Origin of the sequence: Treponema saccharophilum DSM 2985, from assembly GCF_000255555.1 — a bacterium.
GTDB classification, from domain to species: domain Bacteria; phylum Spirochaetota; class Spirochaetia; order Treponematales; family Treponemataceae; genus Treponema_D; species Treponema_D saccharophilum.
Map to the genome: position 1 here is coordinate 1 of NZ_AGRW01000052.1, position 115343 is coordinate 115343.

Consider the following 115343-nt stretch of genomic DNA (forward strand, 5'->3'; position numbering starts at 1 on the left):
CTCGTTAATCTTTGTGTTACGGAGCGAGCGGATGCGCAACGAGTTGCGCCCTTTTTTGGGGGAGCGCGTGCTCGCATTGATAACGCTCGTTAATCTTTGTGTTATGTGGCTCCTGCTCGGGTGGCGGGGATGGACAAAAAAAGCGGTTTCACCGTTGGGGGAAGCCGCTTTTTTTTTTCTTCAGGGGGTTACAGAGTCACTTTGTGGTTCTCTACGTTGTCCTTCAGGTACGCCTTGAACTCGTCGAGGGACATCGTTTTCTGCGGGAGGCCGGAATCGGCGCGGAAGCGGACCGCGACGCTGTTCGTCTCGGCTTCCTTCGCTCCGACGACGAGGATGTACGGCGTCTTGTGCTCGCTCGTGATGAACTTGATGTTGCTCTTCATGTTGTCGCCGTTCGTGTATGCCTCGGCGCGGAATCCGGAAGCGCGGAGCTCCGCGGCGACCTTCTCGGCGTACTCGTTGAAGTTCTCGCCGATGGGGACGATTGCCGCCTGCTCGAAGTGGACCCACGGCGGCATCGCGCCCGCGAAGTTCTCGATGAGGATTCCGAGGAAGCGCTCGATTGAGCCGAGGACAGCGCGGTGGAGCATGACCGGGTGGTGCTTCTTGTTGTCCGCGCCGATGTACGTCGCGTCAAGCCGTTCCGCGCTCGGAAGCTGGAAGTCCGCCTGAATCGTTCCGCACTGCCATTCGCGGCCGAGCGTGTCGTAGAGCTTGAATTCGAGCTTGGGGCCGTAGAACGCGCCCTCGCCCGGCTGAATCTCGTAGTTCAGGCCTGCCTCGTGGCACGCGTCCGCCAGAGCTTTCTCCGCCCGCTCCCATGTCGCAAGGTCTCCGACGTGGTCTTCCGGCATCGTCGAGAATTTGACGACCAAATCGTCGAACCCGAAGTCGTGGTAGACGCGCTTCAGAAGCTTGCAGAATTTGGCGACCTCCGCCGAAACCTGCTCCTCCGTGCAGATTATGTGCGCGTCGTCCTGCACGAACCCGCGGACGCGCATTATTCCGTGGAGCGTTCCGCTCGGCTCGTTCCTCACGTCGTGGCCGAATTCCGCAAGGCGCATCGGCAAATCCTTGTATGAGCGTGAGCGCGACTTGAAGATTTCGAGCGCGCCGGGGCAGTTCATCGGCTTTATCGCGAAGACGCGGTTCTCGCTTTCCGTGATGAACATGTTCTTCTGGTAGTGTCCCCAGTGTCCCGAGCGTTCCCAGAGCGTGCGCGGCATGATTGCGGGCGTGTTGACTTCCTTGTATCCGTCCTCAAGGATTCTGCGCCTCATGTAGTCCTGGATTGTCGTGTACATCGCCCATCCGTTCGGGTGCCAGAAAATCTGGCCCGGGTCTTCGGGGTCGATGTGGAAGAGGTCCATCTGCACGCCGAGCTTCCTGTGGTCGCGCTTCTCCGCCTCCTCGAGCATCTTGAGGTAGTCCTTGAGGTCGTTCGGCTTGGCGAAGCAGTACGCGTAGATTCTGACGAGCTGCGGCCTTTTCACGTCGCCGCGCCAGTATGCGCCCGCCATCTTCGCGATTTTGAACGCCTGCGCGTTGATTTCCTTCGTCGTCGCGACGTGCGGACCGCGGCAGAGGTCGGTGAAGTCGTCCTGCGTGTATGTCGTTATCGTCTCGCCGTCGGGAAGGTCGTTTATCAGCTCGACTTTGTAGGGCTGGTCGGCGAACTGCTTGAGAGCCTCGTCCTTCGTCACTTCCTTGCGGACGAATTCGTGGTTTCCGGCGAGGATTTTCCTCATCTCCTTCTCAATGGCGGTGAAGTCGTCTTCTGTCGGTTTGGTGCCGGTGAAATCGAAGTCGTAGTAGAAGCCGTTGTCGATTGCCGGGCCGATTGCAAATTTCGTGCCGGGGAAGAGGTGCATGATTGCCTCCGCCATTACGTGAGCGCATGAGTGGCGAATCATCTGAAGCTGTTCATTCTCTGCCATTTTTTTCTCCAATAAATTGAAATGAAATCGTCGCATCCCCGCAAACGCTGGAATGTTCGGAAAATAATGGGATTCATTCTATTCTTTTGTAGAAAAACTCTCAATTCTCAACTATCATTTGCCAAGGACCGATACTATAAAATATGGAAAACAACAGCAATTTTACAAATGCGCTCCTTCCTGCGTTGGACGCGAAGACAAAATGGTACGATACGGAGACTCTTCCAAAACTTTTGGACAACTACAGGCTTCTCCATACCTGCGTGAAAAATCTGTTTGATTTCCTCGTGAAAAAATCTTTGATAACGCCGGACCCGTACAAGCTCGACAAGAAGATTTCCGACATAACGCCGCCGGAGTCGACGCAGTTCGTCGAGAACGAGAAATCCGTCATAATAGGGCAGCGCTTCTCCGACTACGAGAGTATGCTCGACTTTTTGTGCAACTACTACAAATTCTCGACGGCGCACCTGACGATGCAGAACATAAAGAAGCTCGTCGAGCTGAACAACTCGTTCCTCTGGGCGAATTTCTCGATAAACAGCAACAAGACGAACACGCGCGTGCTTGCGAACATCGTCGCCGACGGGAGGCAGAAGTCGGACGCGCTCACTTCGAGCATGATAAACGACAGCCTGCAGAAAGCGTCGCGCGCGATGTCCGACATAAATTCCGTCCTCAAGGAATTCGCGGAATTCCAGCGCGAGTACTACAAGGGACAGATACGGAAGAACGTTTTCGGGCATCCGGGGTTCGACCTCGGCAAGGCGTTCAGCTCGCCCTCCGACGAGATGGCGCTCATAAAGAAGAATTTCACCGCGGCGATGGGAAAAGTTCCGTTCTACAGCGAGCTCATCGACGAGATTGTGCAGGAAGACCAGGCTCCGAACAAGGAGGAGCTGCAGAAGAAGGTCATGGACAAGATGGGCATCTCCGTGAAGAAGGCCGTCGTGCAGGAAACGAAGGTCGACACGAAGGCGATGCTTATGGAATCCGCCCACATGCTCGGCTCGCTTCCGCCCGTCCTCACGCAGATAATCGAGAAGGTGAAGTCGAACCACGACCTACTCGAAAGCGAGCACAATTCCATAATGGACAAGATAAAGCGCCTTTTCATCCAGGCGTTCAACCTTGAGGAGAAGCCGCTCTACTATTCCATCATGATTGTCGAGGCGGGAACCGGGGCAAAGCGACAGGAAAAGCTGAACTACAACCAGTTCGTCGCCGACATCGAGCTGAAGACGAAGCGGTTCGCGGTATTCAACGCGAAGAAGTCGGTCGGCTACAACAAGATAATCGCGATGAACGAGAGCGGGATTTTCGACTTGATTTCCGGGCTCATAACTGACTGCAACAAGATGATTGTCCTCCTCAACTCGCTCGACGAATTCTTCAAGGCGGCGGCTTCTCCGGCGAACAAGTCGAAAGTCAAGGGGCTGAAAATCGACATCACGTCGTTCAAGAACATCGTCATAAAGGCGAACACCTACCGCGCCGAGTACTCGAGCTACATCGAGGAGGCTGAGCAGATGAAGAAGCTCGGCATCTCCTGAGCAGCCTTCATCGCGGGCATTGCGAAAAGCCGTCCATGAATCGGGGCGGCTTTTTTTGTGCGCGGGCTGCCTGCGCGTGGCGGCGATTGTTTCCGTTTATTTTTTCGCGAAGAAAAGGTACATTAGAAGAATGAATCCATTCTTCAAAAAGGTAATTTCGGCGGCCTTTGTCGCCTTCGCTTTTTTTCCGCTTTCCGCGCAGGAGCTTGGGCCTGACGGGAGCCTTGAGGATGCCCTTGCCGAAATGGCTGATGCGGGGGAGCCTTCCGTTGACGACGGGATGCAGCGCGAATTTCGGATTGTGATGTCGTCTCAGCGGTTCAACCTGAATCCCCATGCGGCGACGTATTCGAGCGAGGCGCAGGTTCTCGACGCCTTGTACGAGGGGCTTTATTCATACCAGCCGAAGACGCTGGAGCCTGTTCCCGCGCTGGCGACGGAATGCAAGGTCTCGCGCGACAAAAAGCGGCTCACGTTCACGATTCGGGAGAACGCGCGCTTCAGCGACGGAAGCCCGATAAACGCGTTCAGCGTGCGGAATTCATGGCTTATGCTGCTTTCCACGCCCGACGCCCCGTATTCGTCGCTTCTCGATTGCGTGCGCGGCGCGAAGGAATTCAGGAACGGGCGCGCGACGGAGCGCGATGTTGGGATAACGGCGCGCGACGACAGGACTCTCGTCGTGAACCTCGTCTCGCCGACCGCGCATTTCACGAGGATAATCTGCCACCACGCGTTTTCCGTGAAGACGTCCGCGGACAACGTTTTTTCCGGGGCGTTCGTGATAAAGGAGCGCACGGACAATTCGATTCTCCTCGAAAAGAACCACAACTACTGGGACGCCGCGAACGTCCACCTTCCCGCGATACGCATAACGACTTCCGACGAGCTTCGGGAGAATTCGTTCGCGTTCAACGTGGGGGACGCCGACTGGATAAGCTCGACGTTCGATGCCGGCGTAATCCTCAACAAGAACGCGATACGACTTTCCGCGATTTTCGGGACGGAATACCTGTTCTTCAGCTGCCGTAACGAGCCGTGGAACCGCGCCGATTTCAGGAACGCGCTCATACAGGCTGTCCCGTGGGCGGAGCTGCGCCGCAGCTCGCTTGTCCAGGCTACGACGCTCGTCTATCCGCTTTCGGGGTATCCGCAGGTCGAGGGGCTGACCGACACCTCTGCGGAGGATGCCGCGGACATGATGAGGGAGGCGAGGAAGAGTGCGGGAATTCCGGAGAACGAGAAGCTCAAAATTTCGTTCGGGATTTCGGCGCTTTCGGAGCGGCAGAAGAAATTCGCCGAGCTTCTTTCCGAGGCGTGGAAACCGCTAGGCGTCGATGTGGACGTTCAGGTCGCGTCGGATTACCGCTACATTGAGTCGATTCCCGGCTGGAACGCCGATATTTTCGTGTATTCGTGGATTGGGGATTTTGCGGACCCGCTCGCGTTTCTTGAGCTTTTCCGCGAGGGCTCCACGCTCAACCAGACGAAGTGGAGCAACGAGCGCTACACGCAGCTTCTTGACGAGGCGTCGCGCGAGAACGGCTCCTTCGAGCATTACAAGCTCCTTGCCGCGGCGGAAGGCGTCCTTCTTGACGACGGCGTGGTGATGCCCGTGAGCCATTCGATTTCGCTCCACGCCCTGAATCCCGCGCGCGTCGGCGGATGGTTCGTCAACGCGCTCGACATCCATCCTTACAAATACCTTTTCCTGAAAGAAAGCCGCGACGACATACCGAACGTCGTGAAAACGGAAAAATCCGCCGGCGATTCCGTCTGAAATGCCGCTTTTTGGGAAATGTTCCGGCGGAAGCGGAAAACGTGCCCGCCCGCCGGAACGTATGGCGGCTGTTTGCCCGGCACTGCGCTAGTTCTTCTGGATGACGCGGTATTCTATCATCAGCGACTTTCCGTTCTCCGTCGGGGTCCGCGCGACCTCGAAATTCTTTCCGAGCGCCTCAATCAGCTTCACGAGCGTCGAGAATCCGTAGTTCCGCGTGTCGAAAGATGAGACCTGGCGCTTTATCAGCGAGCCTGCCTTGCTGACTTCCGTCCATCCCTCGTCGTCGCCGTATTTTTCGGCAGCCTTTTTGAGCTTTCCGATAATTTTCGCCTTGTCCGCGTTGAACCTGTCCGTTTTGTCCTTCTTCCTCGTGTTCTGCCCGGCGTTCTGCTCCTCGTGGAAATCGGCGGCATCGTCCTCGCTTTCGAGCGTCTCGAGGTAGAGGAAATCGTTGCATGCCTTGACGAACGATTCCGGCGTCGTGATTTTTCCGACGCCGATTACGAACATCTCGTCCTCGCGCAGCCTCGTCACGAGCCTGGTGAAGTCGGAGTCGCTCGACACGACGACAAACGTGTCGTATTTCCGCGTGTAGAGCAAGTCCATCGCGTCGATGATGAGCGCGCTGTCGCTCGAATTCTTTCCCTTCGTGTACGAGAACTGCTGAATCGGCTGGATTGCGTTCCTGTTGAGGACTTCGGGCCAATGCTTGAGCGCGTTTGCCGTCCAGTCGCCGTAAGCCCTTTTCGTGATGATGTATCCGTATGCCGAGATTTCCTGGAGAACGAGTTCGAGCTTGTCGTACTGCGTGTTCTCTGCGTCTATGAGAAGGGCGATTCTTTTCTGTCCCTGATTGTTCTCTTCCATAAAAAAACTCCTTGCGCTTCCGCGCGTTCGTTCCGTCCTAAAATCCGAGCAGTTCCTCGGGGCGCGCGATTATCGACGTGGCACCGTGCGATTCAAGCTCCTCCCGCGAACCGTAGCCCCAAAGGCATCCGATTGAGTCGATTCCGTTTTTCTTCGCCCCGTCGATGTCGTGCATCCTGTCGCCAATCATGACGATTTTTCCCTCGTCGCGTGCGGCGGAAAGCCCGTTCTGCGCGATCGTGTATTCGATTACGCGCCATTTCGGGCTTCTCGTTTCCTCTATGTCGCTTCCTACTGCCGCCTCGAAGTATTTCTCCAAATCGAATTTCTTGAGGATTTTCGGAACGTAGATTTCGGGCTTGCTCGTTGCGACGTAGAGTTTTCTTCCCTGCGCGCGGAGCTTTTCGAGCGTCTCGCGGATTCCGTCGTAGACGTCGTTCTCGAAAATCCCGATTGTCCCGAATCGCTCGCGGTATATCGCCATCGCCTTCCTGGCGTCCTCTTCCGAGAAACCGTAGAAATTCATGAAAGAATCGACGAGCGGCGGCCCGATGAACCTTTCGAGCTTTGCGGTGTCCGGCTCGTCAATCCCGAATTTTTCGAGCGCGTACCTCGCGCAGTTCGTTATTCCCGGCCCCGATTTCGTGAGCGTTCCGTCAAGGTCGAATAATAGGTGCGTGTATTTCATCTGCCCATTCTATCATATTCCGTTTTCTTTTGTCGGCGGCGGAAACGATTTGTCACGGAGCGCTCCGTTCTTTATAATTTTCCCATGAAAGGAGTCAGAATTTTTTTTGGTTTTTTGGTGGCGTTCGTTTCCGCGTTCTCGTTTTTCGGCTGCTCGGATTTTTTTGAGAGCGAGTATTCGAAGATGACGGACGGCGCGGACGGGCGCGGCAGGGAAATCTCGGAAAAGGTAATCGGTTTCATAAACGATAAAGACGATTCCGGGCTTTTACAGCTGTTCTCCCAGAACGAGCGGGACTTGAACGGGAATTTGGAAGAAGAAATTCACGCGCTTGTTTCGGAATTTCCGAACGGAATAGGGAATGACGATTATTCCGTCGGGGACACGGGCGGCACCTACGGATTTTCCGACGGTGAATTCTACAAGGTTAGCGAAAACGTGCGCGTGACAATTGGCGAGCGCATCCTCTTAATCAGTTTCACGACGATATACACGCCCGACAAGGCGAAGGAAGGCGTAGGAAGAATTTTACTGTACTACGCCGAGAGCGGCGATGACATTGTCCGTGCCGGAACTGACCGGCCGCTGTGATTGCGCGTGTGACGAAAAAGGGGCTTTGAAGTTGTTCCGCTTCAAGCCCCTTCTTTTTTTTCGGATATGGAATTAGTGGTGGAAAAGCCTTATTCCGTTGAAGCACATCACCATGTTGTACTTGTCAGCCGTCTCGATTACCTGGTCGTCGCGCACGCTTCCGCCCGGCTGGGCCACGACCGTGACGCCCGACTTCCGCGCGCGCTCGATGTTGTCGCCGAACGGGAAGAACGCGTCGGAGCCGACAGCGACGCCCGTGTTCTTTGAAAGCCATTCCTTCTTTTCCTCGCGGGTGAAGACGGACGGCTTCGTCTTGAAAATCGCCTGCCATTTTCCTTCCGCGAGGACGTCCTCGTACTCTTCGCCGATGTAGACGTCAATTGCGTTGTCGCGGTCGGCGCGCCTGATTCCGTCGACGAATTCGAGCGAGAGAACTTTGGGCGACTGCCTGAGCCACCAGTTGTCCGCCTTCTGGCCTGCAAGGCGCGTGCAGTGGACGCGGCTCTGCTGTCCCGCGCCGATTCCGATTGCCTGCCCGTCCTTGACGTAGCAGACGGAGTTCGACTGCGTGTATTTGAGCGTTATGAGCGCGATGACGAGGTTCCGTTTGTCGTCCTCGGAAAGGCTCTTGTTTTTCGTGACGATGTTTGTGAGGCACGATTCGTCGATTTTGAGGAAGTTGTGCCCCTGCTCGAATTTCACCCCGAAGACCTGCTTGACTTCCGTTGCCGGCGGGACGTAGCTCGGGTCAATCTGCACGATGCAGTAGTTCCCGTTCTTCTTCGCCTTGAGGATTTCCAGCGCCTTCTCGGAATATCCCGGGGCGATGATTCCGTCCGAGACCTCCTTTTTGATGAGAAGAGCCGTCGCCTCGTCGCATTCGTCGGAGAGCGAGATGAAGTCGCCGAAAGAGGACATCCGGTCAGCCCCGCGCGCGCGCGCATATGCGGAGGCGAGCGGAGTCAGCTCAACGCCGTCGGTGAAGTAGATTTTCCTGAGCGTGTCCGAAAGCGGTGTTCCGACGGCAGCGCCCGCCGGGGAGACGTGCTTGAAGCTCGTCGCCGCAGGAAGCCCCGTCGCCTCCTTGAGCTCCTTCACAAGCTGCCATCCGTTGAGCGCGTCGAGGAGGTTGATGTATCCCGGCCGCCCGTTCAGGACTGTTATGGGAAGATCGCCGTCGTCAACGAAAACCCTCGCGGGCTTCTGGTTCGGATTGCATCCGTATTTCAATTCGAGTTCTTTCATAATGCCGATACTCTACTTCAAAAAAGCCCGTCGTTCAACGCGCTTGCGCTTGCTTGTTCATTTTCGCATTCCGAGTTCGGCTTTGTCGGAGCAAGCGTGCGCCGGTGCGCGAGGCGCACCTTCCGTGCCCGGGAGGGCTGTTTGCTTTGGCAATTTCGCGTTCCGAGTTCGGCTTGGTCGGAGGAGGCGTGCGCCGGTGCGCGAGGCGCACCTTCCGTGCCCGGGGAGGGCTGTTTGCTTGTTCATTTTCGAGTTCCGAGTTCGGCTTGGTCGGAGCAAGCGTGCGCCGGTGCGCGAGGCGCACCTTCCGTGCCCGGGAGGGCTGTTTGCTTGTTCATTTTCGAGTTCCGAGTTCGGCTTTCTCGGAGCAAGCGTGCGCATTTCTTTAAAAAGCCTTACACATTGTCTGAAAAACGTGCAATAATAGTTAAAATCTTTTTTAAGGAGTTTTTTATGAAGAAGATTGTTGCATTTATTGTCTCGGCTGCATTCGTGCTTCCGACTTTTGCATTGACTGTCAATGTCGGTGATGACATCGCGGTTGCGGGAAAAACAGGCTCAGTCACGAAAATCATCGATGTTGATAAGACTCGCTTTGAGATGGATGTTCTCGTCGAGGGAACGACATACACTTTCGGCGTCACAAAAGACAGCATCGTCCCGCTCGGCAACAAGGACTACAAGGTTACGGCAGTTCAGCGCAACCGTCTTGAGATGGCTGTCGTCGCCACAAGGAATGCCCAGCCCTCTGTAAGCGCGTCAAGCAACAACTCTACCGCCGACGCTAAATGATGATTTTTAGATGATTGTGGAAAAAAGGCGCTTCGGAAGAAGTGCCTTTTTTGCTGCCCGTGCCCGATTTTTCGCCGGGATGAATAATACTAATTCTTGTTCATGTGATGTTTTTGATTGTCGCGGCTTTTTTACCATTCGATTTCGTTTCCGTCCCCGAGCGCGTCGTTCGCCTTTTTGAATATGCCGCTGCCGATGAACCCTCGCCGTGCGGAAAGCGGGGAGGGGTGCGACGTCGCGAGAATCCTGTCCGCGGGCGTTTTCTTCAGTAGGGACGCCTTTTTTTCCGCGGGTTTCCCCCACAAAAGGAAGACCGGCGGATGTTCCCTTCCGTCGAGCGCGCTGATTATCGCGTCGGTGAATTTCTCCCAGCCGATTCCCGCGTGCGCGTTCACGCCCGTCGTGCCGCTTTTCTTTTTGAAAGTGAGAATCGTGTTCAGGAGGAGAACGCCCTGCCGCGTCCATCCCGACAAGTCGCCCGTCCGTTCCGTTTTGAATCCTTTCTGCTCTGTATCAGGATTTTTTTCCCGTTCGATTTCGTAGAAGACGTTCCGCAGCGATGCCGAGACGGAGCCGTCCGCCGTGTCGAACGCGAGCCCGTGCGCCTTCTCCGCGTCCGGATACGGATCCTGCCCCAAAATCACCGCCTTCACGTCCCCGAACGGCACGGAAAGCGCGTTGAACACATCCGTCTTCTCGACGGGCCTCATATCATCCGGGAACGAATCGTATTCCGAGTCGATGAAATCGCAGAGCCTCCCGAATTCCTCGGCGAAATTCCCGTCGTATGACGCGATTATCGCCTCCCTCCATTCCCTTGGTATGTTATTGAACAGCTCCATCGTTTTTGCGCCTGAATTCATCGAAAAATCTCCTTCCGATTCCGGATTTCCGGACGGTTCCGAAAAACTACCACAACGGCGGACAAAAAGAAACGCCCCGCCGACTGATTTCGACGGGGCGCTCCCTCATTCAAAAGGCGCGGTGCCTTTTTTTGTTAGTAGTCCATTCCCATTCCCGGGTTGGGGGCAGCTGCCGGTGCCGGCGGCTCGGGGATGTCGGTGATTGCGCATTCCGTTGTCAGGAGCATTCCGGCGACGGAAGCCGCGTTCTGCAATGCGCTTCTCGTGACCTTAGCCGGGTCGATGACGCCCGCTTCCATCATGTCGACCCATTCGCCGGTGTACGCGTTGTAGCCGACGCCCTTCTTCTCGTTCTTCGCCTTGTCCGCGATTACGGCACCGTCAACGCCCGCGTTGTCGGCAATCTGGCGGATAGGCTCCTCGAGCGCGCGGCGGACGATGCGGAATCCCGCCTTCTCGTCCTCGGAAAGCTTCGCGGCCTCCTCGTCAGTGAGCGCCTTCGCCGCCTCGATGAGCGCGATTCCGCCGCCCGGGACGATTCCTTCCTCAAGCGCGGCGCGCGTTGCGGCAAGCGTATCCTCGACGCGGAATTTCTTTTCCTTCATCTCTGTCTCGGTGATTGCGCCGATGTTGATGACCGCGACTCCGCCTGCGAGCTTGGCGAGGCGCTCCTTGAGCTTCTCCTTGTCGTAGTCGCTCGTCGATTTCTCCACTTGCGCCTTGATTTCGGCGATGCGCGCCTCAATTGCGCTCTTCTCGCCCGCGCCGTCGACGATAGTCGTGTTGTCCTTGTCGATTTTGACCGACTTCGCGCGTCCGAGCTGGTCGAGCTCCGTCGTCTCGAGCTTGAGGCCGAGCTCCTCGGTGATGACCGTTCCGCCCGTGAGGATTGCGATGTCCTGGAGCATTTCCTTTCTCCTGTCGCCGAATCCCGGAGCCTTCACAGCGACGCACTTGAGCGTTCCGCGGATTGCGTTCAGGACGAGCGTCGCCAACGCCTCTCCGTCCATGTCCTCGCAGATGATGACGAGCGGCTTGCCCGTCTGCGCGACTTTCTCAAGAAGCGGGAGCAAATCCTTCATCGTGCTGATTTTCTTGTCGTGGATGAGGATGTACGCGTCGTTGTAGTTGACTTCCATGCGCTCGCGGTCGGTCACGAAGTACGAGCTGATGTATCCGCGGTCGAACTGCATTCCCTCGACGGTCTTCACGGTCGTGTCCATGTTCTTGGACTCCTCGACGGTGATTACGCCGTCTTTTCCGACCTTCTCGATTGCGTCCGCGAGAATCTTTCCGATTTCAGGGTCGTTGTTCGCGGAAATCGTCGCGACGTGCGTGATGTCCTGCGAGCCGTTCACCGCGCGGCTGTTCTCCTTGATGTTCTTGACGGCGATGGCGACCGCCTTGTCGATTCCGCGCTTGATTTCAATCGGTGTCATGCCCGCCGAGACTGCCTTCAGGCCCTCGCGCACGATGGCGTATGCGAGAACAGTCGCGGTCGTCGTTCCGTCGCCGGCAACGTCGTTCGTCTTTGAGGAAACTTCCTTCACGAGCTGCGCGCCCATGTTCTCGAACGGGTCCTTGAGCTCGACTTCCTTCGCCACTGAAACTCCGTCCTTCGTGATTGTCGGCGCACCGAATTTCTTGTCGAGCATGACGAGGCGTCCGCACGGTCCGAGCGTGACCTTCACTGCCTGCGCAATCTGCTCAACGCCCGAAAGCATCTTCTTGCGGGCTTCCTCATTGAAAATCAACTGTTTAGCCATTTTTTTGTTCTCCTGAAAATCCGCCGTCCGATTTTTTCAGCGGACGCGGTTTGTTTTTTCTTTTGACTGGAAATCTAATAAAGGAAGATGCAATCGGCAAGCGTTTTTTTTCGCCGTCCCGCATCCGTAAAGCGGATTCCGCTATTCGAACCGTGCGATTTCCTTCTGGCAGAGCTCGTCGCATATCTCGTTGAACTCGACGCCGGCGTGTCCCTTGACCCAGTTCCACGACGGGGCGAGGGCGGAATTCAGCTCGTCGAGAAGCTGCCACAAATCCTTGTTCAGGACGGGCTTTTTCTGCGACGTGAGCCAGCCGTTTTTCTTCCAGCCGTTTATCCACGACGAAATCCCGTTCTTGACGTATTGGCTGTCCGTGAAAATGTCGATTTTCCGCCCTGCGAACCGCTCCGTGTTCCTCACCGCGGAAAGCGCGCTGATGGCGGCGGTCAGCTCCATCCTGTTGTTCGTCGTCTTTTCCTCGCCGCCGGAAATCTGCCGCGCGTCCCCGTCCGCGATGACGACAGCTCCCCATCCTCCCGGACCGGGGTTCCCGTGGCATCCGCCGTCCGTGTATATCGTTATCGCGTCCCCGCCCGATGCCCGTGCGGTTCCGGCGTTTTTTTCGGCGCCTTTTTTTGCGAGCCGCTCGAGCGCCGCTATCGCGTCCGGAAGATGCTCCTCCGCTATGCCCGCAAGAAGTTCCTCCGCGCGCGTCCTATTCTCCGTTTTTGCTTCCATCGTCCTTTCCTTCGTCCTCCGATTCCTGTTCCGCGGCCTTTTTCTCCGCCTCGATTTGCCCCGCCGTTTTTTCGATGAGGCGCGATATCTCGTATTTCCCGAGCGGGAGCCATTCGAGCCGCGCCGTCCCGTTCTTGTCGCGCTTTCCTTCGATTGTCTTTCCGTCGGTCCGCTTCACGACGAACTTCTCGCCCGCTTTCGCCTTTCCGTCGCTTCCGACAAGGCGGTGGGCGATGAACCCGTATACGCTGAGCTCCGGCGATTTCTCCGACTCCCCGTCGGCGACCTCGACCGTGAAGGAATACTTCGGGACGACATATCCGCCGCCCTCGAAGAATTCGGGCGAATCCTTTACAGTCCAGCGCGCGCGAATCTTTCCGCCCGTGACGCTGGCCTCGATTTCGTCGATGTCGATGTCGTTCCCGTCGTGCGCGGCGGTGATTTTTATGACGGCAGGCTCCCCGTCCTCGATTTTCCCGCCCGGTGCGGAAGCCGTTATCAAGACTTCCTGCCCGACCATCGCCGTTCCGTCCTTCTCCGATTCCCACCCGAGCGATTTGAATAGGCGTTCCCCGCCGTCAGCGTCTTTCGGGGCGTCGGCGCTCGCGCATCCGATAAGTGCCTGCGCGAGGAAAGCCGCCGCCGCCGCGATGATTTTTTGTGACAGTGTTCCCATGCGTTACGATTTCTTCCACAAGTCGATGAATTCGAGCATGTACTGCTGGATGTCGTTGAAGTACTCGCGCTGCAGCTCGCACGCCTGGATTCCGATATAGCGGAAATGCCAGCTTTCCCACATGAATCCGGTCTCGCTCTCGTATCCTTTCGGGAAGCTCAGGCTCCAGCCGAATTTCCACGCGTTCTCGTACATCCATTTTCCCTGCCTCGTGTCCGCGAAGTCGTTCGTTATGGAACCGAAGTCCATCGCCGTGCCGAGCTGGTGCTGGCTCGTTCCCGGGCGCGCGCTGTACCGCTCAGCCTCCGCAAGACCGTCCGTCTCGACGTAGTGGTTGAAAAGCCAGTTCTGGTATTTGTACGAGCGGTATGCCGAGCTGACGAGGAAGAGCGCCCTTCCCGTGTCAGCATCCCATGCGCGGACCATATCCTCGAGGTGCGTCTTCACGTCGCGGCGGATTGTCATTCCGCTTTTGTTCACTTTGTAAAGCGTGGGGTTGTCCACGGGAACAAGGTTCTTCGGCTCGTATTTTTCCGAGAGCTTCCCGTTTTTCTTGTCGAGCAGGTAGAGAAGGGGAAGGTCGCCGCTTTCCTCCGCCTCCGCCTTCTCGAATTCGAGCACCGCATTGAGCTTTTTGACGAATTCCGCCTTGTCGCCTATGGAAATCTCGCTTCTCGCGCGCGCGGGCATTTTTGCGAGGATATCGTCCACTTTTTTTGTCTCGTCGGCAGCGCATGCCGGGAACGCGATGCATGAGGCAAGCGCGAGCGCAACTGCCGCACAGATGATTCTTTTCATTTATCCTGCTCCTGTTCTTGGTTTTTGGGGAAATTCACATTCCTCATTCAAAGTGTCGTGGTTTTCTTCCGAAATTTGAAGAATGAAATTGTCAAGAAGAAACGCATTGATTATATCGATTTTGGCTTCGGTGTCATTCATCTCGGAGGGATGTTTCGGCGGCGGGGAGAAATCATCTTCCGCCGTCCCCGACATAGAAATAATGCAGATTCCCCAGCGCTCCGGCGACCACTTCTGGTATTCGTTCGTGAACGGGGGCTTCGTGCAGACCTCGCTCCCGCAGAATTCCGCCATACAGTCGATGAAACCTTGGACGGAGAGCGTCCGCATTTCAGACGCGGACACGGGGCTCGACGGAAACGGCTACCTCCTCGTGAACCATATCGGCGCGCTCGTTTTCGAGAAGAAGGCGACGCCGACGCTCATAAACGACAGGCAGCTCCTGTCGCGCTCCACCGCGTCAAACCTCATCTTCTCGGGCGGGAACGCGTATTTCACGTTGTCGAGGAATTCGCTCTTCAACAGCGATTCCGACGAGTACGATTCCGACGAGCCTGGCTCAATCGGCTCGAACAGGCCGTACCTCGTCCGCATCTCGACGGAGAACAAGCTTTTCTATCCGTGCGTGACGTACGGCGATTTGGGAATCGGCAGCGACGAGGAGATTTCCGGCTCGTACTTTGACGGAACGGATTGGATTTCGTCGATAAAATTCGACGGCCGCGACGACGTGACCGGCAAGGAGAAGGTTTCGTTCCGCTACATAAAGTGGAATTCCCTACGCGATTTCGCGGCGCTTTCCGCGCAGACACAGGACGGGAAAATTTCCTCGGAGGAATGCGTCGAGGAGCAGTACCGCGCGCCGAACACGCCTTCACCGTTTTCCGCCGCGCCGCTCCGCCTTCGGGAGCTGCTTTCCCCGATTCCCGACAGCTTCGATTTCACGGTGACGCTCCGCGTTCCCGGGGGCGATTCCCCGCGGTATTTCTCGCACGGTCCCATCGGCTCGTCGACGAACGCGAACGCGATAATCTCTGACGGATGGATATGCGCCGTTTTTGCCGACGGGACGACGTATTTTGCCGGGGCCGTCGACGGAAGAAACGTAATCAACAACGGAAAGACGGTCGCGTTCCGCCTTCCGCGCCTTCCCAAAAACTATTTCTACTCGAATTTCTGCATCTCGGGCGACTGCCTTGTCGTCGGCTGGGAGGAGAACGATTTCTACAAGACCGGCAGAAGCGGCTTTATCACGGTCGATATGGCGGAGCTTTTCTACAAATAGCAGGGGATTTTCGTGAGGAGCATTTTTCTGCGCGCGTTTTTTTTCTGCGCGGCCGTTTTTCTCGCTTCCGCATTTTCCGCGACTGCGGAGGAGTCGGGCGGGGACGATGCGCGCCCTTCGCGCAGGACGGAATTTTTCGTGACGGGCGGCCCGAACCTCATGGTCAGCACCGGCGGGAATTCGTCGGCGCCCAGCCCCATCATGTACTCGCTCGGTTTCGGCGCGGAATTTCCCGCGTATGAAAGTGTCCTTCTTCAGGGGAGGGCGTCGTTTTTTTCGAACTACTACCTTTGGGACGGAGACGATGCGCGCCCCGCTGAAATCGAGAACAGGACGGCGACGGCGCTGTCCCTTCTCCTCGGATTCGATGCCGGACGCTCGTGGGTTTTCGGCGAGAACAGGCTTTCCGTTTGCGGCGGGCTCGGCTTCCTCCTTCGCGCGGCGTTCCTTGCCGGAGGCGTTTCTTCCGACGATGAGGGCGGAAGCGGGACGACCGCGGGAGATGACGTTTCTTCGATAAATTCGTGGTTCTATTCCGGCCTGCGCTTTTTGTATCCCGAATGCTCCGTAAAATACCTCCGCGCGCTTCCGGGCGGGGCGTCGGGAATGCAGTTCGGGGCGGAGGCGCGTTTTCTTTTCCCGCTCGGCGCGATAATCTCCGGCGATTTCCCCGACTCGATGATTTTCTCGCTCGCCGCGGTGTTCCAGTTCTAGGCGGGCATTCGACCTGTCCGAATCTCATTATTTTCAGTTTTTCTCGTTTTGTGCCAGCGCGATTTTTCGTCGTCCTTCATTTTTTTTCTAAGAACGTTTGACATGAAAATTATTTTGTATTATATTCATTTTTGTAATCAGTACAAATAAAGCGGAGCGGGTTCCGGAAAAGCGCGGATTCTTCGCCCAAATCTGAATGCAACATTGCAAGAAGGTTTGAAAAAGAATATACTCGCTCTTAAGAAACAGTCGTCGGTAAAATCCGGCGAATATCAATCGATTTGCTTGCATAAATACGAGCCTTGTTGGAACTGTTTTGGTCACATCTTTGGGGTATGAATGGCGCGGGCGTTCGTCCCTCGGGCCTTTCTGGGTCCGTCCGTCGTTTTTATTCCGAAAACTACCTTTCTTTTGCGAACGATAGTCATCTGGTGTCGCCATCGTCACGTTTTCTCGGGGCTCCTGTGCAGGAAGGAGTTTATTTTTATGGCAGCAGCTTGGGACGGTTTCAAGGGTCGCCTTTGGAAAGAGGAAGTCAACGTTCGCGACTTTATCCAGAACAACTACACACCGTATGACGGCGACGAGAAATTCCTCGTCGGACCGACAGACGCGACAAACAAGCTTTTCGACAAACTTCAGGAGTTGCAGAAGGCTGAGCACAACAAGAAGTCAGTCGGAAAGGACGGAAAGGAAAGAATCGGCGTCCTCGATATGGACACGTCAATCGTCACTGGTTTGACGGCTCACAAGCCCGGATATATCGACGAGAATTTGAAGGACCTCGAGAAGGTTGTCGGTCTCCAGACTGACAAGCCGCTCAAGAGGGCGTTCATGCCGTTCGGCGGAATCAAGATGGCGGAGCAGAGCTGCGAGCAGTACGGCTACACTCCCGATCCCGAACTCCACAAGATTTTCACTGTTTACCACAAGACGCACTCGGATGCAGTTTTTGATGTCTACACTCCCGAAATCCGCAAGGTCCGCTCGTCTCACATCCTCACCGGATTGCCCGATACATACGGACGCGGACGCATCGTCGGCGACTATCGCCGCGTTGCCCTCTACGGAATCGATGCCCTGATTAAATTCAAGGAAGCCGACAAGGCTGCCATCGGTGACGGAACGATGACCGAGGAAGTCATCCGCCTCAAGGAGGAAGTCTCCGAGCAGATTAAGGCTCTCAAGGGCATGAAGGAGATGGCTGCGCTTTACGGATTCGATATCTCTAAGCCGGCTACGAACGCGAAAGAGGCTGTCCAGTGGCTCTACTTCGGCTACCTCGCTGCCATCAAGACGCAGAACGGTGCCGCAATGTCAATCGGACGCGTCTCAACGTTCCTCGACGTTTATATCGAGCGCGACCTCAAGGCGGGTGTCATCACCGAGTCTGAGGCTCAGGAGCTCATCGACCATCTCGTCATGAAGGCGCGCATGGTTCGCTTTGCCCGCATCGAGGCTTACAACAACCTCTTCTCCGGCGACCCGATTTGGGCGACGCTCGAGGTCGGCGGTCTCGGACAGGACGGACGCTCTATGGTCACGAAGAACGACTACCGCTTCCTCCACACGCTCGAGAACATGGGTCCCTCTCCGGAGCCGAACATGACCGTCCTCTACTCAAAGAGACTCCCCGAGAACTTCCGCCGCTACTGCGCGCACATCTCAATCGAGACTTCTTCAATCCAGTACGAGAACGACGACGTCATGCGCCCTGTCTGGGGTGACGACTACTCAATCTGCTGCTGCGTTTCTGCGACACAGACTGGAAAAGAGATGCAGTTCTTCGGTGCTCGCGCGAACCTCGCCAAGGCTTTGCTCTACGCAATCAACGGCGGACGCGACGAGGCTGACGGTCTCACACCGGGCGTTCAGGTCGGACCGGAGTACGCTCCGATAACGGCTGACGTCCTCGATGCGTCAAACTACAAGGAAGTCGAGCGCAAGTATGTCGCGATGCTCGAATGGCTCGCCGACATCTACGTGAACTCGCTCAACGCGATCCACTACATGCACGACAAATACTACTACGAGGCTGCCGAGCTCGCCCTTGAGGATACGGATTTGAAGCGCACGTTCGCGACGGGAATCGCTGGATTCTCTCACGTCGTCGATTCTCTCTCCGCAATCAAGTACGCGAAGGTCAAGGTTATCCGCGGCGATGTCGAGGTCAAGAACAAGAAGACCGGCGAAGTCGTCGAGGTCGTGAAGAACCTTGCGAAGGGCTTCGAGGTTGAGGGCGACTTCCCGCGCTATGGACAGGACGACGACCGCGCAGACGACATCGCTGTGTGGCTCCTCAAGACGTTCATGGGCATGATTAAGAAGCACCCGACATACCGCAACGCCGAACCGACGACTTCAATCCTCACGATTACGTCGAACGTCGTCTACGGAAAGGCTACCGGCGCTCTCCCCGACGGACGCAAGGCTCACGAGCCGTTCTCTCCGGGAGCGAACCCGAGCTACGGCGCAGAGACAAAGGGTCTCGTGAAGTCTCTCAACTCCGTTGCGAAGCTTCCGTACCACTACGCTCTCGACGGTATCTCGAACACGCAGACAATCAACCCGAGCGCTCTCGGACACGACAAGACCGAGCAGGTTGACAACCTCGTGAACGTTCTCGACGGATATTTCGATATCGGGCCGGATTCAGGACACACTGGTGCTCACCACCTCAACGTGAACGTCTTCGGCGTCGAGAAGCTCAAGGACTGCCAGGCTCATCCCGAGAAGCCCGAGTACGCGAACTTCACTGTCCGCGTATCAGGATACGCTGTCCGCTTCATCAACCTCACGAAGGAGCAGCAGGACGACGTTATCGCGCGCACATGCCACGCGGCTCTGTAGTCCGACAATCTGACTTTCGTCAGCGGGCGCGTCCGGGAATCCGATTTTCCGGTGTGCCCGTCAGAACGCCGTGAGCGGTTTCCGCTTGCGGCGTTTTTGTTTGCATATAAAAATGCTTATATAACAAAAATTTATGACACTTTTGAAGAATTTGTCGAACTGATTCGCTAAGATGTCCATCATATTTCAATATTCGTTTAACAGGAGTTCAGAAATGAAAAAGATTTTGTGCGCGGCAGCGGCCCTCGCAATTTCAGCCTCTTCATTCGCGGAGGCTGCGTTCCATTTTGCAGATTCTGAGAAGAAGAGCGGTGAATTTTTCTCCAACGAGCTTTCATCTGATATCTTCCATTATTTTGATCCGGAATACGGCGACTCGCATACGAATTTCGCGGGCTTGTCGAATGAGGTGATTGCGGAGTATGTCGGAAAGAAGCTCAGCCTCGGAATCGACGCGACGTTCACGTTCAAGAAGTCGAACCCGTGGGACGATGATTCCGTCTACAATATCGATTGGAGCGACATCGACTATTACGTCGAGTACAACGCCGCGAATTCCGTCAGCGTCGGCTTCCACGACGTGATGTGGACTGCAGGTTCATGGCTTCCCGTCGCTGATGTCCACGCGCTTGGCGGCGACTACGGAACGGACGGCATCGCGGCTGTAATCAGACCGACAGGCGAGTTTACGTTCGTTGCCGGAATTGATTTCGACGACGTGCATGGCGGCGCGGATTGGTTCGGCGACGGCGACAGAAATCAGGACTACGCGGTTGCAATCGGCGCGGATTACTCAAGCAAGCAGTTTTCTGTCGGCGGCTCAATCCACCATCTCATAACTGACAAGGAGAACCTCCTTCTCGGCGCCTACGCTTCCATAAACGCCGACAGCCTCATCGTGAACGTCGGCTTCACGCACTCTGAGCAGGGCGACGTCGGGCTCGGAAACCTCGACTACCTCGGCTCCGACTACTACTACGAGAATTATGACGGCAACCTGCTCGCTTCAGCAAATGTGGATAGTAAAAATTGGCATGTCGCCGGCATCTACGGCGAGAACGTCCTTACGGCTGGTCTTATGTTCGGCGCGAGCAAATTCAACTTCGGCGCGGATTTTGCGTACTCGTTCGACGATGACGACCACTATTACTACGACTTTTACGGCGCCGTCGACTTCAACATTCCGGTTGACAAGCGTCTCGGCTTCGACGTGAAGGGATTTGTACTCGTCGATTTCGGCGACGACATTATGGGAACGGAGGGACTCCGGAACCTCGACCCGACAATCGGCGTTTACCCGAAGATTACGTTCGCGATGAACAAGAACCATGCGTTCGCGGCTGGTCTCATCGCGCAGTTCGGAACGGACTCGGACTACGGGTACACGGCGTTCGCGCTCCCCGTCTCATGGAAGTACACGTACTAGGCTGATTCGTTTTTCTCGGAGGGCTGTCCCAAACGTATGGGGCAGCCCTGTTTTTTTTTAGACAAAATTGAGCTCGGCCGAAAACGAATGGGGAAGTGGAACATGGCTTTGTCGACGCAAGCTCCCCGCCGTGGAGGAAATCCCTCATATCTGCTACAATCTCCGGCGAGGTACGATATGAAAGGATACATTCATCAGCTCGAATCGTTCGGGTGCGCGGATGGGCCTGGCAGCAGGTTCATCGTTTTCACGTCAGGATGCAGGCTCCGCTGCAAATATTGCCACAACCCCGACACATGGGACATGGGAAGGGGACGGCAGATGGAGACGGACGAAATCCTCAAGGAAGCCGTTGCCTGCCGTTCGTACTGGGGAAAGAAAGGCGGAATAACCGTTTCCGGGGGCGAGCCTCTTCTTCAGATAGATTTTCTTGTCGAGCTTTTCGAGAAGGCAAAGGCGCAGGGAATCAACACGTGCATCGACACTGCCGGCGAGCCGTTCACGCGCGAGGGCGAGTGGTTCGAGAAATTCCGACGTCTCATGGACGTCACCGACATTCTCCTTGTGGACATCAAGCACATCGACGAGGATGAGCACGTGAAGCTGACGGGGCGCACTGGAAAGAACATCGTCGAAATGTTCCGCTACCTCGACGAAATCAAAAAGCCGATTTGGATTCGCCATGTCCTCGTTCCGGGAATCACCGACAACGACGCGTTCCTCGAGAAGACGCGCGATTTTATCAGGACGCTCTCCAATGTGCAGCGCGTCGAGATTCTTCCGTACCACGGGCTTGCCGCGACGAAGTACAAGGAGCTCGGAATCGATTACGTGCTGAAGGACACGGAGTCCCCGACGGAGGAGCGCGTGGAGAACGCCCGCAGAATTCTTGAATGCGAAAAATACGACGGATGGAAGAAATAGATGATTGAGATTTTCGACACGACTGATAAATTTCCCCTGCAGAAGATTGGAAAATTTGCCGGCGTCTGCTGGAACAGCCCCGTTGACGACGCGGCGAAGAACATCGCGCGCGCGAAGGACTGCATAAAAAGCGGGCACGGCCGCGTCCTTGAATTCGTCGACATCGAGCTCTGCATATCAGGCTATTCGGCGCGCGCAATACGCGAATACTACACTCACATCGGCGGCGGTCCGACGCGCCTTCAGGAATCGACGAGGTACGTCAACTGCGAGGAATTCGATTATTTCGTTCCGCCGTCCGTGAAGGATTCGTCGAAATGCAGGAGCATCTGCGACGGAAGTGCGGAGTCGATTTATCGCGAATGCATGGATATGATTCGGCAGAAATACGCGGAGCTGCTCGATGCCGGCGTGTCCAAGGAGGATGCCGCGAACGTTCTTCCCCTCGGTATGATGACGAAAATCGTCGACAAGAGGAACCTCCGCAACATGATAAACCTGATGAACCAGCGCCTGTGCTCGCGGGCGTATTCTGAAATCCGCGCGCTCGCAGCTGAAATCCGCGCGTCGCTTTCCTCATACTCGGAGGAATGGGCGTGGATTTGCGGGAACCTTTTCGTCCCGAAATGCGATGTCACGGGTTTCTGCATCGAGCGGAAATCGTGCGGGCGACGCCCACGGCTTGACGATTAAAAAAAAGCGGGAACCGGAAAAAATGGTTCCCGCTTTTTTTGATGGACGGAATTTGCCGTTCCTAACCCGATTCGGAATCCTGTTTTTGTTTTGAATGCTGAACGGCCGCTTTATTTTGCCGACGCGAGCGTGTTTTCCGTGTCGAAATTCGCGATTATCTCGGTGGAGAATCGCTGCTCGAGGTTTTTCCGGTACTTCGAAATCTGCGAGACGTAGTTCAGCGTGTGCTGCGGCGTGCTGTCGTTCTTCACGCGCGTCGTCCCGGCGTTGTACATCGCGAGCGCCGTAATCTCGTTCCCCGCCGTCTCGAGACAGAATTTCAGGTGCGCCATGCCGAATTTCGCGCTCGTCCACGGGTCGAAGAACTGCTCCTCCGTAAGGTTTGGGAACGTCGCGTTGTTGAGCTGGAACAGCCCCCTGTCTATCGTGGAATTCGTGTTTTTGTTGACCGCGTTCGGCTTGAACTTGCTTTCCACGTAGGCGAGGGCGAACGCAAGCGACGTCGGGATGTCGTTCTTGTCGGCGTTCTCGAGGATTGCGAGCGCGACGTCCTTGTTGTTCGTGACCCGCGTGTAGAACCATTCCACAAGCGGTTTTGTTCCAGCCTGCCTGTAGAGCCTCAGCCCGTCGTCGTTTTCGGCTGTTCCTTCCTTTCCCGTCTCCTTCTGCGTCTTTTCGCGCGACGCGTTTCCGAACGCCGCATCAAGCCCCAGAGATACAATCTCGTCGATGTCCTTGATGTCGAGCATTTCCGCAATCTCGACTCCTGAGCGTGCGTTCTGCATAAGAGAATAGGTGCTGAATTGTGAATCTGAACTAAAAGTGCTGCTTGATGTACGATTTTGTTCTGTGAATCCTTCGCTGTTTTTAGTTCCCGGCAAAAAGCGGATGAAAATAAAGCAAATTCCCAAGAAAATTCCGCTGAAAATGGCAGTCCCCGCAAGGGACCGCATCCTATAAGAATCCATAGGGACAATGATTCCATAATTAGGAATATTGTTCAATGGAGGATATGATTTTCATGCGGTTTCATGGCGTATTTCGCAATCAGTGCGGTTCGGTGCGCATTCGTAAAAACGGTTGCGCATCGAGCCCTATTCCGAATCTGCCTGCACCCATCCGCTTTTGGTGCGGAAGCAGTAGTGCTTGTGCTTCGGCGAAAGCTCCCCGATGAAATTCGCCTCGTCGATTCCCGCTGGCACCGCGAACCCGACGACGGACACGCAGTCCTTTATCCTCCGCGCGGTGTGCTTCATAGCCGCGACGAGCGCATCGCCCGCGCAGCCCTCTTTGTCGACGACGGGAACGATTACGGCGAATTCTCCCTTTTCCTCTTTTTCTTTCAGCTCATTCCTGAGAGAGGCGAGAAATTCCTCGTTGTATTCCTCCGGCGCGCCTTCAACATCGCTCCATTTTACCTCGCGCTCCTGCGGCGAAAATTCCTCGCCTGTCTGAATCCTGCACAATTTCTTCCCGTCCGCGCTGAAAAGCCGCTCAAGCTTCATGTGTCTCTCCGTCTCAATTAAAATGTATTTAAAAAAAGAAAAACCTCCGGGCGTTGCGCCTGCAGAGGTTTTTTCCAACAGAACGAAAAAACTATTCTGTCAGGATTTTTATGACTTCCGCTTTGTCCTGAGTGCTCAGAATCTGCGCGCGTTTTTCTGCGCTCTTGAAAAGCAGCGAGACTTCCGCCAAAAACTGGAGGTGCGGTCCCGTCTTGTTTATTGGCGAGAGCGTCATGATGAAAATGCGGCACGGCTCCTGATCCAATGAATCAAAATCAACCGGATTGTCAGAAATGCCAATACATGCAACCAAATCAGCAACTGTGTCTGTCTTTCCGTGAGGAATTGCGATGCCGTGCTTCATTCCGGTTGACATCTTCCTCTCGCGGTCCAGCACACATTCGCGAGCGGTAGCCTTGTCGGCTACTTTTCCTGCCTTGATAAGTATGTCGAGCATCTCATCGATAATCTCTTCTTTCGTCTTACCTTTGAGATGAAGTTCAACTGTATCAGGCGTTAACACTGTCTTTAAGTCCATAGCAGAGAGTATAAAAGCCACCCTTATAGAAGTCAAGAAAAAAAACGAAAAACTACCCTCTCGGGATGACGCGAATGTGGAAAAATTTGATTTTTTGTGCGTCTTTTTTGTATGATTCATAACTTGACGGCATATTTTTGCGCGATATTGTAGATTTTTTTGCGAATTCTTGGAGTTTGTCGAACTTTTTCGTTCTGCCTCTCTCTGTTCTGTCGCACGATTTCAATTTATAATCACGCCATGACTACAATCGAAAAATTCTATTCAGACATTCAGAAAGCAATCAAGTTTGACCGCGCGAACAACGGCGGCCATTACGACGGAAAAAGGGCGTGCGCGTCGATTTGCAGGCTTTTCGAGACGTACAACAGGGACGTTCCGGAAGTCGCCCGGCAGATTTCGGATTATTGGCTCAACACGTACGTTCTTCCGTCGGCGGATGCGGCGAACGAGCCGAGCGAGGCGAACGTGGCAAAAATCCGCGCGTTCCATTCGTTCATGAACAACGACATTTCCGACTCGCTCGACGCGCTTTCTCAGGACGATTGGGAGAACCTTCGCGACTTCGTGAACGATTCTGCCGAGACGATTGAGCTCGACGCGCTGCAGAGCATGATGAGCGTTATCCTCGACCGCGGCGCGCTGTGAAGATGAATTCGTCGGATTTGTATAGTGAATGCCGCGCCTGCCCCCGGAATTGCGGCGTGAACAGGTTCGCGTCGGCAGGCTTTTGCGGGGAGGGGAGCAAAATCCGCGTTGCCGTCGCATGCCTTCACTTCGGGGAGGAGCCGCTGCTGACGGTTCACGGCGGAAGCGGCACGATTTTCCTTACGGGATGCAACCTGCGGTGCGCGTTCTGCCAGAATTATCAGATTTCGCAGCAGGGAATGGGGCGCGACGTTTCCGTTGGCGAATTCGCGGAGATTTGCATTCGCCTTCAGGAAATCGGTGCGGAGAACATCAACATCGTCACGGGAAGCCATCACGCTCCCGCCGTCGCCGAGGGGCTTTTTGAGGCGCGGAAAAGGGGGCTTACGCTTCCCGTGTGCTGGAATTCGAGCGGCTACGATTCAATCGAGTCGCTGAAAATGCTCGATGGGCTCGTTTCGATATACCTTCCCGATTTGAAGACGCTCAGCAGCGACCTTTCCATGAAGCTGTGCGCATCCTCCGATTATCCGGACGTCGCGCGCTCCGCAATCGAGTGGCTTGTCGAGCGGAATCCGCTTTCGATAACGGAAGTTTCCCGCGAATGCGACGGAAAAACCGTCGTCAAGGAGAAAATCGAGAGCGGCGTCATCGTCAGGCATCTTTTCCTTCCCGGACGCTTCGTGGAGACTGCCGATGTGCTCGAGTGGCTCAAGCATAAAATCGACGGGAAGGCGGTCATCTCGCTGATGTCGCAGTATACGCCCGTCCCGTTCAAGGGAAGCGACGAGGAGCTGGAACGGAGGAAGCGCGCGCTTTCTGTTATAGAGAACAGGCTCGTCAGCTCGACCGAGGATTCCGATTTGCGCGATTTGATTGACGCGTATGATTTCGATTACCTTTTCTATCAGGAGCTTTGCCCCGATACCGAGTGGCTTCCCGATTTCGGGCGGACGCAGCCGTTCTCCTACAAGCTTGCGCGCCCAGTGTGGCATTGGCGCGACGGCTTCGTCTGATTGCGCGTTTTCGGAATCGTGACGAGTGCATGAAAAAAGACCGCCCGCGGCGTTTTGTTCGGGCGGCCTTTTTTTGCGCGGAGATGAAACTGCCGCGCATCAGTCGGGAAAAATCCTACTCGGCGAATTTCTTTATGACGAGGCAGGCGTTGTGCCCGCCGAATCCGAGCGACGCGCTCATCGCCGCGTTGATGTCCGCCTTGACGCCAATGTTCGGCGTGTAGTCGAGGTCGCATCCGCCCTCGATGTCCTGGTTGTCGATGTTAATCGTCGGCGGGACGAATCCGTCGTTTATCGCCTTGACGCAGACCATCGCCTCGATTGCACCCGCGGCTCCGACAAGATGGCCCGTCATCGATTTCGTCGATGATATATGGAGCTTTTTCGCGTCGTCGCCGAAAGCCATCTTGAGCGCGTTCGTCTCTCCGACGTCGTTTGCGTGCGTTGATGTTCCGTGCGCGTTGTAGTATCCGATTTCGCCCGCGCCGATTCCCGCGTCGAGAAGCGCAAGCTCCATCGCCTTGGCAGCTCCGCTTCCGTCCTTGAGCGGCGCCGTGATGTTGAAAGCGTCGCATGAGGAACCGTATCCGGCGATTTCCGCGTAGATTTTCGCTCCGCGCGCCTTCGCGTGCTCAAGCTCCTCGAGCATGAGCATGACGGAGCCTTCGCCCATGATGAATCCGTCCCTGTCCTTGTCGAACGGGCGGCTTGCTTTTTCCGGCGTGTCGTTGAAGTGCGTCGACAATGCGGTGAGTTTTACGAAAGACGCGATTGAGAATTCGGTTATCGCGGCTTCCGTTCCCCCTGAAAGGCAGACGTCGCATTTTCCGGCGCGTATCATGTCGGCGGCAAGCCCGATTGCGTCGGAGCCTGACGCGCATGCCGTGTTCAGCGCCCACGAGATTCCCTTCAGCCCGAACACGATGCTGACGTTGGCTGCGGCTTCGTTCGTAATCATGAGCGGTGTCGTGAGCGGCGGCATCCGCAAGGGACCCGCGTCCTTGTCGTCGAGTTTTGCGAACGCGTCTCCCGTCGCCTCCATGCCGCCCATGCAGCAGCCGACGACGACTCCGTTGCGCTCTGCTGCGAGCGTTTCCTTCGTGTAGCCCGCATCCTTGATTGCCTGGGCGCTTGCCGCGACGCAGAATTTCGTGAAACGCGCCGTTTTCCTCACCGCGCTCGTCTCGATTCCGTATTGCGCGATGTCGAAATTTTTGACTTCTGCCGCAATCTTTACGGGAAGACGCCCGGCATCGAACAGCGTAATCGTTCCGATTCCGCTCTTTCCGCCCTTTATGTTCTCCCATGCCTCGTCGACGCTGTTGCCGACGGGAGTCACCGCTCCCATTCCCGTGATGACGACCCTTCTTCTTTCCATAATTTTTTTCTCCATAAAAAATCTGATTTTGAGAGGTAATGAATCCGCCCCTTTCCGTGCGGGCGGAAAAATGATTCACGAGAGTACCATAGTTTCGCACGATTGTCATTTTCGGAAGGATGATGAGCCGAGGTTCGTTTTTGCCCTTAACACTCTGCGCGCGAAGTTTTAAGATGGCTGTCCTATGAAATACGTCGTTCAATTCTTCATAATCGCTTTCATATCGCTCGTCGGGGAGCTGCTTGCGAAGGTCGTTCCCCTTCCGGTGCCCGGCTCGATATACGGGCTCGTGCTGATGTTCGCCGCGCTCAAGTCGGGAATCTGCCCGGTTTCCGCCGTAAAGGAGACGAGCGGCTTCCTGCTCGAGATAATGCCGGTTTTCTTCATCGCGCCCGCAATTGCGATTCTTGACAACATGGAAGTTCTCCGCTCGAACTGGATTTTCTTCCTCGTCGTGTCGGTTTTCTCGACGATTGTGGCGATGGTCGTCTCGGGATACGTCACGCAAATCGTCATAAGGGCAAAAACGCGCGGAGAAAAAGGGGAGGAGTCAAAATGAAAGAATTTTTCGAGTCGTCATCATATTTCGGGCTTGTCATCACGCTCGTCACGTATGCAATCGGGTGTTTTCTCAAGAAGAAATTCCGCCTGGCGATTTTCAACCCGCTGCTCGTTTCGATTCTCCTTTCGATTGCGTTCGTCGCGTTTTTCGGAATCGACATCGGCAAGTACAACGAGAGCACCGACATCCTCTCGTATTTCCTCACGCCCGCGACGGTCTGCCTCGCAGTTCCGCTGTACGAGCAGTTCCAGAAGCTCCGCGACAACTGGCTTGCCGTCGTCGGCGGAATCCTTGCCGGAACGCTGGCGCATCTGACAATGATTTTTGTCTGCGCGCTCGCGTTCAAAATCGGGCACACGGAATACGTTTCGCTCCTTCCGAAATCGATAACGACGGCAATCGGAATCGCCCTGTCCGAGCAGCACGGCGGAATCGTCGGCATAACGGTCGGCGGAATCTGCGTCGCGGGAATAACTGGGAACACGTTCTGCGAGCTTATCCTCCGCGTGTTCCGGATTACGGAGCCTGTCGCGAAGGGCGTCGCGATCGGGACGGCAAGCCATGCGCTCGGAACGTCGAAGGCGATAGAAATCGGCGAGGTCGAAGGTGCGATGAGCGGGCTTTCGATTGCTGTCTGCGGCCTTCTCACCGTTGTCCTTGCGTCGTTCTTCGTCCGCCTCATCTGATTTTCCGGGCGGAATTTTTTCCCGCCGCTGTCGTGAAACATCGCCGTTTTCGTTGTGAAACATTTTCAATTTTTTCATAATCTGCTATGATTGACTTTATGGGAAAAGTGTACGTTTTTGTGAATCAGAAAGGCGGCGTCGGAAAGACGACTTCCGCTATAAACATCGGAGCCTACATGGCGAAGGCGGGCAAACGCGTCCTTCTCGTCGATTTTGACTCACAGGGAAATATGTCGAGCGGCGTCGGAGTCACCAAGGAGAAACCGACCGTATACGAGCTTATTGCCGGAACGACCGCGGCTGATAAATGCGTGAAGAGGACATCGGTTGATGGTCTTGACGCAATAAGCGCCTCAATCGACCTTTCCGGCGCCGCAATCGAGCTTGTGGACCAGGAAAACAGGGAATTTTTCCTCAGGAACGCAATCGAGCCGTTCAAAAAAATATACGACTACATTTTGATAGACTGCCCGCCGTCGCTCGGGCTTTTGACGCTCAACGGGCTTGCCGCCGCGGACTCAATCCTCGTTCCCGTCCAGTGCGAGTATTTCGCGCTTGAGGGAATCACGCTTCTCATCCAGACCGTCGAGCAGGTTCAGAAGACGATGAACCCGAACCTGAAAATCGGCGGCGTCTTCTTCACGATGTACGGGAAGACGACCCTCGCGAAGGATGTCGTCCGCGTCGTCAAGGAAAAATACGGCGAGGCAGTGTTCGACACCGTAATCCCGAGAAACGTGCGCCTTTCCGAGGCGCCCTCTCATTGCGTCCCGATTTGCGAGTACGACCCGAACTGTGTCGGCGCAAAAAGCTACAAGAAACTTGCGGAAGAGGTGATGGGACGTGGCTAGGAAATTCGGACTTGGAAGCGGGGTTAACGCCCTTTTTACTACCGGCGCGGAGCCGAAAAACGAGGCGGAAGCGGAGCAGAGTCAGCTTCCCGCAAAAAATGAGCATGACGTGGCGGGCGATGTTCCGGAAATCGTGGCGGAATCAGCACTCCCTGAAGGTGTGACGACCGGCGCGAACGGTCAGCTTTTCGTGGAGCTTTCCCGGCTCAAGCCGAATCCGCAGCAGCCGAGGCTTGAATTCAACGAGGAGAAGCTGAAGGAGCTTGCGGCGTCGATAAAGGAGCACGGCGTCCTTCAGGCGATAACGATAGAGAATGCCGGCGACGGTTCGTTCTACATCATCGCGGGCGAGAGAAGGACGCGGGCGGCGCGCCTTGCCGGCCTCGAGCGCATTCCCGCGCAGATTCGCGAATTCGACGAGCAGAAAAAGCTTGAGGTCGCGCTTATCGAGAACATCCAGCGCGCCGACTTGAATCCAGTCGAGGAGGCGAAGGCGTACCACAAACTCATGCAGATTTCCGGACTCAGCCAGGACCAGATTGCCGTGCGCGTCGGGAAGAACCGCTCGACCGTCGCCAACGCAGTACGCCTGCTGAAGCTTCCGTCGGAGATGCAGTCGGCCCTTGTCGAGGGACGCCTTACCGCGGGACACGCGCGCGCGCTTCTTGCGGTGAAGAATTCGAACGACAGGCGGCTTTTGTTCGAGAAGATAGTCGGCGGCGGAATGAACGTCCGGCGGGCAGAGGAGATGGCGAACGAGCTGAATTCCGGTGCAGGAAGGAACAAGCAGCCGTCGTCGTCCGCGTCCTCGCGCGACCCGAACCTCGCGGAGATTGAGCAGCGCTTCATCGAGGCGTTCGGCACGAAAGTGAAGATAAACGGCACGATGGAGCGCGGCAGAATCGAAGTCGATTATTTTTCCCGCGAGGATTTGGACAGGCTCTTTTCGATAATAACAGGCGGAAATTCCTCGCCCGTCGATTGATGCGCGCTTCGATCCGGCAGCGTAGGTCGAGTGTCGGGGAATTTCGTTTGCGGTGTTTTTTGTCGACGAACTCTCCGCACGTCGCAATTTTTGTCCGTGTCCTTTTCTCATAACACAAAACTCGGAATAAAGCCCGAGCTGAATTGCCGCTGAATAGCGCAGTCGTGAGCGCGCGAAAAAAATGAGGAGTCTGCGTTGAAAATCTATCTCTTGGACAGAAAGCAAAGCCAGGTCGATTTTTGGGAACTGTACTTTTCCGACATCAAGAATGTCGAGTGCGTGTGCGATGATTTCGCGCATTTCATGGATACGCATGATGTCGAGTGTGTCGTGTCGCCCGCGAACAGCTACGGTCTCATGGACGGCGGTTATGATGCCGCAATCACGGCGTATTTCGGTGACGCGCTCATTCCGCATGTGCAGGAATATATCCGAACCCATTTTTTCTGCGAGCAGCCTGTCGGCACGAGCTTCCTGATTGACATTCCCGGAAGCGCGAAAAAACTCATTCACACGCCCACAATGCGCGTTCCGTCCGTGATTCGGGAACCGCTTGTGGTGTATCAGTGCACTCGGACGACTCTCATATCCGCCATGCAGAACGATATAAAAAGCCTTGTGATTCCTGCGTTCGGTGGAAGCTGCGGCAACGTTCCTCCCCAAAAAATCGCGCTCCTCATGCGGGGAGCCTTCGATCAGCTTTGGACGATGCCTTCATCGATGGACTGGAACTACGCGAACCGTGGATTGGAGAGAATCTGACAGAAGAAAAAAGAAATGAGGAACAGCGACTTGTAATATCAGGATGCAGGTTCTTGTGATTTTGTCATGCTGAACGGTTTTTGCAAGAAACCTTTTTTCTGCATCCATAGCCCTCGAATCGAGTTCGGGGAGGATTAGCGTAAGTCATATTTATCTACTATACCGCTATATCCCGCAAAAAACTGCAACCTGCGGAAAATTGCGGATGGAAAAGCCGAATCTTCCACAAAAAAAGCCCGGCAACCTTGAGAACTCTCAAAGCCACCGGACTTTTCTCAATCCGTTAGCCGCACAGGACGTGCGGCACACTGCGCCAACTTGCATAGCAAGTGGGCGGTTGGTTAAGTAAAACAGGATGTTTTACTTAACCAACGGCTTCATTGCCGTCATGTAGGCTCTCAACTTGCGTCCAACAACCTCGATTGGGTGGTTGCGGATTTCGGCGTTCACGGCGACGAGCTCGGCGTTGTTCACGCCGTTGTCCTTCACGTTCAAGCCTTTTCCGATTACCTCTGTGGTGAGTTTCGGCATGAGGTCTTTCGCCATCTGTGGGGCGGCCACGTTCGCGAAGAGGTAGCAGCCGTACTCGGCGGTGTCGGAGATGACGCGGTTCATCTCATAGAGGCGCTTTCTGTCGATGAGGTTCGCGATGAGCGGAACTTCGTGGAGAGACTCGTAGTAAGCGCTCTCTTCCTTGATTCCGGCGTCGACCATCGTCTCAAAAGCGAGTTCGCAGCCTGCCTTGACCATTGCGACGAGCAAGATTCCCTTGTCGAAATATTCCTGCTCGGCGATTTCCTCAGAAGACTCTTCCTGTGACTCGAACGGAAGCTTTCCTGTAGCCTCTCTCCATGTGAGGAGGTCGTGGTCCTTGTTCTTCCAGTCCTCCATCATCGTTGAAGAGAACTTTCCGGAGATGATGTCGTCCATGTGCTTCTGGTAGAGAGGAGCGAGGAGCTTCTTGATGTCCTTTGAGATTGCGTTCGCCTTGATTTTCGCAGGGTTGGAGAGGCGGTCCATCATTCCTGTGATTCCGCCCCACTTCAAAGCCTCGGAAACGACGTTCCAGCCGTGCATGAGGAACTTTGTGACCCATTTCGGATCCATTCCGTCGGCGACCATCTTGTCGTAGCAGACGATTGTTCCGGCCTGGAGCATACCGCAGAGGATTGTCTGCTCGCCCATGAGGTCGGATTTAACTTCAGCGACAAAAGAAGACTCGAGGACGCCCGCCTTGCTTCCGCCCATTCCGACTGCCAAAGCCTTCGCGATTGCCCAGCCCTTTCCTTCAGGGTCGTTAACCGGGTGGACTGCGATGAGGTCAGGAACACCGAATCCTCTGTGGAACTCGTTGTAGACTTCCGTGCCGGGACCTTTCGGAGCGCACATCACGACGGTGATGTCCTTGCGAATCTGCATTCCTTCCTCAATCATGTTGAAGCCGTGGCTGTACCAGAGAGCGGCTCCCTGCTTCATGAATTTCTGCACTTCGGTGATGACGGGCGTATGCTGCTTGTCCGGAGTGAGGTTGCCGACCAAATCAGCGGTCGGAATCATCTCCGCGTACGTTCCAACTTTGAAACCGTTCTCCGTGGCGTTCTTCCATGACTGCCTTTTTTCGGCAATCGCTGACTCGCGGAGGGCGTATGATACGTCGAGTCCCGAGTCGCGGAGACACATTCCTTGGTTCAATCCCTGGGCGCCGCAACCGACGATTACGATTTTCTTTCCTTTAAGGGCATTGACGCCGTCGGCAAATTCTTCTTTCGCCATTGAGCGGCAATGACCGAGCTGAAGGCGGGCTTCACGCCAAGGAATTGAGTTGAAATAATTGTTTCCCATCTTTTTCTCCTTTATGCGCAGGGAGGCGCAAAATTTTTGATTTGTTTCTGTCTGAAGAGGCAAATCGGAAATAACTATATCAAATTGGCGACTTTTATTCGATATGCTGAAAAATCCGAACGGGAAGCCGCCATGCGATGCTAGCTTCTGTTCATCGATTCCTTTTTGAAGGAGCGGTTTATCGGGATGAACATCGCGAGCGCAATGAGGACCGCGATTCCGTCGGCAATCGGCTGCGCGAAGACGATTCCCCTCATCCCGAAAATCCTGTTCAGCGCGAGGATGAGCGGAAGGAACACGACGCCCTGCCTCGATATTGCGAGCGCGAGCGACTGCACCGCTTTTCCCATCGCCTGGAAGGTGAAGTTCAGCACGAACATGATGCCGATGACGGGCGTGGAGACCATGAGCGCGTGGATTATGCTGATTCCGAGGTTCACGACAGCCTCGTCCTTGCTGAAAATGTTGACAATCTGCTTTGAGAACAGAAAGTAGAGTGCGGTGAGCGCGCATCCAGCGACGACGTTCAGCAGAATCGAGAACTTCATCACGCTCTTGAGCCTTTTGAAATTCCGCGCGCCGAAATTGTACCCGATAAGCGGCGCGATTCCGATTCCGAGGCCGAGCTGCACGAATATGACGAGCATGTTCGCCTTGAGAGCGACGCCCATAGCCGCCGTCGGGACGTCACCGAATATCGGAACGCTGTCGGAGAACGTCGTGATGAGCGAGCGAAGCGGCTCCTCGACGACCTCGACCGAATAATACGACGCGAGGAGCTTGTTCGTGACAATCGCGCTGAGGCTCATGAGGATGTTCGTGAGCGACGCCGGAAGCCCGATGGACACGACGCCGGAAGCGATTCCCTCTCCCATTTTGAAGAATCTCGGGTTGATTGAGAGAAGCGAATTCTTTGAGGCGATATGGAATATATAGAAGAAAATGGAGACCGCGTTTCCGATGAGCGTGGCGATTGCGGCTCCCTTGACGCCCATTCCCAGAAGTTTTATCCCGAAAAGCTCGTCGAGGATGAAAATCGGGTCGAGGATTATGTTCGCGGCTGTTCCCGCCATCATGCCGAACATCGATGCGTTCGCGGCTCCTTCCCCGCGGAGAAGGTTCGTGAACGCCATGCCGATGACGATGAGCGGCCCGCCGTAAGCGATTATCTGGAGGTAGTCTCGCGCGAATCCGTACGTCGTCTCCGTCGTCCCGACCGCGGTGAGAATCTGGTGCATGAGCGCCGTTATAATCATGCCGCCCGCGATTCCCGTCACGATTCCCGCATAGAAGCAGAACGAGCTTATCGACTTCACTTTGTCCATCTTCTTCTCGCCGAGCGCTCGGCTGAGGAACGAGGAGCCGCCCATGCCGAATATGTTTCCCGCCGCCATGAGGAACATGAATACTGGTGTCGCCACGTTCACCGCCGCGAACTGGCTGGGATCGTTTATCAAACCGACGAAGAATGCGTCGACCATATTGTACAGAACCGTCACTATCATGCTGAGCACGGTGGGTACCGCTAATTTCAGGACGGCCTTCGGTACCGGTGCTTTCTCAAAAAGGTCAATGTTCTTAATCATGGCTCGATTTTATTTAAATGCGCAGAAAATGTCATCAAACAGTACGGAATGCAATCATTTGCGCCGTTGTCGTTCCTATGCCGCCGAAATAATGGTACTCTTTTTTCCATGAAACAAATACCGATACCATCGAGGAGGCGCCTCGTCACATTGTCGCAGATTCTTCAGCAGCTGGAAGAAAACGGCGCGCGGGTGACTTCCTCGGAAATTTCCGCGCTTACCGGCTGGAGCGACGCGACGATTCGGCGCGACATTTCCCTTCTCTGCGTGCATTCCGGGCGCTCGAACGGATATGAAGTGGCAGCCCTGCGCGAGGCGATTGCCGCTGCCCTTGATATACGCGCCGGCAACGGCGGAAAAAGATGCTGCATCGTGGGGCTCGGGCCGCTCGGCTCGTCACTGCTTTCCGGGACGGCATTCTCCGGCTCCGCTTTCTCGCTCGCCGCCGCGTTCGACACGAGCATGAACAGAATCGAGCTGCTTGATTCCGACATTCCGCTTTATTTGACGACCGAGCTGAAAACCGTGATTCCGGCAAAGGGAATCACGCTCGCCGTTCTCTGCGTTCCCGACCAGATTGCGCAGGAGATGGCGGACAGGCTCGTCTCTTTCGGAATCCGGGGAATCGTAAACTACACGAACACGATTCTCTCCGTTCCCGACGGCGTCACCGTTGAGAACGCGAACGTCGTGACGGCGCTTACGAGGATTGTGGGAGCGTCCGGCTCTTCTTTGTGAAAAACTTCACAGTAAATCATAAAATTTCCAAAAATTCGCGCTTTTTTGTTGACCATGTTCGCGAAAAAGGCTAGGATTGCGCCATCAATTTTGTGAAAAAAATCACAATAACACCAAAAGGGGTACGAAAGATGGCAAGAGTCTACAATTTTTCCGCAGGTCCATCATGCCTGCCAGAAGAAGTTCTGAAAGAGTGCGCTGCTGAGATGCTCGATTACAACGGAACGGGTCAGTCCGTGATGGAAATGAGCCATCGCTCCAAGGCATACGAGCCGATAATTCAGGACGCCGAGGCTATGGTCCGCAAGTTGATGAACGTCCCCGACAACTACAAGGTTCTCTTCGTCCAGGGCGGAGGCTCCACGCAGTTCGCGATGGTCGCCGAGAACCTCGGAATAAAGAACAAGAAAGCCGCCTACATCGAGACGGGCGTTTGGGCGAAGAAGGCGGCCGCCGAGGCGAAAAGGCTCGGCATTCAGGTCGATGTCATCGCCTCATCGAAGGACAAGGGATATTCATACATCCCGCGCGTCGAGAAAATCGAGGGCGACTACGATTACGCGTACATCTGCCTCAATAACACGATTATGGGAACCCACTACGAGTATCTTCCCGACACGGGCTCAATCCCGCTCGTCGCCGACATCTCGTCATGCGTTCTTTCTGAGCCGCTCGACGTCACCAAGTTCGGGCTTCTCTTCGCGGGCGCGCAGAAAAACCTCGCTCCGGCAGGCGTCACGCTCGTCATCGTCCGTGAGGATTTGATTCCCGAAGTCGAGGACTGCCTCCCCGGAACGCCGGTCATGCTCGCCTACAAAACGCACGCGGACAACGGCTCCATGTACAACACGCCGCCCTGCTACACGATTTACGTGCTCGACAAGGTTCTCCATTGGATCGAGAAGAACGGCGGGGCAGAGGGAATGGCGAAGAGGAACCGCGAGAAGGCGGATTATCTCTACAACTTCCTCGACTCAAGCGATTTCTACCGCGCGACGGCGGAGAAGGGAAGCCGCTCTCTGATGAACGTCCCGTTCCTCACAAAATACTCAACGGGGGCGACGGACGATGCGGCGGTTGCGAAAGAGAAGGAAATCAACGACAAATTCGTAAAGGAAGCCGCTGCTGCGGGATTCGTCAACCTCAAGGGCCACAGGCTCGTCGGCGGAATGCGCGCGTCAATCTACAACGCCATGACGATTGAGGGCGTGAAGGCTCTCGTCGAGTTCATGAAGAAATTCGCGGCGGAGAACTGATTTTCCTGTCCCTGCCATTCGCCCGCATCCGTGCGGGCGCGCCGGTGCGGGAAGAATATCAACGATAAGGAAAGGACAATGTACAAGATTCAGACTTTGAACAAAATCAGCGCGATTGGATTGGACAAACTCCCGCGCGACTTATATGAGGTTGCTTCCGAGATTAACAACGCGGATGCTATTCTCGTCCGCTCGGCGGACATGCACGAGATGGCGCTTCCCGAGACGGTGAAGGCTGTCGCGCGCGCCGGTGCGGGAACGAACAACATCCCGTGCGACAAGCTTGCGGAGAAGGGAATCGTCGTCTTCAACACGCCAGGCGCGAACGCGAACGCCGTTAAGGAACTCGTCATCCTCGCGCTCCTCCTTTCGTCTCGCCCCGCGGTCAACGCGAACAAATGGGTGAACACGGAGCTTGCCGGAAAAGGCGACGAGATTGCTTCGCTCGCGGAGAAAGGAAAGAGCAAGTTCGTCGGGCCCGAGCTTAAGGGAAAGACGCTCGGCGTAATCGGTCTCGGCGCAATCGGTGCGATGGTCGCGAACACGGCTCTCGCGCTCGGGATGAACGTCATCGGCTACGACCCGTTCCTTTCCGTGAAAGCGGCGCTCAGCCTCGACCGCAACGTCAAGATTGTCGAGACGCTCGACGGAATCTACACGAAATCCGACTACATCACGGTCCACGTTCCTCAGACGAACGAGACGAAGGGAATGATAAACGCCTCCGCAATCAAGGTCATGAAGGACGGCGTGAGGATTATCAACCTCGCGCGCGGCGGTCTCGTGAACAACGCAGACATGCTCGCCGCCATCAAATCGGGAAAAGTCGCGGCGCACGTCACGGATTTTGCCGACGAGTCCCTCCTCAACAACGAGAAGGTCGTCTGCCTTCCGCACCTCGGCGCTTCCACGCCCGAGGCTGAGGACAACTGCGCCGTCATGGCAGTCAAGGAGCTCCGCGACTTCCTCGAGACGGGCGCAATCGTCAATTCCGTGAACTTCCCGAAGGCGACGATTGACGAGGCGATTCCCGCGAACGGAACGCGCCTGTGCATCGCGCACAAGAACGTCCCGAACATGATTGCGAATTTCACGTCCGTTCTCGGAAACGCCGGATTCAACATCAGCGGGATGATTGACCAGAACAGGAACGAGATTGCGTACGCGATTCTCGACGTTGACGGAAGGGTCAGCGACGACGCGCTCGCTTCTCTCAAATCGATTGACGGCGTAATCAACGTCCGCCCGATTTTCGCGTAAGTTCCTCCGGAAATCGAAAAGCCGCCCGTTTGAAGTCCGCTTCATCCGGGCGGCTTTTTTATTGCCGATTCTCAAAACCGTTTTTTTCTTCCATAATGTCCGCCAACAATCGGGAGGGAAGATGATTCTTTCGGCAACGCTGTCAAAGCCGGTCGGCACAATTTCGGATATTTTGGGGAACGATTTCACGCGCGTAAAAATCAGGAGGCTCGCCTCGTCATCGTCGCGCGCCGGCGAGGCGTATTTCGCGGAATTCTTCACGGAGAAGCAGGTGTTCCACAAGCGCATGACGGAATCCGCGCTCGGCGAATTCATCGACGAGCACGCGGGAAAGACGTTCCGCTCGTGCGTAATCAGGAGCGACGACAAGGAAATCCAAATCCTTTCGAACAAGAAGGGAAAAATCACGCGGATTGAGAGGGCAGTGTCCGCCCCCGTCATGAAGAACGTCGGCACGCAGCGCAAGAACAGAATAATCGAGGAGGGCGTTCCCGTGCCGTTCTTCGTCCGCCTCGGCGTGATGACCGCCGAAGGAAAAGTCATCGCGGCGAAGTACGACAAATTCCGGCAGATAAACCGCTTCCTCGAAATTGTCGACGACATCCTTCCCGACGTGATGGAAAGCCGCGCCCGTGACGGCGACAGCTCGCCCCTTCGCGTCGTCGATTTCGGCTCCGGGAAATCGTATTTGACTTTTGCGGTCCACTATTTTTTGCGGGAAATCAAGGGAATCGACTGCGAGGTGTTCGGGCTGGACTTGAAGAAGGACGTCATCGAATACTGCTCGCGGATGGCGGCCGAGCTGAACCTGCCGGGGCTTTCTTTTTCCGTGGGCGACATCTCGACGTACAGCGGGAGCCGCTCGCCCGACATCGTGGTGACCCTCCACGCATGCGACACCGCGACCGATTTCGCGCTCGACTACGCCGTGAAAAGGGGAGTGCGCGCGATTTTGTCCGTTCCTTGCTGCCAGCATGAGGTCAACGCGCAGCTTTCGAAGCTCTCCGACGGCTGCGGTTCCCCGTTCGAGCCGCTCCTCCGCTTCGGGCTCATAAAGGAACGGTTCGCCGCGCTCGCGACGGACGCAATACGCGCCGAGCTTCTTGAGCGCGCCGGTTATCGCGTTCAGGCGATGGAATTCATCGACGCGGAGAACACCCCGAAAAACCTCCTTCTCCGCGCCGTGAGAACAGGACGAATCCCGTCCGACGGAAAAACGGGCGCGTCCTCCCTTATGGCCGCCCTCGGCATCTCGCAGACGCTCGAGAAGCTCCTTTCCGAAAAATAACCGCGTACTTCTCCGTCGCCATGAACTCGTTTCAGGGGCTTCCGTGCGGGGATTCGGAAACGTGTTCGGAATGCGCCGAGAATCATGTATCTGTGAAAGATTGGCAGAGAAAAAAACATTTGGAGAAGATATGAAAAGAATTTTGAGAAACGCAGCCGCCCTTTTCGCGGCTGGAACAATCGTCTTGTCGGCGCTTGCCGGATGCACAAGCGGAAGCGAGGAAGCGGAAAATACAGCACAGACGAACGGAAGCGGGGACGATTCATCCACGAATTCCAACAATGGAACTTCCGGCGCAAATTCCGCAAGTTCCACGACAGAAGCATGGAGCGGATGGAGGGATTTCAACGATTCTTCCAGTTGGGTCAACATCACAATCGACAAGAGTTATTTTTCTTCGTTTGAAGCAGGTTGCAAAATCGATGTCCACCTTACAAAAGCTTCAAGTGCCAGCTACAACAAACTGAAATTCAACTATCAGGGAAGTTCTTGGACGGAAATGACAGGGGGAAGCTACACAAACGGAACCTACGACAGCACATACGGAGGCGTCGAACCGAGTGGAGAGACACCGCTTTCATACACAGTCACGGCCTCGGACGCGACGAATCTCAAGAACTACGGATTTGCACTGAACGGATACGGAGTTTCTGTAAGCAAGATAACGCTGACGACAGGCACATCTTCTTCTGGCTCATCATCTTCATCATCTTCGACAACGACATCGGACGTGGAGACGAAGGCCGAGCCGACATCCGTCACGGGAACACCATACGCGAACCACGGAAAACTAAGCGTATCGGGAGCGAATCTCCTGGACGAAAAAGGCGAAAAGTACATGCTCTACGGATTTTCAACGCACGGCTTGAATTTCGGGGACGAGTTCTCAAGATACGTGAACGAGGACGCATTCGCCACGCTCGTGGACGACTTCAACACAAACTGCATACGGCTCGTCCTCTACCCGAAAGACTACGGCGGATACTGCGACGGCGGCGACCAGAGCGCGCTCAAGACGATAATGAAGAACGGAATCGAATACGCCACGAAAAAAGGAATGTACGTCCTTGTCGATTGGCACGTCCACAACTACAACCCGCAGGAGACGCAAGACGCGGCGAAGACGTTCCTCGCAGAAATCGCAAAGGAGTACGCGAACTACGGAAACGTCCTCTACGAAATCTGCAACGAACCGACAAACTCTCCGTGGAATTCGGCGATAAAGCCGTACGCGGAGGAGGTCATCCCCGTAATCCGCCAGTACGCCCCTGACGCTGTAGTCATCGTCGGAACAAACACATGGAGCCAGGACATCGAAGAGCCGCTTTCAAATCCGCTCGACACGGCAACCTACGGAAACGTCATGTACACCTTCCACTTCTACGCGAACAGCCACACGGACTCGTACAGAAGCCGCGTGGAATCGGCAGTGAACAAGGGGCTTCCAGTCTTCATCACGGAATTCGGCACCTGCGACGCTTCTGGAAACGGCGGCTTCAACTCGTCTGAATCAGAATCATGGTTCAGCCTTTGTGAAAAATACAACATCAGCCACATGAACTGGAGCCTCTCCAACAAGGGAGAGACGGCCTCGGCGATTCAGTCAAGCTGCTCGAAGACTTCCGGCTGGACAAGCTCGGACTTGACTGAATCGGGGAAACTGGTCGTGGAGCACTTCAAGACGCTCGCACGATAAACACAAAGCCGACGTCATGCGAACAGGTTTGTGCTCAGATAGCGCAGGCCTGTGTCAGGAAGGATTACGACGATGTTCTTTCCTTCGTTCTCGTCCGATTTCGCTAAATCCGTCGCCACGGAAAGAGCCGCTCCGCTTGAAATTCCCACAAGGATTCCGTCCGTCCTCGCAAGAAGGCGGGCTGCCTCGAAAGCGGAGTCGGGAACAATCGTGACTACATCGTCGATGTATTCCTTGTTCAAAACTTGCGGAACGCGCTCTTTTTGGACATCCGTAAAATTGTGGACGCCAGTCACGATTACGTCATTCACCGGCGGCTGAACGCCCACGACCTTCACGGAAGGCTTTTTCTCTTTGAGGAATCTTCCAGTTCCTGTAATCGTTCCGCCGGTTCCCGCGCAGGCGACGAAAATGTCGACGTCGCCTTCCGTGTCGTTCCAGATTTCACGCGCGGTCGTGTTGTAGTGCGCCTCAGGATTCGCCGGATTCGACACTTGGTCTATGAAGAAGCTGTTTTCGATTTTCGGAATGACTTTTTCTTTCAAAACTTTTATTCCGGCGACAAAATCTCCGCCGGTCTCATCGAGGACTTCCACATACTCGGGAACTTCGCTCAAGTTTATCAGCTTCGCACCGAACGCTTTTATGACCTGCTTGCGCTCTATGCTGACTTCATCCTGAATGTAGACGACGAATTTGTACCCCTTCGCGGCCGCGAATGCCGCGACGGCGATTCCCGTGTTACCAGAAGTCGTTTCGACTATCGTAGTCTTTCCCGGAGTGATAAGCCCCTTTTTCTCCGCGGTTTCGAGCATGTTGAGCGCGATTCTGTCCTTCACGCTGCTTTCCGGGTTGAAATATTCGAGTTTCGCAAAAATCTTTGCCTTGAGATTGAGTTTTTTCTCGTAGTTTGTCAGCTCCACAAGCGGAGTGTTTCCCACCAGCTGCGTGATGGACGTGTATACTTTCTTTGCCATTTCGTCATCCTCCATTTTTTTCAATCAGAGATGACGTAGGTATATTTCTTTTGCCGAATCTTTACCAATACAATTTTTTGATAACGAAATAGCTTTTTCCTATGGCTATGTCCTGAAATAAAGTGGTTATGTTTAAATACTAACTAATTATGTATGATTAAACTCACAGATTGCTTTTTTGAAGAAGTTTACGGTCTTGCACGCTTACAAGAAGAGAATAATAGGTCATTTTTAGGAAAGATTATAAAATACATTACAAGTTTTGACGATTCAAAAACTTATTCATTTAGTCAAATTATGAGAATCTGTGTGTCTGTATACAAGACCAGTAAAAAACAAGAAAACTGGAATAGCCTTTCACAAGATTATTTTGAAGGAAAGAGTCTTGACGAATTTATAGAAAAAATCTGTGTAAATAATAATAACATGAAAAAATCTTCAAGACCCATAGAGAGGTCTAAGATAGGATTGTCTGAACGACAGTCTGAAAGACTTTTATACTTTGTTATTGTTTATTCATTAGTTATAGAATGGGAAAGATTAAAAAAACGAATCTCTTATACTGGTGGCCACTTTTCTACTATGAACGACCTAAAACAAGTGATTAAGTATTGGAAAAGAAAAATTACAGATGACCCTCGATAATTTTATTTATCTGGTTACATACATCTAAAAGTTCCAGGTCGTCATTACCGTCAACATCATAACAGTACTGTATCTTTAAGCCATTATCTTTTGCAATGGCTATTGCCTCTGTTAAAGGAATTCCTTTAAAAATCAGATAAAGAGGGGCATTTAGGTCATTTGGGACTTTTCTACGGATAAAAAGGTTCTTAAATCCTTCCTCTGGGGAATAATCTACTTCAAAATCTTTTTCAAGTTTTCCTAAGTCAATCATACAAACCTCCATTTTTCTGGTTTAAATATTATAACTCTTCATACATTTACCCTGTAAAAATAAGTTTATTCCTACTATGTCTTCCTTAATAATAAAACACATGGCAGATGCATTAGCCTATGCTAAGGAGCTTGGTGAAAAAGTTGCAAAAAACTACGATAGGACACCACTACATCCAAGAACATCAGTTGTTCTAAATGCCCAACTTGAGTTCTTTAGCAAGAATGCGGAAAGTGAAGATAGGAATACTTTACTTGCAGAAACCTATTATAAAGATGTCCGTATTGATTTTGAAGATGATAAAAGACCTTTTATCAAAAAATGGTTTGAGCTTTTTTACACAACTATAAAAGCAAACGGTATCCCTTTTGCACCATTCACAGAATTGGAAGTTGCCTAATTTTCAACTTATTCAACATTTTTTACTGCGTTTTCAAGAACAACACCCAAATTATAAACATTTTCTAGGTGTTGTTCTTTGTCCTCAACAGTTATGAACTTGTTTTTGTAATCACACCACGCATCAAACCATTCTTCTATTTTGTCCTTTAATTCTGGTGTAAAATTTGACTCATAATCTACTGGCATTTGTCGCTCTCTGAACATTACTTCAATACCTTCACGCAGTTTATAGACCTTGTAACCTTTTACAATGTTTTCATAGTAATTCTTGACTTCTTCAAAAGTTTTCAAAGACGTTACAGGGTGTTTCGGACTTCCTTTATCAGGATAACCGTAAATCATAGCAGAATCGCCGAAACCGTTTTCTGTGGGGTCACGACCTATGAATACCCCGTTATAAGTTTGTAAATACTCAGATAACACAAAATACTTTTCATTCAGTTCTGGCGTTACTGCATTCAAGATTTCTTTTTCTAACGTTTCATAAAACTTCATAATTATTTCCCAAACTTAATTGTTATTAAGGGTATTATAATCTATCCACTATTTACCCTGTAAATAATGCCACCAATTCTATAAAAAACGTCAAAAACGCACTTATGTCTTTATAATTAGCATAGTGCGTTTTATCATTGCCGTAAAATACTTTTTTAGTTCTTGAAGCTATTAGTTTAATGTGCCATTAAAGATATTGATATTGAAAACATCAGAGAAAATTTTGTCTTTCAAAAGAATCAATCCCAGACAGATTTTGAATCAATCAAATCACCGACGGGGCCACGGAATTAATATGGGAAGTATAATCTGACTTACTTTGATAAAGGCTATGACGAGGAAACGCATAGCCATATATGATAAGTTTCATTACATTCTGTTTCCATTTTCGTCGTAAATAATTTCTTGAACGGGCTTGGGGTACCCGTCACAACCAATCTCAAGTGAGTCTATAACAACGTCTGATACTTTAAGTTCTTTTGCATAAGCAATTATGGCTTCTTTATCTTGTTTTAAGGATTCTGTTTCGGTGGCATTTGTGGACATTGGACAAATAGAGTATTTCCCATCCTGGGTTGCCCATTTTTTCATACCTTCGGTAAAACTGAAAACACGACCCTTTCCTTTCGGAGCGGCTGTATCAAAACTGTATAAAGCTTTTTCGGTTTCTGATACAATAATGCTAGTTTTTAAACATAACACAGGATATGAGAGAGTATTTGTTACAATTACATACTTATCGTCTAATTCAACATAAGTCTTTTGTTTTTTTTCGAATAGGCTTCTAATCATCCTTAAAATGTCCATAAATAATTCCTCCATTTTCTGGTTTAAATATTATAACTTACCCAACTGTTACCCTGTAAATTATACTTCTTCAAAAAACTGTTTCTTATAACAAATCATAAGTAGCGCCATAACGCATACATCCCCACCTACTATAAAATTTCCAAATCTGCAAAATGTATTCACTAAAAATCCGCTCGGGTTTTACTGCGTTTTCGCGGTAAAAACAAAGCCCCCCACAAAGCAGCAGAACAAGTCGCGTGAATCACGGGGCTTTCTGCCAAAAAAACGCGCGTCGCTATAAAAACAACGCGCAAGAATCCGCTCGGGTTTTACCGCGTTTTTCGCGGTAAAAACAAAGCCCCTCCATGAAGCAGAAAAACAAGTCGCGTGAATCACGGGGCTTTCTGCCCTCAAAAAAAAGCGCGCTGCCTTTAAAACAACGCGCAAGAATCCGCTCGGGTTTTACCGCGTTTTCGCGGTAAAAACAAAGCCCCTCCATGAAGCAGAAAAACAAGTCGCGTGAATCATGGGGCTTTCGTCTTAAAAACTCCAATTATTTTTGACAGTTCCCTTGCGTTTGCGGAAAGCTCCTCGCTCATCGCGGCAAGTTCCTCGGCGGCGCTCGCGTTCTGCTGCACGACGGAATCGAGCTGGATGATTGCCTGGCTTACCTGGCGCACCCCGTCGTCCTGCTCCTTGCACGACGAAGAAATTTCCTCGATGAGGTACGTCGTCTGCTTGATGTCGGGGATGACGTTGGCGATTTTCTCTCCCGCATTGTCGGCGGCGTCGAGCGTCTGCTCGGAAAGCTCCACAATTTCGCCCGCGGAAATCTGCGAGCGCTCCGCGAGTTTCCGGACTTCCGACGCGACGACGGCGAATCCTTTTCCGGCTTCTCCTGCGCGCGCCGCCTCGATTGCCGCATTCAGCGCGAGGATGTTCGTCTGCTTCGCAATGGCTCCGATGACGCTGATTTTCTCTGCGATTTCCTTGACCGCGTTCACCGATTCCGTCACGGCCTGCCCGCCCGCCTCGCTTTCCTCCGAGGTTTTTTCGGCGAGGAGCCCGGTTTTCTGCGCGTTCATCGCAGTCTGGCTGATGTTCGACGCCATCTGCTCCATCGTCGCGCTCATTTCCTCCGTCGATGCCGCCTGCTCGCTCGCTCCCGACGAAATCGCCTGGCTCGACTCGCTTATCTGCTCGCTTCCGGAAAGAACCTGCGCCGCAGTCTCCTTTATCCTGTTGACGATTCCCTCGAGCATCGCGATGAACGTGTTGACGCCCATGCCGAGGCGCGAGAATTCGTCGTTTCCCTTCACCGCAATCCTGAACGTGAGGTCGGCGTCGCCCGACGACAGGTTGTCGATCGCCTTGCCGATTGCGTTCAGCGGGCGGATTATCCGCAGGTAGAACTGCGATATTATAAGGACGAGAATCGCTATGGTGCAGAGCGCGACGACGACGACGAGCGGCCTGAATATTTCCTTCGACACGGCCTCCACGACCTTGAGCGGGCGCCCGAGGTAGAGCGTCGTCAGGAACATCCCGTTCCTGTCCTTGAGCGGGAAGTAGAATGCCGTGTACGCGATTCCGTTTATCTTCGTGTGGAGCGATGTCGATGTTCCCCGCTTCGCCGCGTCAATCAGCCCGGTGTCGGCAATCTCCGTCCCCTGCATTCCCTGTATGCTCGTGTATGCGCGCGTCGTCCCCGAAAATATCGTGACGTCGTTTCCCGTGTAGGACGACACCGTGTCAATCAAATCCATCGTCGATGCTTTCGTTTTCGTTATCACTGCCCCGAATACGGCGGTGCCGTTTTTGAGCGGCCGTGCAATCATCGCGAAAATGTCGTTTCCTTCCTTCACGAAATCCGCATAGGCCTCTCCGCTCAGGACCGTCGCTATGATGTCGCTCCGTCCGCACGTCCCGTATTTCGTGTCGGAAATCTGCGCGCCGTTCTTTTCGTAGAACGACACCGAATCGATTTTCATAAAATCGACGGCGCTGCGTGCTATCTGCGACGTGAATTCCCTGCCGTATCCGCGCAGCGGGTACTCGTCAACAATGGTGCGCTCTATCCAGTCCGTCGTCTGGGAGGATTTTTCCATCACATAGTCGATTTCCTCGAGCATCACGGTCGCCTGCTCCTTGAGCTCGCCGGAGAAATACGAGGCAATTCCGGAGTTGAGTTTGTTGCTTACGGTGTAGAAAATGGCTCCTGAGTATAAAAGTATTCCTATCACAAGGATGGCACAGATGAGCTTTGACACCGATTTTTGCTTTTTCATTTGGAATCTCCTTTTTCACAACACACTATTCTAAATGCAAGGCCGGAAATTGTCGAACTCTAATTTTCAGAATATCTTCCGAATTCGCGAGGCGCAAAAGCCTTTCCGCCGTCGCGGGCGTCTTATCTTCTGAACGCGGTGTCGTAAATCCGCCGGACTTTCGTCGCCTGGCTGATTGAGAACGTCCTGATGTCGTCGCTTCCGGAAATCCGCATCGAGACGCGCACGTCGTCGTCGGATTTCTCCGTGCCCGAAGGAATCCCCGAGACGCTCTCGACGCCGGAGCTTTCCTCGGACGCGAACGTTATCTCTATCGGGCATTTGTCCGTCACCGCCTGCTCGATTATGTGTACTTTTCCGGTGAAGTCCATCCCGCCCGCCTCGATTTTCGCGAATTTCACGCTCTCGGCTTTGAGCTGGCTTTCGTCGAGCACGATTTTTCGGTTTATGCGGAAGAGAAGGCACTCGCGCTCCTCTTTCGTGATGTCCATCGAGTCGAGGATTTCCCGCATTTTGTCGAAATGCGCCTTCCGCTCCTCGACCGAGGTGATGTTCCCGCATTTCTTTTCCCCGCAGCCCTCAATCATCCGCGCCCTGAAGACGGGGAATTCCGCCGCGCCGTCGCTTTTCTCCGCGGTGCGCACCTTTCCGATGAAATCAAGCCCGCTTTCCGCGATGAGCCTTGCCGCCTGCGCGTCGCTTTCCGCGTTTATGAGGAAGATTCCGGGCGCGAGCGTCTCGGCAATCAGCGGCGCGAGCGCGGGATTTTTCGTCACGAGCGGGATTTTCTCCTCGCTCACGCGCAAAACGTACCCCCTGAAAAGCGACACTGACGAGAACGAATTCCTCCAGTCGTCGAGCGAAACCGCGATGTTCTGCGGAAGCTCGTGCATACACGCGTCGGACAGAACCTCGCTTATCTTTTCCTCCGTCATCCCCGCGTTGAATGCCCGCGTCACGGATTTTTTCGTAATCTCGAACGAGACGGCGGTGTCGAATTTCCTGAGCTCAAGAATATTCGCAAGGTCGATGAGCGCGATGAGCGGGCGTCCCGGAAAAACCATCGCGCTGAACGCCGCGTCAATCGAAAGAACTTTCCGCTCCGTGCCCGACGGCGGGGCAAGCAAATCTCCGATTCCCGAAATCGGGGCGAAAATGTCGTTCTTGTCGCAGTCGATTCCGCGGATGCGGAGGAGCCCCAGCTCAAGCGCGGAATCGAAAAGCCGCTCGAACGACGAGAAGACGCATCCCGTCCGCTTCATCTCGTCGAACGCGTTTTCCTTCTGCCCGTCGCTTTCCGCCTCCGCCTCCGTTTTCCGCGCCCGCTGTAGAATCGAGGCGAACCGTCCCGTCGCGCCGAACGCTTCCTCGCCGCCGTCCCGCCGCGTGTTCTCCGTCGCCAGGTACATCGTCCGTATCATGTTCTCCTTGGTGAATCCCGTCCGGACGGAAAGAAGGACCTCGATGAGGAGCTTTGCCTGCTGGACGAGCATCCGCCGCGAGAACCGTCCGAGCGACGAGACTGCGATGTACGCGTACTGGAGCGCCTCGGGAAGATGCGCGAACGAGCGGAATCGCGGCATGTCAACGGAAAGCGAGCCGGAGCTGTTCGTCACGAGGATTGACATGTTCTCGAACGCATCCTTGAGCCGCTTTATCGGGGCCTGCCCGCACTGGAAGCGCGCCTCAATGTCCGCCGCCGCCCGCTTCTTGAACGAGCCGTCTGCCTTGCATATGTCGCCGTTCTCGCTGACAAACGCGGCGAACGCGAGGAGAAGCTCCGGCGACAGCCTGAACCCTTCCTTCGTGTTCTCCTTCTCGACGCATGACTCCCACGCGAGCACGGATTTCGTCGCGATTGTCGAAAGCGTCTCGTCGAGGTGCGGGTTTACGAAGAGGAAGTCGCCGTGCTTGTAGAGGACAAGACGCTCCTCAAGGTTCAGAATCCGCTCGTATAGTTTTGAGAACGTGAATTTGCCGCAGAAGAAGTCCGCGATTTTCCGCGGCGTCGCCTCCGAGATGAATTTGACGGCGGAGACGACCTCGATGTCGGACTCGCTCAGAAGCTCCGCGATTTTCCGTTTGTTGTCCGGCTTCCGCAAAAAGGAGCTGAGCTCCTCGATGAGGTTCTGCTTGTTGAACGGCGATTTCAGCTCGCCGAGGTACATCCTGATAAGCTCGAAGAACTGCGCGTCGCCCATCGTCGCGAGCGATTCCCTCCATTCGACTATCCTCTGCGCATGACGCGCCTGTTCGCCTGTCATCCGATTTTCCTCCTAAAAGCCGTCACTGCCCGCAGTATCCGATTGCCGCACCGCCGGAAAGCTCGTCGTCAAGGTCGTCCTCCGTCTCGCAGCGCGCAATTCTGTACGAATATCCCTGCTCGGCGAGGAATTTCTGCCTGTTCGCGCCGAAATCCTCCTCCGTCGTGTTCCTCGTTATGAGCGTGAAGAAGCGCGATTTCCGTTCCTTCGGGCGCAGAATCCGTCCGAGCCTCTGCGCCTCTTCCTGCCTGCTTCCGAACGTGCCGCTCACCTGTATTGCGACGCTCGCGTCGGGAAGGTCGATTGCGAAATTCGCGACTTTCGACACGACGAGAACGGAAATCTCGCCCGTCCTGAATTTCCGGTAAATCTCGTCGCGCTCGGAATTCGGCGTGCGCCCCGTTATTATCGGGCAGCCGAGCATCTGCGCTATTGACTGGAGCTGCTCGATGTACTGCCCGATGACGAGAATCTTGTCGTCCGGCGACGATTCCACGATTCTCCTGACGAACGATTCCTTCGCGGGGTTCTCGCTCGCGATTTTGTGCTTTTTGCGCTGGTCGGCAACTGCGTACTCGATTTCCATGCTCTCGGGAAGCGGAACCTTGACCTCGATGCATTCCGCCGTCGCGATGAATCCCGAATGCTCCAAATCCTTCCACGGGACGTCGTAGCGCTTTGGCCCGACGAGGGAGAAGACGTGCCCCTCGCACCCGTCCTCGCGCACGAGCGTCGCAGTCAGCCCGATTCTCCGCACCGCCTGAATCTCCGCGACGACGCGGAAAACTGGCGCGGGGAGCATGTGCACCTCGTCGTAGACAATCAGCCCCCAGTTGCGCTGTCGGAAAAGGGAGAAGTGCGGATACGGCCCGTCTTTTTCCGGCCGCCAGGTGAGAATCTGGTACGTCGCCACCGTTACGGGTTTTATCGTCTTCGACTCGCCCGTGTATTCGGAAATCTGCTCGCGCGTGAGCGTCGTCTTGTCAACGAGCTCGTCAATCCACTGGTGGACCGCGCTGATGTTCGTCGTGATTATGAGCGTGCTCGTCTTGAGGAGCGCCATCGTCGCCATCCCGACAATCGTCTTGCCGGCGCCGCACGGAAGGACAATAGTCCCGAATCCCGTTCCCGCGCCCTTGTCGCCGACAATCGAGTCCGCCGCCTCGCTCTGGTACTGTCGCACGCTGAACGGCTTTCCCGCCGCAGTCGTCGCCCTCAATGAGAATTCAAGCGGCTCGCCGTCGCTCATCGGGACGTCGTCCTTTACCGGCCAGCCCATCGAAAGAAGCTCCTGCTTTATCGTCCCCCGGAGCGTGAGCGGCATCGAGAAGCAGAATTTCCGCTCCTCGTCCGTTATTGAAAGCTCACTGTCTGTTTCCGCCGACACGGGAACGTACTCGCACTGCGCAAGGTATTTTTTCCCGACGCGCGACGCGTTGATTTCGCGGAACACGTTCTGGTTTTTCGTGACGAGGTAGAGGTAGTCCTCGCGGATTTTCTTCGCGCTCCCTTCCTTTTCGGGGACGTCGATTCCCGGGGCGGGGACGAGCCTGAGCTTGCCGAACCTTCCCGCCGTCTCGGAAATCCAGACCGCGACCGATTGCGGGACGTCGTATTTCGAGTATTCGTTCAGGACGCGCACAGCATCCTCAGGCTTGAATCCCGCGCCCGCCGCGTTCCACAATGAGAGCGGGGTGAGCTTGTACGTATGGAAATGTTCCGGTGATTTCTCAAGCTCCGCGAACGGGACAAGCGCGTGCCTGCATTCGTCGGCGCGGGGCGCGTGCACGTCAAGAAGAATCGTCCTGTCGCTCTGCACGATGAGCGGGTTTTCGAATCGGTTTTGGCTGCTGTTCGTCGAATTCATAGAACGGTCATTCTAGCATTCCGCCGTTGCTTTGTAATCCCCATGCGGCTTCCGCCATGAAATCGCGTCGGCGGGAATCCGTCCGTCGTGGCGAAATTTTTCGATAAAAAGAACATCCGAACTATAAAAATTATGTTAAATAATTCTTATTTTAATTATAATTAGATGTTTTCCGTTCGGGGAATGCGGGCAAAAACGCAAAAATGGCTCTGTCTTTTTGGCATCGCAGTTTTATGAACCTGCTCGGGAAGCTGTTTTCATGACTGTTTTTATTTATGGAGGACGTTTATGCCCAAAATGAGGAAGGTTTTTGCGGGAATTGCTTTGGGAATTCTTGTTCTTGTCTGCGACATTTTTATCGTGAACAAAATTTCGCAGTATATGTTCAGGATTGACGCGAACGCGAGGATGGAGCTTGCCGCCCGACTCCGTTGCACGGAATTCGAGATGCGCATGAGCGAGCAGCTGACAATCGTACGGCAGCTCGTCAAGACGCGCTCTGTCAAGGAATACCTGAAGGATCCCGACGACCCGATGCTCAAGATGAACGCGTTCCTCGATTTCGAGTCGTTCAGGGATTCCTTTTCGAGCCATTCGATTTACTGGACGTCGGACGTCGACAAGGTTTTCTGGAACGACATGAAGCCGCAGTACGTCGTCGACCCGTCGTTGCCTAGCGAATACTGGTACAACATGACGCTCTACAAGACGGACGAGTACAACTTCAACATCAACTACAACCAGCAGATAAACGTCGTCAATCTGTGGGTGAACGCCGTCGTCCGCGACAATGGCGTTCCGATTGGGATGGTCGGGACTGGAATCGAGCTTTCGAGCATGCTCAAGTCGATGGTCGACGGGCTTGATTCCGACATAGAGATTTACCTTTACAACAACGAGCTTGAGATTACGGGAAGCAGGGACACTTCGATTATAGAAAAGAAAATCCCGATTGTGGAGCGGATGCCGCACCTCAAGGGCATCGACCCCCTTCCGTCCTCGCTGACGATATCCAGCGCCCGCGACGGCGAGTATCTTATCATGCCGCTTGACCTCGTGAAGTGGCATCTCGTGCTGAAAGTTCCGTACGACAACGCGTCGTTCCGGAAATTCGCCGCGCTCCCGTTCCTCATCAGCCTGGCAATCATCGCCGTTTTCATCCTCCTTTCCGTGACGATTCTGAGCATAATCGGGCAGCTGCGCATCCTCAAGGGTGCCGTCGCCGACCTTTCGAGCGGGAACGCCGACCTTACGAAGCGCGTCGTGATGAGAAGGCGCTCCGTCTTCCGCGTGTTCGACGAGCTTGTCGCCGAGGTGAACAGGTTCCTCGAGAAATTCCAGGGCATCACGTCCGAGATTAAGGATTCGGAGTCGAAGCTCCGCGTGGTCGGACGGGACATGAACGGAGCGGCCGACAATGTGGGGCGCGCAATCAGCGAGATAATCGGAAGCATAAACGACGTCGGCGCGTCGATGTCCTCGCAGGAGAGCAGCGTCCGCTCGGCGGCGGGCGCCGTTGACGACGTGGCGGGGAACATCGACAGGCTCGACAAGATGATAATGGCGCAGGCGGAGCAGGTTTCCTCCGCGTCTTCTTCCGTAGAGGAGATGGTCGGGAACATCCGCTCCGTGAATTCGACTGTCGATGCTATGGCGGATTCGTTCGGCGAGCTTGAATCGCGTTCCCTCGACGGGCAGTCGAAGCAGCACGCGGTGAACGAGAAAATCTCTCAGATTGAGGAAATGTCGAGGATGCTTCAGGAGGCGAACAGCGCAATCGCGTCGATCGCAAGCCAGACGAACCTCCTGGCGATGAACGCGGCAATCGAGGCTGCCCATGCGGGGGATGCCGGAAAGGGATTCGCCGTCGTCTCCGATGAAATCAGGAAGCTGTCCGAGACGTCCTCTACGCAGTCGAAGACAATCGGCGAGCAGCTGCGGAGCATCCAGTCGTCGATTGCGGAAGTCGTGTCGGCTTCGCAGGATTCGAGCGGCGCGTTCACGGCGGTCACCGACGAAATCAAGCACACGAACGAGCTCGTTCAGCAGATTAAGGCTGCGATGGTTGAGCAGACCGAAGGCTCCCAGCAGGTCATCGACATGCTCGCGCGCATGAAGGACAGTACCATCGACGTCACGAGCGCGGCGCGCGACATGGCGGACAGGAACAAGAAAATTCTCCGGAACATGGACGATTTGCAGGATTCGAGCCGGATTATGAAGGAGTCGATGGACAAAATGTCGTCCGGGGCGAGCCGCGTGAGCGAAAGCGGGAACGAGCTTTCGGAAATCTCGTCGCGCATGAGGGAATCTATCGCCGACATCGGAAATCAGATGTCGCAGTTCACCGTGTGATTCACCGGCTCAAAAAAAAGGCGCGCGCAAAAAACGCGCGTCTTTTTTTGTCCGCGCGGGAAATCAGTCGGTTATGGAGAATTCCGACAGCGCCCCGATTTTGGAAAGCTCGTCAATAAGGGCGGAAAAGTCGTCTTTTTTGGGCGACTTCACCGAATAATGGAAAATCATCATGTTGCTCGCGATAATCCGGCTCATGTTCATGTCGGAAACCGTGAAGCCGTTGCGCTCTATCGCGGATTTCAGCTCCGCCGTGTCGATGTGCGCGCCCGGCTGGACGTCGAACGTGAGGCGGAGGCATTTCGAGCGCTCGGCGGGAAAATATTTCTGCTCGAATTTCTCGATGCCGACGAGGGAAATCACCGCGACGAGAACGCAGAGAATCGCCGGAATATAAAGCCCCGAGCCGAGCGAAAGTCCCGTCGCCGCCGCCGTCCATATGATTGCGGCGCTTGTGAGCCCCTTTATGTTCAGCCCCGTTTTCATTATCGCGCCGCCGCCGAGAAATCCGCAGCCGCTTACGACCTGCGCCGCGATGCGGGCTGCATCTCCCGCACCGGCGGCTTTCACTATGAACGTCGAGAGAATTCCGAGGAGCGTCGCCGACTCCGAAATCAGGATAAGCGTCCGTATTCCGAGAACCTGCTGCCGGTGCTTCCTCTCAAGCCCGAGGATAAGCCCCGCGCAGAAGCTCAGAAAAATCCGGAGCGCGCATACAAGAATGAAGTGGACCTCAAGTCCGATTGCCGTATTACCCAAAGAATCCGAAGCCTCCCGGGGTTTTTGTCCCCGCCTTTGTCCATGAGAGCCGCTGTTTTGCCGACAGGGGTCTCCTGAGAGAGTCGAGCTGGTCGAGATATCCGAAAAGCCACGACGAAAGAACTGCGTCGTTTGCGTGCATGTCGTTCCCTTCGTCGCACGTGACGAGAAGCGGCGTTATGTCGTCGCTTTCGACGAGGCTCGCCGCGATGTTCTCCGCGTATGCCCTGAACGCGGCTGATGCCGCCGAAAGGAACGGCGAAGACGGCTTGTCCGTCGATTTTTCGAGGATTCCCTGCGCGAGTGAATGGTTTGTCTTGTGGAGGAACACCAGTCGGAGCCGCCTTTTTTCCTCCGTCGACAACTGCGACGCGTTGCGAATCTGCTTCTGCACGCGCGTCGTAATCTCCGCGGCGATGTACTGGTAGCTCGATATAAGCTCCTCGATGATACGGACGTTCTCCGCGGTGCTCGCGATGTCGCCGTATTTCTGGAGGAGGTGCGGCTCGTCGAAAACGATTACGCACTCGTCGAGATGCCCGAATTCGTTCAGGGCTTTGAGGACGAGGGCGCGCGCGGAAAGCGCGGACGGTCTGTTCCATGATGCGCTGAGAATCCCGTTCGTCGATGTCCTCAGCCCTTCGTTATCGTCGCCCGGTTGCGGAAGCCTCGTTATAAGCGTCTTCCGCCCGCTTGTCACGGCCCCCGAGGCGAACATCTCTCCGTCAGGAAGCTCCTTGCCGGCGATGAGCAGTGTCTTTTCCATGATTCTGCCGATTATACCACACGCACATTTTATTTGATATAATTCGCCCATTATGAAAGTCTGGATAAAATATCTGATTGGAATAGCGCTCGGAATCGCGGCGTACTTCATCCTCCCGACGAAGGTGTCGTCGGTCGGCGTCGTCATTTCGGGCATCTCCGAATTCGCGGTGCGGTTCGGGCGTTACTCGCTCATGCCGCTCCTTTTTTTCAGCGCATCCTACGCGTTCTTCAGGCTGCGCGATTCGAGGACGCTCCTGAAAACGTCGTCGTGGACGATTCTGCTCGTGTTCGCGTTCACGCTCATCCTTCTCGTCATGGGAATCATGTCCGCGCTCATCGTGAAAATCCCGCGGATTCCGATAACGGGCGAGCGGATGACGGAGCTTCCGTCGGTGAGCATCCGCTCGCTCCTGATGCAGATTTTCCCGTATTCCGGGTTCGACGCGCTCAAGGACGGCGTCTACCTTCTTCCCGCGTTCGTTTTCGCCGGTTTTGCCGGGGCTGGTTGCGCGTCGGACAAGGATTCGTCCAAGCCGGTAATCTCGCTTTTCGAGTCGGCTTCGCGCCTGTGCTACGGCATTTCGAGCTTTTTCGTCGAATGGTTCTCCGTGGGGATGATTGCCGTCTCGTGCAACTGGATTCTTTCCGCGCGCCCGTATTTCGAGTCGAGGACGTTCGTTCCGCTCGTCATCCTGCTCACCGTCGATTTCGTCATCTTCGCGGTTGTCGTCTGCCCGCTCGTCATCCGGCTCGTCTGCAAGGACCCGCGCCCGTTCCGCGTCCTGTACGCGAGCATCTGCCCGCTTCTCGCGTCGTTTTTCTCGGGAGACTCGAACATATCGCTGCAGATTGCGATGAGGCACGGCCGCGAGAGCCTCGGAATCCGCGACGAGACGAACAGCTTCACGTTCCCGTTCTTCTCGATTTTCAGCAGGGGAGGGACGTCGCTCGTCATCTCAATCTGCTTCGTGACGATTCTCGGCTCGTATTCGGGGCTTGATATAAAGGTCGAGGACGTTGTGTGGCTTTTCATGTCGGCGTTCGGGCTTTCGTTCATGCTCTGCTCGCTTCCGTCCGGCGGAACGTTCGTCGCGCTGACGATTCTCTGCACGATGTACGGTCGCGGCTTTGATGCGGGATACCTGCTGTTCCGCCCGGTCGCGCCCGTCCTCTGCTCGTTCGCCGCCCTGTTCGACGTCACGAGCGCGCTTTACGGAAGCTACATAACTGCTGTGAAGACGAGGACCATCGACCACAACGAAATCAGGCATTACATCTAGGTTCCGTTCCATTTTTTCGCGAGCCGCCTGACGGCCATGGAAAAAAGGACGCCCTGCCCGCGATTGTTTCGGGCAGGGCGTTTTTTTGACAGGGCGTTTTTCAGATGCTCTGGAGCTCGCCGAGCAGGTCGTCGCTCCTGTTCTTTTCGTAGATGTCCGCGGTCGAGTCGTGCCGGATGTTGTGCTCGCGGAAATCGACCGCGCTCATCGGGCAGCCGAAATAGAATCCCTGGAATTTGTCGGGTCCGTATTCGAGAAGCTTCTCCATGTCCTCCTTCGTCTCGATTCCTTCCATGCAGACCTTCATGTTCAGCTCGTGCGCCATCTGCGTGATGTGCTTGATGACCTTGTTGTCGCCGTCGTTCCCGTGCGCCGCTTTGTGGACGAACGTGTAGTCGAGCTTGAGCGTCGAGGCGTGCAGGTACTGGAGGTAGCGCAGGTTCGAGTATCCCGTCCCGAAATCGTCGATGTCGACGTCAAGCCCGAGGTTTGAGAACGATTCCGTAAGCTCCTGGAGCGCGTTGGCGTTGTCGATGTACCCGCTTTCCGTAAGCTCCATCGTTATGTTGTGCGGCTCGACCTTCGTGTTGAGGAGCGCCGTCTTCACGTCCGAGAGTATGTCGCTTTTCTGCACCTGCACGTACGATATGTTCACGCTCATGTGGAAATCGCGCTGGATTTTGTTCCATTCGCGGCACTGGGAGAACGCCTTGATGAGAATCCACCTTCCGACGGGGACAATCATTCCCGTCCGCTCGAGGATGGGAATGAATTCGTCGGGCATGAGCGTTCCGTAATCGGGATGGCTCCACCGCAGGAGCGCCTCCGCCCCGATGATGTTCAGCACCGTCTTGTCCTCGTCGAGGTGTATCCTCTTCGCGTCGATGACGGGCTGGTAGAAAAGCTCGAACCCGCGGAAATCGTTCTTTATCGAGTCCCTGAGCGCTTCCTGCAGGTTGAGGTTCCGCAGGTGGCGCTGGTAGTCGTTCGCGTTGAATGTGACGAACGAATTCTTCCCGTGCGACTTCGCGACGGACAGCGTGTAGTTGAGCTTTCTCGTGAACGCCTCAAGATGCGAGTTGTCGTTTGTGAACGCGACTATTCCGCCCGATATCGTGAATATGATGTCGCGCCCAAGCCCCTGGTCCTGCTTGGAAATTTCGCGCTTGATGTTGTCGTAGAGTTTCTGCGCGACGAGCGCCGAAAGCCCCGTGAGGTTCATGCAGATGAATTCGGACGAGCTGACCTTGTACGCCTTTGCGATTCCGTCGCACGCCCTCCTGCATCCCTCTCCGACTTTCGCCAGGACGAGGTCCGCGATTCTTGAGCCGTACTGCTCGTTTATCGTCCCGATGTCGTCGATGTCGATTTTGAGCATGAAGCCCGACACGGTGTCCACGCTCGTCTTCATGAGCGCGAAGTCGCTCCTGAGCTGCGATTCGGTGGCGAGCCCCGTGATGATGTCGGATTTGTCGGAGTCGTTCGTGATTTCCGCGATGCCGATGAGGATTTTCGTGTACGGGTTTGATGTCGGCATCAGGTTCGCCCTGCACGTTATCCAAATCTGCCTTCCGAGCCTGTTCATCCAGCGGATTTCCATGTTCAGCTCGAATTTCCTGTTCGTCTTTATCAGCTCAATCTCGTTGGAGAACGCCGTCTTGTCGTCCTTGTGCGTTATCCTCGTCAGCTCCTCGAGCGCGTTGTCGAATTTCTCGAACGGGAAGTCGAAAATCTTGCGCGCGCTTTCGGATATGATGAACGTGTCGGCGTTTATGTCGTACATGAAGATGAACGAGTCCGTGCATTTGTTCAGCATTCGAACCATGTATTCGAGCTGCTCGATGGTCGGTTCCTCAAAATCCATACTCTTCCTCCCGATGAAATCCGCGCGAATCCCCGCAAAATCAGCCGGCAAAAGCGGAAATCGTTTGCTGATGATATAACCGCGCCCATAAATTCATCTGTAAACGGGGCTTCCCCGGAGCGCGATGGTCTGAATTTATTATCGGAATGATATGGTATAATCGTTGAGGACGACGCCGATGTATCCCTCAAGCCCGCGCGATGCCGATATGCGCGCGTCGTTCGTTATGGAGACCGCGAGCGGTCTTCCCCCCGCAACCGGGTCGAACGCGCCTTCGCCCATCATCGCGAACGATTTTTCCTTTCCCATGACGAAGAATGCCGTGCCAAGAGCGTCCGCCGCCGCCGCGTTCCTGCAGACGACTGTCATCGAAAGAATTCCGTTGTCGGCGGGGAACCCCGTTTCGGGGTCGATTATATGATGGAAGAAAACGCCGCCCGCATTTTTGTCGCCGCTTCCGTTCGTGAAAAATCCGTCGTAGATTCCGCTCGTGACGACAGCCGTGTCCTGCAGCCCCGATATCGAGACCGCGGGAATTCCTTCCGGGGCGTTCGGGTTCTTTATGCCGAGCTTCCACGGCGAGCGGTCCTTTTTCGTGCCGAACACGTATATGTGCCCGCCCAGGTTGACGGTCGCGCCCTTCACGTTTCCCTGCGCGAGGATTTCCGCGATGGAGTCGGCCGCGAATCCCTTCGCAATCGCGTTCAAGTCGAGCTTCGCCTCGGCGTCTCCCATGCAGACCGTTCCCGCCTGCTCGTCGAGCCGTATTTTCCGGAAATCGGCGTGCGCGAGCGCGTTCCGTATCTCCGTTTTTGACGGAATCCTGTCCGTGTGGATTTTCGCGTTCCGCCAGAGTTCCGTGACGGAGCCCAATGCCGGGTTGAACGCGCCTTCCGTGACGCGCGCGATTTCGAGAGCCTCGGACAGGACTTTTATGAAATCGGGGGCGACTTCGACCGGCGCGCCGCGCGCCGCGTTCACGCGCGAAATGTCCGATGCCGGCGACGAGAGGTTGAAGAGCGCGTCTATCTCGTCGAGCCGCGCGAAAATCTTGCCGTATTTGCTTTCCGTCCCGCTTTCGTAAAGGTTCACGGAACAGACGGTTCCCAGCGCTTCCCGCGACTCAGGCTCGCGCTGCCTTTTCTCGCAGGACATCGTCCCTGCGGAGAGGATGAGCGCCGCCGCCGCGATGATTTTCCGGTTCCGCGTTTTTCCCATGCGGACTGAAAAAAAACGCCTGTCACTGTTCGTGCGCGGGAAAACTGGATTTCCGGACGCGTCTGATTTTCGGCACATCGCTCTCTCCGTTCTTCGTTTTTGCCGGAAAACCGCCGGCTTTTTTGGAACCATCATTTTAACATGAATCTCGCGCGATTTCGAACGGGGCTTTTTGGCGGGAACGACTTTTTCACCTATAAATCATATAATGCGTTTTATGGAAAGTTTGGATTTTTCGGGGAACCCGCCGGCTGATTGCGGGAAAGATGGAAGAAAGACGCTGTTCATTCTCGACAGCTACGGGCTTATATACCGCGAGTATTTCGCGTTCGTGAAACGGCCCCTTACGAACAGGGCCGGCGAGAACATTTCCGCCGTTCACGGCTTTTTCAACAACCTCGCGCTGACGCTGAAGAATTTCAGGCCGGACATGTTCGTCGTCGCGCTTGACTCGCGCGTTCCCACGTTCCGGCACGAGATGTATCCGGAATACAAGGCGAACAGGCAGGAGACGCCGGACGATTTGAAGGCGCAGTTCCCCTGGATTGAGGAGATAATGGCGGCGCTCGGCATAACGGCGGTGCGCTCCGACGGATTCGAGGCCGACGACGTCATCGCGACGGTCGCGCGCAGGGCATCCGCTGAGGGGTTCCGCGTTTTCGTCCTTTCCGGCGACAAGGATTTGCTCCAGCTCGTCGGCGGGAACGTGGGGATTCTGCGTCCCGGAAAAAAAGACAAGACGAAGATGTGGGAGGAAGTCGATTCCGCGCTCGTCGAGGAGGAGTGGGGCGTCCCTCCGGAAAAAATCTGCGACATCCTGAGCCTTACCGGCGACACCGCCGACAACGTTCCCGGCGTCAAGGGCGTCGGCGGGAAGACGGCGGTGAAATTCATAAAGGAATACGGTTCCGTCGAGGCGCTCTACGAGCATTCGTCCGAGATAAAAGGCGCTGTCGGCGAGAAAGTCCGCGCGGACGAGGAGAACGCGTTCTTCTCCAAAAAGCTCGTCGCCCTCCGCTACGACGTTCCGCTCGGCGACGGGTTCTCGTTCGAGTCGCTTTCCGTCGCCTCGCTCGATTATTCCGCGGCGGCGAAGAAGCTCCGCGAATTCTCGCTCCCGAAGGCTGCGGGGCTGTTCGACGAGCTTTCGCGCGGAAAAGATAGTGAAAGCGAGTCTGTTCCTTTGAAGAAGAACGAGGGCGACTATAAAATCGTCAGGGACAAGGACGAGCTTTCCGCGCTTTTCTCCTGCGCAATCGGAAAGGGCGTCGTGGCGTTCGACACGGAGACGGATTCGCTCGACACGTGGAGCGCGAACATCGTGGGGTTCAGCTTCAGCTTTGAGGCGGGAAGCGGATTCTACGTGCCGCTGATGGGCGGTGGCGCGATGCAGAAAAACGACGCGTTCGCCTGCCTCGAAAAGCTGTTCTCCTCCGGCGCGACGATTGTCATGCACAACGCGAAGTTCGACATCGAGGTTCTCGCCGCAAACGGTTTTTCAGGCGGCCCGTGCGTGGCTGAGAGGAACAGCCGCGCGAAAGCCGGCGAGGACGGCCAGCTCGATTTGTTCGCCTGCCTCGATGACGGGGATTCCTCCGGCGGCGCGGACGACGGCGAAATCGTTTTCCCGCCGTGCGGCAGCGTTTTCGACACGATGATTGCGGCGTGGGTTCTTGAGCCGGGGCGCAGCGAGAAGAATTCGTTCTCGCTCGAGAGCCTTTCCGAGAAAATTCTCTCGCTCAAAGGCACCGAATTCAGCGAAATCGTGGACAGGGGGAAGACGTTCGCCGACGTTCCTGTCGAAGTCGCGGCGCAGTACAGCGCGGAGGATTCCGACTTCACGCTCCAGCTGTATTCCGTCCTTTCTGGGAGACTTTCCGAGGCGGGGCTTTCCGGCGTGTTCGCCACGGAAATGCGGATTCTCCCGATTCTCGCGGGCATGGAGGCGGCCGGGGTTCATCTCGACACCGGCGCGCTCGGAACATACCGGGAGGAGCTTTCCCGCGCGCTTTCCGAAATCAGAAGGGAGATATTCGACGCGGCGGGGCATTCGTTCAACATCGCGTCCCCGAAGCAGCTCGGCGTCGTCCTGTTCGAGGAGATGGGGCTGAAGGGAAAGCGGAAGACGAAGAGCGGCGGATATTCCACGGACGAGGAGTCTCTGATGGAGCTTGTCGACAATCCGTTCGTCGCGAAGATTTTGGATTACCGCGGAAAATCGAAGCTCCTTTCCACGTACGTCGAGGCGCTCCCGAATCTCGTCGACTCGTCGTCGCGCATCCACACGAATTTCATGCAGACGGGAACGGCGACGGGGCGCCTTTCCAGCCGCGACCCGAACCTGCAGAACATTCCCGTTCGCGAGGAGGAGGGAAGGCGGATTCGGAACGCGTTCACCGCCGCCAGCGGGAAAGTCCTCATAAGCGCGGACTACTCGCAGATTGAGCTTGTCGTCCTCGCGCATCTGAGCGGCGACGAGAACCTGTGCCGCGCGTTCAACGAGGGCGTCGACGTGCACAAATCGACGGCGTCGCTGATTTACGGCGTCCCGATTGGGGAGGTGACGGCGGAGATGAGGCGCAGCGCGAAGACGTTCAACTTCGGGATAATGTACGGGATGGGGGCGTACCGCCTTGCCCGCGATTTGGGAATCGGCTTCCACGAGGCGGACGAATTCATAAAGGCGTATTTCGGAATCTATTCGGGCGTCAGGGAATTCCTCGAAAAGACGGTGCGCGATGCCGAATCGACCGGGTTCACGTCGACCATTTCTGGGCGCCGGCGCGAAATCCGCGACATCGCAAGCTCGAACAAGACGGTGCGCGAGGCTGCCGTGCGCATGGCGAAGAATTCCCCGATTCAGGGAAGCGCTGCCGACATCGTGAAGAAGGCGATGATAGACATAGACGACGCGCTTTCCGAGAACCCGACCGGTGCGCGGCTCATCCTTCAGGTGCACGACGAGCTGATTTTCGAGTGCGACGACGACGAAAAGTCAATTTCCGATACGGTGGCGCTCGTCCGCGACAAGATGGAGCACGCGTACAGGCTTTCCGTCCCGCTGCGCGTCTCCGTCGAGGTGGGGAAGAAATGGGGGGAATTCCATTGATACTGTGCGTTACGGGAAAAATGGCGGCGGGGAAAAACGCCGCGTCGGAAATCCTTTCGGCAAAAGGGTTCGCCGCGGTCGATGCGGATTCCGTCGTCCATGAAATCCTCGGGGATTCGTCCGTCGTGGAAAGAATCGTCGGGGAATTTTCTGCCGATGCGGAAAAGCGCGGGATTCGGCTCGTCCGCCCGGACGGTTCGCTCGACAGGAGGAGCCTGGGCGCGCTCGTGTTCTCTGAAAAGGCGTTTCTTTCGCGGCAGGAGGCGATTGTCCTTCCTGAAGTCGACAGGAGGCTCCGCGCGTTCGCTTCCGGATGCCGCGCTCGGGGGCAGGATGCCGTGATAAACGCGACCGTCCTCCATAAAATCGGGTGCATTGCCGAATGCGACGCCGTCATTTTCGTCGACGCGCCGTTTTTCGTCAGGCTTCTGAGGGCGCGCCGGCGGGACGCGCTTCCGTTCAGGCGGATTCTTGCCCGATTTTGGGCGCAGAGAAATCTCTTCTCTAAATATAAAAAATCAAATGCCGATACATATAGGGTGAAAAACACGGGAGATTTGCGGGTTCTGGAACGGAACATCGCGGAATGCATGGAAAAAATCGAACGTGCGAAACGAGGGGAAAAATGAGCGACAAAAACCAGAACAACAACCAGAGGCGTACTTTGTGGATAATGGCGGCGGCGGGAGTGTTCCTCCTTGTCGTCGTTGGCGCGGCGATAATTCTGTATTCATCTGACATAAGCAAAAGCGGGAAGAACCAGCGCTCCGGATACGAGGCGTCGAGCGGATGGATAGTCAGCGACATCAATTCCGGGGCGATTCCGGACGGTGCGTACCATTCGGACACCCCGCTTTCCCCGTTCGCTTCCGATTACGAGGGCACGAGCGGCGCGGAAAGTGCCGATGTGGTGACGCTTGACGGAATCGGGCTTGCTCCCCAGGAAGGCGAGCCGAAAGCTTCCTCACCGGTCGCCGACAGCGTCTTTCCGTCCGACTTCGAGGGCAGCGGGAATGATTCGGATGACGGGGATACGACGATTGATTTGAACAACATCGTGAAAAGCCCGAGCGTGACGGCGCAAAACGACTTCACCGCGGCGCAGATTGAGTCGAAGGACAGGGATTCTCGCCCCTCAAAGACGGCATCGTCGAAGCCGGCTTCGTCAGGCGCGAAAAAAGCTTCTTCGGCAAAAACCTCCGCGTCAAAAAGCGGCGCGCTCGCGGACAAATTCTGGGTTCAGGTCGGCTCGTTCGAGGACAAGAACAAGGCGGACAGCGCGCGCGCAATCCTCATAAAGAACAAGATGCCGGCGGAGGTCTTCACGATTGACTCCGACGGCAAGATGAAATACCGCGTCCGCGTCGGGCCGTGCACGACAAAGTCCGAGGCTCAGGGGTGGCTTTCCAAGATTGTCGCGATTGAGCCGTTCACGAACGGGGAAAGCTACGTCGTGAATTCAAATGCTCCTGCCGTGAAGTGACAGGGGTCCGCGTCATTGCAGACAGATGTGTCCGCCCGCGTTTCGGGCGGATTTTTTTTGCTTTTCGGAAAAGATGCGCTGACACGGGCTTCCGTGCGGAGAAGAATCCGTTTTTTTGCGATGTTCCGACAACTCAAGAAGCCTGTTCGGAAACCACAATTTCAGAACAGGTCTAAACATTTTACATTGTATTTTTTGCATTTTGCGGATTCTAAAGTATCATGGTGTCATGGAATTTTTCAGGAAAAAATCATATCGCTCGCAGATTCTTTTTTTCTCCGCGGCTTTCATAATCGCGACGGCAGTTGTCGCCGTTATGATTGTCGTTCTCGGCTCGCGCCACTCGTTCAACCAGAGTACATGTGCGCGCCTCGCGCAGCTCGTGCAGATGAAGTCTCTTGAATTCGAAAGCGGGCTGAACAGCCAGATTGCGCTCGTGATGCAGATGACGAAATCCCCCGCCGTGCTCGATTTTATGGTGCATCCGTACGACGACAGGATACGCGACGGCGCGGTGAGGGAATTCGCGTCATTTCAGGATTCGTTCCTCAGCAATTCCGTTTTCTGGGTTTCCGACACCGACAAAATGTTCTATTCGGACTGCCGTCCGGCATACATCGTCAATCCGCTTGAGCCGGAGCAGTACTGGTATTCCATGACGCTCGAATGCGGGAAACCGTACAACTTCAACATAAACTACAATTCCGAGCTGAAGAAGACGAACCTCTGGATAAATGCCGTGGTGAATTCCGGCGACGGGCATCCGGCGGGAATTTGCGGGACGGGAATTCCGCTCGACGGCTTTTTCGACTCGCTGTACGAGGATATCGAGCCGGACGTCTCGATGTATTTCTTCAACCATCTCGGCGAGGTTACGGGCACGACGGACAAGCGCATCCTCGAAAAGAAGGTTTCCGTGACGGAGCTTTTGCCGGAGCTTGACGGCGTTTCGGCAGGCGGCATCGAGGACAGAATTTCGTTCGTGACGTCGGGCGGCGTTTTCGAGATACGGAGCGTCCCGACCGTCGGCTGGTATCTCGTCGCGTACAAGCCCTACACTGCGGGCGAGATGCTCAGCGGAATCCTCCCCGTCATTTCCCTCGTCCTGGTTCTCATGGCAGTTTTCATCATAACCGTCTTCAATTTGTTCCTCTCGCGGATTCTCGGCTCGATGAGCGCGGTGATGGCGAAGACGAAGGACGACGCGTCGTCGCAGGCTGGAATCGTCGGCAAGGTCAGGAAATCGGTGAGCGCGAACCTCGGCTCGATACGGATTCTCGGCGACCTGCTGTTCGAGCAGACGTCCGCGATCGAGGAGTCCGAAAAGCACATCTCCTCGCTCCTTGAGCAAATCCGCGTCCTCGATTCGTCCCGCGCCGATTCCATCCAGTCTGCGAGCGATTTGCGCGAGAGCTCGGGAAAAGGCGCGGAGCATCTTTCTGAGCTCGACGCGAAAATCGGGGCGTTGTCGGAATGCGCGGAGCGGCTCCATTACGCGAACGATTTCATCTCGAACGTCACGGAGCAGACGGCGCTCGTCTCCATAAACGCGGCAATCGAGGCGGCGCACGCGGGCGAGCATGGCGCGGGGTTCGCCGTTGTCGCGAAGGAAATCCGCAACCTCGCGGAGAAAAGCCAGGAGCACGAGGAGGAAGTCTCGGACGTCATCGGGGAGATTACGGGAATGGTTCAGGAGATGCGGAAATATGCGCTCGTCGTCAAAGATTCGTTCGAGCGCATCGTGGAAAGCGGCTCCCTCGTCAGCAGGAATTTCAGCAGGATGGCGGAGGCGATAGAGAGCCAGAATTCGCTGGGGCATACGATTGGCGACAATTTGTCCGGCATAACGGAAAGCGTCCGGAAAACGGCGGCGCAGTTCTCCGCGATGAAGGAGGAGAACGAGTCCGTGTCCGACGAGATGACCCGCGTCAGCCGGAACGCGGGCGCGCTTCTCGATTCGGCTGAGTCCGTGATGGAAAAAATCCGCTGAAAACGGGAAGTGCCGCCCCAAAACAAAACATCCCTCCGCCCGGTGTCGTTTTTCGCGGGCGGAGGGATGTTTTATTCAGCGCGGATTCCTATTCGGATTCCTTTTCCGTGCAGACGATGTGCAAATCTTTGAGCTGCTGCTCGTCCACTTCGCTCGGGCATTCGTCCATCGGACTTGCCGCGAGGTTGTTCTTCGGGAACGCGATGACCTCGTGGATTGATTCCTCGTGCCTCATGAGCATGACGAGGCGGTCGAGTCCCGGTGCGATTCCTCCGTGCGGCGGCGCTCCGAACTTGAATGCCTGGACGAGGAAGCCGAACGCCTTCTTCGCGCGCTCATCCGAGTAGCCGACAATCTTGAAGATTCTCTGCTGGAGGGCAGGGTCGTTGATACGCATTGAGCCTGAGGCAAGCTCGTAGCCGTTCAGGACGAGGTCGTACAAATCGCCCTTGACAGCTCCCGGGTCGCTTTCGAGCGTGTCCCAGTATTTTTTCTGCGGGAGGGTGAACATGTGGTGCTCGGTCTCCCAGTGGTTCTCGTCCTCGTTCCACGCGAAGTACGGGAAGTCGATTATCCACGCGAAGTGGAATTCGTCGGCGGGGTCGTAGAGGTTGAGGTCCTTTCCGAGCTGCTTCCTGACGGCGCCCAGCGCGACGCAGGCCGTCTGCCATTTTTCGTCGCTCACGAAAAGGAGGAGGTCGTTCTTCTCCGCGCCGAGTTTTTTGCAGATTTCATCTTCCTTTCCGGCGAAGAATTTTGAGATTCCGCCCTCGAATTTTCCCTCGGCGTTCACCTTCATCCATGCCAAGCCCTTCGCGTGGTTGATTTTCGCGACAGTCTCGAGTGCCTCGACCGCCTTGCGCGAATATTTGTCCGCGACGTTCTTCACGACGAGCGCCTTGAGCCCGCTCCGCTTGTGCCGCTCGATCGACTTGTCTGCGTTCGCCGCGCCCGCCTTGAACGCGTTGAAGTCCGACAAATCAGCCATGAACGCGGCATCCTGCATCTTCATCCCGAAGCGCAAATCCGGCTTGTCGCTTCCGTACAGGTCGAACGCGTCGTCCCAGCTGATTCTGTCGAATTGTGCGGGAAGGTCGTATCCGAGCGTCTTCTTGAAGATGTGGCGCATCAGCCCTTCCGTCGTCGAAAGAACTTCCTCGCGGTTCGTGAAACTCATCTCCATATCAATCTGCGTGAATTCCGGCTGGCGGTCTCCGCGCGCGTCCTCGTCGCGGTAGCAGCGGGCAATCTGGAAATACTTGTCGAATCCGGAGACCATCAAAAGCTGCTTGTAGAGCTGAGGAGACTGCGGAAGCGAGTAGAATTTCCCCGGGTGGACGCGGCTCGGGACGAGGTAGTCGCGCGCGCCTTCCGGCGTCGACTTGATGAACGTCGGCGTCTCGATTTCGAGGAACCCGAGCGACGTGAGGTATTCGCGCGTCGCGAACGTCACGTTTGAGCGCAGGATGATGTTCTTCTGCATCGGCTCGCGCCTCAAGTCGAGGTAGCGGTATTTGAGGCGGATGTCCTCGTTCGGGAGGGAGATGGTCCCGTCCTTCTGCCGCACTTCGTCAATCTGGAACGGAAGAACGTCCGACGTCGTGAAAATCTCGATTTCCTCCGCCTCGACCTCGATTTCTCCCGTCGCCATGTCGTGGTTCACGTCCTTCTCGCTTCTCGCGGCGACGACGCCCTTTATCGCGACGCAGTATTCTGATTTCAGTGACGCGGCAATTTTCTTCACTTCGTCGCTCGCCTTGTCCCCGACGACGACCTGCGTAAGCCCGTAGCGGTCGCGCAAAAGAACGAACGAAAGACCGCCGAGCAGACGGTTCCTGTGGACCCAGCCGTTGAGAACGACGGTCTTGCCCACATCAGACTTGTTGAGTTCACCGCAAGTCACGGTGCGTTTTGAGTTTTCCATTTCGATGAAACCTTCAGTAAAAAAATTTCCTCGATTTTACAGCGAATCGCCCCGTTGCTCAATTCGCACGCGCGCCAATCGCGCCTCGTGGACGTTTCGCGCTATAATGCGGGCGGAGGTGCTGATATGAGTCGTGAAGTGTCTGTGGTGGAGAATGGGCAGAAAGGTCTCGGCGTCCTTGAAGCGGTGTATGGGAAAGTCATTTCCGGCGTGCATCCGCTTTCGGAGCCGCTTGAAAAATTCGCCGAGGAATATATAAGGCAGGCTGCCGGCGACAAGGAGAAGGCTGTTGATGATATGGTCTCGAATCAAGTCGCGAAACTGGCGACAACGGGCTTTTTGACGGGATTGGGAGGGCTTATAACGCTGCCCGTGAGCATTCCCGCCGACATCACGACGGGATTGTATGTTCAGATGCGGATGATTTGCGCGATTGCGTATATGCGGGGGTATGACATACAGTCGGATGCGGTAAAGACGCTCGTTTACACAAGCCTGGTCGGGCTGAAAATTGTCGATTTGGTGAAGCAGGTCGGTCTGAAAGCTTCTGAAAAAATCGCGCTGAACATGCTGAAAAAACTTCCCGGGCATATTCTCGTGAAGATAAATCAGAAAATCGGATTCCGCTTTTTGACGAAATTCGGGCAAAAAGGTCTGGTGAATATATGGAAAGTAATTCCGGTCGTTCCCGGAATCGTAAATGCCGCCTGGAATGCTGTCGAGACGAAGGCTGTTGCGGAGCGCGCGAAAAAGAATTTCTGCGGACAATAAAACCATGTCAGGCACTGTTTCTGGGATGTATGCGCGCGAAGAATAGGAGCTGGTGCCGCTGCAAAAAACGCCTCTCGGACGTTTCGCTCTTTCATGGTATACTTTTCGCATGGGTACTAGGGAATTTATCGCATTTTTTTTCACTTCAGCATTGTTTTTTTCGTGCGCGTCCACCGGCGTTTCCGGAGGCGTGAGCACTTTTGTCGACACGACGATTTCCGAGGACAACAGCGTCAACACGTCGTGCGTTTTCACGAAAATCCATTCCGTAAGCTACGTCGACGGAACCGAGGCGGAGGCTTTTCATCTTTTCGGCTCAGGTTCCGGCGTCGTCATCCCGAAAAAATCGTATTCGTATGATTCGGTGAGCGGGACCATCGTTTTCAGCGACGAATCGGCGCTCAAATCCGGGCGCGTGTTCAGAATTCGCGGCGAGTACGAGAACCCGCCCGTCATAATCCTGAACGGAAACGTGAGCGGCGAGCCGCTCGTCATGGTCGGCGGGAAAAAGCTCGTCTCCGGCGTCGGATTCGATTACGACCCCGAGACGCTGCGCCTCTCTTTCCGCGATAAGCTCGACATCGATTCCGATTCGTTCGTCGTCTGCTGGTTCTCCGAGCTGAGGGAACACGTGTTCGGGAACAAGCGGTCGATGTTCGCGAAGGAATACGACGAGGAATTCGCGCGGTGGTGCGAGTCGAAGCAGAATTAGCGCTCGGTTGTGCCCGTTTTTTTGCGGGGAATTACGGCTCGCAATGTCGTTTTCCCGCAAAATAATGTCAGATTTTCCATATATGCCGTGAATATCTGTGCGGAGCATTTGAAAGCGTGGTATACTTTCCTTTATGGAAATCAAAAAATCAACAGGTGTCGTCGTTCCCCTCGGAGGCTTGAGGACTGAGACGTCCGGCTTCATCGGCGAGTACACCTCTCTCCCTGAATTCGCGGAATTCTGCAAGATGGCGGGGCTGTCGATAATCCAGCTCCTTCCTGTTCTGGACACGGGAACGCACAGTTCCCCCTATTCAAGTCTGAGCGCGTTCGCGTTGCATCCGATTTTCATAAATATGGAAGACATTCCCGGTTTCGAGAGGTGCATGTCCCACAATCCGTCATGCCGTGCCGAATACGACAAGCTCAAGGAGCTTTCTGCCGCGCCGAGGTTCGATTATGAGAAAATCAGGACGTTGAAGGAATCCATTCTGCGCAGCATCTATTTCAGCATGATGAACACGGACGAGTCCTCTATTCGGGAATATGGGCCGGGATATTCGCTGTTCGTCGAGCAGAATGCCGAATGGCTCAAGCCGTATTGCGTTTTCAAGAACCTCAAGGACAAATACAATCAGGCAAGCTGGAAGGAATGGAGCCGGGAGGATGTCGGGCTTTCAGGCGAGGAGATTCTCGGGCGCTGGTACGACGAGCGGCTCAAGGACAATCACCGCTTCTACGCGTGGGAGCAGTACTGCGCCCACATTCAGCTTTCCGGTGCCGCGGAAAAGGTCCGGGCGATGGGCGTCAAGCTCAAGTGCGACCTTCCGATTCTCCTCAACGACGATTCCTGCGACGTTTGGGCGACGCCGTCTCTTTTCAGCCAGAAATGCCGCGCCGGCTCACCGCCCGACGGCGACAATCCGAAAGGGCAGAACTGGGGATTCCCCGTTTACGATTGGGCCGCGCAGGAGAAGGACGGTTTTTCGTGGTGGAAGATGAGGCTCTCGCAGGCGGCGCGCTACTTTGACGCGTACCGTCTCGACCATATACCGGGGTTCTTCCGCTTTTGGGGCGTTCCCGAGGGCGACAGGACGGCCGAATTCGGAATCCATCTTCCATATTCGTCGATTTCCGCGGCGACTCTCGAAAAATACGGCTTCTCGAAGGAGCGTATCCGCTGGCTCAAGGAGCCGCATATCTCGACCGAGGATTTTTTCAGGCGGACGGGCGATTTCGACAAGGCGCACGCGATTCTTTCCGTGTTCTGCGAGAGAATCGGATACGAGGAGCTGTGGCTCTTCAAGCGCGACTTCAAGTCGGAGCTGGACATCCGCGCCGTCTCCCTTTCCGGATTCGGGCTTGACGAGCAGATTCAGCGCGAGCTTACGGAGCTTTTGTGCGCGTGGTGGCACAACAGGACGCTCATCGAGGTCAAGAAGGGATTGTTCGTCCCGAATGCGAAATTCAGCGATACGCGCGCATGGAATTCGCTCGACCAGGGAGAGAAGGACGCGCTCCTCTCTCTTTTCAGGGAGAACGCCGAGAAGGAGGAGCTGAAATGGGGAAAGCAGGCTGAGACGATTTTCTCTGCCCTTATCCCGTCGACGAAAATGGTTCCGTGCGGAGAGGATTTGGGCGTCGTCATAAAGGAAATGCCGCGCGTCATGGAGAAATTCGGCATACTCGGGCTGAAGGTAATCCGCTGGTGCAGGAAATGGAGCGAGCCGGGGCAGCCGTACGAGAAATTCGCCGATTATCGGAAGCTCAGCCTCGTGACGACGAGCGTGCACGATTCGTCCACGCTCAGGCAGTGGTGGGAGACCGAGAAGGATTCCGTCGGCGCGTTCTGCCGTTCGTTCCTCGGCGGGGACGAGGACTGCTGGAAATCGTTCGACTCTGTCATCGCGGAGAAAGTGCTTTCGGCGTGCGCGTCTACGCGCGGCGTCTGGCTCGTCAATCCGCTGCAGGACTGGCTTTACCTCGACGACTCGCTCTACTTGCCCGATTCATCGGCCGAGCGCGTGAACATTCCCGGAACGGTGTCCGAATTCAACTGGACGTGGAGAATGCCCGTTACGGTCTCCGCGCTCCGCTCAAACGAGTCCCTTGTCGGAAAAATCAGAAGCATTGCGGAATCTCATGACAAGTAGGCGCGTATGCCCGTGCTGCGTTCGGGGTATGATGTCGTTATCGAAAAATGTATCCGCACGGAAAATGCTGCATTTCACGGCGGTAGTTAAAAAAATGGCGGAATCCGGATTTTCGGAAAACGCCGAATAAAAAAAAGTATGGCGCGGCTGCGCGTTTTTGCCGCTTTCCGCGTCCCCATGAAAAAAAGGAGGAAATGATGAAATCTGATTCGGAGCTGTTCGGTGGATGTTCGTACAATGAATTCCACATTGCTGCGGCAGTGCGCGATGCGTGCGGTTTTTCAGATTCGATGTACCAGTCGAGCGGGAACGTCATTCTCGCGAACATAGGCGCTGTCAGGGCTTTTGCCGTCAGGTTCAACAAGTACCTGGCAAGCCAGAATCAGGCTCAGGTATCTGCCGGCACCCTCAACGCGATGGGGCTTCTTGACGAGATTTTCCATCTTGCGTGCTATATTTACCGGCGGCAGCGCTGCGCTTGTGCGTTCACGGATTTGCACTCAGAGCTGAAATCAGCGCTCGGCGAGGACGGCATCGAGTCGGTAATCGTCGGATTCACGAAAGAATTTCCTCCGACATGCGTTTACAACGGCGAGTGTTCGGTAAAGGAATTCCTCGACACGGAGATGACGGAGCGCAAGACGGGGCGCGTGCGCACGAACAGGGAGCAGGCGCTTGAGGAGATGATTATGCTCCGCCTCGCGAACGAGAATCCCGCGTTCAAGCCGTTCCGCGTGCTTTTTGACGATTCGAACCTGCGCGAGAATCCCGTTTACGACAAGGCGTGGGAAGTCGCGAAGAAGTATTTCGCGAGCCTCCCGAAATTCGGCTCTTTCTCGCACGACCTCATAACGTTCCTGAAGGAGCCTGTCGCGTATGCGCCGGACAACCTCCAGCAGCAGCTCGATTACGTCCGCGTCCATTGGGCGGAGCTGTTCCTTCCGGGCGAGGGAGAGGGCGAGGATTATTGGCTCAGGCGTCTTTTCGGCGGAATCGACATACTTTCCGAGGAATGGAAGCCGGAGTGGAAGCCGACGAACGGCGGAAGCCCGGACATGTCTCCCCCAAACTACGACTACCTCATGCGCGAGTACGAGCGGTTTAGCGCGGACAGCGACTGGATGCCGAACGTCGTCCTGATGGCGAAAACGGTTCTCGTGTGGCTCTACCAGCTTTCGAAGAAGTACAACCGCGAGATTAGGCGGCTCGACCAGATTCCCGATGAGGAGCTTGATTTGCTCCGCGACGAGGGCTTCACGGGGCTGTGGCTCATCGGAATCTGGGAGAGAAGCACCGCGAGCCGGACGATAAAGCAGCTGTGCGGGAATCCCGAGGCGGCGGCGAGCGCGTATTCTCTGGACGATTACGATATCGCGGAGAATCTCGGCGGATGGCGCGCGCTTGAGAACCTCCGGACGAGGCTCTGGCAGCGCGGAATCAGGCTTGCGAGCGACATGGTTCCGAACCACACGGGAATGGACGCGAGATGGGTCGTCGAGCGCCCCGACCTTTTCGTGCAGCGCCGCGACAATCCGTTCCCGCAGTACACGTTCAACGGCCCGAATCTGAGCCACGACCCGCGCGTGGCAATATACCTTGAGGACCATTACTATTCGAAAAGCGATTGCGCCGTCGTGTTCAAGCGCGTCGACACCCAGAGCGGCGACACGCGCTACATCTATCACGGGAACGACGGAACTGGAATGCCGTGGAACGACACCGCGCAGATAGACTTCCTGAATCCGCAGGCGCGCGAGGAAGTCATGCAGAAAATCCTCCATGTCGCGCGGAATTTCCCGATTATACGGTTCGACGCGGCGATGGTTCTGGCGAAGAAGCACATAAAGCGCCTCTGGTATCCCGAGCCGGGAAAAGGCGGCGACATCGCGACGAGAAGCGAATTCGCGCTTTCCCCGCAGCAGTTCGAGGATGCGATTCCGCAGGAATTCTGGCGCGAGGTCGTCGACCGCGTTGCCCGCGAGGTTCCCGACACGCTCCTCCTTGCCGAGGCGTTCTGGATGATGGAGGGCTACTTCACGCGCACGCTCGGAATGCACCGCGTCTACAACAGCGCGTTCATGAACATGCTCAAGAAGGAGGAGAACTTCAAGTACCGCGCGACGGTGAAGAACACGATTCAGTTCGACCCGCAGGTGCTTAAACGATACGTCAACTTCATGAACAACCCCGACGAGGAGACCGCCGTCGCGCAGTTCGGCAAGGGCGACAAGTATTTCGGCGTCTGCACGCTTATGGCGACGATGCCGGGACTGCCGATGTTCGGGCACGGTCAGCTTGAGGGGTTCGAGGAGAAATACGGGATGGAATATACGCGCGCATACCGCGACGAGCAGCCCGACGAATACCTCCTCGACCGCCACAGAAGAGAGATTTTCCCGCTGCTCCACAAACGCTACCTTTTTTCCGGCGTCGATGATTTCCTCTTCTACGATGTGTGGTGCGCCGGAAGCGTCAACGAGAACGTCTTCGCGTACTCGAACAAATGCGGCTCGGAATACTCGCTCGTGTTCTACAACAACAAATACGAGCGCGCGTTCGGCTGGATAAAGCAGTCGTGCGAGTACGCCGTAAAGACGGGGCCCGGCGACAACGACAAGAAGCTCGTGTCGCGCTCGCTCGCCGACGGGCTGGGGCTTTCGAAGCGCGACGACTACTACCTCATTTTCCGCGAGCAGAGAAGCGGTCTTTGGTTCGTCAGAAAATGCCGGCAGATTCAAGACGAGGGAATGTTCATCGGGCTCAACGGGTTCGAGACGCAGGTGCTCCTCGACTTCCGGCAGGAGCAGGACGTTGACGGGAAGCTTTCCACGCTCTGCGCGTTCCTCGACGGACGGGGAATCCGCGACCTTGAGATTGCATGGCAGGAGCTTCGGTACAAGGAGCTTTACGAATCGTTCTCCAAGGTTTTCGTTCCGGGGCTTGAGGATGCCGTCCGCTCGCTTCTCCTGACGATGAAGGAGCTGAGGCGCTCAAAAATCCGCCGTGCGAACGTGAATTCGATTTGCGCGCTCGTCGAGGAGAACCTCCTTTCGTTCTACGAAATCGCGAACAAAACGATTTCGGCAAGCGGCAAGCGCAAGATTAAGCGGCTCGCCTCGCCGAAAACGCAGTTCGCGCAGTTCAAGCGGAAGATGGCGCACATCGTACGCACCGCCGCGGAAATCAGGAAGAATTCCGCCGTCGTCGAGAAGCAGATTGCGCTCTCGACGAAATCTCCCAAGACGTTCCTTGCCGGGGGAATCCTCTCCCAGAACGAGGGGCTTCTTTTCGCGGTCGTCTATTCGATGGTCGCCGACCTCGCCCTCCGCGGGGCAGCGAAGGAATGGGCGCTGTACCGGAAAATCTCGGAATTCCTCAAGAATGCGAACGTCAGCGAGTTCGTGACGTACAATTTCTTCGAGCGCGCGTTCACGCTTGCGGCAAAGAAGCAGCCGACGTTCGGCGAGACGGAGAAGGAGGCGAAGGCAAACTCGATTGTCGCGAGGAACATCGCGGGCGGGGACGATGCCGGGCTTCTCGTGGGCGCGAACGAATACGACGGAACGGTCTGGTTCAAGAGCGAGCTTATGGATTCGAGCATTTTCATCGCGCACGAGATTCTCCTTCTCGGCGCGGGAAAGAAGAAATCGGCGCGCATCCTCAAGATGTTCGACGCGATTTCCTCCGCGAAGGACGCATCCGAATTCAAGCTCGGCGAATTCCTCAAGGAATTTCCGCCCGTAATCGACGGAAGAAAGACGAGGCGCCGCTCGTCAAAATAACATGAGCTGAAAAAAAGGCTGTCCGTTTCGGGCAGCCTTTTTTGTTTTCGCTCAGTCCGTTTTTCCGGACGGCGGCTCTCTTTCAGTCATGATGACGAATCGTGATGAAGGCGCACTGTTCGAGCGTCTTCATGTATGAGGCGAGCCGTGCGTGCAGCGGCTCCACTTTGTCGCCGAATTCCTCGGAAAGCTTCCGCGCGATTTCCCCGACCGTCGTTTTCCCGTCGATATTTTTCCACACGAACGAGCCGAATTCGTCGAGGTGAATCTGCGTGAATCTCGGCTTCCCGAGAATTTTCTGCATGACGAAGTTGAACGCGCCGCGGTTTTCCACGAATAACGTCGCGTTCCCGTTCTCGTCAGCCTCCGTCCTGAGCCGACCGTCCGGAACGGGGACGAGGTCGAGGAGGTTCGCGGCTTTTTTCATCTACTTGCGTGCCTTGACGAGCGCGAATTTCGTGATTGCGGCGACGATGAGCGCGAGCACGACGACTCCGCCTACCGTTCCCGTGTTGGCTGACGAGAGGTCGATTGCGCCGTCGAGCCCGAGGACGGTGATGAGCGCGAGGATGATTCCGATTATTCCTTCGCCCGCGATAAGCCCCGAGCTGAAGAGGACGCCCGATGAATTTTCCTTCGCGGAATCCTTGTTGCGGGATTCGATTGCGTGCCTGATGACGCCGCCAATCATAATCGGGGCTGTCAGCTCAAGCGGAAGGTAGATTCCGATTGCGACGGCGAGCGACGGAATGCGGACGATTTCAGCCGCTATCGTGATGAAAACGCCGAGGAACACGAACGCCCACGGGAGGTTCCCGTCCATAACGCCCTCGGTGACAAGCTTCATGAGCGTTGCCTGCGGCGCGGAAAGCTCGCTGGAGCCGAATCCCCATGCCTTGTCGAGGAGGATGAGCACGCCGCCGATAGAGAGCGCCGAGACGACGGCCCCGATAAGCTCGCCAATCTGCTGCTTTCTCGGTGTCGCGCCGAGGAGGAATCCCGTCTTGAGGTCCTGCGACATGTCGCCCGCGAGCGCCGCCACGACGCAGATAATCGAGCCGATTGTTATCGCGCTGACCATGCCGTGGCTTCCCGTGTCGCCGGAAACCTTGAGGAGAATCGTCGAGATGAGGATTGTCGCGATTGCCATTCCCGAGACCGGGTTGTTGCTTGAGCCGACAAGGCCGACCATCTTCGACGAGACCGTCGCGAAGAAGAATCCGAAAATGACGATGAGAATGGCGCTTATGATTCCTGCCTGTATCGGCGGGAGAAGCCATATTGCGACTGCGATTACGGCGCATCCTGCGAGGACGAATTTTATGTCGATGTCCTTTTCCGTGCGGTCAGCTCCATTTGCGGCGGATTTCGACAAGCCGCCGAGCGCGCTCGTGAACGTGCGGACGATGAGCGGAAGCGATTTTATGAGGCTGATGATTCCCGCGGCGGCAAGCGCGCCCGCTCCGATGTAGCGGATGTAGCTCGACCATATCGCGCCCGCGCCGCCGTTCTCGTACAGCTCCTTTATCGATGCTGTCGCCGGGAAAATCGTGCTTGAGCCGCCGAAAGTGATGATTGCCGGGATGAGGACGAACCATGCGAGGATTCCGCCCGCGAAAAGGTATGACGAAATCTTGATTCCGCAGATGTAGCCGACGCCGATGACGGCGGGGTAGATTTCCGTCGCGAATTCCGTCTTCAGAAATCCGATTGGAACGGAAATCGCGCCCTGTACGAGCTTGAGCCCGTCGATGACGAATTTGACGACCGCGGAGAATCCCATTCCCGCAAAAATCGCCTTCGCTCCGGAATTGTCCTTCTCTCCTGAAAGAAGAACTTCCGTGCACGCCTGCGCCTCCGGGTAGGGAAGCGTTCCGTGCTCCTGAACGATTATCGAATTCCTGAGCGGAATCATGAAAAGGACGCCGAGAACAGCGCCGCAGACCGTTATGAGGGAAATCGTGAGGAGGCTCGGCTCGCCGATAAGCCCTTCCTTCGCCCAAAGAAACAGCGCGGGAATCGTGAAAATCGCGCCTGCCGCGACCGATTCGCCTGCGGAGCCGATTGTCTGGACCATGTTGCTTTCGAGAATCGAATTCTTCTTGAGGATGATGCGCGTCACGCCCATTGCGATGACTGCAGCGGGAATCGACGCTGAAATCGTCATTCCGACACGAAGCCCGAGGTACGCGTTTGCCGCGCCGAATACAATCGCGAGTATTATGCCCGTGATTACCGATGTTGCTGTGAATTCCGGCGTTATCCTGTCTGCCGGAATATAAGGTGTGAATTGTGTTTTTTCCATGATGCGATTATATCATTCTGTAGTTGAATCAGTCTTCCCCTCATATGCAAGGCGGAATATCATCGCGCGCGGGCGGAGCATGCGCTTTTTGTGGAAACACGGCCGATTTTCGCAGAAAAAAAAGCGGAGGCTCTCCGAATTCTTCTCGAGCCTCCGCCTTTCCTGCGCGTTCGTTCCGTTACAGGAATTCCTCCATCGTCCTGATGACTTCTCCTGCGTCCGAGACGAGATTCCGTCCCGTTTTTGACGGCGAAAGGATGTCGCGTATGTTATCGGGAAGGTCGGGCGCCTCGCCGATGTTGTGCTTTATGAAATCGGACGAGAAGACCGGATGGTCACGCCGCACGAGCACGACTGCCGCGTCGTCCTCGCTCGTCATGCCGCTCCTCTTCTTTGCCGCCGCGAATGCTTCCGATGTCGCCTTTCCCGCGTGCAGCCCGTATTTCATGAAAAGCTCCTGGCACGCCGCCGCCGATTCCTGTTCCGAAACGTCGGCGGGGAAGATGAAATGCTTGAGCATCATCGAATTCGCGTCGAACACATATTCGAGCCGCTCCAGGTTCGATGGGCTTGCCGGGTCGCACGGTTCCCTGCCGCTGAAATCGACAATCGAATCCATGACCTCGCAGTTACCGCGCAAATCAAGGTTCAGCTCGTTTGTCGTCGGGCAGATGAAGCCGTTTACGGGAAGCGAGAGCTGCCAGCTGTACAATCCTGCGACGAGATTCGAGTAGTTTCCCGGCGCCATCGCGTAGAAAATGTCTCCGCAGACGAGCTTCTTGAGCCGCGAGAACGCGAACGGATAGAAGAACGACTGCGGCATAAGCCTTCCGATATTTGCGGTGTTCGCGACCGTGAGCCTGAACGACTCGACGAGCTTCCTGTCCGCGAAGATTTTCCTGACGATGTTGTGGCAGTCGGCTTCCGTCCCGTCGATTTCAATCGGGAGGATGTTCCCGCCGTTCCACACGAAGTCGCTTTCGCACAGCCCCCTGATTTTCGGCTCCGGTTTCGTGGGGTAGAGGAGTACCGCCTTTATGTGCTTCTTTCCCTTGAGCGCGCGTGCGAGACTTGCCCCAAGCTCCCCGATTGTCGCGTCGAGGAAGACAGCCTCGCGGCCTTTCAGCGTCAGAATCGTCTCTAGGCAGTTGACGAGGTATGATATGCCGAAGTCCTTGTGGCTTCCCGTCGGCGTGTTGAACAGGTTCAGCGTGAACAGCCGCTCGTCTATCTGCTTCAGTTCCGGCGCGAACGGAAACGCCTTCGACGCGATTGTCTCGCATATGATGGGGCTGAATTCCTCGTTTATGCACGCCGACGTGAGGGCGCCTGCTATCGATGCGAATGTCGTCTTCTCGTCGGTGTAGAGAATCCACCTGCGGAGATCCGCGCTTTCCTCTGGAACGTACAGCCCGCCGTCAGCGGGGATACAGTCGAGAACCGCCGTCTCGAAATTCACAGAATGTCCTGGATTTCTTGTGCTGATAAATTTCATGCGGAACAGTATATCACGATTTTTGACTCAATGAAGCGTGCTTCCATAATGCAGCCTTAAGGAAACGACGCTTCCCGCATTTTTCGGTCTCATTCCGAACCGATTTCCGTGAAATCACGTTCGGAATGAGAAAGGGCAAATCGCCGTTTTTACTGACGGCGCCATGCGAATATAAAAATCGAATTCTCTAGCGCAGCTGGAGCTTCGCGAATACCGTCGCGTTGTTCACGAACTGAAGGACGTCGTCGATGTTCCTGTATATCGCGTATTTCGTGTAGAGCTCCTCGTTGAATCCGATTCGGACGCGCCTGGAAAGGGGGAATTCCGCGCTGATGTTCGCGATTCCGACCAAATCCCATCCTGCCTGCGTTCCCCGCTCGCCCGAGATGAGGAACTGGAGCTGGTTGTAGAAATCGTACATGGCGTATCCGCGGAACCCCGCCGAGAGAGACATCCCGTTTTCCGTGCGGTAGCGCGCGCGGAGGATTGTCTGCGCTCCGATGTTGTAATTGTACGGCGCGGACGTTCCTTCCCTGTTGTCTACGGCGTATTTCTCGTCGAAATCCCTTCTGTAATAGTAGAAATCGCTCGTTCCGAGGATGATTCCCGCGAGGTGCGCCTGCCATTCGAATGAGGCGTCGTCCCCCCGTATGCGCTGCTTTATGGCGAATCCCGGCGCGAGCGACGAAAGCAGGTAGTACGAATGCCAGTCGAAGTCGTATTCCATCACGATTCCGACCGTCGTGTCCTTGTTCTCCCCGAAGTCGGGCGCGCGCGAGACGAGCATTCCGTCGCTGAGAATTCGTATGTCGTAGAAAAGCTTCTTGTCAAGCTCCGCGAAGTTGCAGTCCGAGCCGGTTCCCGAGCCTTTTCCCATCGCGCCCGAGAACCTGAATTCGAACTGGCTGTACGGGTCGTTTGAGTCGTGCCCGTACGGGTCGTTGTACGCGATGAAAATCTCCGGCGTCGCGAACACGGGATAGATTTCAGTCGCGTCGTAGTCGCCCTTGTAGCCGAGCAGGTTCGTGTGACCGACGCTGTTTCCGATTCCGGCGGAAAGAGACAGCTCGTGGATGTTCCCGCTTTTTCCGCGCGGTTTCTGCCTCGTCACGAGCTGCGTGTAGAGCCGCGTCGGGTTAATCGCGATTCCAAAAAGGTCGTGGATTTCGTCCGCTTCGAGCGAGAGCCGGTAGAGCATCTCGCCGACGCAGAACGCCCCGAGCGACGTGTAGACCATGTCGTTGAAGGACGGCGCGTTCCGCTCGCACAGAAATTCCCACGACAAATCGCCGAGCGTCGTCAGCGCGAGCGACTCGAGCCTGTTGAGGTTCGAGCCGCGGGAAATCATATAGTAGAAGCTTCCCTGATACGGATGGAGGACGAAATTCGTCCAGTACCAGTCCCTGTCCCACTCGCATTTCCTCTCCCAGAAATGGTCCCAGATGTCCGGTCCGACCTGCGCCCAGGGCGCGTTGCATATGTACTTGTTGTAGGAGCAAAGAAGGACGTTCCATGCGACGACGCCGCCCGCCGCGGCAAGATAATGCTTTTCCCCGTCGTTCTCGTGGAGCCATCCCCCGCTTCCGGAATCCGCCCCGGCCGTCGCGCTGGTGTCGAATTGGATTTCCGCGCTTTGTTCCGCCGAGTCCGTTCCCTGTTCCGTCTGCTGTGCCGTTACAAAATTCGCAAAAGCGGCACCGATGAGAATGAATAAAAACACCTTTTTCATAGACTGTGGATTTTCGTGAATTTTCCGATGTTGTCAACATTCGCGCAAAAAAGAAAGCGGCGCTCTCGCGTTTCTGCCCCAAATTTAAGCTCCGTTTTTTGAAAAATCGTGTTGTTTCATGTAGAATTGAGCCATGAAAAAAATGATGGTGATTTCGGCTGTCGTCGCTGCTGCGGCCGTTGTTTTCTGCGTTAAAATCGCAAAATCCTGCATCGGGGGTAAGGCTGCCCCGGTTGTCCTCCGCCTTTCCGAGGTGCAGGGGGACGGCTATCCGACGGCGCTCGCGTGCGGCGAATTCTCGCGGCTCGTCGAGGAGCGTTCCGGCGGGAGAATCAAGATTGAAGTGTACACCGGCGGACGGATTTACGAGGACGAGAGCGATGCGCTCGGCGCGCTGTGCGACGGTTCCCTCGATTTCGCGCGCATCTCCTCCGCGCCCGTCTCAAACCGCGTGAGGAAGCTGTGCGTCATCCATCTGCCGTATCTTTTCCGCGACAAGAACCATTTCATGGGCGTGCTTTCCGGAAAAATCGGCGACGAGATGCTTTCGAGCATGAAGGAGTCGGGAATCGGAATCGAGGGGCTGTGCTTCTACGATTCGGGCGTCCGCTCGCTCTATTCGGTAAGCCCCGTCCATAGTGCCGACGACGTCATCGGCATGAAAATCCGCATCCAGACGTCGCCCGCGATGATGCGGTTCTGCGAGCTTCTCGGCGCGACCGGAATAACGGGGATTCCCTCGAACGAGGTCTACAACAAAATCCTGAACGGGCTTGTCGACGGCGCGGAGAACAACATCTCGACGTACAAAAGCAAGGGCGACTACCAGGCGGCACCGTACTACACGAAAACGGAGCACGTCTACGTTCCAGACGTCCTGATTGCGTCGGAGAAGACGCTCAAAAAACTCGGCGAGAAGGATGCCACGCTCATACGCGAGTGCGCGAAAATGACGCAGGAATTCGAATTCAGGAAGTGGCTCGAATTCGAGGAGGAGTCCGAGCGCGTCGTCCGCGGCGCCAAGAACACGATAATCGAGCTTTCCGACGAGGAGCGCGGCGAATTCAGGCGCAAGGTCATGCCGATGTACCGCGATTACGAATCCGATTTCGGCGATATTATCCGCGCAATTCAGAAATCGTGACGGAATCGCGCGATTTTCCGACGGTTTGCCATTTAGACGTAATTCGAGTATATTTTCAGAAACGTCAGGCGGATTTTCGTTTAAATCCGCTTGTTTTTTTCAATATTATCCGAATGGAAAGAAAGAGGAGACAGAATGGGTACAATCCTTAACGAAGAGGAAAAGAAAGAGGAGAAGAAGGAAGATTCGCTTTCGGAGAAATTCCTCAAGACCCGGCAGATTATACTGAGCGGGGAGATAAACGAAGAGAACGCGGAGAAAATCATCAAGCAGCTCCTTCTCCTTGAGGCGGACTCGGACAAACCAATCTACATCTACATCGATTCACCCGGCGGCTCAATCGATTCCGGATTCGGAATTTACGACATGATTCGCTTCATCAACGCGCCCGTCTATACAATCGGAACGGGGCTTATCGCCAGCATGGGGTCGATAATCCTCCTTTCCGTGCCGAAGGAACGCCGCTTCGGGCTTCCGAACAGCCACTATCTTATCCATCAGCCGCTTATCGGCGGCGTCGCGCGCGGCGTTGCGACCGACCTTGAGATTCAGGCTGTGGAAATCGCGAAATCGAAGGAGAAGCTCATAAAGCTCATCGCCGACGAGACCGGAAAATCCGAGGACGAGGTTCGCGCCGACTGCGACCGCGACCATTGGCTTACGGCGGATGAGGCGCTTTCATACGGATTGATTTCAAAAATCGTCACGAAACGCGGCGATTTGAACGCCTAGTCGGAAGAAAACATGTTCCCGCTTTCCGAACCGGTAATTTCCGAAATAATTTTCGCGATGGAGAACCAGACCGAGGAATTCGTCCTTGTCGCTTCGGCACAGAAGGGCGTCTCGGTCGTCCCGTTCTCGTCGCTGTCGTATGATTCGGATTCCGCGCAGGATTCGGGGATACGTCCGGAGGACATTTACTCTCTTCCGAAATGGTTCTCTTCCGACGGGTTCAATCTTCTTGAGTCGTTCGCAAAAAGCCTTTGCAGTTCCCCCGTCAGGGACGAGCTGCTCGGCGTGCTGTCGAACGGCAGGGGGGTGTTCAAGAATTTTAAAAATGTGCTTAAGAACCATCCGGATATAGAGCGCGACTTCCACCGCTTCAAGGAGCGGAAAATGCGTTCGCGTGTCGAGGAATGGTATGCTTCGCTCCGTGAGAATTGGAGCCAGGAGAAGTCGGCTGACGGGGATACGCTCTCTCTCTGCCTGATTTCGGATGGCTTCTCGTTCAGCCGGTATGACCGCAAGGCGGAGTCCGGTTGTGTCGAATCGGAGCTGAGGATTTTTTCGGAAAAGAAGGAAGATGAGCTGAAGGCGGCTTATCCCGGAGATGCCGGCGTCTTGCTTGCGGATTTTTGGAACATCCGCTCCAGCTGCGCGCTCGGGGAAATCGGCGGTGCGGACGGTTTTGTGTGCCGCACCGCGTCCGATGATTTTGTCGGCTGCCTTCTTTTCTCATCGGGTCCGGCAGATGCAAGAGAGTCAGCAACTCTAACTACCTGTTTTGTCAAAGATGGTTTCCATGGATTGGGAATCGCGGAGCGGCTTTTTGAGACCTGCGTTTCTTTTATGCGCGGGCACGGCATCCGCACTTTTTTTGTCGCCGATTTTTTCATGTCCGAATCGCTTGAGAAGGTGCTTTTCGGGTTGGGATTTGAGAAGATTCATTCTTTTTATGTGGCGAGATTTTTTTAATTTGAGGAGAGTTTTATTATGGCTTTCAGACGTGAAGACGTTACGGTGGAGCAGGTCGCATCATTTCTTCAGGATGCAGTAGCAAAGGTTAAATCGAATCCTGAGGAGTTCGAGGACCTGAAAAAGGTCTTCAAGCAGAACGTTCCCCTTACGATGCGCAGTTTCGTTGCGGCGTATGTGCTGAAGCAGGCGAGCGGTGCGATTTACCGCTTCAACAATTTCAAGAACAGGGACGATTTCCGCCCCAGAAGAAAGTTTGAGCGCGACCACGAAAGGGCGGACGAAGGTGCCGAGCAGCAGTTCGAGCAGCGCGAGGTGCGCGAGCGCCACGAGCGCTACCAGCACATCAACATAGAGCCTGATATGGCCGCGACTGTTTTTGTCGGGGTCGGCCGCAACAGGCGCGTCTTCCCGCGCGACATCGTGGGCTTGTTCATCAGCGTCGCCGGAATCGAGAAGGAGCGCATCGGCGACATCAAGGTGCTTGCGAACTACTCGTTCGTCCAGCTGTTCAAGGACGACGCGGAGAAGGCAATCAGCGCGCTCAACGGCTACGATTATCGCGGGCGCAAGCTCAGCGTGAGCTTCTCCCGCCAGAAGGATATCGACGCCGATATCGGTTCAGACGAGCAGGCTGAGGAGCCGAGGCAGGAACGCTTCCCGCGCGCCGATGACGTCCGCGAGGAGCCGAAATTTTCCGAGCCGGAGGTTTCCGTTTCAGCGCAGGAGCCTGCCGCGGAGGAGAAGTTCGACGAGGAGCCGCAGGTCACGGTGGTGAAGAGTTATTCCGAGATGACCGATGAGGAAATCCTCGCGATGAGGGCGCCGAAGTCGTCTTCATCAAGCGATATCGAGTAGCGAAAATCCGGCATTCTGCCGTTTCATGAAGCCGTTCAGATTTTTTCCGGACGGCTTTTTTTGTTTTCCGTGGTATGAGAGGAGGAACAAATGGAAGAGAAGAAAATCCACAGGATTGTGTGCGGGCCGTTGGGGGTGAACACGTTCGTCGTTCCCGTCGGCGACGGCAAGGCTTTTGTCGTCGATCCCGCCGGATGCAAGATGGATACCGTCGACGAGCTTGTCGTCAACAAATTCCTCAGGGAGAACGGGCTCGACCCCGTGCTTATTGTCCTGACTCACGGTCATTTCGACCATATTTTTGCTGTTCCCGCCTTGTCGGCGGAATTTCCCGGGGCAAAGCTTGCAATCCACAAGAACGACGCGATGATGATTGGAGAAGCCGGCTCGGAATATCAGGCGAACCATCTCGCGCGCTTCGGTTACGGGAGCCTGAAATACCTTCCGCTCGTGTCGAACATCCGCGAGCCCGACGTGCTTTTGGCTGAGGGGATGACGCTCGCCGAGTGCGTTCCGGAAATGGGAGGCGAAGCTTCGGAGAACCTCGCGAAATGGCGCGTCATGCATACGCCGGGACACACGCCGGGCGGAATATGCCTCTACAACGAACCTGACGACATGATAATAACGGGCGACACGATTTTTTTCCGCGCAGTCGGAAGAACCGACATGCCGGGCGGGGATGAGAGGCTTCTGGAATGCAGCATCGGGCGCATTCTTACGGATATAAAGGATTCGACTCTGATGTATCCCGGCCACGACCGGATTGCGTTCACCAAAAAAGATTGATTTCGCCGGCGGGCGGGCAGAACGGGACGAACGTCAGCTCCTCGAATTCGTTCCACTTTGCCTCGTAGAAGCTGTACTCGGGAATCGGCTTGTCCTTGAAGACGTCGACGATTGCGAACGTCCGCGGCAGCCCGCCCCTCGGAAGGGAGCAGCTTCCCGGGTTTATCAGCGCAATTTTCTGCTTCGTTCCCTGCGCGCCGCCTCTTTTCGTTTTTATGAGCGCGTTCGCTATGTGCGTGTGCCCGTAAAAGACGATGTCCGCGCCGAGTTTTTCCGCGTCCGCCTTCAGCTCCTTCGTCCCGATGTAGACGTTGTAGCGGTGGCCGTGCGTAATCAGTATCTTTTTCCCCGCGGCGGTAATCGTCTGCAGTATCGGGACGGAAACGGGAACGCGCTCGTCCGTCAGAAGTGTGTACGACGATTGGTCGCCGTTCCCCTGCACGAACGCTATCACCGGCGGTATGTTCCGCGAAAGTTCCTCCCGCGAAAGCGAGTCCTCGAGCATCCCGAGCAAATCCGGAATGCCGTCGCCGCAGAAGCAGAGCGCGTCCGCATCCTTCCCGAATTTCATGATTATCGAGGCGAACATGACTTTGCCGCCGTGGGAATCCGATACGACGAGAATCCGCGCCCTGTCTTTTTCCGCGAGGATGTTTCCCTGCCCGGTACCGGAAATAACCATGTCGTGCTGCTGCTTCAGTTCGTTCATATTCCGCCTTTAGGAATTCTTATTCAAACGTAAAATGGTTCTTCGAATGAAGCCCCGTCTCCGAATCGACGTACGGGGATATCGTTCTTTCCGCGCCCGCGATTTCCTGCGCCGTTGTCTGAATGTTCCCCGCGCCCCCGTTCTTTATCGCGAGAAAAATCGCGCTCTCGACCATCTTTGCGACGTCGATTTCCTGCGATGCGGTCTCGTCCGCGCCGAGCGTGTCCTCGATGTTCTCCGGCTTGTGCGCGTAGTCGAGAACGAGATCCGCCGTCGACTGCGTCCCGAGAATGTCGTCCTGCGGGAAGAACGAGTATATCGGGTAGCCGGTGTTCCCGTCCTCGAATTTGTCCTGGATGGCGGAAAGCGCGCGGTGCGTCCTTTCCGGCGCGCCGATGATGACGATTAGCAGCGGCGACTTTTCCTTTATCTTCGATTCGAGCGTCGTTATTTTCGAGTTGAAGTCGTCGGGGAAGGTGAGAACCATCACAATCCCTTCCTTGCCCTCGCTTTCCGTCCCGAACGATTCGTCGAGGCGCGATATGATTTCCTCCCGCGCCGCTCCTTCGTTGTAGCCGTGCCCGAGAATGACGACGGCGGTCTTTCCCTCTATCGATTTCCGTTCGTCCTCGCTGAGCGTCTTTATGAGTTCGGGCATTTCGGCAGACTGCGCCGTCGTCTCGGCATCAGCCTCCCGTACCTCCGCCTTTTTTTCAAGGCATCCCGTAACCGCAACCGACGACAGGACAGCCGCCGCCATAAAAAAAATCCTTGCTTTCATTCAAAAATCCTGCACCGCGGCTCGGAAATTCACCAGCCGATGAATCCCGCCGCCCGACCGTAGTATACGCCCGAACGCCGGGGTTCGGGCTGTGGAAAAAACGCGCTTTTTGCAATTTTACCGGCAACCAAAAAGATTGCGCGCGCACATTTATACCATAGTTTGAGATTTTGTAGAATTAGTCGGGGGCAAGGTTGCTTTTGCCGGGCGTTTCCGGGCAGGCGCGCCTTTTCAGCCTTCAAGAACGAGGTCGCACGCTGTGGCGTCCGCCGCTTTCACGAGGTCGCCCGGGCTCAGGACAAGCTGCTCCCCGCGGACTCCCGCGCTGACGTAAATCTTCTCGAACGAAAGCGCGCTCGAGTCGATGAACGTGGGGAATTTCCGCTTCATGCCGAGCGGGCTGCATCCACCGCGGACGTATCCCGTCAGGGAAAGAAGCTCGTCGCTTTTTACGGGCGAGATTTCCTTGGCGCCGCACGCCTGCCGTGCTTTCTTGAGGTTGATTTCGTGGAGCGCGCTTTGGCAGAAGACGAAAATCTGCTTCGATTCCGAGCGCATGACGATTGTCTTGAAACATGCCGCCGGGTTTATCCCGAGCTTCTCCGCAATCCGCTCAGCCGCGCCACGTGAAAGCTCGTGCTCCCCGTCGTCGTCGTATGAAAGCACGTCGTATTTTATCTTCGCCGAGTCGAGAATCCTCATCGCGTTTGTCTTTTTCATTTTTTTCCGTCCTTTTTGCCCCGTCAGATTACGCGTATCTGGCAGCTTCTCATCGTTTCGAGCGCGGCCTCGTGCTTTGCTGGCGTCACTCCGGCGCAGCATGACGAATCGACCGTTATCGGGATTTCCGGAACGGCAGCCTTTATGAGAAGCGCGTTCGAGACGACGCAGATGTCCGTGCAGAGCCCGCAAAGCTCCACCTCGATTTCGCCGCCGTTCTCCTCCGCGATTGCCTTCACTTTCTCCGCAAGCGCCGTCGAGCCGAATGTCGGCTTGTCGATTACGTTCCCGCCGTCAATGAGCGTGGCGATTGAGTCCCTGATAGCCCAGCCGGCAGTTCCCCGTATGCAGTGCTCGACCGGAAGGTTCTTTCCTTCCTGCGTCGAAAGGTATCCGGCATGGTGGGTGTCGCGCGTCGCGAACACGTCTTTCCTGTCGTATTTCCGTATTTTCGCCTCGACGTTCCCGACGATTGCCTCCGCCTCTTTTGTTCCGAGCGAGCCGTCGATGAAATCGTTCTGCATGTCGATTACGAGAAGAATCTTCCTCATTTTCCGCCTCCGTGAAAGTCTTATTGTTGAAGTGATAATAACACCTGCACCCGCTCCGGTCAACACCGGAAACCGCTTTCAGTCCCGTATTATCTCGAGTTTGTGCGCGGAATATTTGGGGAGGAACGATTTTATTTCCCCCGTCTCGAATTTCACCGTTATTTTGAATTCGCCGGCTTCCGTCTCGCCGCAGCGGATTATCTCCCCGTAGCCGCATTCGTCGCAGTAGAGCCGGGTTCCTTTCCGCCATTTTGCCGCGAGCGAGTCGCCGCTCTTGTGCGCGTTCGACAGTCCGTTTTTTCCGTGTGCGCTCTCAAGGAAAAGGCGCTTTCGGGTTTCCTGCCCCCGCGAGCATGTTATGTTGATGTCGTCCGGGGAAATTTCCCTCAGAAAAGGGCTCATCTCCATGTATTCGAGCCTTCCGTACAGCCGCCGGGATGCGCAGCACGTCAGGAAAAGGATGTCCTTCGCGCGCGTCATGCCGACGTAGCAGAGCCGCCGTTCCTCCTCCAGGTCGTCGCCCGTCTTGTCGGTGCGCGGGAAAATGCCGAATTCCATTCCCGTCATGATGACCTTGCGGAATTCAAGCCCCTTCGTGTTGTGGAGCGTTATGAGGGTGACTTTGTTCTTGTCGTGCGCGTCGTCGTCGTCCGTCCTGTCGAGCTCGATGTGGTCGAGGAATTCGAGAAGTCCCGCCCGCGTGCAGTCGAACGGGACGGCGCCGTTCGTAAGCTCCATCATGTTGGCGACTTTCTGCGTCCCGGAAATCTCGTCCTCCGCCTCGTAGTGCTCCTTCAGCCCCGATTTTTCGATTATCGCGCGGATGAGGTCCGAAAGGTTGCCCGTCCCCGTCTCCTCCGCGCGTTCCTCCCCGCCGAAGTCGAGCGAAGGCTCCTCGTCGTCGCTTTTTCCGAGAAGAAATGTGCCTTCCTCGCCGATTTCCTCGCGGAAACTGTCCATCATCGCGCAGAACGATTCCGCACCGTCGCGCGCCTTTTTCGGGAACGTCGGCGCGAGGGCCGCGCACGATTTGACGAGCCCGGCGCCGTCGTCCATGAGAACGGGCGAGCTGCGCTCATCCTCGACGATGGCGTCCTGTGCTTTCGGGCCGATTCCGCGCGCCGGTTTGTTCACGATTCTCCTGAACGCGATTTCGTCGCGCGGGTTTGCAAGGAGCGCGAGGTAGGCGAGAATGTCCTTTACTTCCTCGCGCTCGTAGAATTTGAGCGAGCCGACGACCTGATACGGAATTTTGTTCTGCATGAACGCCGTCTCGAACGTCAGCGACTGCGCGTTCGTCCGGTATAGGATTGCCCAGTCCGACCAGTTCGCGCCCTTCTCGACGTCCTTTTTGATTGCCATGACGCACTGCTCGGCTTCCTCGTCCTGGTTCTTGAGGAACGCGAGGACGGGTTTCTTCCCGCTTCCGCGCGCTGCCAGAAGCGTCTTTCCGAGCCTTCCCGAGTTGTTCCTGACGACGTCGTCCGCGACCGTGAGAATCTCCGCCTTGGAGCGGTAGTTCCGCACGAGCCTGATTGTCTTCGTGTTCGGGAAATGCTCCGCGAACGTCAGGATGTTCTTGACCTCGGCGCCGCGGAATTTGTAAATCGACTGGTCGTCGTCGCCCACGACGCAGATGTAGTTCCCCGAGCCTTCCGAGATTCCGCTCAGCTCCTGGAGAAGCTTGAACTGCGCCACGTTCGAGTCCTGATATTCGTCGACCATCAGCACTCGGAATTTCCGCTGCATACGCCGCCGTATGTCCTCGTTTTCTTTGAGGACGAGGTACGGAAGGAGAATCAAATCGCCGAAATCGACGTTGCCCGTTTCCCGCAGGCGCGACTGGTACAATTTGTAGACTTTCCGGAATTCAGGGTCGGCGTCGATTTCGGAAAGCTCGTCGTCGTCCGGAAGAATGCAGTAGTCCTTCGCGAGCGAAATCAGGTGCGCGAAATGGGACGCGCTCGTCTTCTTGAGGCCCGGAACCGCCTTCTGGATGAGGGAGACCGCGTCGTCGTCGTCGTAAACGGTGAAGCTCGGCGAGATTCCGGCATCCTCGGCGTTGAGCCTCAGAAACCACGCGCCGAACGAATGGAATGTCTTTATATGGACTGATGCCGCCCGATCGTCAAGCGCGATTGCGCGCTCGCGCATTTCGTTCGCGGCTTTCTTCGTGAACGTCACCGCGAGAATCTGCCACGGCTGGACGTTCTTCTCCCTGATGAGGTACGCGATTTTCGTCGTTATGACGCGCGTCTTTCCGGAACCCGCGCCCGCGAGAATCAGAAGCGGCGAGCCTTCGTGGACGACCGCCTCGAGCTGCTCGTCGTTCATCATCGAAAGGTATTCCTGCGTTTCTGGCGAGACTTTCGCCATCTCCTCGAAGTATTCGGCTGTTCCTCCGTTTCCTTCCATTTTTCCCCCTTTTACAGGTTCATGTCCTGCGCGAACGTGAGGGCGCTTGCCTTTATCGACGCGTTGAGCGGCGAGTCCCCGATGAAATCCCCGGTGAGGTCGACGTCGCCGCTTGCGCTTATGTGGACGCGGACTAGCCTTCCCGTTTTTACGGCGTCGCATTCCGCTTTGCTGCTCATGTCGTAGCGGATGACGACGCTGCCGTCAACTTCCGGCGCCTGGAACCACGCGCGCCCGATTGCGATTCCCTCGTCCTTCGATTCCTCGTCGTCGCTTGCCGCGAGAACTTCCTCCACGAGAACGTCGTAATCCTTCCCGCACCGCAATGCGAGCCTGTCGCGCGTGATTTTCGATTGTATCTTCACGAGCTGGGCGGCGCGCTTTTTGGATATTTTTCCGCCAACATGGTTTTCGAAAGAATTCGCGGGCGTGTCCTCCTCGCGCGAATACGGGAAGCAGCCGCTCCAGTCCGTCGCGATTTTCTTGAGGAAGTCCTGCGTGTTCTTCGCCGACTCGTCCGTCTCGCCGGGGAAGCCCGTGAGGAACGTCGTGCGTATCGCGGCGTCGGGGAAAACGTCCCGAATCTTTTCGATGAGCTTCTCGTATTTCTCCCGCGTTCCCGTCCTGTGCATGGCGCGGATTGTCGCGTCGTCGCCGCTCTGGAACGGAATGTCGAAGTAGGGGAGAATCCGCTCGTCCGCCTTTATGACGGGAAGAATGTCCTCGTTGAAGTGGTCGGGATGGATGTACAGGAGCCTGAGCCTGAACGTTCCCTCAAGCGCCGATATTTTCCTGAGCAGCGTGCAGAGCCCCGATTCACGTCCGTCCGTGTTCACATCCTCGGAAAGCCCGACTGTTCCCGGCGTCCCCCGCGGAAGGAACGTCCGCCCCGTCCCGAACACGTCGTCCGTCGCGCCCGTCCCGTATGCCGCAAGGTCCTGCCCTATGAGGTTCAGCTCGTAGACTCCCTGCGAAATCAGCTTCTTTATCTCCTCGATTATCTCGTCGGCTTTCCGCGACCGGAGTTCCCCGCGGATTATCGGAATCGCGCAGAACGAGCAGCGGTTGTTGCATCCTTCCGTTATCTTGACGAACGCCGCTCCCGCGAACGACAGAATCGTGTGGCGCTCGCCGCAGCAGACGCCCTTTTGCGGCGGGGTGAGGACGGGGCGGCTACCTTCCATGAGAGGCGCGATGACTTTGTTGAGCTGCGATATGTCCCCGTTGCCGAAAAATCCGTCCGCCTCGGTGAGCGATTCCTTGAGGTCGCCGGCATACCGTTCGGCAAGGCATCCCGTGAGGAGAATTTTCGCGTTCGGGTACTTCTGCCGCGCCGACTGCACAGCTTCGATTGACTCGATTTTTGCCGATTCGATGAAGCCGCACGAATTCACGATGATGAGCTGCGCCTCCTCCGGATTGAACGTCTGCTTGTAGCCGTACGATACGAGCTGCGATATTATGAGCTCCCCGTCAACCTGATTTTTTGCGCATCCGTGCTGGTCGATAAAAAAATTCATGTGTGTCTCCGTTCGTCCGTGAAAAACGCGTTCGTAAGATTCGCCTTCAGGACGTGTAAAATAAACCTGTTCGGAAACCTCAGTTTCAGAACAGCTTCCCTTAAAATGCGATGTTCAAAAACATGCTGCCTGCGCGTTTTTGAATTCGTCGACCTTGAGCGATAAAAGTTATCGAACAGGTCTCATGTGATGTGCGGATTTCCCGCAAAAAAAATGCGGCTTTCCGTATCGTGGAATGCCGCAAGCCCGTTTTCAGTCGAGGTCGATGATGACCAGTTTGTATTTTCCGTCGGTGTCCTTAATCCACTTGATGTCCTCTGCGACGACTTCGCCCGCCTTCGATATCGGGATGTCGTATGAGCGCCCGTTCGCGACAATCTGGATTTTTGCGGTGTTCCCGTTCGACATCCACACGCGGAAGCCGTTGCTTGCCGTTATGTTGAGCACGTCGCCGTTCGCGAGGAAATCCTCGACGACGTCCTTCCTGTCTGCCCGGTAGCGGAAAAGGCATCCCGCCCTGAACGAGACGTTGAGCGTGAACGGATACGCCCTCGTGTCGGAAATGATTTCCGCCTTACGCTGCTCCTTGGGAATCTCCGACGCGCCCTGAATGAGCGACTCGTCCGGGGAGGAGATTGCCGCGTTCGCCGCGCTCTTGAGCATTATGTTGACTTCTGCGCCACGGTCGTTCGCTTTTGTCGAAAGGTCCTTGACGTAGATTATCATTTCCGGCATCGAATCCCCGTCGGCATCCATCTCGACCTGCTCGGAAAGCTCGACGTACTGGATTCCGACCGGCGTCTCAAGCCCGAACACGTCGTTCGTCTGCGCGACCGTCAGTATGATGTTTCCCTTGTCCGTCCCGAGCACGAGCTGGTCGTTCTTGAAAAGGCGTCCCGTGAACGGCGTCTCCTTAAGCTCGTATTTCTGCGTCACCGTCGGTTTTTTGAGCGCGACCTCGGGGTCGACCGCCTTGGGGCGCGACTTCATGAAGAAATAGATGGCGACGATTCCGCCTGAGATGAGGAGAATGCACAGGAACACGATGAGCGGAACGACGAACCGCGGGCGCTCGTGCGCGGTGAGCGCTGCGGGTGGCGGAGTCTCCTGGATAATCTTCGCGTGGTAGAGCGAGACGATTTTGTCCTGGTCGAGACCGAGGTAGTCGGCGTAATTCTTGAGGAAGCCGATGAGGTACGGCTCGCTCGGAAATATGTGCGTCTCCTCGTTTTCCATCGCCTCCAGATACCTCTGCGAAATCGAAGTCTCTCGTCCGATTGTCGCGAAGTCCAGGTTCCGCTCCTCGCGGGCTTTTTTCAGAAGTTCTCCATAATTTTCCATAGTAAGTACAGCCTTTTTTCAGATTTTTGCGTTTTTGTGAATGGCGGCAGTCGCGTCATTCCGAGAACAGGAAATTGTTGTAGTTGTTCGCGGATGATGGTGCGTCGTAAACGAACCTGTTGTCGGGAATGCCTGAATTCAGTATGTAGTTCTTGAAATTGAATACGAACGACTCGCCCTGCGGCGTTATTCCCTCAAGCTGCCGTATGAGCTTTGACTGCGGGTCGACGGACATGTTGATGTACCTGAACGCCTCCGTCGTGTTCTTCCTGCTCAAACGGAGCTTCACGACAAGCTCGGGGCTCTCCGCGTCGTCGTCGAGGGGAACGGGCGTGCCGCTTTTGAGGTATGCGACGGAATAGTATCTGCTCATGAGCGAAAGCCCCTGCGGCGTCGCCATGTTCGCGTTTCCTGAATTCGTGTTCTGCACCGACTGGTTCAGGATTGCGGAGCTTCCCGGAAGGTATATCGTCAGAAGCTCCCCGTTGAAGCAGATGACCTGTTCGCTTGGGGTGCTGAAATCAATCCTAAGAAGGTTCGGCTTCTTGTACGAGACTTTTCCTTTCATCGTCGTCTTGTTCGCCTTTATGTCGATGTCCGCCTCGTAATCCCTGAGCGCGCCGTACACGGCGGAAACGGAGTCGAAGTAGTTCCTTGCCGTGACGATTCCGTCCGCCACCGCCGCAAGAACAAGGCTAACCATGAGAATACCCGTCAAAAATATCTTTTTCATTAAACCCCTCGAAGATGCCCATTTTAGTTTAGATAAATATCATGGTCAACAATTCAGCCGGACGCATCTCCCAATCCCCTCAAAAATCCCGTCCACGCGCCGCCGTCAGCCGGGGCGTTGCGCGCCTTTGCGCGTGACGACAAAGTTCATCGAACAAACGGGAAAATATGTCTCGTAAAAGGTTCGGGAACTTCAATATATCGGGCTTTGATTTTATAATGGCGGCCATGAAGATGGTTTTGATGGGGACCGGCACGAGCCACGGTGTTCCTGTGGTAAGCTGCACGTGCGAGGTGTGCCGTTCGCCGCACAAGGAGGACAAACGGCTCAGATGCTCCGCGTATGTTGAGAATGAGGGAAATTCCTCGGGGGCGTGGGATTCGGAGCCTGGGACGGAGAGCGTTTTTCCGACGACGAACGTCGTGATAGATGTCGGGCCGGAATTCCGCATCCAGGCTCTTGCGACGGGGATAATTAGGCTCGACGGCGTTCTGATAACGCACAGCCATGCCGACCACTGCCACGGGCTTGACGACATACGCATATTCAGCCACACGCGTCCTGCGCAGGTTGGCGACGGGACTGATTTGTCGGATGCCGACGAGGAGATGATGAGGCACATCCAGAAACGGCGCACGAACTGGCGGCAGGAATCGGTGGGGAAGGGAATTCCGATTTTCGCGAACGACATCGCCCTCAACGACATCGCGCATAAATTCGACTACGTGTTCCATCCGCGCTCGCTCGGGGGCGGAATCCCCAAGATGAACCTGATTGACTGCGCCCGCTATTCCCCGTCCGAGGAACTTTGCCTCGGCTCCCTCCGCATGTTCCCCGTCCCGATGATGCACGGCACGCTCCCGACCGTGGGATGGGTCCTTCACGGCGCCGGTTCGAACCACGCAATCGCATATCTGACGGACTGCTCCTCGATTCCCGATTCTTCGATTGGCACCGTCTTGAATTCAGGTCTTGTCCTGGACCATCTCGTGATAGACGCGCTTAGGGTCAGGCCGCATTCTACGCACTGCTGCTTCTCTGAGGCGATGTCGTATGCAGAGCGTCTCGGCGCGACCCATACGTGGTTCACGCATATGACGCACGATTTGTTCCATACGGAGATTCAGTCGTATATCGACAGCCGGCTCCGCGATTTTCCGTCGCTTTCCGGAATCGTTTCCCGCGGAGGCTCCGTTTCCCCTGCGTATGACGGGCTTGTGCTCCTCACGGAAAAATGAGCGAGGAAGCTTTTCCTGCAATGGGTTTTTCTGTAATTGACACGGCATGTCATAAAAACTATAATCTCCAAACCATTTGGCAAATTTTTTAGGGAAGGTATAATTATGTCAAGAATTTGTGATTGCTGCGGAAAGGGACAGCAGACTGGAAACAAAGTCAGTAAGTCATACAACCACACTCGCCGCATCTGGAGACCGAACCTCTTGAAAATCAAGGTTCAGGATGAGCTTGGAACGACGAGGACGTACACCGTCTGCACTCGCTGCCTCCGCACTGCGGACAAGACAGGAATCTTCACGAAGAAGGTTCAGGTTGTTCCGGCCAATGCTGGTGCAAAGGCTGCAAACTAAGTTTCCCTTTCTCTGGCGAAAACCCGTCGATGTGCTCGGCGGGTTCTTTTTTTTTGCCGTGCGGGCGACTGTCACTTTTTTCCTTTGGCTCTGTCTGGATTTTCAGTGGATACATGATTTTTAGCGTCATTTTAAGAGATTGTCACACGGATTCGAGATTCCTAACGGAATCTCTTTTGAATGAAAAACGCGGGATGAAGAATCTCTACAAGGTTGTTCATCATGACAGGCTCTAAATCAACCGTTTTTTCAGACAGAGCCTTTCCTTTCCCGTAGGTCTCCTCGATTTCTTGTATCTAACTGCCTGCGTCCATGCGGGGCGACTGTCACTTTTTCGCTTTTCCGTAGGTCTTCTCGATTTCTCGTATTTGGTCGCGGAGCGCGGCGGCTTGTTCGTACTCTGGCGCTCGGCGCGTCCGTGCGCCTCGCTGTTGAGTACGGGCTGCCCGCGTCCGTGCGGGCGACTGTCAGTTTTTGCCTTTGCCGTAGGTTTCTTCGATTTCGCGTATCTGGTCGCGAATGGCGGCGGCTTGTTCGTACTCAAGCCGGTCGGCGCAGTCGGACATTTCTTTTTTGAGCGCGTCGATGAGTTTTTTTCGCTGCTTGGCGTCGAAGAGGTTCGCGCTTTTTTTGAGGAAGCCCAGCTCCACCTCGGCGTTCTCCTCGGCGTCCTGCTGCTGCCGGACGAGGATGTCCTGCACCGCCTTCGAGACCGTGTGCGGCGTGACCCCGTGCTCCTCGTTCCACTTCTGCTGGATTTCGCGCCGTCTTTTCGTCTCGCCGACCGCCTCTTTTATCGCGGGCGTCATCACGTCCGCGTACATCACGACGGTGCCGTTCTCGTTCCTCGCCGCGCGTCCTATTATCTGGATGAGGCTCGTCGTTGAGCGGAGAAAGCCGATTTTGTCCGCGTCGAGTATTGCGATGAAGCTCACCTCGGGAAGGTCGATTCCCTCGCGGAGAAGGTTGATTCCGATGAGGACGTCGATTTCTCCGGTGCGCAGGGCTTTCAGGATTTCCACGCGCTCGAACGTGTCGATTTCCGAGTGGATGTACTTCACCTTCATGTCCAGTCCGAGCAGGTAGTCGGTCAAATCCTCCGCCATCTTCTTCGTCAGCGTCAGGATGAGGCTCCGCTCTCCCTTCTCGATTCTCGCGGCAACCTCGCGCCTGATGTCCTCCATCTGCCCCTCGCTCGGGCGCACGTCAATCAGCGGGTCCAAAAGCCCTGTCGGGCGGATTATCTGCTCGACGACCTGCGTGCTCCGCTCGATTTCCTCCTTCCTCGGCGTCGCGGTGACGTAGATTACCTGGTTGAGCTTCTTCTCGAATTCCTCGATTTTGAGCGGCCTGTTGTCGAGAGCGGATGGAAGGCGGAACCCGAAGTCGACGAGATTCTGTTTGCGGCTCCGGTCCCCTTCATACATCGCGCCGATTTGCGGGGACGTGACGTGCGCCTCGTCCATCATGCACAGAAAGTCGTCGGGAAAGTAGTGGAGGAGCGTCGCCGGCGGCTCCCCGCTTTTCCTTCCCGAAATCGGCCCCGAGTAGTTCTCGATTCCGGAGCAGTATCCCATCTCCTTCATCATCTCGATGTCGTACGTCGTCCGCGTCTTGAGCCGCTCCGCCTCGAGGATTTTTCCCTGCGCGCGGAGGACTTCCAGCCGCTCCTCAAGCTCCGCCTCAATATGCTCCGTCGCGGAGACGAGCGCGTCGTGCGGGACGACGAAGTGCTTCGCGGGGTAGAACTGCATCTCGTCCAGCTCCTCCTCGGTCTCCCGCGTCACGACGTTGAACCGCCGAATCCGCGCAACCTCGTCGAATTCCAGCTCGATTCTGTACGCGGTGTCCGTCTCCATGTACGGCGGATAGACCTCTATCACGTCGCCCCTCACGCGGAAATTTCCCCGGTCCATCGCCATGTCGTTCCTCGTGTACTGTATCGAGCAGAGGTCGCGCTCGAATTTCCTGATGTCGAGGAGCTCGCCCTTCTCGATGTGGACGCGCATTTCCTTGTACAAGTCCGGCATTCCGAGCCCGTATATGCACGACACCGTCGCCACGACAATCACGTCGCGCCGTTCCATGAGCGAGTACGTCGCCTTGAGGCGGAGCGCGTCGATTTCCTTGTTCGTCGCCGCGTCCTTCTCGATGTAGAGGTCTCGCGCGGGAACGTACGCCTCTGGCTGGTAGTAGTCGTAGTAGGAGACGAAATATTCGACCGCGTTGTCCGGGAAGAACGACTTGAACTCGCGGTAGAGCTGCGCCGAAAGCGTCTTGTTGTGGCTGATGATGAGCGTCGGGCGCTGCACCTTCTCGATTATCTTCGCCATCGTGAACGTTTTCCCGCTGCCCGTCACGCCCTTGAGCGTCTGGTAGCGGTCACCGCGGAGGAATCCCTCCGAAAGCTTTTCGATTGCCTCAGCCTGGTCGCCCGAAGGCTCGTACGGCGAGACGACATGGAATTTTCTCATGCAAAAAGTATAGGGCGGGGCGGGGGAATTCGGCAAGAAGCGGCGGCGCGCTGTTGCGGCATTGTTCAAATCCTCGGGATTGATAAACGGAGTTTCGTTGCAGCGGCTTCCTCCGTCATCGCTGTGCTGCGCGATACGAACGGCTGGATGTCAAAGTCGCGATTGCTTTCCGTGGCATTTTCATGCTTCTCCTCCTTCCGTTTTTCGGATTTTTTCCATTTCCGCCGTGAAAGCTGCACAAACGTGCTCCACAAAAAAAAGCAAACAGGCGAGCGTTTAGCGTATTTTTACGGTGGAGAATTTGTCGGAGGGAAAATCGCGCGACTTGTTTCCGCAAAAAAAACTCCGGGACAGAATCCCGGAGCCGTTCCCTTATAAAGGGGCGATTAGTTCTTCGTCAAAAGGGACGTCTTTGTCTCAAGCTTGAGGCCTGTTGAGATGTCCTTCTTGTCGTGAATCTTGAGCACGTCGAGCGCGACGCTGTCGTTCTTCTGGCTGAGGTGGACGACAGCCGCGAAATACTTCTCGAATGTGGCCGGAACCGAATCGGAGAGCTTGTCGCCGTCTGCCGTAGCAGCCGTCCAGATTGTGACTTTCTCTGCGGCAGCGTACTGCGCGACCGCGTTGATGTCGCCTTCAGTGACTTTCGTGAAGTCGATTCCGTCCATCACGACGCCCGAGACAGCGATTCCGCCGGCTTTGAGCGCGTTGAGTGTGTTGACGACCTTCGAAAGCGTGAAGTTGTCGAGGGAGAAGTTGAGAATCGTCCTCTTTGAGACGACGTCGCTCTTGAGCTCCTCGCTGTTGCCGACATTCTTCTTCTTGGAAATCTCCGTGAAAATCGTGTCGTACCAGTAGATGACGTTCGAAGAGTGGATGTCGAATGTGACGTGGATCAGCTGCTTGTCCTGAAGAAGCGTGTCCATTCCGAACTGCACCAGAACGGATGTCTTTCCGAGTCCCTTCTTGGATGTGACGAGACCGAGCTCACCTGCTTTGAGTCCGCCGTCTGTGGCAGCATCAAAAAGACGAACTGGGCTTTTCTCATAAAGATCCTGTTTTACCATACAGTAAGCTCCTTTGTTGTGCATAGAATCACAGGCGGAACGAAGCGCCCCGCCTGCATTTTTTATGAAACTCCGATAGTTCCCTTTTTGGGAGCGCCCGGGTTAGTTAGCCTTTCTCTCTTCCTGGTACTTCTTCTTAAGCTCTGAAGCGACTGCCTCCGGAACCTGACCGTACTTGAGGAATTCCATCGTGAACTCGGCTTTTCCCTGCGTTGAAGAGCGGAGAATTGTCGAGAAGCCGAACATCTCGGAAAGCGGAACCTCGGCGTTGACGACTGACATGTTGTTCTCATCGGTAGATTCGAGGATGACTCCGCGCCTCTGGTTGATAAGACCGAACATGTTTCCCTGGAATTCAGTCGGACCCTCGATGGAGACCTTCATAATCGGTTCGAGGATAACCGGCTTCGCCTTCTCGTAAGCTTCGCGGAAAGCGCCGATTGCCGCAGTCTGGAACGCGATGTCCGAAGAGTCGACCGGGTGGAACTGACCATCGTTGATGGTGCATTTTACGCCGACAACCGGAGCGCCGATGAGGGAACCCTTCTCCATTGCGCGGCGGAAGCCCTTGTCGCAAGACGGAATGTACTCGTTCGGGATTGCGCCGCCCTTGATGGCGTCAACAAACTCGTAGTCTTTGTCCGCGAGCGGCTCCATGAAGCCTGCGACGCGTCCGTACTGACCTGAACCACCAGTCTGCTTTTTGTGCGTGTAGTTGAACGGAGCCTGAACCTTGATTGACTCGCGGTAAGCTACCTTCGGCGGTGTTACTTCGACTTCGCACTTGTACTCGCGCTTCATGCGCTCGACGTAGACTGCGAGGTGGAGCTCACCCATACCCTTGATGATTGTCTCGTTCGACTCGGGGTCAAGCTCTGTCTGGAACGTCGGGTCTTCCTTCGTGAAGCGGTTGAGAGCCTTCGCGAAGTTCGCTGCCATTGACTTGTCCTTCGGCTTGATGGCCTGAGAGATAACCGGCTTCGGAACGAACATCGAAGTCATTGCGACGTTGATGCCCTCTGCGCAGAATGTATCGCCTGAAGCGCAATCAACGCCGAACAGAGCGCAGATGTCGCCCGGCTCGCCGACCTGGATATCTTCCATGGCGGCAGAGTTCATGCGGACAAGGCGTCCGACCTTGAATCTCTTCTTCGTGCGGACGTTCGTGAGCTCCGCGCCCTTGGGAAGGCGTCCCTGGTAGATGCGGATGTATGTGAGCTGTCCGAACTGTCCGTCGTCGAGCTTGAATGCCAAAGCCACGCACGGCTTGTCGGGCACGTTGAAAAGCTCAACCTGCTCCTCGTTCTTGTCGAGGTCGAGGCCGTAGTTGTGGACTTCGGTCGGGTTCGGGAGGTAGCGGAGGACGCCGTCGAGAAGCGGCTGGATACCCTTGTTGACGTGGGCAGAACCGCAGAAGACGCCGACGAACTGTTCCGCGAGCGTTCCCGCGCGGATAGCCCTGATGAGCATTTCTTCCGGAACTTCCTTTCCGTCGAGGATTGTCTCCATAAGCTCGTCATCGAAGTTCGATGCCGCGTCGAGCAGCTCCTCGCGGTACTTGTCGGCATCAGCCTTCATGTGCGCCGGAATTTCTGCATAGCGGAGGTTCTCGCCGTTGTCGCCGTCGAAGTAGATTGCCTTCATTCCGACGAGGTCTACGACACCTTCGAGTTTGTCCTCGAGTCCAATCGGAAGCTCGACCATGTGCGAGTTGAGACCGAGCTTGTCGCGGAGCTGTCCGCAAACGCGTATCGGGTTCGCGCCCTGGCGGTCGCACTTGTTGACGAACGCGATGCGGGGTACATGATACCTTTTGAGCTGGCGGTCAACGGTGATTGACTGCGACTGAACTCCCGCAACTGCGCAGAGAATCATGATGGCGCCGTCGAGAACGCGGAGCGAGCGCTCGACCTCAACAGTGAAGTCGACGTGTCCTGGGGTGTCAATCAAGTTGATAGTCGTGTCTTTCCACTGTACCTGTGTCGCTGCTGACTGGATTGTGATTCCGCGCTCGCGCTCCAGCTCCATGTTGTCCATTACAGCACCGACACCGTCCTTTCCTCGGACTTCGTGAATCTGGTGGATCTTGTTGCAGTAGAACAAGATACGCTCTGATGTAGTAGTCTTACCAGAGTCAATGTGGGCACTGATACCGATATTACGAACTTTGGTAATATCAAAAGCCATATTGTTTACCTCTCTAAAAAGATTTTCTCAATTCCGACAGATGTCTGTAGATTTCTACAAATATAAAGGAAATCCGTTCGTTTATCAACAAATTCTCAGAGAGGCGGCGCGTGCGGGCGAAAAATTCAGAACGGGAGCGTGAGCGCGAATTTCGCGTCAGCCCGAGTGCTTTTCGTCCTCGCCGAGAATGAGAGCGCGACGGTGTCCGACGAGCGCACCCCTCCGTCCTTCCATTCCGCGCTGAAGGAATTCCGCACGGAAACCGAGCGCGATTTTCCAGGGGATGCCGAGAACGACGCGGAGAATTCCGTGCTTTCGTCGCGGAATTTCGCTCCTGCCGAGAATTCGGCGCGTATCTTCTCCGAGGAAAGCTGCGCCGAGAGCGAGAACGAGTCGTACCGGTCGGGCATCGCCGATTTCGTCGTCGGGTTTCCCGAAATGAGTATGTTCGCCGCCGTGAAATCGCCCCTTAGCCCGAGCTGCCCGCGCTCCCATTCGGCGGCCGCCCGAATTTTTCCGACGCCGAGCTTCTCCGCGCTTTTCGTCGCCGCGACTTTCTCCGCGCCCATGGCGCAGAGCCCGAGCCTGATGTATGACAGCGCGCCCTTCCATCCGCCGGCTTCGAGCAGTATCTGCGGCGCGAGCGAGAGCTGCGATGTCGTCCTGACGACGGAGGAGCCTTGCCCGATGAGTGGCGCCGCCTTCGGGGACGTTCCTGCCGTCGGGATCGAGAAGAACGAGGCGTCGAGGAGAACGTTCCCGAACGCTGTCCTCCCGTCGAGCTTCATCCATGCGCACGGCGGCCCGAACGGGGACTCGTGGAGGGCAAAACGCGCGACCGCTTTGAGGACGGGCGACATGAGCGCGCATTCCGCCATCGCCGCCGCCATGAATTTCCCGTCGAACTGCGCGCCCGCCTTTTTGAGCGTCGCCGAGCCGTTCTCCACGAAAAAACGGGACGCCGTGAGCGATGCAGTGAGCGACGCGTTCTTCCGTAGTTTTGCACACGTCGAGAACGATGCCGCCGCGTCCATCTCCTCGTCGAGCATGAATTCAGCCTTCATCAGCCTGGAAGGGGACGTCGCGGAGAGCGTCGCCGAAAGCGGTTTTTGTGCCGAGGTGAGCGTCGGGAGCGCCGTTCCCGTCCCGCATTTGAGCGAGAGCGATTTCGCCAGCGGGTTCGCGATTGCGGAGGGGGTGGGGTTCCTGATTTTTGAGAGGGAGTCGGAGAATGTGTTCGTTCCTGCCTTCGCGCCGATTTTCGCGCCGGCCGCCTCCTCCTCTATGCCGAGCCCGAACCGCGGATTTCTCACGCTTTCCGCGAGTATGTCCGCCCCGTCGCCGGGAAGCGCTGTTTTCGGCACGGAAAGGAAAAGGCGCGCGTCTGCCCCGTTCCATCGGGCGCGGATTCCCGCATCGGCCTCCGCCTTGTGCGCTGGGGTGCGGGCGTTCCCGTCTGGCAGAAAATACGCGCACGACGATTTGAATTCGATGCTGCGGGAATTCTCTGGGTAAGCGGGGAAAAGAGAAGCGGCAATGAATATGAGAAGTGCTTTGTTCATCATGAACTGAAATTTCCGCGCGGGACTGCGTTTTTTTCAAAAATGCGCGGAAATTTCAGTCCATGCCGTGTTTTTGTGCGGGCTTTTCAGCCCTCTATCGAAATCATCGAGCCGGTCGGGCGCTCTGCGTATACGGAGCGCAGCCCGCGGTATGGATTCGAGGAGGCGAACGCGTTTATCTGCGATTTCAGCTCCGTCATGCGCGACTGCAGAAGCTGCCTGTTTCTTTCGTTCTGGAGCAGGACTTTCTGCTGCAGGTTGTCCAGGTCGTTCTGAATCTGCGCGATTGAGCTGTCTCCCGCGCCGGATTTCGTCTCGTAAAGCGCCTGCATCGGGACGATGACCTTCTGGAGGCTCCTGATATTGCTCACAATCTGGTTTTCCAGCGCGGTGTGCGCCTCGAGCGAGTCGGTGTCGTCCGCCTCAATCCGCTCGTGCTGTTTTTCCAGGACAATCAGGTATTCCTGAAATTTCTCGCGCTGCTGCTCGAGCAGGGTTCTGAACCGCTTGAGGATTGCGATTCTCTCCTCAAGCTCCTCCTGCGTCAAATCTTCTTTCTTCATGTTCACATCCGGACCGTCAGGCCGCTATCCTTGTATGTTGACGACGGGCTGGGCGATGTTCGTCGCTGTCGTCGTCGTCGCCGCCGTCTCCCATGCGCCCGTGAGCTGTCTCATCATGTCCAAGACGAACTGGAGCTTTTTCCTGTCCTTGTTGATGGACGCCGTCGTCAGCTCGTGGTTGAAGTAGATGTAGAGCGACATGAGGTTGTTGGAGATGTCCCCCACGTCCATGTTGAGCGACGCCTGAAGCTCGCCGATTATTTCCTGCGCCTTGAGGACGTGCTTGCCGTACTTCTCGATAAGCGGCGCCGCAATCTTCCCGTCCGCTCCGAAGCACGCGTCGGCTGCGGTCAGCTCCTTGACCGCGCCCCTGTAGAGCATGACGACGAGCGAGCCCTGGCTCGCAGTCTTTATTCCCGTGCTTTGATACGCCGCATACGGGTTCCTTGTACCGAATGGCATTTTTTCCCTCCCGAAAAATAACATAACGGAATCGCCCTGCTTTTCGCGCGGGGATTCTCATCAGCCAAGAATGAATATAGTAACCGCTCTGAATTTCGGCATAACGGCGGCCTGTCTTAAGTGCGCCCGGAAAACCGTTCCCGAGGGCGCGTTTTCCGCTCTTTCCGATAGGCGGAATTTTCTATATATTAAACCTGTCCGGAAAGTCGTGTTTCGGAACAGATTGCCGTAAAATGCGGCGTTCGGAATTGCCGAAAGTTCTTGTTTTATGGGAATGGTGTTGTTGGGATGCTGGGGCCGCAAGGTTCCATCCGTGCGCATATTTTACTTTGGAGTTGGAAATTGAGCGAAGAGAACAAAGAGGACGTTGAGAATAAAAAGACACCTGAGGTTCCGGAAAAGAAAGGCGACGGGCAGGAGGGCGAGCAGAAAAAGAGCGGCGAGCCGGACCCGTACAATTTCTTCCGGCTTTCGACCGACCCGAACGACGGCGGGAAGCCGGACGATGACGGGCCGAGGCGGCGCAGGCCGTTCCGGTTCCCGTTCTGGGGGATGCTCGTCGCCGTCGTGACCGTGCTCGCCTTCGTGAATATGTTCATAATGCAGAAGCCGAGCGAGCCGCTCATAGATTTCTCCGAATTCAGGCAGCTCATCGAGGACGGGCGCATCGTCCAGGTGGAGCTCGGCGAGAGCGTGTTCGTCGGATACGGCCCCGTCGAGGTCTCTGCCGCGGAGCCGTCTGCCCCTGCCGCGGATGATTCGGGAAAGGCTCAGGCGCAGGAAATCCTCCGCGGGCTACCGCTTTTCAGGGCGCAGCAGCGCCAGGAAATGACGAACAGGAAAGTCTACCGCACGAACGGCGTTCTCATCGCGAAGTTCATCGAGCTTCTTGACGAGAAGGGCGTGCAGTACAAGTTCGTCACGAAGCAGACGAACATAATCCTCCAAATTTTCATAAACATTCTCCCGTTCCTGATAATCCTCGCGATTTATTTCTTCATGTTCCGCAAGATGACGGGCGGGCTCGGCGGAGGAATGGGGCTGTTCGGCGCGGGCGGCTCAAAATCGAAGGCGGTGGACGAGGGAAAGGTCAAGACTCGCTTTGCCGACGTCGCGGGCGTCGATGAGGCGAAGGACGAGCTTGTCGAGGTCGTCGATTTCCTCAAGGAGCCGAAGAAATACACCGACATCGGCGGAAAGATTCCGAAGGGCGTCCTTCTCGTCGGACCGCCGGGAACGGGAAAGACGCTTCTCGCGCGCGCCGTTGCGGGCGAGGCTGGCGTTCCGTTCTTCAGCATTTCCGGCTCCGACTTCGTCGAGATGTTCGTCGGCGTCGGTGCGAGCCGCGTCCGCGATTTGTTCAAGCAGGCGCGAGAGAAGGCTCCGTGCATCGTGTTCATCGACGAGATTGACGCGCTCGGAAAAAGCCGCGTGAACGGGTTCGGCGGCGGGAACGACGAGCGCGAGCAGACGCTGAACCAGCTCCTCGTCGAGATGGACGGCTTCGAGAACGAGAAGGGGCTTATCATCCTGGCGGCGACGAACCGCGCCGACATCCTCGACCCCGCTCTCCTTCGCCCGGGGCGGTTCGACAGGCAGGTTCCGGTGGAGCGTCCCGACGTGAAGGGGCGCGAGGCAATCCTCCGCATCCACGCGAAGAACGTGAAGCTCGACGACGACGTCGATTTCGTGTCGATAGCGCACGGGACGACGGGATTTGCGGGCGCCGATTTGGCGAACGTCGTCAACGAGGCGGCGCTCCTCGCAGTTCGGAACGGAAGGCGCAAGGTGACGATGTTCGACTTCAACGAGGCAATCGACAAGGTGAGCATCGGCTTGAAGAAGAAATCGCGCAAGGACAACAAGAAGGAGATGCGCCTCGTTTCCGTGCACGAGACGGGGCACGCGCTTGTCGCCGCATTCACGCCCGACCACGAGCCGGTCAACAAGATAACGGTCGTCCCGAGAAGCCACGGCGTCGGCGGATTCACGCAGTACCGCGAGGAGGAGGAGAAGCACCTCCTCACGAGGCGCGACATGATTAACGAGGTCGACTCTCTTCTCGGCGGAAGGGCTGCGGAGGAGGTCGTTCTCGGCGACATTTCGACGGGAGCGTCCAACGACATCGCGCGCGCGACGGAGCTTGTGAAGAGCATGATTGTCGATTACGGAATGAGCGACAAATTCCGCAACATGACGCTCGGCAAGGGCGTCCTCGGAAACCGCGGCGGCGAGCCGTCGTTGGTGCGCGAATTCAGCGAGGAGACGCAGCGCTACATAGACGAGGAGATTTCCCGGATTATGAACGAGCGGTACGAATTCGTGCTGAAGATGCTTTCCGAGCGGAAGGAGCTTGTCGAGTTCATCGCGAACAGGCTCGTCGAGGTTGAGACGATGGAAGGAAAGGAATTCTACGAGATAGTGAACGGCGCGAAGCATTGCGAGGAGCTGTCGAAGAATCCGCAGCAGCCTTCCGATGCGGACAGTTCCGCAGTCTCGCTTGAGAAGCAGCCTGAATAAAAGAGAGGGCTTTGCCTGAAAAACGGTTCCCGCGCGGTGTTTTTCGTCCGCGCGGGATTTTTTTTGCCCGGAAACCGCCGTTCGCCGGTGCGTCGGGAAGCCGTTTTCCGTTCCGCTTCGGTCTGAAATCGTGTAGAATAGGGCGGTTCGTGGAAAACGGAGGTTCAATGCGCATAGGCTATCATCTTTCTTCTGCCGGCGGTTTTTTCAAAATGGGCGAGACCGCGCTCCGCTCCGGGGCGGACACGTTCGCATTCTTCACGAGGAACCCGCGCGGAGGAGCAGCGAAGGCGCTCGATTTGGACGACGCCAAAAAACTCCGCACGCTTCTTGCAGAAAATTCGTTCGCGCCCGTCGTTATCCACGCGCCGTACACCCTAAACGCGTGCTCCGACAAGGAAAGCGTGCGCGAGTACGCCCGAGAGGTTTTCGCGGACGACATCGCGCGGCTTGAGCAGGCGCTTCCGAACCAGTATTACAATTTTCATCCGGGAAGCCACATGAAGCAGGGCGTCGTAAAGGGAATCGAGCTTATTTCCGGAATGCTCAACGGGATAATCACGGAGAATCAGACGACGACAATCCTTCTCGAGACGATGGCGGGCAAGGGGAGCGAGGTCGGCTCGAAATTCAGCGAGCTCAAATCGATAATCGGCAGCGTGAAAATACCCGGGAAAATCGGGGTCTGTCTCGACACGTGCCACGTATACGACGCGGGATACGACATCGCGGGCGATATCGACGGCGTCATCCGCGAATTCGACAAGGAAATCGGGCTGGAATATCTTCGCGCCGTCCATCTCAACGACTCGAAGAACCCGTTCGGGAGCCGCAAGGACAGGCACGAGAAAATCGGGCAGGGGACGCTCGGGCTTGAAGCTTTCAGGAGAATCGTGAACCATCCCGCGCTGAAAAATCTCCCGTTCATCCTCGAGACGCCGTGGGAGACGCCGGAGGAATACGCGGAGGAGATAAAGCTCGTCCGCAGTTTGGAGGAATAGCATGTCAGAGACGATTTACGACGCTTTCAGCGAATTCTCTAAGAAATTCGCTCGTTTCAAGAAATCGGGGGAAAGCCTTCCCAAGCGGAAAAGCGAGGACGATTTCCTTCAGGACAAAATAAACGCGGGCGAGGCTGCGCGCAAGCAGGCGGTCTCGAAATCATACCGGATTTACCGCGACCCGTTCGGCGAGCTCGGAAAAACGAGCGAACGCGCGCGCGCAATTTATGACGACGAGCAGGCGCTCCTTCGCGCGTACAACCTTTTCAAGGCTGTCACCAAGGCTTCCGGCGGAAAATCGGACAAGGAGACGTTCGTCTCCTCCTTTACGATTGAGTCGCCGCTGGCAAGAAAGAGCGCGTATACGTTCGGCGGGAATTTCATCTACCTCGTCTGCCATCTCATGTTCGAGGAGGGCGTCTCCGACTTCGTGCCCGTGCTGAATGAGGAGGGCGCCTCGTACCGCCTTTCGTTCGTCCCCGCAGCGTCTTTCCGGTTCGAGCAGAAGGACGCGGATGTCATCAGAATCGTCCGCGAGACGTTCTACTGAAAATCATTCCTGCGCCGGATTTTTTTCGGCTTCCGAATCCTTGCCGGAAGAAATCTCGATCGGCTCGTGGGCGCGGGCTCCGACAGAATCCGCTTCGACAAGTCGTGCGTTTTTAATGGAACGCTTTTTCCAAACAGAATATAATTGCTTTCATGGAAGAGCGATTTTTGCCGATTGGCATTCAGGATTTTGAGGATTTGAGAAGGCGAGGCTGCGTTTATGTGGACAAGACGGCTTACGTCTACGACCTTGCCCGCGAAGGAAAAGCATATTTTTTGAGCCGTCCGCGCCGATTCGGAAAAAGCCTTTTGCTTTCCACGATGGAAGCCTATTTCTTGGGCAAAAAAGAACTGTTCCGAGGGCTTGCGCTTGAAAAACTTGAAAAAAAATGGGAAGTTTGTCCGGTCATTAAAATCAGCTTTGGCGGCGACAACTACACAGACACGGAGATTATGAAATCTTCCCTTAATTTTATTCTTTCAAAATACGAGAAAGCCTACGAGATTGAGGTTTCAGACCCGCGTCTTTCCATAAGATTGAGCAACATCATAATGACCGCCTACGAAAAGACCGGCAAGCAGGTCGCCATCATCATCGACGAGTACGACAAGCCGGTGCTCGACGCGCTCTACTCCGAATACGAGGAGAAAAACCGCGCGGAGCTTATGGCATTCTACAGTCCGCTGAAAGAACTCGACAAATACATCCGCTTTTTGTTCATCACGGGAATCACGAAAATCAGCCACATGAATATTTTCAGCGGTCTGAACCAGCTTGACGATATAAGTCTTGTGTCAAAGTATTCTTCGATTTGCGGAATTTCCGAGTCCGAGCTGAACGCGTATTTTGTGCCGGAAATCGAGGCTCTTGCAAATCGATTCGGCATGACGGTGGAGGCGGCGAAAGAGAAGCTCAAAACAATGTATGACGGCTATCATTTTTCGTTCAACGTGGAAGGCGTTTACAACCCTTTCTGCCTTTTGAAGTGCTTTTTTGACTGTGATTTCGGCTCCTACTGGTTCCAAAGCGGAACTCCGTCGATGCTCGTGAAGGCGCTGCAGAACCAGCCGCTGGAGCTTGAGACGCTCGTCAACGGGCGCGAGGTCGATGAGATTTCGTTCCGCGAGTACGACCCGAACACAAAGAACATGCTCCCTGTCATCTATCAAAGCGGCTACCTCACGATAAAAGGCTTCGACGCCGAGGACAGGATGTTCTGGCTGGACTTTCCGAACCGCGAGGTCGAGCAGTCGTTCTTGAAAATCCTTTTGGCAAAATACGTCTCAGTGCCCTACGACGACATGGGGCTTGAAATCAGCAATCTGCGGAACGCGCTCAGGAACAAGGACGTTGACCGCGTTTGCTCGATGATAAAGGCGGCGGTTTCGGACTTGCCCACAATCGTGAAGAAGGACATCTGCGAAAACTACTACGAATCAGTGACGCACTTGATGTTCCGTCTGAGCGGAATGCGCGTCGTCTCCGAGCTTCAGAACGTGAACGGACGGAGCGATGTCGTCGTCACCACAAAGGACGCGGTTTTCATTTTTGAGCTAAAAATGGACAAAGGCAAAGACGTTGATGAAGTCGCAAAGACCGCGCTCGCCCAGATTGACGAAAACGGCTATGCAGAGCGTTTCGCCGTGAGCGGCAAGCAGATGTTCAAAATCGCGCTCGTGTTCTCAAGCGACGGAAAAGGGCTTTTGCTCTGGAAGGTGAGGTAAAATCACTTTCGTTGGCAAAAGTTTCCGCAATATGGATAGCGAATTTGATAAAACAGAGGGTTCTTTATGAAAATGAAATGTCTGTTTTTCTTGTTTGCGTTTCCTGCTGCTCTGTTCGCTTCATGCGGCAGCGGAAGCTCTTCGTCGGAAAGTGGAGAATCCGCAAGCTTGTCGAATCCTGTCGTGTCAACTGGTGAAGAGTAGGGGCGGTGGCGAGCACGGCTTACGCATGAAAAAGGCTGGTTGCCGTTTTTCACGCTGTGCCGAAAATGGCGTTCTCTGTTTCCCTGACCCTCTCTTCAAGGATTTTGCAGAGGATGTCCTTTTTTTCAGACAGGTGCCTGTTCTTCTCCAGTAGATTTTCCGCCCAGGATGAAATGCCCGAGAGCGATTCGAAACGCAAGTCTCTGCAATGTTCTTTGCACTGCAATTTTTCCAATTGTTCCAGATGCCTTTTTGCGAATGGCTTTGAGCTTGCGTTTTTTGAAATGTACTCTGCCGTGTTTTTCAAGTCGAATGCGGACACGTCGTGGAAAAGCGAAGTTCCCGAGTCGAAGACAGGGGCGAGGCCTTGCCAGTCAAGAGTGGCAGCGTCCCTGACGAATCCGAAATTGTTGAAATGCCTGTCCGAATTTGCGATTATGCAGTCCACGGTGAACATTTGGCAGAGCTGCTTTTTGATGCTTTCCATGTTTTTTATCCCCACCGCCTCGCAGCATCTTAAAAAGTGCGCGTACTCCGATTCGCTTTTTTCCTTTTGCAGTGCGTTTTTGATGTGCCACGCGCTGACCAATTCCGTGTCGCCTGTGATGAAATCCTTGCAGGCGGAATAATATCGCCCGTCATGCTCCGCCACAGAATATTCCACATGGGAAACTTTCAGCCTTCTGCAGATTTCGCTTGCAATCGCTTCGTTGAAAGGTTCCTGCTGCTCCGTTCCGCTCCCGCCTTTCAGGAGCACCCGCTCGCCGTTGTCCATAATCCACTTCTTTTTGAGCCATCCGTCCGACGTGTTGTCCGGGGAAAGAAGGCTCAGGCTCGAAATGTCGGCGATGTCGAGGGTGCCGAAAAGAGCCTTCCCGACGTCGTCGGAGAAATCATTCTCGAAGAAATTGACGTCCTTCCATGTTAGAGGGCTGTCGACCGGCTTCGCCCAATATTGGTCCGAGAGACTCAACCCGAACGATTTTGCGGCGAGCTGCTCCGTCGTGATGTTGCCGAGCATTTCCAGCGCATCCCTGAGATTCTGTCGGCTTGCGGGAATCGCGCGGCTCCTCCACCATGAACGGAACTGCTGCTTTTTCGACACTCCCTTCTCAAAATCTTTGAACGCCCCGACAGGAAGGTGCTTTTCGTCCAAGATTGAAATCACATCGGAAACTTCGTCGTCTTCCATTTTGAATTCGAGGACTTGTATGTCTTTGTGGCATAGCGTGTAAACCATTCAGCGTGCGCTCCTGTGCAAAAATGATAGCGCATTTTTGGGGAAGTGTTTCTCAAAATCGAATAGAACAGACATAGTAAAACTCGGCATTCGACCTATAACATATGTTTTTTGGATTCCTTTTGGGAATGATGAGGAGGAGCGAATCATAAAAAAAAGCGGACGCTGGAATCTCTCGAATCCGGCGTCCGCTATATGAAACCTGTTCGGAGACTAGTTTGCGAACAGGCCTGTTACACAAAAATCAAACCGGCTCAATCGAATCAGAAAGAAAATCTTGTCTGAAGAAAGATTTGACCCTTTGACAACGCTCCAAGCTCGTCCTTCAAATTCGTGACAGGCGCGTTGATTCCCCACTCTCCGCGCTGCCAGCCGAGTGTGAAACAAACTTTCGGAAGCGGGATAAACGAAGCCCCGAATTCGAACGAAGTCCTGTCGGAAGCGGAAGACGGAGCTGCGTTTATGACAGTCTCGTTGAACTGGTAGGCCATTCCGTAATACGCCGAAAATTTCTCCAGCATATCGAAGCTTGTCTGGAAGGCGAAATATCTGGCGGGATTGTAGTTGCCCTTGTCGTATACAGGGTTCTCGCCATCGCGGAAATACATGAGCGCAAGAGAGGCGATTTTCTCGACGGAAGCCTTGAGTCCGGCCTGGAAATCCCAAGAAGTCGCCTCGTTGTCGCTTTCGGTGACGGTTCTCGTGTATTCCCATGCAAATCCTGGACGGACGGAGACTTTTCTTCCAAAAAGATTGGGAATGACAAGAACATCTATTCCCATGGTTGCCCCCATGTGCTGGATGAAGTGGTCATAATCGACAGCTGTTGAATCGGAATTGAGCTCGTTGAAATAGCGGCAGAGATAGAAATTCCAGTCGATGTCGACAAAGCCCAAAACAGGTTGTTTTTTTTCGGATATCTGAGCCCAAAATGTCTGTCCCGCATTGTTGTTGGCAGTGTCGTTCAAAGCAGAGCCGAAATCCAGGTCGGAGGCGAAACTCAAAGTCACAGGAAACTTCTCATCGCGGCATCCGGCATCGACTCTGAAACTCAAGCGATCTTTCGTCTTGTCGTTCTGGATGTACGTGTCGTCAATCGTCATGGCTGAAGGACAAAAATAATCGCTGTTCCAGCTCTTGTACCCGACTTTCAGCACAAGGGAGGCGACATCGATTCCGCACTCGCCCAAGACATCGCTGTAGACGTACGCATCCTTGAAATCGACTGTCGTGTCGCCGCTGCCGGCGTTTGCGGCGGCAGTGAACTTGAATCTTGCGACAGCTCCCGTGTGCTCGTCGAGTTTCGCCTTGATTCCGACAAGGCTGTCGTCCTGATTGCCGTTCTTCATGCTCACTCCGCGGTGGCTCTCGGAGATGTAGCCTGTAAAGTAGAGGTCGCCATAGACGGAAACCGAAGTGCCTTCCTCCTTATTCACGCTCACAGGCTCTGGATTTTTTTTCTCAGCGCCATTTTCATCGACAGCCCCGGCGGATTCGACAGCCTCGGATTCGACAGCCCCGACGGATTCGACGGATTCGACAGCCCCGGCGGATTCGACGGATTCGACAGATACATCAGGATTTTCCTGCGAAAAGAGTGGTGAGAGCAGCAATACCGACGCAAAAATAAAAAGTATCTTTTTCATTTTTCGAAATTCTCCGTTTTCCATTACCAAAGTGTACTTGTGAAGCTCTCTGAATAAATCGAGCCGTGGCTTACCAAAAGTTGCGCCGCTTTCAAATTCGCAGGCCTGCCCAGCTTGTAGATGTTTCCTGCGTTGGCTTTGACGTATGTTGGAACATCGGAGGGCTTCATAGAGACGTACTCGTATGGAGGCGTGTAGTCCCAGCTTTGCGCGCCGTTGTGCTTGTTGTTGTCGTAAGTGCACGTGGTTCCGTCCAATGTAGTCGGAGCGAAATCGTCACCGCTGCTGCGCGCGACAATGTTTCCCGAAGCGTCATATTTCGGGTCGCTCGTCGCCAGAACCTCAACAGCCGTTACTCCGTTCAGCCCGTTCACGCCGTGGTGCACAGGATAGACGACTTCGCCGTTGTACTTGCTGTAGTTGTCCTGAAGTTTTATGAGAGCCGGATATCCGTATTCCCATCCCCAATCTTTCTGGCTGAGGAATGAAGGAATCTCGGCGGCGAGAAAGGAAGTCTGGGAAATTTTCTTCGTGTTCAGGAAGTAGTTTCCCTCGACAAGAATTCGGGCTGCATGTCTTCCGTCAATTCCGTAAGAAGAAACATTGTCGTAGTAGTTGTTGAGGACGTGGACTGTTCCGAATCTGACCATCGGGTTTCTTTGGTGCGTTTTCTCGAACCAGTTGTACATGACGGAGACCGTCTGCTTGGAGTCGGTGTTTCCGTCGTCCGCTCCGTAGTTCCCCGAGGAATAGAGCATGTTCTTGTTCGTGTCGTCGAAGTGGTTGTAAGAAACAGTGACGTTGGTGCTTCCGCCGCCTATGTCAATCGCGCCGTCGCTGGAGACAGAATTTCCCTCAGTGTCGGTGTAGGGCTCGTCCTCGGAAATCCAGTCGGAGAAAGAGCAGTGGTCAATCAAAACGCAGTCGCTTCCCTCGATATCGATGGCATCTTTGTACGGAGCGGAGAACGAGAGATTTCGGATTATGATGTTGCTGCAACCTGATATTTTGAATCCGTAATGGACGAGCGTTGCTCCGCTCTCGCCAACTCCCTGAATGGTCACGTTCTTGAGTCCGTTCAATGTAACGATTCTTCCCGTCGCGCCAGCGCTTTCCCAGCCACTGTCGGTCGTGCAAGAGTTCTCCACATCACCTTCCAGGCAAATCAAGACCGGGTTCAAGTCTTTTCCGCCGGTAAGAACGAAGTCCGCAGTTCCGTCTTTGTTCCAGTCGCAGTTCTTGCCGTCATTGTTCAAGCACAAATCGGAAAGCTTCTTGGAATAGTTTTTGCTTCCGTTGTATTTTGCATCGGAGGACTCCAGCTGATCTCCGCCCCAATATTTTCCGTTCTTCTGGCGGTATTTCACGTCTGTCAAAACTACGTTCAAAACCTTGCAGCTTCTTTGCCCGGCGCCGTCGTTGTCGTACGTATATGGTGTGTTCGTGTCGAATTCGTTTATGTAGTACGTGTGGAAAACGTCTGCGTCGTCGCCTCCGTCCACGCCTGCGTGCGAAGCGTACCCCACGGCTTTCGCCCCTCTGTCGTACGAAACGCCAGACGGCTCTTGGCATGCCACAACGAAAACCGATGCGGCTGCAACGGCCAAACCAGTGGCTTTCAAAGCATTTGCCTTTTTCATCATATTCTCCTCACCTAGTTCCATGTAGTTGTGCATTTTCCGTTTGAGAACGTCGTAGTGGCAGTTTGCACGGCAGAGCCTTCCGAGTTCGTGCAGGTAACACCCGTGTCAGCGTAGACGTTTCCTGTTGCGGTCTTGCTTCCGGGAAGCGTAAAAGACGTCAAATGAGGGTTTCCCGTGAGCTGAATGTTCTTGAATCCTGTGTTTATGCCGCTCAAGTTGAGTTCTCCGCTTATGTTGTTCGCCTCAAGGTAGATGTTCTTGAGGTTCGAACAGGCGGACAAGTTTATCGAAGTGATTCCGCAGTTCTCCGCCATGACCTCTGCGAGGTTGGTCAATTTGTCGAACGCTCCGCTTGTCAGCGCCCCAACGTTGTTGTTGTTCGCGTAAGTCGCGGATGTCAAATCAACGGCGTAGGCCGTTTCGTTCTCGGCCTTTCCCATCACTGCGTTGTTGTTATCTCCAAGACGGTGGATTTTGAGATTTGTGAGAGCTGTCAGATTCGGAATGTGCTCAAGACCAGATTTTACAGCGCAGCCTCGTATGTCGAGGGAAACGAGATTTGGGAGTGAAGAAAGGCTCAAAGAAGAGATTTTCGAGCTTTTCGATATTGTCAGGGAAGTGATGGCTTCATGCCCTGTCAAATCAAGCTCTGAAACATTTGTATAAATGAGGTTCAGTGTCTCAAGGGATGTCAATTTTGATATGTCGATTGAGGACAGGGCGCACGCTTTGCTTTCAGAACCGACCGTGAGCGACTCAAGACCGGTGAAATAGGAAAGTTTGTCGAGCCATGAAAGTTCGTCCGTCCAAGTGTACCCGGAACCGTCTGCGGAATACCCTAAGGCAACGCCCTCATCGTATGTAAGGGCAAGCCCTGTGGAACTGTTGGTCGCCACAGACTCGTCAGCATCCGAAATCCAACCGCACACATATCCGGACAAGTCGAGCGACGAAAGCGATGCGGCCTCGTGTCCGCTCAGCTTTCCGTCGTTGTTCAGGTCGATGTTGTTCTGCAACTCCAGCGTCGCGAGCAAATCTTCCGGAAAACCTTCGATGATGGCTGAATTATCTTCGTCCAAGTCGCGGGTTGACGTGTCGCAACTGGAGAAGATACTTGCCGCAAGCATTGCGGCCAATCCCATTTTGATTTTTAACGTTTTGTTAGGCATTGTTTTCCTCCGAACGGGGAT

General features: G+C 55.3%; 95 protein-coding genes and 1 pseudogene. 46 read left to right on the forward strand and 50 right to left on the reverse strand.

Annotated features, from left to right (window positions below; translation table 11 throughout):
• Positions 1–188 precede the first annotated feature (188 nt).
• Complete coding sequence (gene thrS, locus TRESADRAFT_RS10790; protein WP_002705652.1) at positions 189–1940, reverse strand: threonine--tRNA ligase; 1752 nt, start codon at positions 1938–1940, stop codon at positions 189–191.
• Positions 1941–2083: 143 nt separating this feature from the next.
• Between thrS and TRESADRAFT_RS10795 the strand changes: the two genes are divergently transcribed.
• Together TRESADRAFT_RS10795 and TRESADRAFT_RS10800 are read left to right on the forward strand one after the other, a co-directional pair.
• The gene (locus tag TRESADRAFT_RS10795) at positions 2084–3493 is read left to right on the forward strand and encodes a TP0584 family protein (RefSeq protein WP_002705653.1); all 1410 of its coding nucleotides are present in this window, start codon (positions 2084–2086) and stop codon (positions 3491–3493) included.
• Between the two features lie 130 nt (positions 3494–3623).
• The gene (locus TRESADRAFT_RS10800) at positions 3624–5273 is read left to right on the forward strand and encodes a peptide ABC transporter substrate-binding protein (protein ID WP_141607345.1); all 1650 of its coding nucleotides are present in this window, start codon (positions 3624–3626) and stop codon (positions 5271–5273) included.
• Positions 5274–5360: 87 nt separating this feature from the next.
• Here TRESADRAFT_RS10800 and TRESADRAFT_RS10805 read toward each other — a convergent pair whose 3' ends face one another.
• A complete protein-coding gene (locus tag TRESADRAFT_RS10805) occupies positions 5361–6143 on the reverse strand; it encodes an NYN domain-containing protein (RefSeq protein WP_002705655.1) in 783 nt (260 codons plus the stop codon).
• A 37-nt stretch (positions 6144–6180) separates the two neighbouring features.
• Positions 6181–6831, reverse strand: a complete 651-nt coding sequence (locus TRESADRAFT_RS10810) for an HAD family hydrolase (RefSeq protein ID WP_002705656.1) — start codon at positions 6829–6831, stop codon at positions 6181–6183.
• Positions 6832–6915: 84 nt separating this feature from the next.
• Between TRESADRAFT_RS10810 and TRESADRAFT_RS10815 the strand changes: the two genes are divergently transcribed.
• Entirely contained in the window at positions 6916–7422 is a 507-nt protein-coding gene (locus TRESADRAFT_RS10815) for a hypothetical protein (protein WP_002705657.1), read from the forward strand.
• Positions 7423–7494: 72 nt separating this feature from the next.
• On the opposite strand, the gene TRESADRAFT_RS10820 is transcribed toward TRESADRAFT_RS10815, so the two are convergent.
• Positions 7495–8667: a phosphoribosylaminoimidazolecarboxamide formyltransferase gene (locus TRESADRAFT_RS10820; RefSeq protein WP_002705658.1), complete on the reverse strand. Its 1173-nt coding sequence runs from the start codon at positions 8665–8667 to the stop codon at positions 7495–7497.
• Between the two features lie 453 nt (positions 8668–9120).
• Here TRESADRAFT_RS10820 and TRESADRAFT_RS10825 point away from each other — a divergent pair, with 453 nt between their 5' ends.
• Entirely contained in the window at positions 9121–9459 is a 339-nt protein-coding gene (locus TRESADRAFT_RS10825) for a hypothetical protein (RefSeq protein ID WP_002705659.1), read from the forward strand.
• Between the two features lie 131 nt (positions 9460–9590).
• Here TRESADRAFT_RS10825 and TRESADRAFT_RS10830 read toward each other — a convergent pair whose 3' ends face one another.
• From TRESADRAFT_RS10830 to TRESADRAFT_RS10850, 5 genes are all read right to left on the reverse strand, one after another.
• Positions 9591–10322 (reverse strand): uracil-DNA glycosylase, encoded by a 732-nt coding sequence (locus TRESADRAFT_RS10830; protein ID WP_002705660.1) that lies wholly within the window; start codon positions 10320–10322, stop codon positions 9591–9593.
• A gap of 134 nt (positions 10323–10456) precedes the next feature.
• Entirely contained in the window at positions 10457–12088 is a 1632-nt protein-coding gene (gene groL / locus TRESADRAFT_RS10835; protein WP_002705661.1) for a chaperonin GroEL, read from the reverse strand.
• Between the two features lie 141 nt (positions 12089–12229).
• Positions 12230–12826: a ribonuclease HI gene (gene rnhA / locus TRESADRAFT_RS10840; RefSeq protein WP_002705662.1), complete on the reverse strand. Its 597-nt coding sequence runs from the start codon at positions 12824–12826 to the stop codon at positions 12230–12232.
• A complete protein-coding gene (locus TRESADRAFT_RS10845) occupies positions 12804–13502 on the reverse strand; it encodes a hypothetical protein (RefSeq protein WP_002705666.1) in 699 nt (232 codons plus the stop codon). Before TRESADRAFT_RS10845 ends, rnhA begins: the two co-directional genes overlap by 23 nt.
• A gap of 3 nt (positions 13503–13505) precedes the next feature.
• Positions 13506–14300 (reverse strand): M15 family metallopeptidase, encoded by a 795-nt coding sequence (locus tag TRESADRAFT_RS10850; protein WP_002705668.1) that lies wholly within the window; start codon positions 14298–14300, stop codon positions 13506–13508.
• An 82-nt stretch (positions 14301–14382) separates the two neighbouring features.
• Between TRESADRAFT_RS10850 and TRESADRAFT_RS10855 the strand changes: the two genes are divergently transcribed.
• From TRESADRAFT_RS10855 to TRESADRAFT_RS10885, 6 genes are all read left to right on the forward strand, one after another.
• On the forward strand, positions 14383–15585 hold the full coding sequence (locus TRESADRAFT_RS10855; protein ID WP_141607347.1) for a DUF8086 family protein: 1203 nt from the start codon (positions 14383–14385) through the stop codon (positions 15583–15585).
• A 12-nt stretch (positions 15586–15597) separates the two neighbouring features.
• Positions 15598–16299, forward strand: a complete 702-nt coding sequence (locus TRESADRAFT_RS10865) for a hypothetical protein (RefSeq protein WP_002705672.1) — start codon at positions 15598–15600, stop codon at positions 16297–16299.
• A 486-nt stretch (positions 16300–16785) separates the two neighbouring features.
• Entirely contained in the window at positions 16786–19149 is a 2364-nt protein-coding gene (gene pflB, locus TRESADRAFT_RS10870; protein ID WP_002705674.1) for a formate C-acetyltransferase, read from the forward strand.
• A gap of 214 nt (positions 19150–19363) precedes the next feature.
• Positions 19364–20575 carry a hypothetical protein gene (locus TRESADRAFT_RS10875; protein ID WP_002705676.1) on the forward strand — a complete coding sequence of 404 codons (1212 nt, stop codon included), beginning with the start codon at positions 19364–19366 and terminating at the stop codon, positions 20573–20575.
• Positions 20576–20752: 177 nt separating this feature from the next.
• Entirely contained in the window at positions 20753–21499 is a 747-nt protein-coding gene (gene pflA / locus TRESADRAFT_RS10880) for a pyruvate formate-lyase-activating protein (RefSeq protein ID WP_002705677.1), read from the forward strand.
• Positions 21500–22192, forward strand: coding sequence for an FAD-dependent thymidylate synthase (locus TRESADRAFT_RS10885; protein WP_002705679.1), 693 nt, complete (start codon positions 21500–21502; stop codon positions 22190–22192).
• Between the two features lie 110 nt (positions 22193–22302).
• Here TRESADRAFT_RS10885 and TRESADRAFT_RS10890 read toward each other — a convergent pair whose 3' ends face one another.
• The 3 genes from TRESADRAFT_RS10890 to TRESADRAFT_RS10900 form a co-directional block, all read right to left on the reverse strand.
• On the reverse strand, positions 22303–22977 hold the full coding sequence (locus TRESADRAFT_RS10890) for a transglycosylase SLT domain-containing protein (protein WP_002705681.1): 675 nt from the start codon (positions 22975–22977) through the stop codon (positions 22303–22305).
• 309 nt (positions 22978–23286) lie between these two features.
• Entirely contained in the window at positions 23287–23697 is a 411-nt protein-coding gene (locus TRESADRAFT_RS10895; protein WP_002705683.1) for a hypothetical protein, read from the reverse strand.
• 91 nt (positions 23698–23788) lie between these two features.
• Entirely contained in the window at positions 23789–24235 is a 447-nt protein-coding gene (locus tag TRESADRAFT_RS10900) for a PTS sugar transporter subunit IIA (protein ID WP_002705684.1), read from the reverse strand.
• 240 nt (positions 24236–24475) lie between these two features.
• On the opposite strand from TRESADRAFT_RS10900, the gene TRESADRAFT_RS10905 reads away from it, so the two are divergent.
• Together TRESADRAFT_RS10905 and TRESADRAFT_RS10910 are read left to right on the forward strand one after the other, a co-directional pair.
• On the forward strand, positions 24476–24883 hold the full coding sequence (locus tag TRESADRAFT_RS10905; protein WP_002705687.1) for a hypothetical protein: 408 nt from the start codon (positions 24476–24478) through the stop codon (positions 24881–24883).
• A gap of 56 nt (positions 24884–24939) precedes the next feature.
• The gene (locus tag TRESADRAFT_RS10910; protein ID WP_245534349.1) at positions 24940–25899 is read left to right on the forward strand and encodes a radical SAM protein; all 960 of its coding nucleotides are present in this window, start codon (positions 24940–24942) and stop codon (positions 25897–25899) included.
• A gap of 115 nt (positions 25900–26014) precedes the next feature.
• Here the strand turns inward: TRESADRAFT_RS10910 and fabF are convergent, their stop codons facing one another.
• Positions 26015–27277, reverse strand: coding sequence for a beta-ketoacyl-ACP synthase II (gene fabF, locus TRESADRAFT_RS10915; protein WP_002705696.1), 1263 nt, complete (start codon positions 27275–27277; stop codon positions 26015–26017).
• Between the two features lie 184 nt (positions 27278–27461).
• Between fabF and TRESADRAFT_RS10920 the strand changes: the two genes are divergently transcribed.
• The 5 genes from TRESADRAFT_RS10920 to TRESADRAFT_RS10940 all read left to right on the forward strand — a co-directional run bounded on the left by TRESADRAFT_RS10920 (position 27462) and on the right by TRESADRAFT_RS10940 (position 31123).
• Positions 27462–27836 (forward strand): CidA/LrgA family protein, encoded by a 375-nt coding sequence (locus tag TRESADRAFT_RS10920; RefSeq protein ID WP_002705697.1) that lies wholly within the window; start codon positions 27462–27464, stop codon positions 27834–27836.
• Positions 27833–28525, forward strand: a complete 693-nt coding sequence (locus tag TRESADRAFT_RS10925; RefSeq protein ID WP_002705698.1) for an LrgB family protein — start codon at positions 27833–27835, stop codon at positions 28523–28525. The genes TRESADRAFT_RS10920 and TRESADRAFT_RS10925 overlap by 4 nt, the downstream gene beginning before the upstream one ends.
• Positions 28526–28623: 98 nt before the next feature.
• On the forward strand, positions 28624–29376 hold the full coding sequence (locus TRESADRAFT_RS10930) for a ParA family protein (protein ID WP_040843014.1): 753 nt from the start codon (positions 28624–28626) through the stop codon (positions 29374–29376).
• Positions 29369–30361 carry a ParB/RepB/Spo0J family partition protein gene (locus tag TRESADRAFT_RS10935; RefSeq protein WP_002705708.1) on the forward strand — a complete coding sequence of 331 codons (993 nt, stop codon included), beginning with the start codon at positions 29369–29371 and terminating at the stop codon, positions 30359–30361. Before TRESADRAFT_RS10930 ends, TRESADRAFT_RS10935 begins: the two co-directional genes overlap by 8 nt.
• Before the next feature lie 195 nt (positions 30362–30556).
• Entirely contained in the window at positions 30557–31123 is a 567-nt protein-coding gene (locus TRESADRAFT_RS10940) for a macro domain-containing protein (RefSeq protein ID WP_002705709.1), read from the forward strand.
• 360 nt (positions 31124–31483) lie between these two features.
• On the opposite strand, the gene ilvC is transcribed toward TRESADRAFT_RS10940, so the two are convergent.
• Together ilvC and TRESADRAFT_RS10950 are read right to left on the reverse strand one after the other, a co-directional pair.
• Positions 31484–32965, reverse strand: coding sequence for a ketol-acid reductoisomerase (ilvC, locus tag TRESADRAFT_RS10945; RefSeq protein ID WP_002705710.1), 1482 nt, complete (start codon positions 32963–32965; stop codon positions 31484–31486).
• Between the two features lie 140 nt (positions 32966–33105).
• Entirely contained in the window at positions 33106–34551 is a 1446-nt protein-coding gene (locus tag TRESADRAFT_RS10950) for an MATE family efflux transporter (protein ID WP_002705711.1), read from the reverse strand.
• A gap of 108 nt (positions 34552–34659) precedes the next feature.
• Between TRESADRAFT_RS10950 and TRESADRAFT_RS10955 the strand changes: the two genes are divergently transcribed.
• From TRESADRAFT_RS10955 to TRESADRAFT_RS15300, 5 genes are all read left to right on the forward strand, one after another.
• Complete coding sequence (locus TRESADRAFT_RS10955) at positions 34660–35289, forward strand: redox-sensing transcriptional repressor Rex (protein ID WP_002705714.1); 630 nt, start codon at positions 34660–34662, stop codon at positions 35287–35289.
• Positions 35290–35420: 131 nt separating this feature from the next.
• Entirely contained in the window at positions 35421–36545 is a 1125-nt protein-coding gene (gene serC / locus TRESADRAFT_RS10960; RefSeq protein WP_002705715.1) for a 3-phosphoserine/phosphohydroxythreonine transaminase, read from the forward strand.
• A 78-nt stretch (positions 36546–36623) separates the two neighbouring features.
• A complete protein-coding gene (locus TRESADRAFT_RS10965) occupies positions 36624–37805 on the forward strand; it encodes a phosphoglycerate dehydrogenase (RefSeq protein WP_002705716.1) in 1182 nt (393 codons plus the stop codon).
• Positions 37806–37926: 121 nt separating this feature from the next.
• The gene (locus TRESADRAFT_RS10970; protein ID WP_002705717.1) at positions 37927–39093 is read left to right on the forward strand and encodes a class I SAM-dependent methyltransferase; all 1167 of its coding nucleotides are present in this window, start codon (positions 37927–37929) and stop codon (positions 39091–39093) included.
• Positions 39094–39223: 130 nt separating this feature from the next.
• On the forward strand, positions 39224–40789 hold the full coding sequence (locus TRESADRAFT_RS15300) for a glycoside hydrolase family 5 protein (protein ID WP_002705718.1): 1566 nt from the start codon (positions 39224–39226) through the stop codon (positions 40787–40789).
• A 14-nt stretch (positions 40790–40803) separates the two neighbouring features.
• On the opposite strand, the gene TRESADRAFT_RS10980 is transcribed toward TRESADRAFT_RS15300, so the two are convergent.
• A complete protein-coding gene (locus TRESADRAFT_RS10980) occupies positions 40804–41766 on the reverse strand; it encodes a PLP-dependent cysteine synthase family protein (RefSeq protein ID WP_002705719.1) in 963 nt (320 codons plus the stop codon).
• Positions 41767–41919: 153 nt separating this feature from the next.
• Between TRESADRAFT_RS10980 and TRESADRAFT_RS15700 the strand changes: the two genes are divergently transcribed.
• Positions 41920–42411, forward strand: coding sequence for a hypothetical protein (locus tag TRESADRAFT_RS15700; protein WP_002705720.1), 492 nt, complete (start codon positions 41920–41922; stop codon positions 42409–42411).
• Here the strand turns inward: TRESADRAFT_RS15700 and TRESADRAFT_RS10985 are convergent.
• Entirely contained in the window at positions 42392–42664 is a 273-nt protein-coding gene (locus TRESADRAFT_RS10985; RefSeq protein WP_002705723.1) for a hypothetical protein, read from the reverse strand. The genes TRESADRAFT_RS15700 and TRESADRAFT_RS10985 overlap by 20 nt on opposite strands.
• Before the next feature lie 100 nt (positions 42665–42764).
• Between TRESADRAFT_RS10985 and TRESADRAFT_RS10990 the strand changes: the two genes are divergently transcribed.
• Positions 42765–43064, forward strand: coding sequence for a hypothetical protein (locus tag TRESADRAFT_RS10990; protein WP_141607353.1), 300 nt, complete (start codon positions 42765–42767; stop codon positions 43062–43064).
• Between the two features lie 8 nt (positions 43065–43072).
• Here the strand turns inward: TRESADRAFT_RS10990 and TRESADRAFT_RS10995 are convergent, their stop codons facing one another.
• From TRESADRAFT_RS10995 to TRESADRAFT_RS11015, 5 genes are all read right to left on the reverse strand, one after another.
• Positions 43073–43561, reverse strand: a complete 489-nt coding sequence (locus TRESADRAFT_RS10995) for a hypothetical protein (RefSeq protein ID WP_002705726.1) — start codon at positions 43559–43561, stop codon at positions 43073–43075.
• A gap of 369 nt (positions 43562–43930) precedes the next feature.
• Positions 43931–44368, reverse strand: coding sequence for a hypothetical protein (locus TRESADRAFT_RS11000; RefSeq protein ID WP_002705728.1), 438 nt, complete (start codon positions 44366–44368; stop codon positions 43931–43933).
• Positions 44369–44874: 506 nt separating this feature from the next.
• The gene (locus TRESADRAFT_RS15305; RefSeq protein WP_002705730.1) at positions 44875–46638 is read right to left on the reverse strand and encodes a methyl-accepting chemotaxis protein; all 1764 of its coding nucleotides are present in this window, start codon (positions 46636–46638) and stop codon (positions 44875–44877) included.
• Positions 46639–46760: 122 nt separating this feature from the next.
• The gene (locus TRESADRAFT_RS11010) at positions 46761–48902 is read right to left on the reverse strand and encodes a helicase-associated domain-containing protein (protein WP_002705732.1); all 2142 of its coding nucleotides are present in this window, start codon (positions 48900–48902) and stop codon (positions 46761–46763) included.
• A 22-nt stretch (positions 48903–48924) separates the two neighbouring features.
• A complete protein-coding gene (locus TRESADRAFT_RS11015; RefSeq protein ID WP_002705734.1) occupies positions 48925–50769 on the reverse strand; it encodes a DNA repair helicase XPB in 1845 nt (614 codons plus the stop codon).
• Between the two features lie 288 nt (positions 50770–51057).
• On the opposite strand from TRESADRAFT_RS11015, the gene TRESADRAFT_RS15310 reads away from it, so the two are divergent.
• Positions 51058–53124: a methyl-accepting chemotaxis protein gene (locus TRESADRAFT_RS15310; RefSeq protein ID WP_002705736.1), complete on the forward strand. Its 2067-nt coding sequence runs from the start codon at positions 51058–51060 to the stop codon at positions 53122–53124.
• 63 nt (positions 53125–53187) lie between these two features.
• Here TRESADRAFT_RS15310 and TRESADRAFT_RS11025 read toward each other — a convergent pair whose 3' ends face one another.
• Complete coding sequence (locus TRESADRAFT_RS11025; protein ID WP_002705738.1) at positions 53188–53883, reverse strand: MgtC/SapB family protein; 696 nt, start codon at positions 53881–53883, stop codon at positions 53188–53190.
• Positions 53876–54649, reverse strand: a complete 774-nt coding sequence (locus TRESADRAFT_RS11030) for a hypothetical protein (RefSeq protein WP_002705739.1) — start codon at positions 54647–54649, stop codon at positions 53876–53878. The genes TRESADRAFT_RS11025 and TRESADRAFT_RS11030 overlap by 8 nt, the downstream gene beginning before the upstream one ends.
• Before the next feature lie 52 nt (positions 54650–54701).
• On the opposite strand from TRESADRAFT_RS11030, the gene TRESADRAFT_RS11035 reads away from it, so the two are divergent.
• Complete coding sequence (locus tag TRESADRAFT_RS11035) at positions 54702–55931, forward strand: dicarboxylate/amino acid:cation symporter (protein WP_002705740.1); 1230 nt, start codon at positions 54702–54704, stop codon at positions 55929–55931.
• Positions 55932–56031: 100 nt separating this feature from the next.
• Here TRESADRAFT_RS11035 and TRESADRAFT_RS11040 read toward each other — a convergent pair whose 3' ends face one another.
• The gene (locus tag TRESADRAFT_RS11040; RefSeq protein WP_002705741.1) at positions 56032–57795 is read right to left on the reverse strand and encodes an EAL domain-containing protein; all 1764 of its coding nucleotides are present in this window, start codon (positions 57793–57795) and stop codon (positions 56032–56034) included.
• Positions 57796–57933: 138 nt separating this feature from the next.
• Positions 57934–59091 carry an FAD:protein FMN transferase gene (locus TRESADRAFT_RS11045; protein ID WP_002705742.1) on the reverse strand — a complete coding sequence of 386 codons (1158 nt, stop codon included), beginning with the start codon at positions 59089–59091 and terminating at the stop codon, positions 57934–57936.
• A gap of 139 nt (positions 59092–59230) precedes the next feature.
• On the opposite strand from TRESADRAFT_RS11045, the gene polA reads away from it, so the two are divergent.
• The 4 genes from polA to TRESADRAFT_RS11065 all read left to right on the forward strand — a co-directional run bounded on the left by polA (position 59231) and on the right by TRESADRAFT_RS11065 (position 65595).
• Entirely contained in the window at positions 59231–62122 is a 2892-nt protein-coding gene (gene polA / locus TRESADRAFT_RS11050) for a DNA polymerase I (RefSeq protein ID WP_002705743.1), read from the forward strand.
• Positions 62104–62751, forward strand: coding sequence for a dephospho-CoA kinase (gene coaE / locus TRESADRAFT_RS11055; protein ID WP_002705744.1), 648 nt, complete (start codon positions 62104–62106; stop codon positions 62749–62751). Before polA ends, coaE begins: the two co-directional genes overlap by 19 nt.
• Positions 62748–63605, forward strand: coding sequence for an SPOR domain-containing protein (locus TRESADRAFT_RS11060; RefSeq protein WP_002705746.1), 858 nt, complete (start codon positions 62748–62750; stop codon positions 63603–63605). Before coaE ends, TRESADRAFT_RS11060 begins: the two co-directional genes overlap by 4 nt.
• Before the next feature lie 229 nt (positions 63606–63834).
• Entirely contained in the window at positions 63835–65595 is a 1761-nt protein-coding gene (locus tag TRESADRAFT_RS11065; RefSeq protein ID WP_002705748.1) for a methyl-accepting chemotaxis protein, read from the forward strand.
• Positions 65596–65683: 88 nt separating this feature from the next.
• On the opposite strand, the gene aspS is transcribed toward TRESADRAFT_RS11065, so the two are convergent.
• A complete protein-coding gene (aspS, locus tag TRESADRAFT_RS11070; RefSeq protein ID WP_002705750.1) occupies positions 65684–67519 on the reverse strand; it encodes an aspartate--tRNA ligase in 1836 nt (611 codons plus the stop codon).
• A gap of 126 nt (positions 67520–67645) precedes the next feature.
• On the opposite strand from aspS, the gene TRESADRAFT_RS11075 reads away from it, so the two are divergent.
• From TRESADRAFT_RS11075 to TRESADRAFT_RS11090, 4 genes are all read left to right on the forward strand, one after another.
• Positions 67646–68290, forward strand: a complete 645-nt coding sequence (locus tag TRESADRAFT_RS11075) for an EcsC family protein (RefSeq protein ID WP_002705752.1) — start codon at positions 67646–67648, stop codon at positions 68288–68290.
• A gap of 109 nt (positions 68291–68399) precedes the next feature.
• Positions 68400–69002 carry a hypothetical protein gene (locus TRESADRAFT_RS11080; protein ID WP_002705753.1) on the forward strand — a complete coding sequence of 201 codons (603 nt, stop codon included), beginning with the start codon at positions 68400–68402 and terminating at the stop codon, positions 69000–69002.
• Positions 69003–69135: 133 nt separating this feature from the next.
• On the forward strand, positions 69136–71154 hold the full coding sequence (locus tag TRESADRAFT_RS11085) for a 4-alpha-glucanotransferase (protein ID WP_002705755.1): 2019 nt from the start codon (positions 69136–69138) through the stop codon (positions 71152–71154).
• A 197-nt stretch (positions 71155–71351) separates the two neighbouring features.
• Complete coding sequence (locus tag TRESADRAFT_RS11090; RefSeq protein ID WP_002705757.1) at positions 71352–74936, forward strand: alpha-amylase family glycosyl hydrolase; 3585 nt, start codon at positions 71352–71354, stop codon at positions 74934–74936.
• 82 nt (positions 74937–75018) lie between these two features.
• On the opposite strand, the gene TRESADRAFT_RS11095 is transcribed toward TRESADRAFT_RS11090, so the two are convergent.
• The 4 genes from TRESADRAFT_RS11095 to TRESADRAFT_RS11110 form a co-directional block, all read right to left on the reverse strand.
• Complete coding sequence (locus tag TRESADRAFT_RS11095) at positions 75019–75363, reverse strand: PqqD family protein (protein ID WP_002705759.1); 345 nt, start codon at positions 75361–75363, stop codon at positions 75019–75021.
• Positions 75364–77241, reverse strand: a complete 1878-nt coding sequence (locus TRESADRAFT_RS11100; protein WP_002705761.1) for an OPT family oligopeptide transporter — start codon at positions 77239–77241, stop codon at positions 75364–75366.
• Between the two features lie 178 nt (positions 77242–77419).
• Positions 77420–78736, reverse strand: a complete 1317-nt coding sequence (locus tag TRESADRAFT_RS11105) for a PALP domain-containing protein (RefSeq protein WP_040842983.1) — start codon at positions 78734–78736, stop codon at positions 77420–77422.
• Positions 78737–78923: 187 nt separating this feature from the next.
• Positions 78924–80465: a DUF3943 domain-containing protein gene (locus TRESADRAFT_RS11110; RefSeq protein ID WP_002705765.1), complete on the reverse strand. Its 1542-nt coding sequence runs from the start codon at positions 80463–80465 to the stop codon at positions 78924–78926.
• A 133-nt stretch (positions 80466–80598) separates the two neighbouring features.
• Here TRESADRAFT_RS11110 and dctP point away from each other — a divergent pair, with 133 nt between their 5' ends.
• The 5 genes from dctP to TRESADRAFT_RS11135 all read left to right on the forward strand — a co-directional run bounded on the left by dctP (position 80599) and on the right by TRESADRAFT_RS11135 (position 84951).
• Positions 80599–81609 carry a TRAP transporter substrate-binding protein DctP gene (dctP, locus tag TRESADRAFT_RS11115; protein WP_040842985.1) on the forward strand — a complete coding sequence of 337 codons (1011 nt, stop codon included), beginning with the start codon at positions 80599–80601 and terminating at the stop codon, positions 81607–81609.
• Between the two features lie 135 nt (positions 81610–81744).
• The gene (locus tag TRESADRAFT_RS11120) at positions 81745–82341 is read left to right on the forward strand and encodes an ATP-dependent Clp protease proteolytic subunit (protein WP_002705768.1); all 597 of its coding nucleotides are present in this window, start codon (positions 81745–81747) and stop codon (positions 82339–82341) included.
• Between the two features lie 57 nt (positions 82342–82398).
• On the forward strand, positions 82399–83304 hold the full coding sequence (locus TRESADRAFT_RS11125; RefSeq protein ID WP_159100062.1) for a GNAT family N-acetyltransferase: 906 nt from the start codon (positions 82399–82401) through the stop codon (positions 83302–83304).
• An 18-nt stretch (positions 83305–83322) separates the two neighbouring features.
• Positions 83323–84162: a DbpA RNA binding domain-containing protein gene (locus TRESADRAFT_RS15315; protein WP_002705772.1), complete on the forward strand. Its 840-nt coding sequence runs from the start codon at positions 83323–83325 to the stop codon at positions 84160–84162.
• Positions 84163–84252: 90 nt separating this feature from the next.
• Positions 84253–84951 carry an MBL fold metallo-hydrolase gene (locus TRESADRAFT_RS11135; RefSeq protein ID WP_002705773.1) on the forward strand — a complete coding sequence of 233 codons (699 nt, stop codon included), beginning with the start codon at positions 84253–84255 and terminating at the stop codon, positions 84949–84951.
• Here TRESADRAFT_RS11135 and TRESADRAFT_RS11140 read toward each other — a convergent pair.
• The 8 genes from TRESADRAFT_RS11140 to TRESADRAFT_RS11175 form a co-directional block, all read right to left on the reverse strand.
• Positions 84935–85660, reverse strand: a complete 726-nt coding sequence (locus TRESADRAFT_RS11140) for a YfcE family phosphodiesterase (protein WP_002705774.1) — start codon at positions 85658–85660, stop codon at positions 84935–84937. The two genes, TRESADRAFT_RS11135 and TRESADRAFT_RS11140, sit on opposite strands and share 17 nt — an antisense overlap.
• A gap of 19 nt (positions 85661–85679) precedes the next feature.
• Entirely contained in the window at positions 85680–86441 is a 762-nt protein-coding gene (locus TRESADRAFT_RS11145) for a hypothetical protein (RefSeq protein ID WP_040842987.1), read from the reverse strand.
• Between the two features lie 231 nt (positions 86442–86672).
• Positions 86673–87161 (reverse strand): Cys-tRNA(Pro) deacylase, encoded by a 489-nt coding sequence (gene ybaK, locus TRESADRAFT_RS11150; RefSeq protein WP_002705776.1) that lies wholly within the window; start codon positions 87159–87161, stop codon positions 86673–86675.
• A 23-nt stretch (positions 87162–87184) separates the two neighbouring features.
• Positions 87185–87712, reverse strand: coding sequence for a cysteine hydrolase family protein (locus TRESADRAFT_RS11155; protein ID WP_002705777.1), 528 nt, complete (start codon positions 87710–87712; stop codon positions 87185–87187).
• A 78-nt stretch (positions 87713–87790) separates the two neighbouring features.
• On the reverse strand, positions 87791–90088 hold the full coding sequence (locus TRESADRAFT_RS11160; protein ID WP_040843031.1) for an ATP-dependent helicase: 2298 nt from the start codon (positions 90086–90088) through the stop codon (positions 87791–87793).
• A 50-nt stretch (positions 90089–90138) separates the two neighbouring features.
• The gene (gene rimO / locus TRESADRAFT_RS11165) at positions 90139–91647 is read right to left on the reverse strand and encodes a 30S ribosomal protein S12 methylthiotransferase RimO (protein ID WP_002705779.1); all 1509 of its coding nucleotides are present in this window, start codon (positions 91645–91647) and stop codon (positions 90139–90141) included.
• A 252-nt stretch (positions 91648–91899) separates the two neighbouring features.
• Positions 91900–92988, reverse strand: a complete 1089-nt coding sequence (locus tag TRESADRAFT_RS11170) for a helix-turn-helix domain-containing protein (protein ID WP_002705780.1) — start codon at positions 92986–92988, stop codon at positions 91900–91902.
• Positions 92989–93043: 55 nt separating this feature from the next.
• A complete protein-coding gene (locus TRESADRAFT_RS11175) occupies positions 93044–93721 on the reverse strand; it encodes a LolA family protein (protein WP_002705782.1) in 678 nt (225 codons plus the stop codon).
• Positions 93722–93948: 227 nt separating this feature from the next.
• Here TRESADRAFT_RS11175 and TRESADRAFT_RS11180 point away from each other — a divergent pair, with 227 nt between their 5' ends.
• Together TRESADRAFT_RS11180 and rpmB are read left to right on the forward strand one after the other, a co-directional pair.
• Positions 93949–94959 carry an MBL fold metallo-hydrolase gene (locus TRESADRAFT_RS11180; protein ID WP_159100063.1) on the forward strand — a complete coding sequence of 337 codons (1011 nt, stop codon included), beginning with the start codon at positions 93949–93951 and terminating at the stop codon, positions 94957–94959.
• Between the two features lie 105 nt (positions 94960–95064).
• Entirely contained in the window at positions 95065–95310 is a 246-nt protein-coding gene (gene rpmB, locus TRESADRAFT_RS15705) for a 50S ribosomal protein L28 (protein WP_002705786.1), read from the forward strand.
• A gap of 326 nt (positions 95311–95636) precedes the next feature.
• Here rpmB and TRESADRAFT_RS16835 read toward each other — a convergent pair.
• Both TRESADRAFT_RS16835 and uvrB read right to left on the reverse strand, forming a co-directional pair.
• Positions 95637–95711, reverse strand: a pseudogene (locus TRESADRAFT_RS16835) (UvrB/UvrC motif-containing protein); the annotation flags it as partial.
• Positions 95712–95777: 66 nt separating this feature from the next.
• Entirely contained in the window at positions 95778–97784 is a 2007-nt protein-coding gene (uvrB, locus tag TRESADRAFT_RS11185) for an excinuclease ABC subunit UvrB (protein WP_002705787.1), read from the reverse strand.
• Between uvrB and TRESADRAFT_RS16080 the strand changes: the two genes are divergently transcribed.
• A complete protein-coding gene (locus tag TRESADRAFT_RS16080) occupies positions 97770–98162 on the forward strand; it encodes a hypothetical protein (RefSeq protein ID WP_141607355.1) in 393 nt (130 codons plus the stop codon). The genes uvrB and TRESADRAFT_RS16080 overlap by 15 nt on opposite strands.
• An 8-nt stretch (positions 98163–98170) precedes the next feature.
• Here the strand turns inward: TRESADRAFT_RS16080 and TRESADRAFT_RS11190 are convergent, their stop codons facing one another.
• From TRESADRAFT_RS11190 to fliS, 5 genes are all read right to left on the reverse strand, one after another.
• Positions 98171–98851, reverse strand: coding sequence for a hypothetical protein (locus TRESADRAFT_RS11190; protein WP_002705789.1), 681 nt, complete (start codon positions 98849–98851; stop codon positions 98171–98173).
• 102 nt (positions 98852–98953) lie between these two features.
• The gene (fusA, locus tag TRESADRAFT_RS11195; RefSeq protein ID WP_002705791.1) at positions 98954–101038 is read right to left on the reverse strand and encodes an elongation factor G; all 2085 of its coding nucleotides are present in this window, start codon (positions 101036–101038) and stop codon (positions 98954–98956) included.
• A gap of 125 nt (positions 101039–101163) precedes the next feature.
• The gene (locus TRESADRAFT_RS11200) at positions 101164–102603 is read right to left on the reverse strand and encodes a hypothetical protein (protein WP_002705793.1); all 1440 of its coding nucleotides are present in this window, start codon (positions 102601–102603) and stop codon (positions 101164–101166) included.
• A gap of 83 nt (positions 102604–102686) precedes the next feature.
• Complete coding sequence (locus TRESADRAFT_RS11205) at positions 102687–103163, reverse strand: hypothetical protein (RefSeq protein ID WP_002705795.1); 477 nt, start codon at positions 103161–103163, stop codon at positions 102687–102689.
• Between the two features lie 24 nt (positions 103164–103187).
• Complete coding sequence (gene fliS, locus TRESADRAFT_RS11210) at positions 103188–103625, reverse strand: flagellar export chaperone FliS (protein WP_002705798.1); 438 nt, start codon at positions 103623–103625, stop codon at positions 103188–103190.
• Positions 103626–103967: 342 nt separating this feature from the next.
• On the opposite strand from fliS, the gene ftsH reads away from it, so the two are divergent.
• The 4 genes from ftsH to TRESADRAFT_RS11230 all read left to right on the forward strand — a co-directional run bounded on the left by ftsH (position 103968) and on the right by TRESADRAFT_RS11230 (position 109420).
• The gene (gene ftsH, locus TRESADRAFT_RS11215; protein ID WP_002705800.1) at positions 103968–106145 is read left to right on the forward strand and encodes an ATP-dependent zinc metalloprotease FtsH; all 2178 of its coding nucleotides are present in this window, start codon (positions 103968–103970) and stop codon (positions 106143–106145) included.
• Positions 106146–106312: 167 nt separating this feature from the next.
• Complete coding sequence (locus TRESADRAFT_RS11220; protein WP_002705802.1) at positions 106313–107146, forward strand: deoxyribonuclease IV; 834 nt, start codon at positions 106313–106315, stop codon at positions 107144–107146.
• A gap of 1 nt (position 107147) precedes the next feature.
• Positions 107148–107696, forward strand: a complete 549-nt coding sequence (locus tag TRESADRAFT_RS11225) for a hypothetical protein (RefSeq protein ID WP_002705803.1) — start codon at positions 107148–107150, stop codon at positions 107694–107696.
• 152 nt (positions 107697–107848) lie between these two features.
• Positions 107849–109420 (forward strand): ATP-binding protein, encoded by a 1572-nt coding sequence (locus TRESADRAFT_RS11230; protein ID WP_040842990.1) that lies wholly within the window; start codon positions 107849–107851, stop codon positions 109418–109420.
• Between the two features lie 253 nt (positions 109421–109673).
• Here TRESADRAFT_RS11230 and TRESADRAFT_RS11240 read toward each other — a convergent pair whose 3' ends face one another.
• The 4 genes from TRESADRAFT_RS11240 to TRESADRAFT_RS11255 form a co-directional block, all read right to left on the reverse strand.
• The gene (locus TRESADRAFT_RS11240; protein ID WP_002705805.1) at positions 109674–110864 is read right to left on the reverse strand and encodes a HipA domain-containing protein; all 1191 of its coding nucleotides are present in this window, start codon (positions 110862–110864) and stop codon (positions 109674–109676) included.
• Between the two features lie 263 nt (positions 110865–111127).
• Entirely contained in the window at positions 111128–112510 is a 1383-nt protein-coding gene (locus tag TRESADRAFT_RS11245; RefSeq protein WP_002705806.1) for a hypothetical protein, read from the reverse strand.
• A gap of 23 nt (positions 112511–112533) precedes the next feature.
• Positions 112534–114150, reverse strand: a complete 1617-nt coding sequence (locus TRESADRAFT_RS15320) for a pectate lyase family protein (protein ID WP_002705807.1) — start codon at positions 114148–114150, stop codon at positions 112534–112536.
• Between the two features lie 14 nt (positions 114151–114164).
• Entirely contained in the window at positions 114165–115322 is a 1158-nt protein-coding gene (locus TRESADRAFT_RS11255; RefSeq protein ID WP_002705808.1) for a leucine-rich repeat domain-containing protein, read from the reverse strand.
• Between the last annotated feature and the right edge of the window lie 21 nt (positions 115323–115343).

Excerpts from the sequence above, each read along its gene's own strand:
- thrS (WP_002705652.1), bottom strand. The coding sequence starts at position 1,940 with ATGGCAGAGAATGAACAGCTTCAGATGATTCGCCACTCATGCGCTCAC.
- TRESADRAFT_RS10795 (WP_002705653.1), top strand. The coding sequence starts at position 2,084 with ATGGAAAACAACAGCAATTTTACAAATGCGCTCCTTCCTGCGTTGGAC.
- TRESADRAFT_RS10800 (WP_141607345.1), top strand. The coding sequence starts at position 3,624 with ATGAATCCATTCTTCAAAAAGGTAATTTCGGCGGCCTTTGTCGCCTTC.
- TRESADRAFT_RS10805 (WP_002705655.1), bottom strand. The coding sequence starts at position 6,143 with ATGGAAGAGAACAATCAGGGACAGAAAAGAATCGCCCTTCTCATAGAC.
- TRESADRAFT_RS10810 (WP_002705656.1), bottom strand. The coding sequence starts at position 6,831 with ATGAAATACACGCACCTATTATTCGACCTTGACGGAACGCTCACGAAA.
- TRESADRAFT_RS10815 (WP_002705657.1), top strand. The coding sequence starts at position 6,916 with ATGAAAGGAGTCAGAATTTTTTTTGGTTTTTTGGTGGCGTTCGTTTCC.
- TRESADRAFT_RS10820 (WP_002705658.1), bottom strand. The coding sequence starts at position 8,667 with ATGAAAGAACTCGAATTGAAATACGGATGCAATCCGAACCAGAAGCCC.
- TRESADRAFT_RS10825 (WP_002705659.1), top strand. The coding sequence starts at position 9,121 with ATGAAGAAGATTGTTGCATTTATTGTCTCGGCTGCATTCGTGCTTCCG.
- TRESADRAFT_RS10830 (WP_002705660.1), bottom strand. The coding sequence starts at position 10,322 with ATGAATTCAGGCGCAAAAACGATGGAGCTGTTCAATAACATACCAAGG.
- groL (WP_002705661.1), bottom strand. The coding sequence starts at position 12,088 with ATGGCTAAACAGTTGATTTTCAATGAGGAAGCCCGCAAGAAGATGCTT.
- rnhA (WP_002705662.1), bottom strand. The coding sequence starts at position 12,826 with ATGGAAGCAAAAACGGAGAATAGGACGCGCGCGGAGGAACTTCTTGCG.
- TRESADRAFT_RS10845 (WP_002705666.1), bottom strand. The coding sequence starts at position 13,502 with ATGGGAACACTGTCACAAAAAATCATCGCGGCGGCGGCGGCTTTCCTC.
- TRESADRAFT_RS10850 (WP_002705668.1), bottom strand. The coding sequence starts at position 14,300 with ATGAAAAGAATCATCTGTGCGGCAGTTGCGCTCGCGCTTGCCTCATGC.
- TRESADRAFT_RS10855 (WP_141607347.1), top strand. The coding sequence starts at position 14,383 with ATGAAATTGTCAAGAAGAAACGCATTGATTATATCGATTTTGGCTTCG.
- pflB (WP_002705674.1), top strand. The coding sequence starts at position 16,786 with ATGGCAGCAGCTTGGGACGGTTTCAAGGGTCGCCTTTGGAAAGAGGAA.
- TRESADRAFT_RS10875 (WP_002705676.1), top strand. The coding sequence starts at position 19,364 with ATGAAAAAGATTTTGTGCGCGGCAGCGGCCCTCGCAATTTCAGCCTCT.
- pflA (WP_002705677.1), top strand. The coding sequence starts at position 20,753 with ATGAAAGGATACATTCATCAGCTCGAATCGTTCGGGTGCGCGGATGGG.
- TRESADRAFT_RS10885 (WP_002705679.1), top strand. The coding sequence starts at position 21,500 with ATGATTGAGATTTTCGACACGACTGATAAATTTCCCCTGCAGAAGATT.
- TRESADRAFT_RS10890 (WP_002705681.1), bottom strand. The coding sequence starts at position 22,977 with ATGCAGAACGCACGCTCAGGAGTCGAGATTGCGGAAATGCTCGACATC.
- TRESADRAFT_RS10895 (WP_002705683.1), bottom strand. The coding sequence starts at position 23,697 with ATGAAGCTTGAGCGGCTTTTCAGCGCGGACGGGAAGAAATTGTGCAGG.
- TRESADRAFT_RS10900 (WP_002705684.1), bottom strand. The coding sequence starts at position 24,235 with ATGGACTTAAAGACAGTGTTAACGCCTGATACAGTTGAACTTCATCTC.
- TRESADRAFT_RS10905 (WP_002705687.1), top strand. The coding sequence starts at position 24,476 with ATGACTACAATCGAAAAATTCTATTCAGACATTCAGAAAGCAATCAAG.
- fabF (WP_002705696.1), bottom strand. The coding sequence starts at position 27,277 with ATGGAAAGAAGAAGGGTCGTCATCACGGGAATGGGAGCGGTGACTCCC.
- TRESADRAFT_RS10920 (WP_002705697.1), top strand. The coding sequence starts at position 27,462 with ATGAAATACGTCGTTCAATTCTTCATAATCGCTTTCATATCGCTCGTC.
- TRESADRAFT_RS10925 (WP_002705698.1), top strand. The coding sequence starts at position 27,833 with ATGAAAGAATTTTTCGAGTCGTCATCATATTTCGGGCTTGTCATCACG.
- TRESADRAFT_RS10930 (WP_040843014.1), top strand. The coding sequence starts at position 28,624 with ATGGGAAAAGTGTACGTTTTTGTGAATCAGAAAGGCGGCGTCGGAAAG.
- ilvC (WP_002705710.1), bottom strand. The coding sequence starts at position 32,965 with ATGGGAAACAATTATTTCAACTCAATTCCTTGGCGTGAAGCCCGCCTT.
- TRESADRAFT_RS10950 (WP_002705711.1), bottom strand. The coding sequence starts at position 34,551 with ATGATTAAGAACATTGACCTTTTTGAGAAAGCACCGGTACCGAAGGCC.
- TRESADRAFT_RS10955 (WP_002705714.1), top strand. The coding sequence starts at position 34,660 with ATGAAACAAATACCGATACCATCGAGGAGGCGCCTCGTCACATTGTCG.
- serC (WP_002705715.1), top strand. The coding sequence starts at position 35,421 with ATGGCAAGAGTCTACAATTTTTCCGCAGGTCCATCATGCCTGCCAGAA.
- TRESADRAFT_RS10965 (WP_002705716.1), top strand. The coding sequence starts at position 36,624 with ATGTACAAGATTCAGACTTTGAACAAAATCAGCGCGATTGGATTGGAC.
- TRESADRAFT_RS10970 (WP_002705717.1), top strand. The coding sequence starts at position 37,927 with ATGATTCTTTCGGCAACGCTGTCAAAGCCGGTCGGCACAATTTCGGAT.
- TRESADRAFT_RS15300 (WP_002705718.1), top strand. The coding sequence starts at position 39,224 with ATGAAAAGAATTTTGAGAAACGCAGCCGCCCTTTTCGCGGCTGGAACA.
- TRESADRAFT_RS10980 (WP_002705719.1), bottom strand. The coding sequence starts at position 41,766 with ATGGCAAAGAAAGTATACACGTCCATCACGCAGCTGGTGGGAAACACT.
- TRESADRAFT_RS15700 (WP_002705720.1), top strand. The coding sequence starts at position 41,920 with ATGATTAAACTCACAGATTGCTTTTTTGAAGAAGTTTACGGTCTTGCA.
- TRESADRAFT_RS10985 (WP_002705723.1), bottom strand. The coding sequence starts at position 42,664 with ATGATTGACTTAGGAAAACTTGAAAAAGATTTTGAAGTAGATTATTCC.
- TRESADRAFT_RS10990 (WP_141607353.1), top strand. The coding sequence starts at position 42,765 with ATGGCAGATGCATTAGCCTATGCTAAGGAGCTTGGTGAAAAAGTTGCA.
- TRESADRAFT_RS10995 (WP_002705726.1), bottom strand. The coding sequence starts at position 43,561 with ATGAAGTTTTATGAAACGTTAGAAAAAGAAATCTTGAATGCAGTAACG.
- TRESADRAFT_RS11000 (WP_002705728.1), bottom strand. The coding sequence starts at position 44,368 with ATGGACATTTTAAGGATGATTAGAAGCCTATTCGAAAAAAAACAAAAG.
- TRESADRAFT_RS15305 (WP_002705730.1), bottom strand. The coding sequence starts at position 46,638 with ATGAAAAAGCAAAAATCGGTGTCAAAGCTCATCTGTGCCATCCTTGTG.
- TRESADRAFT_RS11010 (WP_002705732.1), bottom strand. The coding sequence starts at position 48,902 with ATGACAGGCGAACAGGCGCGTCATGCGCAGAGGATAGTCGAATGGAGG.
- TRESADRAFT_RS11015 (WP_002705734.1), bottom strand. The coding sequence starts at position 50,769 with ATGAATTCGACGAACAGCAGCCAAAACCGATTCGAAAACCCGCTCATC.
- TRESADRAFT_RS15310 (WP_002705736.1), top strand. The coding sequence starts at position 51,058 with ATGCCCAAAATGAGGAAGGTTTTTGCGGGAATTGCTTTGGGAATTCTT.
- TRESADRAFT_RS11030 (WP_002705739.1), bottom strand. The coding sequence starts at position 54,649 with ATGGAAAAGACACTGCTCATCGCCGGCAAGGAGCTTCCTGACGGAGAG.
- TRESADRAFT_RS11035 (WP_002705740.1), top strand. The coding sequence starts at position 54,702 with ATGAAAGTCTGGATAAAATATCTGATTGGAATAGCGCTCGGAATCGCG.
- TRESADRAFT_RS11040 (WP_002705741.1), bottom strand. The coding sequence starts at position 57,795 with ATGGATTTTGAGGAACCGACCATCGAGCAGCTCGAATACATGGTTCGA.
- TRESADRAFT_RS11045 (WP_002705742.1), bottom strand. The coding sequence starts at position 59,091 with ATGTGCCGAAAATCAGACGCGTCCGGAAATCCAGTTTTCCCGCGCACG.
- polA (WP_002705743.1), top strand. The coding sequence starts at position 59,231 with ATGGAAAGTTTGGATTTTTCGGGGAACCCGCCGGCTGATTGCGGGAAA.
- coaE (WP_002705744.1), top strand. The coding sequence starts at position 62,104 with ATGGGGGGAATTCCATTGATACTGTGCGTTACGGGAAAAATGGCGGCG.
- TRESADRAFT_RS11060 (WP_002705746.1), top strand. The coding sequence starts at position 62,748 with ATGAGCGACAAAAACCAGAACAACAACCAGAGGCGTACTTTGTGGATA.
- TRESADRAFT_RS11065 (WP_002705748.1), top strand. The coding sequence starts at position 63,835 with ATGGAATTTTTCAGGAAAAAATCATATCGCTCGCAGATTCTTTTTTTC.
- aspS (WP_002705750.1), bottom strand. The coding sequence starts at position 67,519 with ATGGAAAACTCAAAACGCACCGTGACTTGCGGTGAACTCAACAAGTCT.
- TRESADRAFT_RS11075 (WP_002705752.1), top strand. The coding sequence starts at position 67,646 with ATGAGTCGTGAAGTGTCTGTGGTGGAGAATGGGCAGAAAGGTCTCGGC.
- TRESADRAFT_RS11080 (WP_002705753.1), top strand. The coding sequence starts at position 68,400 with ATGGGTACTAGGGAATTTATCGCATTTTTTTTCACTTCAGCATTGTTT.
- TRESADRAFT_RS11085 (WP_002705755.1), top strand. The coding sequence starts at position 69,136 with ATGGAAATCAAAAAATCAACAGGTGTCGTCGTTCCCCTCGGAGGCTTG.
- TRESADRAFT_RS11090 (WP_002705757.1), top strand. The coding sequence starts at position 71,352 with ATGAAATCTGATTCGGAGCTGTTCGGTGGATGTTCGTACAATGAATTC.
- TRESADRAFT_RS11095 (WP_002705759.1), bottom strand. The coding sequence starts at position 75,363 with ATGAAAAAAGCCGCGAACCTCCTCGACCTCGTCCCCGTTCCGGACGGT.
- TRESADRAFT_RS11100 (WP_002705761.1), bottom strand. The coding sequence starts at position 77,241 with ATGGAAAAAACACAATTCACACCTTATATTCCGGCAGACAGGATAACG.
- TRESADRAFT_RS11105 (WP_040842983.1), bottom strand. The coding sequence starts at position 78,736 with ATGAAATTTATCAGCACAAGAAATCCAGGACATTCTGTGAATTTCGAG.
- TRESADRAFT_RS11110 (WP_002705765.1), bottom strand. The coding sequence starts at position 80,465 with ATGAAAAAGGTGTTTTTATTCATTCTCATCGGTGCCGCTTTTGCGAAT.
- dctP (WP_040842985.1), top strand. The coding sequence starts at position 80,599 with ATGAAAAAAATGATGGTGATTTCGGCTGTCGTCGCTGCTGCGGCCGTT.
- TRESADRAFT_RS11120 (WP_002705768.1), top strand. The coding sequence starts at position 81,745 with ATGGGTACAATCCTTAACGAAGAGGAAAAGAAAGAGGAGAAGAAGGAA.
- TRESADRAFT_RS11125 (WP_159100062.1), top strand. The coding sequence starts at position 82,399 with ATGGAGAACCAGACCGAGGAATTCGTCCTTGTCGCTTCGGCACAGAAG.
- TRESADRAFT_RS15315 (WP_002705772.1), top strand. The coding sequence starts at position 83,323 with ATGGCTTTCAGACGTGAAGACGTTACGGTGGAGCAGGTCGCATCATTT.
- TRESADRAFT_RS11135 (WP_002705773.1), top strand. The coding sequence starts at position 84,253 with ATGGAAGAGAAGAAAATCCACAGGATTGTGTGCGGGCCGTTGGGGGTG.
- TRESADRAFT_RS11140 (WP_002705774.1), bottom strand. The coding sequence starts at position 85,660 with ATGAACGAACTGAAGCAGCAGCACGACATGGTTATTTCCGGTACCGGG.
- TRESADRAFT_RS11145 (WP_040842987.1), bottom strand. The coding sequence starts at position 86,441 with ATGAAAGCAAGGATTTTTTTTATGGCGGCGGCTGTCCTGTCGTCGGTT.
- ybaK (WP_002705776.1), bottom strand. The coding sequence starts at position 87,161 with ATGAAAAAGACAAACGCGATGAGGATTCTCGACTCGGCGAAGATAAAA.
- TRESADRAFT_RS11155 (WP_002705777.1), bottom strand. The coding sequence starts at position 87,712 with ATGAGGAAGATTCTTCTCGTAATCGACATGCAGAACGATTTCATCGAC.
- TRESADRAFT_RS11160 (WP_040843031.1), bottom strand. The coding sequence starts at position 90,088 with ATGGCGAAAGTCTCGCCAGAAACGCAGGAATACCTTTCGATGATGAAC.
- rimO (WP_002705779.1), bottom strand. The coding sequence starts at position 91,647 with ATGAATTTTTTTATCGACCAGCACGGATGCGCAAAAAATCAGGTTGAC.
- TRESADRAFT_RS11170 (WP_002705780.1), bottom strand. The coding sequence starts at position 92,988 with ATGGAAAATTATGGAGAACTTCTGAAAAAAGCCCGCGAGGAGCGGAAC.
- TRESADRAFT_RS11175 (WP_002705782.1), bottom strand. The coding sequence starts at position 93,721 with ATGAAAAAGATATTTTTGACGGGTATTCTCATGGTTAGCCTTGTTCTT.
- TRESADRAFT_RS11180 (WP_159100063.1), top strand. The coding sequence starts at position 93,949 with ATGAAGATGGTTTTGATGGGGACCGGCACGAGCCACGGTGTTCCTGTG.
- rpmB (WP_002705786.1), top strand. The coding sequence starts at position 95,065 with ATGTCAAGAATTTGTGATTGCTGCGGAAAGGGACAGCAGACTGGAAAC.
- TRESADRAFT_RS16080 (WP_141607355.1), top strand. The coding sequence starts at position 97,770 with ATGGAATTTTCTCATGCAAAAAGTATAGGGCGGGGCGGGGGAATTCGG.
- uvrB (WP_002705787.1), bottom strand. The coding sequence starts at position 97,784 with ATGAGAAAATTCCATGTCGTCTCGCCGTACGAGCCTTCGGGCGACCAG.
- TRESADRAFT_RS11190 (WP_002705789.1), bottom strand. The coding sequence starts at position 98,851 with ATGGTAAAACAGGATCTTTATGAGAAAAGCCCAGTTCGTCTTTTTGAT.
- fusA (WP_002705791.1), bottom strand. The coding sequence starts at position 101,038 with ATGGCTTTTGATATTACCAAAGTTCGTAATATCGGTATCAGTGCCCAC.
- TRESADRAFT_RS11200 (WP_002705793.1), bottom strand. The coding sequence starts at position 102,603 with ATGATGAACAAAGCACTTCTCATATTCATTGCCGCTTCTCTTTTCCCC.
- TRESADRAFT_RS11205 (WP_002705795.1), bottom strand. The coding sequence starts at position 103,163 with ATGAAGAAAGAAGATTTGACGCAGGAGGAGCTTGAGGAGAGAATCGCA.
- fliS (WP_002705798.1), bottom strand. The coding sequence starts at position 103,625 with ATGCCATTCGGTACAAGGAACCCGTATGCGGCGTATCAAAGCACGGGA.
- TRESADRAFT_RS11220 (WP_002705802.1), top strand. The coding sequence starts at position 106,313 with ATGCGCATAGGCTATCATCTTTCTTCTGCCGGCGGTTTTTTCAAAATG.
- TRESADRAFT_RS11225 (WP_002705803.1), top strand. The coding sequence starts at position 107,148 with ATGTCAGAGACGATTTACGACGCTTTCAGCGAATTCTCTAAGAAATTC.
- TRESADRAFT_RS11230 (WP_040842990.1), top strand. The coding sequence starts at position 107,849 with ATGGAAGAGCGATTTTTGCCGATTGGCATTCAGGATTTTGAGGATTTG.
- TRESADRAFT_RS11240 (WP_002705805.1), bottom strand. The coding sequence starts at position 110,864 with ATGGTTTACACGCTATGCCACAAAGACATACAAGTCCTCGAATTCAAA.
- TRESADRAFT_RS11245 (WP_002705806.1), bottom strand. The coding sequence starts at position 112,510 with ATGAAAAAGATACTTTTTATTTTTGCGTCGGTATTGCTGCTCTCACCA.
- TRESADRAFT_RS15320 (WP_002705807.1), bottom strand. The coding sequence starts at position 114,150 with ATGAAAAAGGCAAATGCTTTGAAAGCCACTGGTTTGGCCGTTGCAGCC.
- TRESADRAFT_RS11255 (WP_002705808.1), bottom strand. The coding sequence starts at position 115,322 with ATGCCTAACAAAACGTTAAAAATCAAAATGGGATTGGCCGCAATGCTT.